This window comes from Rubrivivax sp. JA1055 (assembly GCF_020966565.1).
Lineage (GTDB): Bacteria > Pseudomonadota > Gammaproteobacteria > Burkholderiales > Burkholderiaceae_C > Rubrivivax > Rubrivivax benzoatilyticus.
The window spans coordinates 106,460-218,459 of sequence record NZ_JAJKFP010000007.1 but is presented as its reverse complement, the minus strand read 5'-3'; the positions used below and the strand labels follow the sequence as shown (position 1 = coordinate 218,459).

At 72.9% G+C, this 112,000-nt stretch carries 100 protein-coding genes and 1 CRISPR repeat array (2 of these 101 cut by a window edge); of the genes, 63 read left to right on the top strand and 37 right to left on the bottom strand.

Annotated features, from left to right (window positions below; all coding sequences use genetic code 11):
• The 11 genes in view from gspG to gspF are tightly spaced (at most 20 nt apart) and all read left to right on the top strand, a layout consistent with a single transcriptional unit that may run on beyond the window.
• Positions 1 to 218: the 3' portion of a type II secretion system major pseudopilin GspG gene (gspG, locus tag LOC65_RS17530; RefSeq protein WP_009858493.1), read on the top strand. 211 nt of this gene lie to the left of the window's left edge; the window shows 218 of its 429 coding nt (coding positions 212-429); its start codon lies beyond the left edge, outside the window; the stop codon is at positions 216 to 218.
• Complete coding sequence (locus tag LOC65_RS17525) at positions 193 to 672, top strand: prepilin-type N-terminal cleavage/methylation domain-containing protein (protein WP_230248473.1); 480 nt, start codon at positions 193 to 195, stop codon at positions 670 to 672. The genes gspG and LOC65_RS17525 overlap by 26 nt, the downstream gene beginning before the upstream one ends.
• Positions 669 to 1,028 (top strand): type II secretion system minor pseudopilin GspI, encoded by a 360-nt coding sequence (gspI, locus tag LOC65_RS17520; protein ID WP_230248471.1) that lies wholly within the window; start codon positions 669 to 671, stop codon positions 1,026 to 1,028. The genes LOC65_RS17525 and gspI overlap by 4 nt, the downstream gene beginning before the upstream one ends.
• Position 1,029: 1 nt before the next feature.
• A complete protein-coding gene (locus LOC65_RS17515; RefSeq protein WP_230248470.1) occupies positions 1,030 to 1,638 on the top strand; it encodes a prepilin-type N-terminal cleavage/methylation domain-containing protein in 609 nt (202 codons plus the stop codon).
• The gene (gene gspK / locus LOC65_RS17510; protein WP_230248468.1) at positions 1,635 to 2,600 is read left to right on the top strand and encodes a type II secretion system minor pseudopilin GspK; all 966 of its coding nucleotides are present in this window, start codon (positions 1,635 to 1,637) and stop codon (positions 2,598 to 2,600) included. Before LOC65_RS17515 ends, gspK begins: the two co-directional genes overlap by 4 nt.
• Before the next feature lie 20 nt (positions 2,601 to 2,620).
• The gene (gene gspL / locus LOC65_RS17505; protein WP_230248467.1) at positions 2,621 to 3,859 is read left to right on the top strand and encodes a type II secretion system protein GspL; all 1,239 of its coding nucleotides are present in this window, start codon (positions 2,621 to 2,623) and stop codon (positions 3,857 to 3,859) included.
• A complete protein-coding gene (gene gspM, locus LOC65_RS17500) occupies positions 3,856 to 4,353 on the top strand; it encodes a type II secretion system protein GspM (protein WP_230248465.1) in 498 nt (165 codons plus the stop codon). The genes gspL and gspM overlap by 4 nt, the downstream gene beginning before the upstream one ends.
• On the top strand, positions 4,350 to 5,150 hold the full coding sequence (gene gspN / locus LOC65_RS17495) for a type II secretion system protein N (RefSeq protein ID WP_029718730.1): 801 nt from the start codon (positions 4,350 to 4,352) through the stop codon (positions 5,148 to 5,150). Before gspM ends, gspN begins: the two co-directional genes overlap by 4 nt.
• Entirely contained in the window at positions 5,147 to 7,336 is a 2,190-nt protein-coding gene (gene gspD / locus LOC65_RS17490) for a type II secretion system secretin GspD (RefSeq protein WP_230248463.1), read from the top strand. Before gspN ends, gspD begins: the two co-directional genes overlap by 4 nt.
• A gap of 4 nt (positions 7,337 to 7,340) precedes the next feature.
• Positions 7,341 to 8,759, top strand: a complete 1,419-nt coding sequence (gene gspE, locus LOC65_RS17485) for a type II secretion system ATPase GspE (protein ID WP_009858622.1) — start codon at positions 7,341 to 7,343, stop codon at positions 8,757 to 8,759.
• Positions 8,759 to 9,976, top strand: a complete 1,218-nt coding sequence (gspF, locus tag LOC65_RS17480; protein WP_009858623.1) for a type II secretion system inner membrane protein GspF — start codon at positions 8,759 to 8,761, stop codon at positions 9,974 to 9,976. Before gspE ends, gspF begins: the two co-directional genes overlap by 1 nt.
• Here gspF and LOC65_RS17475 read toward each other — a convergent pair.
• Positions 9,957 to 10,148, bottom strand: coding sequence for a hypothetical protein (locus tag LOC65_RS17475; protein ID WP_164962896.1), 192 nt, complete (start codon positions 10,146 to 10,148; stop codon positions 9,957 to 9,959). The genes gspF and LOC65_RS17475 overlap by 20 nt on opposite strands.
• 220 nt (positions 10,149 to 10,368) lie before the next feature.
• Here LOC65_RS17475 and LOC65_RS17470 point away from each other — a divergent pair, with 220 nt between their 5' ends.
• Positions 10,369 to 11,370 (top strand): AAA family ATPase, encoded by a 1,002-nt coding sequence (locus LOC65_RS17470; RefSeq protein WP_230248460.1) that lies wholly within the window; start codon positions 10,369 to 10,371, stop codon positions 11,368 to 11,370.
• Between the two features lie 22 nt (positions 11,371 to 11,392).
• On the opposite strand, the gene LOC65_RS17465 is transcribed toward LOC65_RS17470, so the two are convergent.
• The gene (locus tag LOC65_RS17465) at positions 11,393 to 13,174 is read right to left on the bottom strand and encodes a diguanylate cyclase (protein ID WP_230248457.1); all 1,782 of its coding nucleotides are present in this window, start codon (positions 13,172 to 13,174) and stop codon (positions 11,393 to 11,395) included.
• A 114-nt stretch (positions 13,175 to 13,288) separates the two neighbouring features.
• Here LOC65_RS17465 and LOC65_RS17460 point away from each other — a divergent pair, with 114 nt between their 5' ends.
• Positions 13,289 to 15,481, top strand: a complete 2,193-nt coding sequence (locus LOC65_RS17460; protein ID WP_230248456.1) for a patatin-like phospholipase family protein — start codon at positions 13,289 to 13,291, stop codon at positions 15,479 to 15,481.
• On the opposite strand, the gene ydiK is transcribed toward LOC65_RS17460, so the two are convergent.
• Genes ydiK through LOC65_RS17435 form a run of 5 tightly spaced genes read right to left on the bottom strand, consistent with a single transcriptional unit; the run spans position 15,478 to position 19,648 of the window.
• Entirely contained in the window at positions 15,478 to 16,557 is a 1,080-nt protein-coding gene (ydiK, locus tag LOC65_RS17455; RefSeq protein ID WP_009858629.1) for an AI-2E family transporter YdiK, read from the bottom strand. The genes LOC65_RS17460 and ydiK overlap by 4 nt on opposite strands.
• Positions 16,554 to 17,141: a DUF3299 domain-containing protein gene (locus LOC65_RS17450; RefSeq protein ID WP_230248454.1), complete on the bottom strand. Its 588-nt coding sequence runs from the start codon at positions 17,139 to 17,141 to the stop codon at positions 16,554 to 16,556. Before LOC65_RS17450 ends, ydiK begins: the two co-directional genes overlap by 4 nt.
• Before the next feature lie 16 nt (positions 17,142 to 17,157).
• On the bottom strand, positions 17,158 to 18,429 hold the full coding sequence (locus tag LOC65_RS17445; protein WP_230248452.1) for an ABC transporter permease: 1,272 nt from the start codon (positions 18,427 to 18,429) through the stop codon (positions 17,158 to 17,160).
• A complete protein-coding gene (locus tag LOC65_RS17440) occupies positions 18,426 to 19,103 on the bottom strand; it encodes an ABC transporter ATP-binding protein (protein WP_230248451.1) in 678 nt (225 codons plus the stop codon). The genes LOC65_RS17445 and LOC65_RS17440 overlap by 4 nt, the downstream gene beginning before the upstream one ends.
• The gene (locus LOC65_RS17435; RefSeq protein WP_009858633.1) at positions 19,100 to 19,648 is read right to left on the bottom strand and encodes a DUF2796 domain-containing protein; all 549 of its coding nucleotides are present in this window, start codon (positions 19,646 to 19,648) and stop codon (positions 19,100 to 19,102) included. The genes LOC65_RS17440 and LOC65_RS17435 overlap by 4 nt, the downstream gene beginning before the upstream one ends.
• 85 nt (positions 19,649 to 19,733) lie before the next feature.
• On the opposite strand from LOC65_RS17435, the gene LOC65_RS17430 reads away from it, so the two are divergent.
• Together LOC65_RS17430 and LOC65_RS17425 are read left to right on the top strand one after the other, a co-directional pair.
• On the top strand, positions 19,734 to 20,660 hold the full coding sequence (locus tag LOC65_RS17430) for a 5'-nucleotidase (RefSeq protein WP_009858634.1): 927 nt from the start codon (positions 19,734 to 19,736) through the stop codon (positions 20,658 to 20,660).
• A 29-nt stretch (positions 20,661 to 20,689) separates the two neighbouring features.
• Complete coding sequence (locus LOC65_RS17425; RefSeq protein WP_230248449.1) at positions 20,690 to 21,538, top strand: alpha/beta fold hydrolase; 849 nt, start codon at positions 20,690 to 20,692, stop codon at positions 21,536 to 21,538.
• Between the two features lie 148 nt (positions 21,539 to 21,686).
• On the opposite strand, the gene LOC65_RS17420 is transcribed toward LOC65_RS17425, so the two are convergent.
• Complete coding sequence (locus LOC65_RS17420; protein WP_230248447.1) at positions 21,687 to 24,407, bottom strand: pitrilysin family protein; 2,721 nt, start codon at positions 24,405 to 24,407, stop codon at positions 21,687 to 21,689.
• Between the two features lie 96 nt (positions 24,408 to 24,503).
• A complete protein-coding gene (locus tag LOC65_RS17415; RefSeq protein WP_009858637.1) occupies positions 24,504 to 25,235 on the bottom strand; it encodes a Crp/Fnr family transcriptional regulator in 732 nt (243 codons plus the stop codon).
• Positions 25,236 to 25,376: 141 nt separating this feature from the next.
• Here LOC65_RS17415 and LOC65_RS17410 point away from each other — a divergent pair, with 141 nt between their 5' ends.
• The 8 genes from LOC65_RS17410 (at position 25,377) to LOC65_RS17375 (ending at position 34,560) form a co-directional block, all read left to right on the top strand.
• Positions 25,377 to 27,323 carry a long-chain fatty acid--CoA ligase gene (locus LOC65_RS17410; RefSeq protein WP_230248446.1) on the top strand — a complete coding sequence of 649 codons (1,947 nt, stop codon included), beginning with the start codon at positions 25,377 to 25,379 and terminating at the stop codon, positions 27,321 to 27,323.
• Positions 27,324 to 27,333: 10 nt separating this feature from the next.
• Positions 27,334 to 28,161, top strand: a complete 828-nt coding sequence (locus LOC65_RS17405) for an ABC transporter ATP-binding protein (protein ID WP_230248445.1) — start codon at positions 27,334 to 27,336, stop codon at positions 28,159 to 28,161.
• Positions 28,162 to 28,320: 159 nt separating this feature from the next.
• Positions 28,321 to 29,250 (top strand): branched-chain amino acid ABC transporter permease, encoded by a 930-nt coding sequence (locus tag LOC65_RS17400; protein WP_009858082.1) that lies wholly within the window; start codon positions 28,321 to 28,323, stop codon positions 29,248 to 29,250.
• 13 nt (positions 29,251 to 29,263) lie between these two features.
• Entirely contained in the window at positions 29,264 to 30,328 is a 1,065-nt protein-coding gene (locus tag LOC65_RS17395) for a branched-chain amino acid ABC transporter permease (RefSeq protein ID WP_230248442.1), read from the top strand.
• Positions 30,329 to 30,464: 136 nt separating this feature from the next.
• The gene (locus LOC65_RS17390) at positions 30,465 to 31,775 is read left to right on the top strand and encodes an ABC transporter substrate-binding protein (RefSeq protein ID WP_230248440.1); all 1,311 of its coding nucleotides are present in this window, start codon (positions 30,465 to 30,467) and stop codon (positions 31,773 to 31,775) included.
• A gap of 223 nt (positions 31,776 to 31,998) precedes the next feature.
• Positions 31,999 to 32,805 carry an ABC transporter ATP-binding protein gene (locus LOC65_RS17385; protein WP_009858085.1) on the top strand — a complete coding sequence of 269 codons (807 nt, stop codon included), beginning with the start codon at positions 31,999 to 32,001 and terminating at the stop codon, positions 32,803 to 32,805.
• 168 nt (positions 32,806 to 32,973) lie between these two features.
• Positions 32,974 to 33,279 (top strand): hypothetical protein, encoded by a 306-nt coding sequence (locus tag LOC65_RS17380; protein WP_009858086.1) that lies wholly within the window; start codon positions 32,974 to 32,976, stop codon positions 33,277 to 33,279.
• A gap of 12 nt (positions 33,280 to 33,291) precedes the next feature.
• Positions 33,292 to 34,560 (top strand): phenylacetate--CoA ligase family protein, encoded by a 1,269-nt coding sequence (locus LOC65_RS17375; protein WP_230248438.1) that lies wholly within the window; start codon positions 33,292 to 33,294, stop codon positions 34,558 to 34,560.
• A gap of 9 nt (positions 34,561 to 34,569) precedes the next feature.
• Here the strand turns inward: LOC65_RS17375 and LOC65_RS17370 are convergent, their stop codons facing one another.
• Complete coding sequence (locus tag LOC65_RS17370) at positions 34,570 to 35,532, bottom strand: tripartite tricarboxylate transporter substrate binding protein (protein WP_230248436.1); 963 nt, start codon at positions 35,530 to 35,532, stop codon at positions 34,570 to 34,572.
• Between the two features lie 255 nt (positions 35,533 to 35,787).
• On the opposite strand from LOC65_RS17370, the gene LOC65_RS17365 reads away from it, so the two are divergent.
• Positions 35,788 to 36,759, top strand: a complete 972-nt coding sequence (locus LOC65_RS17365; RefSeq protein WP_009858089.1) for a tripartite tricarboxylate transporter substrate-binding protein — start codon at positions 35,788 to 35,790, stop codon at positions 36,757 to 36,759.
• 259 nt (positions 36,760 to 37,018) lie between these two features.
• Here LOC65_RS17365 and dtd read toward each other — a convergent pair whose 3' ends face one another.
• From dtd to tyrS, 3 genes are read right to left on the bottom strand one after another with little or no spacing between them, the layout of a single operon-like run.
• On the bottom strand, positions 37,019 to 37,459 hold the full coding sequence (gene dtd / locus LOC65_RS17360; protein WP_164962951.1) for a D-aminoacyl-tRNA deacylase: 441 nt from the start codon (positions 37,457 to 37,459) through the stop codon (positions 37,019 to 37,021).
• Positions 37,456 to 38,352 carry a cation diffusion facilitator family transporter gene (locus LOC65_RS17355; RefSeq protein WP_009858091.1) on the bottom strand — a complete coding sequence of 299 codons (897 nt, stop codon included), beginning with the start codon at positions 38,350 to 38,352 and terminating at the stop codon, positions 37,456 to 37,458. Before LOC65_RS17355 ends, dtd begins: the two co-directional genes overlap by 4 nt.
• Before the next feature lie 36 nt (positions 38,353 to 38,388).
• Positions 38,389 to 39,627 (bottom strand): tyrosine--tRNA ligase, encoded by a 1,239-nt coding sequence (gene tyrS, locus LOC65_RS17350; RefSeq protein WP_029718725.1) that lies wholly within the window; start codon positions 39,625 to 39,627, stop codon positions 38,389 to 38,391.
• 148 nt (positions 39,628 to 39,775) lie between these two features.
• Here tyrS and LOC65_RS17345 point away from each other — a divergent pair, with 148 nt between their 5' ends.
• Together LOC65_RS17345 and LOC65_RS17340 are read left to right on the top strand one after the other, a co-directional pair.
• Positions 39,776 to 41,146, top strand: coding sequence for a M23 family metallopeptidase (locus tag LOC65_RS17345; protein ID WP_009858093.1), 1,371 nt, complete (start codon positions 39,776 to 39,778; stop codon positions 41,144 to 41,146).
• A gap of 40 nt (positions 41,147 to 41,186) precedes the next feature.
• On the top strand, positions 41,187 to 42,266 hold the full coding sequence (locus LOC65_RS17340; RefSeq protein WP_255718770.1) for an anhydro-N-acetylmuramic acid kinase: 1,080 nt from the start codon (positions 41,187 to 41,189) through the stop codon (positions 42,264 to 42,266).
• 72 nt (positions 42,267 to 42,338) lie between these two features.
• Here LOC65_RS17340 and erpA read toward each other — a convergent pair whose 3' ends face one another.
• From erpA to rplM, 3 genes are all read right to left on the bottom strand, one after another.
• Positions 42,339 to 42,713: an iron-sulfur cluster insertion protein ErpA gene (gene erpA, locus LOC65_RS17335; protein WP_009858095.1), complete on the bottom strand. Its 375-nt coding sequence runs from the start codon at positions 42,711 to 42,713 to the stop codon at positions 42,339 to 42,341.
• 217 nt (positions 42,714 to 42,930) lie between these two features.
• Positions 42,931 to 43,323 carry a 30S ribosomal protein S9 gene (gene rpsI, locus LOC65_RS17330; RefSeq protein WP_009858096.1) on the bottom strand — a complete coding sequence of 131 codons (393 nt, stop codon included), beginning with the start codon at positions 43,321 to 43,323 and terminating at the stop codon, positions 42,931 to 42,933.
• Positions 43,324 to 43,331: 8 nt separating this feature from the next.
• A complete protein-coding gene (gene rplM, locus LOC65_RS17325) occupies positions 43,332 to 43,760 on the bottom strand; it encodes a 50S ribosomal protein L13 (RefSeq protein WP_009858097.1) in 429 nt (142 codons plus the stop codon).
• Positions 43,761 to 44,136: 376 nt separating this feature from the next.
• Between rplM and LOC65_RS17320 the strand changes: the two genes are divergently transcribed.
• Genes LOC65_RS17320 through LOC65_RS17310 form a run of 3 tightly spaced genes read left to right on the top strand, consistent with a single transcriptional unit; the run spans position 44,137 to position 46,628 of the window.
• A complete protein-coding gene (locus LOC65_RS17320; RefSeq protein WP_230248432.1) occupies positions 44,137 to 44,862 on the top strand; it encodes a GNAT family N-acetyltransferase in 726 nt (241 codons plus the stop codon).
• 42 nt (positions 44,863 to 44,904) lie between these two features.
• Entirely contained in the window at positions 44,905 to 45,630 is a 726-nt protein-coding gene (locus LOC65_RS17315; RefSeq protein ID WP_164962953.1) for a DUF2726 domain-containing protein, read from the top strand.
• A gap of 5 nt (positions 45,631 to 45,635) precedes the next feature.
• Positions 45,636 to 46,628 (top strand): serine/threonine protein kinase, encoded by a 993-nt coding sequence (locus LOC65_RS17310; RefSeq protein ID WP_009858099.1) that lies wholly within the window; start codon positions 45,636 to 45,638, stop codon positions 46,626 to 46,628.
• Positions 46,629 to 46,668: 40 nt separating this feature from the next.
• On the opposite strand, the gene LOC65_RS17305 is transcribed toward LOC65_RS17310, so the two are convergent.
• The 6 genes from LOC65_RS17305 to LOC65_RS17280 form a co-directional block, all read right to left on the bottom strand.
• Positions 46,669 to 47,646, bottom strand: coding sequence for a hypothetical protein (locus tag LOC65_RS17305; protein WP_230248430.1), 978 nt, complete (start codon positions 47,644 to 47,646; stop codon positions 46,669 to 46,671).
• 224 nt (positions 47,647 to 47,870) lie between these two features.
• On the bottom strand, positions 47,871 to 49,739 hold the full coding sequence (gene htpG, locus LOC65_RS17300; RefSeq protein WP_230248428.1) for a molecular chaperone HtpG: 1,869 nt from the start codon (positions 49,737 to 49,739) through the stop codon (positions 47,871 to 47,873).
• Between the two features lie 129 nt (positions 49,740 to 49,868).
• On the bottom strand, positions 49,869 to 50,573 hold the full coding sequence (locus LOC65_RS17295; RefSeq protein WP_164962956.1) for an alpha/beta fold hydrolase: 705 nt from the start codon (positions 50,571 to 50,573) through the stop codon (positions 49,869 to 49,871).
• An 82-nt stretch (positions 50,574 to 50,655) separates the two neighbouring features.
• On the bottom strand, positions 50,656 to 50,862 hold the full coding sequence (locus LOC65_RS17290) for a bacterioferritin-associated ferredoxin (RefSeq protein ID WP_009858103.1): 207 nt from the start codon (positions 50,860 to 50,862) through the stop codon (positions 50,656 to 50,658).
• 89 nt (positions 50,863 to 50,951) lie between these two features.
• Positions 50,952 to 51,428, bottom strand: a complete 477-nt coding sequence (bfr, locus tag LOC65_RS17285; protein ID WP_009858104.1) for a bacterioferritin — start codon at positions 51,426 to 51,428, stop codon at positions 50,952 to 50,954.
• Between the two features lie 60 nt (positions 51,429 to 51,488).
• The gene (locus LOC65_RS17280) at positions 51,489 to 52,088 is read right to left on the bottom strand and encodes a LysE/ArgO family amino acid transporter (protein WP_009858105.1); all 600 of its coding nucleotides are present in this window, start codon (positions 52,086 to 52,088) and stop codon (positions 51,489 to 51,491) included.
• Positions 52,089 to 52,161: 73 nt separating this feature from the next.
• Between LOC65_RS17280 and LOC65_RS17275 the strand changes: the two genes are divergently transcribed.
• Entirely contained in the window at positions 52,162 to 53,055 is an 894-nt protein-coding gene (locus tag LOC65_RS17275; RefSeq protein WP_230248426.1) for a LysR family transcriptional regulator ArgP, read from the top strand.
• Positions 53,056 to 53,178: 123 nt separating this feature from the next.
• On the top strand, positions 53,179 to 55,803 hold the full coding sequence (locus tag LOC65_RS17270) for a bifunctional acetate--CoA ligase family protein/GNAT family N-acetyltransferase (RefSeq protein WP_230248425.1): 2,625 nt from the start codon (positions 53,179 to 53,181) through the stop codon (positions 55,801 to 55,803).
• 34 nt (positions 55,804 to 55,837) lie between these two features.
• On the opposite strand, the gene LOC65_RS17265 is transcribed toward LOC65_RS17270, so the two are convergent.
• The 7 genes from LOC65_RS17265 to fahA form a co-directional block, all read right to left on the bottom strand.
• Positions 55,838 to 56,743 carry an alpha/beta fold hydrolase gene (locus LOC65_RS17265; protein ID WP_164962959.1) on the bottom strand — a complete coding sequence of 302 codons (906 nt, stop codon included), beginning with the start codon at positions 56,741 to 56,743 and terminating at the stop codon, positions 55,838 to 55,840.
• Complete coding sequence (locus LOC65_RS17260; protein ID WP_009858109.1) at positions 56,740 to 57,957, bottom strand: 6-phosphofructokinase; 1,218 nt, start codon at positions 57,955 to 57,957, stop codon at positions 56,740 to 56,742. Before LOC65_RS17260 ends, LOC65_RS17265 begins: the two co-directional genes overlap by 4 nt.
• Before the next feature lie 95 nt (positions 57,958 to 58,052).
• Positions 58,053 to 58,577 carry a hemerythrin domain-containing protein gene (locus LOC65_RS17255; RefSeq protein ID WP_164962960.1) on the bottom strand — a complete coding sequence of 175 codons (525 nt, stop codon included), beginning with the start codon at positions 58,575 to 58,577 and terminating at the stop codon, positions 58,053 to 58,055.
• Positions 58,578 to 58,592: 15 nt separating this feature from the next.
• Positions 58,593 to 59,000 (bottom strand): SirB2 family protein, encoded by a 408-nt coding sequence (locus LOC65_RS17250; RefSeq protein ID WP_230248423.1) that lies wholly within the window; start codon positions 58,998 to 59,000, stop codon positions 58,593 to 58,595.
• A 47-nt stretch (positions 59,001 to 59,047) separates the two neighbouring features.
• On the bottom strand, positions 59,048 to 60,277 hold the full coding sequence (locus LOC65_RS17245) for an NAD(P)H-dependent flavin oxidoreductase (RefSeq protein WP_405048260.1): 1,230 nt from the start codon (positions 60,275 to 60,277) through the stop codon (positions 59,048 to 59,050).
• A gap of 159 nt (positions 60,278 to 60,436) precedes the next feature.
• Positions 60,437 to 61,606, bottom strand: coding sequence for a hypothetical protein (locus LOC65_RS17240; RefSeq protein WP_230248420.1), 1,170 nt, complete (start codon positions 61,604 to 61,606; stop codon positions 60,437 to 60,439).
• Between the two features lie 80 nt (positions 61,607 to 61,686).
• Positions 61,687 to 62,982: a fumarylacetoacetase gene (fahA, locus tag LOC65_RS17235; protein WP_164962962.1), complete on the bottom strand. Its 1,296-nt coding sequence runs from the start codon at positions 62,980 to 62,982 to the stop codon at positions 61,687 to 61,689.
• Positions 62,983 to 63,194: 212 nt separating this feature from the next.
• Between fahA and LOC65_RS19410 the strand changes: the two genes are divergently transcribed.
• The 5 genes from LOC65_RS19410 to LOC65_RS17215 all read left to right on the top strand — a co-directional run bounded on the left by LOC65_RS19410 (position 63,195) and on the right by LOC65_RS17215 (position 68,888).
• Positions 63,195 to 63,329 (top strand): hypothetical protein, encoded by a 135-nt coding sequence (locus tag LOC65_RS19410; protein WP_009857608.1) that lies wholly within the window; start codon positions 63,195 to 63,197, stop codon positions 63,327 to 63,329.
• 46 nt (positions 63,330 to 63,375) lie between these two features.
• The gene (locus LOC65_RS17230; RefSeq protein WP_230248419.1) at positions 63,376 to 64,050 is read left to right on the top strand and encodes a response regulator transcription factor; all 675 of its coding nucleotides are present in this window, start codon (positions 63,376 to 63,378) and stop codon (positions 64,048 to 64,050) included.
• On the top strand, positions 64,047 to 65,348 hold the full coding sequence (locus tag LOC65_RS17225) for an ATP-binding protein (RefSeq protein WP_230248418.1): 1,302 nt from the start codon (positions 64,047 to 64,049) through the stop codon (positions 65,346 to 65,348). Before LOC65_RS17230 ends, LOC65_RS17225 begins: the two co-directional genes overlap by 4 nt.
• A gap of 96 nt (positions 65,349 to 65,444) precedes the next feature.
• Complete coding sequence (locus LOC65_RS17220) at positions 65,445 to 66,959, top strand: Do family serine endopeptidase (protein WP_230248417.1); 1,515 nt, start codon at positions 65,445 to 65,447, stop codon at positions 66,957 to 66,959.
• Positions 66,960 to 67,094: 135 nt separating this feature from the next.
• Positions 67,095 to 68,888: an ATP-binding protein gene (locus LOC65_RS17215; protein ID WP_164962966.1), complete on the top strand. Its 1,794-nt coding sequence runs from the start codon at positions 67,095 to 67,097 to the stop codon at positions 68,886 to 68,888.
• On the opposite strand, the gene LOC65_RS17210 is transcribed toward LOC65_RS17215, so the two are convergent.
• Positions 68,878 to 69,108, bottom strand: coding sequence for a hypothetical protein (locus LOC65_RS17210; RefSeq protein WP_009857613.1), 231 nt, complete (start codon positions 69,106 to 69,108; stop codon positions 68,878 to 68,880). The genes LOC65_RS17215 and LOC65_RS17210 overlap by 11 nt on opposite strands.
• A 236-nt stretch (positions 69,109 to 69,344) precedes the next feature.
• On the opposite strand from LOC65_RS17210, the gene LOC65_RS17205 reads away from it, so the two are divergent.
• The 5 genes from LOC65_RS17205 (at position 69,345) to LOC65_RS17185 (ending at position 75,067) form a co-directional block, all read left to right on the top strand.
• Positions 69,345 to 70,811, top strand: a complete 1,467-nt coding sequence (locus LOC65_RS17205; RefSeq protein WP_230248415.1) for a wax ester/triacylglycerol synthase family O-acyltransferase — start codon at positions 69,345 to 69,347, stop codon at positions 70,809 to 70,811.
• Between the two features lie 16 nt (positions 70,812 to 70,827).
• A complete protein-coding gene (locus LOC65_RS17200) occupies positions 70,828 to 72,351 on the top strand; it encodes a wax ester/triacylglycerol synthase family O-acyltransferase (protein WP_230248414.1) in 1,524 nt (507 codons plus the stop codon).
• An 811-nt stretch (positions 72,352 to 73,162) separates the two neighbouring features.
• Positions 73,163 to 73,582, top strand: a complete 420-nt coding sequence (locus tag LOC65_RS17195) for a GNAT family N-acetyltransferase (protein WP_009857617.1) — start codon at positions 73,163 to 73,165, stop codon at positions 73,580 to 73,582.
• A gap of 9 nt (positions 73,583 to 73,591) precedes the next feature.
• Positions 73,592 to 74,257 (top strand): nucleoside/nucleotide kinase family protein, encoded by a 666-nt coding sequence (locus LOC65_RS17190; protein WP_230248413.1) that lies wholly within the window; start codon positions 73,592 to 73,594, stop codon positions 74,255 to 74,257.
• 138 nt (positions 74,258 to 74,395) lie between these two features.
• Complete coding sequence (locus LOC65_RS17185; protein WP_081467628.1) at positions 74,396 to 75,067, top strand: molecular chaperone; 672 nt, start codon at positions 74,396 to 74,398, stop codon at positions 75,065 to 75,067.
• A gap of 52 nt (positions 75,068 to 75,119) precedes the next feature.
• On the opposite strand, the gene LOC65_RS17180 is transcribed toward LOC65_RS17185, so the two are convergent.
• Positions 75,120 to 76,565, bottom strand: coding sequence for a coniferyl aldehyde dehydrogenase (locus tag LOC65_RS17180; RefSeq protein ID WP_230248412.1), 1,446 nt, complete (start codon positions 76,563 to 76,565; stop codon positions 75,120 to 75,122).
• Positions 76,566 to 76,694: 129 nt separating this feature from the next.
• On the opposite strand from LOC65_RS17180, the gene LOC65_RS17175 reads away from it, so the two are divergent.
• Positions 76,695 to 77,339, top strand: coding sequence for a TetR/AcrR family transcriptional regulator (locus LOC65_RS17175; protein WP_230248411.1), 645 nt, complete (start codon positions 76,695 to 76,697; stop codon positions 77,337 to 77,339).
• A 221-nt stretch (positions 77,340 to 77,560) separates the two neighbouring features.
• Positions 77,561 to 78,178 (top strand): Crp/Fnr family transcriptional regulator, encoded by a 618-nt coding sequence (locus LOC65_RS17170; protein WP_230248410.1) that lies wholly within the window; start codon positions 77,561 to 77,563, stop codon positions 78,176 to 78,178.
• Between the two features lie 61 nt (positions 78,179 to 78,239).
• Here the strand turns inward: LOC65_RS17170 and LOC65_RS17165 are convergent, their stop codons facing one another.
• Positions 78,240 to 78,722 (bottom strand): hemerythrin domain-containing protein, encoded by a 483-nt coding sequence (locus LOC65_RS17165; protein ID WP_230248409.1) that lies wholly within the window; start codon positions 78,720 to 78,722, stop codon positions 78,240 to 78,242.
• 158 nt (positions 78,723 to 78,880) lie between these two features.
• Between LOC65_RS17165 and LOC65_RS17160 the strand changes: the two genes are divergently transcribed.
• From LOC65_RS17160 to cas2e, 15 genes are all read left to right on the top strand, one after another.
• Entirely contained in the window at positions 78,881 to 79,315 is a 435-nt protein-coding gene (locus LOC65_RS17160; RefSeq protein WP_009857624.1) for a cytochrome c, read from the top strand.
• 17 nt (positions 79,316 to 79,332) lie between these two features.
• Complete coding sequence (locus LOC65_RS17155; RefSeq protein ID WP_230248407.1) at positions 79,333 to 80,760, top strand: cbb3-type cytochrome c oxidase subunit I; 1,428 nt, start codon at positions 79,333 to 79,335, stop codon at positions 80,758 to 80,760.
• Positions 80,761 to 80,779: 19 nt separating this feature from the next.
• Positions 80,780 to 81,628 (top strand): CbbQ/NirQ/NorQ/GpvN family protein, encoded by an 849-nt coding sequence (locus LOC65_RS17150; protein ID WP_230248405.1) that lies wholly within the window; start codon positions 80,780 to 80,782, stop codon positions 81,626 to 81,628.
• A gap of 45 nt (positions 81,629 to 81,673) precedes the next feature.
• On the top strand, positions 81,674 to 82,834 hold the full coding sequence (locus LOC65_RS17145; RefSeq protein WP_230248404.1) for a 4Fe-4S binding protein: 1,161 nt from the start codon (positions 81,674 to 81,676) through the stop codon (positions 82,832 to 82,834).
• Between the two features lies 1 nt (position 82,835).
• Positions 82,836 to 84,665 carry a nitric oxide reductase activation protein NorD gene (locus tag LOC65_RS17140; RefSeq protein WP_230248402.1) on the top strand — a complete coding sequence of 610 codons (1,830 nt, stop codon included), beginning with the start codon at positions 82,836 to 82,838 and terminating at the stop codon, positions 84,663 to 84,665.
• 111 nt (positions 84,666 to 84,776) lie between these two features.
• Positions 84,777 to 85,526 (top strand): Crp/Fnr family transcriptional regulator, encoded by a 750-nt coding sequence (locus LOC65_RS17135; protein WP_009857629.1) that lies wholly within the window; start codon positions 84,777 to 84,779, stop codon positions 85,524 to 85,526.
• Between the two features lie 233 nt (positions 85,527 to 85,759).
• Positions 85,760 to 88,477 carry a CRISPR-associated helicase Cas3' gene (cas3, locus tag LOC65_RS17130; protein ID WP_230248401.1) on the top strand — a complete coding sequence of 906 codons (2,718 nt, stop codon included), beginning with the start codon at positions 85,760 to 85,762 and terminating at the stop codon, positions 88,475 to 88,477.
• Positions 88,478 to 88,674: 197 nt separating this feature from the next.
• A complete protein-coding gene (locus tag LOC65_RS17125) occupies positions 88,675 to 88,932 on the top strand; it encodes a hypothetical protein (protein WP_230248400.1) in 258 nt (85 codons plus the stop codon).
• A gap of 63 nt (positions 88,933 to 88,995) precedes the next feature.
• Positions 88,996 to 90,243, top strand: coding sequence for a hypothetical protein (locus LOC65_RS17120; protein WP_230248399.1), 1,248 nt, complete (start codon positions 88,996 to 88,998; stop codon positions 90,241 to 90,243).
• Positions 90,240 to 90,755 carry a type I-E CRISPR-associated protein Cse2/CasB gene (locus LOC65_RS17115; protein WP_230248398.1) on the top strand — a complete coding sequence of 172 codons (516 nt, stop codon included), beginning with the start codon at positions 90,240 to 90,242 and terminating at the stop codon, positions 90,753 to 90,755. The genes LOC65_RS17120 and LOC65_RS17115 overlap by 4 nt, the downstream gene beginning before the upstream one ends.
• A 34-nt stretch (positions 90,756 to 90,789) precedes the next feature.
• Positions 90,790 to 92,007, top strand: a complete 1,218-nt coding sequence (gene cas7e, locus LOC65_RS17110) for a type I-E CRISPR-associated protein Cas7/Cse4/CasC (protein WP_230248397.1) — start codon at positions 90,790 to 90,792, stop codon at positions 92,005 to 92,007.
• A 2-nt stretch (positions 92,008 to 92,009) separates the two neighbouring features.
• Positions 92,010 to 92,705, top strand: coding sequence for a type I-E CRISPR-associated protein Cas5/CasD (gene cas5e / locus LOC65_RS17105; protein ID WP_230248396.1), 696 nt, complete (start codon positions 92,010 to 92,012; stop codon positions 92,703 to 92,705).
• The gene (locus tag LOC65_RS17100) at positions 92,693 to 93,481 is read left to right on the top strand and encodes a type I-E CRISPR-associated protein Cas6/Cse3/CasE (RefSeq protein WP_230248395.1); all 789 of its coding nucleotides are present in this window, start codon (positions 92,693 to 92,695) and stop codon (positions 93,479 to 93,481) included. The genes cas5e and LOC65_RS17100 overlap by 13 nt, the downstream gene beginning before the upstream one ends.
• A 10-nt stretch (positions 93,482 to 93,491) precedes the next feature.
• The gene (cas1e, locus tag LOC65_RS17095; RefSeq protein WP_230248394.1) at positions 93,492 to 94,382 is read left to right on the top strand and encodes a type I-E CRISPR-associated endonuclease Cas1e; all 891 of its coding nucleotides are present in this window, start codon (positions 93,492 to 93,494) and stop codon (positions 94,380 to 94,382) included.
• A complete protein-coding gene (cas2e, locus tag LOC65_RS17090) occupies positions 94,354 to 94,647 on the top strand; it encodes a type I-E CRISPR-associated endoribonuclease Cas2e (protein ID WP_230248393.1) in 294 nt (97 codons plus the stop codon). The genes cas1e and cas2e overlap by 29 nt, the downstream gene beginning before the upstream one ends.
• Before the next feature lie 62 nt (positions 94,648 to 94,709).
• A CRISPR array of direct repeats spans positions 94,710 to 100,716; the repeat unit is 29 nt; unit sequence GGCTGCCCCGCGCGAGCGGGGATGGACCC.
• A 23-nt stretch (positions 100,717 to 100,739) separates the two neighbouring features.
• Here cas2e and otnI read toward each other — a convergent pair.
• The 5 genes from otnI to LOC65_RS17065 all read right to left on the bottom strand — a co-directional run bounded on the left by otnI (position 100,740) and on the right by LOC65_RS17065 (position 106,191).
• A complete protein-coding gene (gene otnI / locus LOC65_RS17085) occupies positions 100,740 to 101,570 on the bottom strand; it encodes a 2-oxo-tetronate isomerase (RefSeq protein ID WP_164962980.1) in 831 nt (276 codons plus the stop codon).
• Positions 101,571 to 101,703: 133 nt separating this feature from the next.
• The gene (locus tag LOC65_RS17080) at positions 101,704 to 102,735 is read right to left on the bottom strand and encodes a TRAP transporter substrate-binding protein (RefSeq protein ID WP_230248392.1); all 1,032 of its coding nucleotides are present in this window, start codon (positions 102,733 to 102,735) and stop codon (positions 101,704 to 101,706) included.
• Between the two features lie 86 nt (positions 102,736 to 102,821).
• Positions 102,822 to 104,174, bottom strand: a complete 1,353-nt coding sequence (locus LOC65_RS17075) for an NAD(P)H-dependent oxidoreductase (protein WP_009856774.1) — start codon at positions 104,172 to 104,174, stop codon at positions 102,822 to 102,824.
• Between the two features lie 171 nt (positions 104,175 to 104,345).
• Complete coding sequence (locus LOC65_RS17070; RefSeq protein WP_009856775.1) at positions 104,346 to 105,626, bottom strand: TRAP transporter large permease; 1,281 nt, start codon at positions 105,624 to 105,626, stop codon at positions 104,346 to 104,348.
• 10 nt (positions 105,627 to 105,636) lie between these two features.
• Positions 105,637 to 106,191 (bottom strand): TRAP transporter small permease, encoded by a 555-nt coding sequence (locus LOC65_RS17065; protein ID WP_029719051.1) that lies wholly within the window; start codon positions 106,189 to 106,191, stop codon positions 105,637 to 105,639.
• Between the two features lie 138 nt (positions 106,192 to 106,329).
• On the opposite strand from LOC65_RS17065, the gene LOC65_RS17060 reads away from it, so the two are divergent.
• From LOC65_RS17060 to LOC65_RS19530, 5 genes are all read left to right on the top strand, one after another.
• Entirely contained in the window at positions 106,330 to 107,229 is a 900-nt protein-coding gene (locus LOC65_RS17060; protein ID WP_009856777.1) for a LysR family transcriptional regulator, read from the top strand.
• A gap of 218 nt (positions 107,230 to 107,447) precedes the next feature.
• Complete coding sequence (locus LOC65_RS17055; RefSeq protein WP_164962984.1) at positions 107,448 to 108,731, top strand: isochorismate synthase MenF; 1,284 nt, start codon at positions 107,448 to 107,450, stop codon at positions 108,729 to 108,731.
• 67 nt (positions 108,732 to 108,798) lie between these two features.
• Positions 108,799 to 110,601 carry a 2-succinyl-5-enolpyruvyl-6-hydroxy-3-cyclohexene-1-carboxylic-acid synthase gene (menD, locus tag LOC65_RS17050; protein WP_230248391.1) on the top strand — a complete coding sequence of 601 codons (1,803 nt, stop codon included), beginning with the start codon at positions 108,799 to 108,801 and terminating at the stop codon, positions 110,599 to 110,601.
• Positions 110,598 to 111,365, top strand: coding sequence for an alpha/beta fold hydrolase (locus LOC65_RS17045; protein WP_051141734.1), 768 nt, complete (start codon positions 110,598 to 110,600; stop codon positions 111,363 to 111,365). Before menD ends, LOC65_RS17045 begins: the two co-directional genes overlap by 4 nt.
• Before the next feature lie 55 nt (positions 111,366 to 111,420).
• Positions 111,421 to 112,000: the 5' portion of an enolase C-terminal domain-like protein gene (locus LOC65_RS19530; RefSeq protein ID WP_230248390.1), read on the top strand. The gene runs 476 nt beyond the window's last position; 580 of the gene's 1,056 nt are visible here — the first part of the coding sequence; it begins with the start codon at positions 111,421 to 111,423; the stop codon falls past the right edge of the window.

Here is a 112,000-nt window from a genome sequence, read left to right as displayed (position 1 = left end):
CCGAGCAGGGCCTGGACGCGCTGGTGCGCAAGCCGGCCACGAACCCGGTGCCGCCGAACTGGAAGCCCTACCTCGACAAGCTGCCCAACGACCCCTGGGGCCACCCGTACCAGTACCTGAACCCGGGCGTGAAGGGCGAGATCGACGTCTTCAGCTACGGCGCCGACGGGCAGGCCGGCGGCGAAGGCAACGATGCCGACGTCGGCTCCTGGCAGTAGCAGGCGCCTGCACCGTCGCCGGCGCGGCTTCACGCTGATCGAGGTGATGGTCGTGATGGCCATCGTCGCCATCGGCATCGGCCTGGCCACGCTGGCGATGCGCGACCCGGCCGGCACCCGGCTCGAGGTCGACGCCGCGCGCCTGGCCACGCTGCTGGAGACGGCGCGCACCGAGGCGCGCACCGGCCGCCTGGCGGTGGCCTGGATCCCGACGAACGACCCGCAGCGCGATCCCTTCGTCTTCGCCGGGCTGCCGTCGGGCCAGGCGCTGCCGACACGCTGGCTCGACGCCGAGGTCAGCGCCCAGGTCGTCGGCGGCAACCAGGTGGTGCTCGGCCCCGAGGCCATCCTGCCGCCGCAGCGCATCGTGCTGCGGCTGGACGACCGCCGGCTGGAGGTCGCCAGCGACGGCCTGTCGGCCTTCGCCGTCGTGCCGCAGGCCGAGGCGCCATGAGACGCACGCGCGGCTTCACGCTGATCGAGGTGCTGGTCGCGGTGGCCATCGTCGCCGTCGCGCTGGCCGCGGGGCTGCGTGCCGGCGGCGCGCTGACCGACAACGCGCAGCGCCTGGCCGACGTCAGCGCCGCGCAGTGGTGCGCCGAGAACCGCCTCGCCGCGCTGCGCCTGGCGCGTCAGCTGCCCGGCGTCGGCGACGCCGACTTCGAGTGCGAGCAGCTCGGCCGCCGCTACCGCGGCGTGGTGCAGACGCGGCCGACGCCGAACCCGAACTTCCGCCGCGTCGATGCCCGCGTCAGCGACGACGAGGGCCGCCCGCTGCTGACGCTGTCGACCGTCGTCTCGCGCTACTGACGTGAGCTCCCCCGCCCGCCGCACGCACGGCTTCACGCTCGTCGAGGTGCTGGTCGCGCTGGCGATCATGGCCGTGCTCGCCGGCCTGGCCTGGCGCGGCATCGACGGCATGGTGCGCACGCGCGACGCCACCACCCAGGCGGTGGACCGCACGGCGCGGCTGAACACCATCCTGTCGCAGTGGCAGCAGGACCTGCAGTCGCTGCAGGACACCGGCGCCGCGCCGGTGCTGCAGTTCGACGGCCGCCACCTGCGCCTGACGCGGCGCGTCGACGGCGGCGTGGCGGTCGTCGTCTGGACGCTGGCCGACGGCGTCTGGCAGCGCTGGGCGAGCCCGGCGACGACACGGCTGCAGCCGCTGCAGCAAGCCTGGCTGCGCAGCCAGCAGCTGCTGGGCACCGAGCCGCAGCAGGTGCGGCTGCTCGACGGCGTCGCCGACTGGCAGCTCTACTACTACCGCGGCAACGCCTGGTCCAACGCCCAGTCCAGCGCCGGCACCGGCGACGGCAACGGCGGCGAGGACCTGCCCGACGCCGTGCGCCTGGTGCTCGACACCGCCGCCGGCCGCCTCACGCGCGACCTGGTGCTGCTGCCCGGAGGCGGCTCGTGAGGCGCGCGCCCCGGCGCCAGCGTGGCGCGGCGCTGCTGCTGGCGATGCTGATCCTGACGCTGGTGGCGACGCTGGCCGCCGGCATGGCCTGGCAGCAGACGCGCGCGGTGCACATCGAGGCCGCCGAACGCGGCGCGGTGCAGGCCGGCTGGATCCTCGACGCCTTGCTCGACTGGGCGCGCCTGATCCTGCGCGAGGACGCCCGCACCGGCAGCATCGACCACCTCGGCGAGCCCTGGGCGACACCGCTGGCCGAGGCCCGGCTGTCGAGCTTCCTCGCCGCCGACCGCGACAACACCGACGCCGCCGCCCCGGAGGCCTTCATCTCGGGGGCGATCTCGGACGCCCAGGCGAAGTACAACCTGCGCAACGTCGTCGACTCGGAGGGCAAGATTTCGCCGCAGGAGCTGAAGGCGCTGCAGCGCCTGTGCGAGGCCGCCGGCACGCCCACCGACACCGCGTCGCGGCTGGCGCAGGGGCTGGCCGCGGCCTGGGCGGCGCGCAGCGGCACCGAGGCCACCGACGCGCCGCTGGCGCCGTCGCGCCCGGCCGACCTCGCCTGGCTGGGCCTGGACGCGGCCACCGTCGCCCGGCTGCAGCCCTACGTGACGCTACTGCCGACGCCGACGCCGGTCAACGCCAACACCGCGCCGCGCGAGGTGCTGGTGGCGGCCATCGACGGCCTGGACCTGGGCAGCGCCGAGCGCCTGGTGCAGACGCGCCAGCGCAGCCCCTTCGACTCGCTGGCCGCGGTGCAGGCGCTGCTGCCGCAGGGCGCACGCGCCGACGACGAGAGCCGGATCTCGGTGCGCAGCTCGTTCTTCGAGGTGCGCGGCCGGCTGCGCCTGGACGAGCGCATCGTCGAGGAGGAGTCGCTGGTCGAGCGCCGCGGCGCCGACCGCGGCCGCGACGTCGTGACGCTGCGCCGCGAGCGCCGTCCGCTTCACATCGGGACACAGTGAGCCCGCCACAATAGACCCTCATGGCCGTCCTCGTGCTCCAGATCCCCGCCCGGCAGCGCCTGGCATCGCGCTCGGCGGACGAGCCGGCGCCCGCACGCGCGCCCGCCGAGATCGACTACGTCTTCAGCCCCGACGGCCTGGCCGTCGGCTCCTCGGGCCGCGCCGCCCCGGCGCTGCTGCCGCGCGCGGACAGCGTCGTCGTGCTGCTCGCCGACGGCGACGTCGCCTGGCAGCGCATCACGCTGCCCAAGGCGCCGCCGGCGCGGCTGCGCGCCGCGCTCGCCGGCCTGCTCGAGGAAGCGCTGCTCGACGACGAGGACGCGCTGCACTTCGCGCTGCCGCCGCAGGCCACCGCCGGCGCCGAGGCCTGGGTCGCCGTGGTGCACCGCGGCTGGCTGGCCGGCGTCGTGGCCGATCTCGAGGCCGCCGGCGTCGCCGTCGACCGCGTCGTGCCGGCCGTCGTGCCCGGCACGCCGGGCGGCCACTTCGCGCTGCCCGAGGGCGCCGCCGACGACGCCGCCCCCTGGCTGACGCTGGTGCGCGAGGACGGCATCACCCGGCTGCGCACCGACGGCACGCTGGCGCGCGCGCTGCTGCCGGCCGACGTGCAGGCCCTGCGCTGGACCGCGACCCCGGCGGCGGCGGCCGCCGCCGAACGTTTTCTCGGCCAGCCGGTGGCCGTGATCGCCGAGGCCGCCCGTGCGCTGGACGCGGCGCGCTCGGCGTGGAACCTGCGCCAGTTCGAGCTGGCGCCGCGGCGCCGCGGCCTGCGCGTGCTGCGCGACACCGCCCAGCGCCTGCTGGCGCCCGAGTGGCGCCCGGTGCGCTGGGGCCTGGGCGCGCTGGTCGCGGTGCAGCTCGTCGGCCTGAACGCGATGGCCTGGCAGCAGCGCCGCGCCATCGACGAACGGCAGGCCGCGATGACCGCGCTGCTGCAGCAGAGCTTCCCCGGCGTGCGCGCCGTGATCGACGCGCCGCTGCAGATGCGCCGCGAGACCGAGCGCCTGCGCGCGGCCGCCGGCCGGGCCGGCGACGGCGACCTCGAGGCCCTGATCGGCGCCGCCGCCGCCGCCTGGCCCGAAGGCCAGGGCCCGGCGCAGACGCTGCGCTACGAACCCGGCCGGCTGACGCTGGGCGCCACCGGCTGGAGCCCGCCGGAGATCGCCGCCTTCCGCGACCGGCTGCGCCCCGCGGGTTATGCCGCCGAACTCGCCGACGGCCGCATCACCGTCAGCCGCGGCAACGGAGCGGCCGCATGAAACACCCTCAGGACGCGGCCCGCCGGGCCCCGCTGAACGCCTGGTGGACGCGGCTGGCGCCGCGCGAACGCCTGCTCGTCGCCACGGCCGCCGCCGTCGTCGTGCTCTACCTCGTCTTCGCCGTGGCGGTGCAACCGGCCTGGCGCACCTTGTCGGCCGCGCCGGCCAAGCTGGAGGCGCTTGACGTCGAGCTGCAGGCCATGGGCCGGCTGGCCGCCGAGGCCCGCGAGCTGCGCAACGCGCCGCCGGTCAACGCCGAGCAGGCCGCCGCCGCGCTGCGCGCCGCCAGCCAGCGCCTGGGGCCGCGCGGCCGCCTGGCGCTGCAGGGCGAGCGTGCGGTGCTGACGCTGGACAACGCCGACGCCGCCGAGCTGCAGGCCTGGCTGGCCGAGGTGCGCTCCGGCGCCCGCGCCCGCCCGGTCGAGGCGACGCTGACACGCGGCGCGGGCGGCTACAGCGGCAGCATCGTCGTCGCGCTCGGGGACGCCGGATGAGCCCGCCGGCCCCTGCCTCGCGGCCGCGGGCCGGCGCGCGGCGCTGGGCCGCGGCCGGCGCGCTGCTCGGCGGCGCGGCGGCGCTGGTCGCGTTCGCGCCGGCGAGCTGGCTGGCCGGCGCGCTGGCCACGGCCAGCGGCCAGCGCCTGCTGCTCGCCGACGCCCGCGGCAGCATCTGGAACGGCAGCGCCGTCGCGGTGCTGAGCGGCGGCCCCGGCAGCCGCGACGCTGCCGCCCTGCCCGGCCGGCTGCACTGGACGCTGCGCCCGGCCGGCGCCGGCATCGCGCTGCGCGCGCGCCAGGCCTGCTGCATCGACGGCGAGCTCGCGCTGCTCGTCGAGCCGGGGCTGGGCCGCCTGAAGATCAGCCTGCCCGCGGGCCCGGTGGGCCGCTGGCCGGCGGCCTGGCTGGCCGGCCTGGGCACGCCGTTCAACACGCTGGGGCTGGGCGGCACGGTCGCGCTGGCCAGCCAGGGCCTGGTGGCCGAGTCGGCCGCCGGCCGCTGGCGCCTGGCCGGCGGCGCGACGCTGGTGCTGGAGGACATGTCCTCGCGCGTGTCGACGCTGGAGCGGCTGGGCAGCTACCGGCTGGCGCTGGCCGGCGGCGACGTGCCGCAGCTGACGCTGGCGACGCAGCAGGGCCCGCTGCTGCTGTCCGGCGACGGCCAGTGGTCCGGCCGCGGGCTGCGCTTTCGCGGCGAGGCCGCCGCGGCGCCCGGGGCCGAACCGGTGCTGAACAATCTGCTGAACATCATCGGCCGCCGCCAAGGCACGAAGGCCGTCATTTCGATCGGATGAGCATGAAATCCTCGCGCTTCCTCGCCGTCGCGCTGTGCCTGGCCGCCACCGCCCAGATGACGGCGCTGCCCGCCGCGGCGCAGCGCCCGCGTGCGCCGGTCACGGTGAACTTCGTCAACGCCGACATCGACGCCGTGGCACGCGCCTTCGCCGCGATGATCGACCGGCAGATCGCCGTCGACCCGCGCGTCAAGGGCCAGATCACCGTCTACAGCGAGCAGCCGCAGAGCGTGCAGGAGGCCTACCAGAGCTTCCAGTCGGCGCTGCGCGGGCTGGGTTTCGCCGTCGTCGAGAGCGGCGGGCTGCTGAAGGTGGTGCCCGAGGCCGACGCCAAGCTGCAGACCGGCACCGTCTCGGTGGGCTCGGTCGGCGTGCGCGGCGACCAAGTCATCACGCAGATCTTCCAGCTGCGCTACGAGAACCCGAACAACCTCGTCGCGGTGCTGCGGCCGCTGATCAGCGCTAACAACACGATCAACTCCAACCCCGGCTCGAGCTCGCTGGTCATCACCGACTACGCCGACAACCTGCAGCGCATCGGCCGCATCATCGCCGCGCTCGACCAGCCCACCGCCACCGACCTGGAGGTCGTGCCGCTGGAGCACGCGGTGGCCAGCGACCTGGCGCCGCTGGTGCAGCGCCTGGCCGAGACCGGCAGCACCGTCACCGCGCCCGGCGCGGCCGCCGGCGCCGGCGGCACGACGGTCGTCGCCGACGCTCGCAGCAACTCGCTGATCATCCGCGCGCCCAATGCCGCGCGGCTGGCCGCGGTGCGCGCCGCGATCGCCAAGCTCGACCGCCCGGCCAGCGGCCTGGGCCCGGGCGGCGGGCTGTGGGTCGTGCACCTGAAGAACGCCGACGCGGTGAAGCTGGCGACCGTGCTGCGTGCGGCCTTCGGCACCGGCAGCGGCAGCTCGGGCAGCGGCACGGGCACGCCCACCGGCCTGGGCACGGCGGCCACGCCGACGACGCCGGCCGCGCCGGCCGCAACCGCCGGCGGCAGCAGCGCCGGCGGCGCGTCGGCGCAGGCCACCGCGCCGGTGACGCCGTCGGGCCAGCCGACGACCGGCGGCTTCATCCAGGCCGACCCGGCGACCAACTCGCTGATCATCACCGCGCCCGAGCCGCTGTACCGCCAGGTGCGCACGATGATCGAGCAGCTCGACTCGCGCCGCGCCCAGGTCTACATCGAGAGCCTGATCGTCGAGGTGGCGGGCGACAACGCCGCCGAGTTCGGTTTCCAGTGGCAGGGCCTGATCGGCAAGGACGGCGACAAGACCGGCCTGTTCGGCGGCACCAACTTCAGCAACAACAACGGCAGCGGCAACATCCTCAACATCACGACCGCGGCGGCCAGCGGCAGCGCCAGCGGCGTGTCGCTCGGCGAGGGGCTGAACGTCGGCATCCTGCGCCGCTACGGCGGCACCTACGCGCTGGGCGCGCTGGCCAACCTGCTGCAGAGCCAGACCAAGACGAACATCGTCTCGACGCCGAACCTGATCACGCTGGACAACGAGGAAGCGAAGATCGTCGTCGGCGAGAACGTGCCGTTCATCACCGGCCAGTACACCAACACCGGCACCGCGACGACGAGCCCGTTCCAGACCATCGAGCGCAAGGACGTCGGCATCACGCTGCGCATCCGGCCGCAGATCGGCGAGAGCGGCACGGTGCGCATGACGATCTACCAGGAGCAGTCCAGCGTGCTGTCGACGGCCACAGTCGGCACGACCAACGCCGGGCCGTCGACGACCAAACGTTCGATCGAGTCGCAGGTCGTCGTCGAGGACGGCCAGATCATCGTGCTCGGCGGCCTGGTGCAGGACAGCTACGTCGAGGAGAAGTCCAAGGTGCCGCTGCTGGGCGACATCCCGGGCCTGGGCGCGCTGTTCCGCAGCGAGAGCCGCACCAAGAAGCGCACCAACCTGATGGTCTTCCTGCGCCCGGTGGTGATGCGCGACGCCGACAGCACCGTCCGGCTGTCGCTGGACCGCTACGACCAGATCCGCGCCCGCCAGGAAGGCGCGCAGCCGACGCCCAGCGCCATCCTGCGCATCGACGAGGCGCCGGTGCTGCCGCCGCTGCCCAACGCCGCGCCGCCAGCCGCCCAGCCGGCGAAGGCGCCGACGGCCGAGCCGGTGACGCCGGCGCCGAACGACGCCAGCCCGGCCGCCAGGCCGCAGTAAGACGATGGCCACCCGACACCCGCTGCCCTACGCGTTCGCCAAGGCGAACACGCTGCTGCTGGAGGACGACGGCCAGCTCGTGCTGTGGGCCGGCGAGACCACGCCGCCGGCGGCGCTGGCCGAGGTGACGCGGCTGTTCGACGTCGCCGCCTTCGAGCACGAGCCGAGCGCGACGCTCGGCCAGCGCATCGCCGCGGCCTACGCCGGCGGCGAGAGCAGCGCCGCGGCCGTCATCGGCGAGGTCGAGAGCGGCGTGGATCTCTCGCGGATGATGCAGGAGCTGCCGGCGGTCGAGGACCTGCTCGAGGCCGCCGACGACGCGCCGATCATCCGCATGCTCAACGCGCTGCTGACGCAGGCCGCCAAGGACGGCGCCAGCGACATCCACATCGAGCCCTACGAACGCAGCTCCAGCGTGCGTTTCCGCGTCGACGGCACGCTGCGTGAAGTCGTGCAGCCGAACAAGGCGCTGCACGCGGCGCTGATCAGCCGGCTGAAGATCATGGCCGAGCTCGACATCGCCGAGAAACGCCTGCCGCAGGACGGCCGCATCAGCTTGCGCATCGGCGGCCGGGCGATCGACGTGCGCGTGTCGACGCTGCCGTCGGCGCACGGCGAGCGCGCGGTGCTGCGCCTGCTGGACAAGGCCGAATCGAAGTTCACGCTCGAAGGCCTGGGCATGGACGGCGAGCTGCTGCGGCGCTTCGAGCGCCTGATCCAGCAGCCGCACGGCATCGTGCTCGTCACCGGCCCCACCGGCAGCGGCAAGACGACGACGCTGTACGCCTCGCTGGGCCGCGTCGACACCGCGACGACCAACGTGCTGACCGTGGAAGACCCGGTCGAGTACGAGCTGCCCGGGATCGGCCAGACCCAGGTCAACCCGAAGATCGACCTGACCTTCGCGAAGGCGCTGCGCGCGATCCTGCGCCAGGACCCGGACGTCATCATGATCGGCGAGATCCGCGACTACGAGACCGCGCAGATCGCGATCCAGGCCTCGCTGACCGGCCACCTGGTGCTGGCGACGATCCACACCAACGACGCGCCGTCGTCGGTCACGCGGCTGATCGACATGGGCGTCGAGCCCTATCTGCTGTCGTCCAGCCTGCTCGGCGCGCTGGCCCAGCGCCTGGTGCGCAAGCTCTGCCCGGCGTGCAAGCGCCAGGACGGCGAGGGCCGCTGGCACCCGGTCGGCTGCCCGGCCTGCAGCCACACCGGCTACAAGGGCCGCACCGGCGTCTACGAGCTGATGGTCGTCGACGAGGCGGTGCAGACGCTGATCCACGAGCGCGGCTCGGAGCAGGACCTGGCCGCCGCCGCGCGCGCCAACGGCCTGCGCTCGATGCGCGAGGACGGCGAACGCCTGATCGCAGAGGGCGTCACGTCCGCCGAGGAAGTCATCCGCGTCACGAGGGACTGATGCCGGCCTACCGCTTCGAGGCGCTGGACGCCGCCGGCAAGGCCCAGAGCGGCCTGCTCGACGCCGACAACGCCCGCGCTGCACGCGCCCAGATCCGCGCCCGCAACCTGGTGCCGCTGTCGGTGGCGCCGGTCGGCGCGCCGGCGGCCGAGGGCACGACCGCGGCGCGGTTCTCGCGTCGCGTGTTCAACGCCACCGGGCTGGCCGTGTGGACGCGACAGCTGGCCGGGCTGGTGGGCTCGGGGCTGCCGCTGGAGCGGGCGCTGACCGCGCTGGCCGACGAAGCCGAGGACCAGCGCCAGCGTGAACTGCTGGTGCACCTGAGGAGCGAGGTCAACGCCGGCAGCCCGTTCGCACGCGCGCTGGCCACGGCGCCGCGCGAGTTCGACGAGGTCTACCGCGCGGTCGTCGCCGCCGGCGAGCAGAGCGGCGCGCTCGGCGCGGTGCTCGAACGCCTGGCGCAGGACCTGGAGGACCGCCAGGCGCTGCGCGCCAAGCTGCTCGGCGCGATGCTCTACCCGGCCATCGTCTCGCTGATCGCGCTGGTCATCGTGACCTTCCTCGTCACCTACGTCGTGCCGCAGGTGGCCACCGTCTTCAGCAACACCAAGCAGTCGCTGCCGCTGCTGACCGTCGTGATGATGGCGATCAGCGACTTCGTGCGCCACTGGGGCTGGGCGGTGGCGCTGGGCGTCGTGGCCGGCGTGTCGGCTTTCGTCTTCGCGCGGCGCAGCGCAGGGTTTCGCGAGCGCAGCGACGCCGCCTTCCTGCGCCTGCCGCTGGTCGGCCGGCTGGCGCGCGGCTACAACGCGGCGCGGTTCGCCGGCACGCTGGCGATGCTGGCCGGCGCCGGCGTGCCGATCCTGAAGGCGCTGCAGGCGGCGGCCGAGACGCTGGGCAACCGCGCGATGCGCGCCGACGCGCTCGACGCGCTGGTGCAGGTGCGCGAAGGTGCGCCGCTGGCCTCGGCGCTGGCGGCGAAGAAACGTTTCCCGGGGCTTCTGGCGATGTTCGCCCGCCTCGGCGAGCAGACCGGCCAGCTGCCGGTGATGCTGCAGCGCGCCGCGACCCAGCTCGGCGCCGAGGTCCAGCGCCGCGCGATGGCCGTGGCCACCGTGCTCGAGCCGCTGCTGATCGTCGCGATGGGCGGCGTCGTGATGATGATCGTGCTGGCGGTGATGCTGCCGATCATCCAGCTCAACAGCTGGGTGCGATAGCGAAAAGCCTGGGGTCAGGTCTCGAGACCTGACCCCATTCGCGCTGACCCCACTCGCGGAGGTCCTCGGCGAAGGCCTCGCTGCGGTAGCAGGCCTCCAGCGCCGGCGTGTCGGGGCGGGCGCGGTCTTCGGTCGGCATCCAGCCTTGGGCGGCGGCGGTGGCAGCGTGCATCGTCGTCTCCGCGGCCCGGGGCAGGCCGCGACGGCATCCTGGCCGGCACCGGTTTCAGCATCTTGACCGGACGATGTCGGTGCGGTGACGGCGACAACAGGCGCGGGTCTTGCTTCAGCGCGCACAACAAGCGGGGTTTTGCCGCACGGTTCCGGGCTTGCCGGGCGGCCGCCGATGCTTGAATGATGTGACGCCTGTTCTCCCGCTCCAGGAGGTGTGCATGTCGGAATCGCACGATCTCGTCCCGGTCGCCGCCGGCCACGGCCGGATCCCGATCGCGCAGCTGCGCAGCGTCTACCGGCCCGACGAGGTCGAGAAGCGCCTGACCCAGCTGCCACCGCGCGAGCACGAGACGCTGCGCAGCACCTACGAACGCATGATCGAGAAAGGCGGCGAGCGCTTCCAGGTCAGGCCCTCGGGCGTGCCGGCGATGGAGCATCTGTACGAGGAGCTGCCCAACTTCGGCGAGGTGCTCGACGACGTGCGCCGCCAGCTCGCGCTGTGCCAGGACAGCCGCGACGCGCTGGAGATCACGCCGATGCTGCTGCTCGGCCCGCCCGGGATCGGCAAGACGCACTTCGCGCGCGAGGTCGCGCAGCTGCTGGGCACCGGGCTGGGTTTCGTGTCGATGAGCTCGCTGACCGCCGGCTGGGTGCTGTCGGGCGCGTCCAGCCAGTGGAAGGGCGCGCGGCCGGGCAAGGTCTTCGAGACCCTGGTCGAGGGCCAGTACGCCAACCCGGTGATGGTCGTCGACGAGATCGACAAGGCGCGCGGCGAACACGCCTACGACCCGCTGGGTGCGCTGTACAGCCTGCTCGAGCACGACACGGCCCGCCACTTCACCGACGAGTTCGCCGAGGTCGCGATCGACGCCAGCCAGGTCATCTGGGTGGCCACCGCCAACGACGAGCGCGCCATCCCCGACCCGATCCTCAACCGGATGAACGTCTTCGAGGTCCAGCCGCCCGACCTCGACGCCGCGCGCTCGATCGCGCTGCGCCTGTACCGCAGCCTGCGCGAACGCCACGACTGGGGCCGGCGCTTCGACGAGCAGCCCGGCGAGGCGGTGCTCGAACGCATGGCGCAGATGGCGCCGCGCGAGATGCGGCGCGCCTGGATGACCGGCTTCGGCAACGCCCGGCTGGCCGGGCGCGACACGATCGAGCTCGCCGACCTGCCCGGCGCGGCGGCGCGCCGCGGGGCCATCGGCTTCCTGCAGTGAACGCCCGGCCGGCGCCGCCGCTTCAGGCGTAGGCGCCCGGCGGCACGGCGCGGCGCACCGTGCCCTTGCCGGCCTGCTTGCCGGCGTACATCGCGGCGTCGGCGCGGCGCAGCAGCAGCACCGGGTCGCGCCCGTCCTGCGGCGCGAGCGCGAAGCCGACGGTCAGGCCGACGACGCAGCGCCGGCCGTCGCCCTCGAAGGGCGCGGCGAAGGCCTGCACCAGCCGCTCGCCGAACGCCCAGGCCGCATCGGCGTCACCCAGGCCGGCGGCCAGCACGACGAACTCGTCGCCGCCGAAGCGCGCGACGACGTCGCCCTGGCGCAACACGCCGCGCAGCCGCTGCGCGGCCTGCGCCAGCAGCAGGTCGCCGACCTCGTGGCCGTGTTCGTCGTTGACGGCCTTGAAGCCGTCGAGGTCGACGAGGAACAGCGCCAGCGGCCGCTGCTCGTCGACACGCGCCAGCGCCGTGTCCAGCGCCTGCTCCAGGCCGCGCCGGTTGGGCAGGCCGGTGAGCGCGTCGCTGTGCGCCAGGGCCTGCAGGCGCTGGCGCTCGCGGTCGGCGAGCTCGGCGCGTTCGCGCTGCTCGACGTCGCGCAGGTCGAGCACGCGCAGCCAGGCCAACGCCTGCAGCAGCGCGCCGACCTGGTAGGCGTGCCGGGTCCAGCCGTCCAGGTCCAGCCAGCCGTGCAGCAGCAGCGCCAGCACCGTGGCACCGACGGCGCTGGCCCCCCAGCCGAGGATCACGTACGGCGCCGCGTGGTCGCCGGCATGCCAGCGCCGCCAGGCCATCGGCAGCGCGATCAGCATCGGCAGCGGGCCCACCAGGCTGGCGACGAACTGCGCCTGGTGATAGTCCAGCGCGCCGGCCAGCAGCAGCAGCGCGGCCAGCGCCGCCACGACGCCGGCCAGGCGCGTGGTGCGCGCCAGCGGCGGCGACAGCACGCGGGCCTCGAACAGCCCGTCGACCAGCCACAGCGCGCCAGCCAGGCCGACCAGCGCCGACAGCAGCGGCGCCAGGTCGGCGAACCGCGCGCTGGCCGACCACAGGTGCTGCGCGCCCAGCCCGGCAAACGAGAACAGGAACAGCCCCGAACCGACGGTCGACAGCGCGTAGTGCACGTAGACCGGCTCGCGCCGCCCCACCGCGCGCACCAGCGCGAAGGCCACCAGGCAGACGCTGATGCCGGCGGCCAGCCCCTGCAGCATCTGCAGCCGCGCCTCTTCGGCGTAGAAGACGCCGGGCTTGAGCAGGCGCACCGGCAGCAGCATCGTGCTGGTGGTGCGCACGCGCAGCAGCAGCTCGTGCTCGAGCCCGCGTTCGAGCATCAGCAGCATCGCGTGCGGGCGCGTCGGCAGCGGCCGCTGCACGAACGGCAGCGAGTCGCCCAGCGTGACCTGGCGCACCACCAGGCCGTCGGAGACGACGTAGACGTCGACGCGGTCCAGCGGCGGGTAGTCCAGGTCCAGCAGCCAGCGGCCGTCGTCGGTCTCGGGAACCGCCAGCTTCAGCCGCAGCCAGACGGCGCCGTCGCGCAGGCCCAGGTTGGCGCGCCGCCCCTGCATCGGCACGAACTCGCCGCGCCGGCGCAGCGCGTCCTCGACGCCGAGCTGCGCCGACGGGTCCGCCAGCATCGTCATGCTCGACCAGGCGTCGATGGCGCCGCGTTCGGGCCCGAGCACGATCCAGCGGCCGTCGGCGGCCACCGCCACGCCGCCGCCCAGGCCCGCGAACAGCAGCAGCGCCGCGACCATCGTGCGCCACCACGCCGCGACCGGCGGCACACGCCGCGCGGGCGGGGTCATGGCGGCAGGCGGGGTGGGTCGGGCCGGCATCTCCGCGGGGCTATCGGGCGTCCGGGCGACGGTTTGAGACCCGTGGCGTGCAGGACCCCACGCGCCGCCGGGACAATGTCGCGCATGACACCCTCTTGCCGCCGCTCGACCGTGCTCGCCAGCCTGCTGCTCGCGCTGCTGCCGCCGCTGCACGCCGCCGACGGTGGCGAACGCCCGCGTGTCGGCCTGGTGCTCAGCGGCGGCGGCGCGCGCGGCGCGGCGCACGTCGGCGTGCTCGAGGTGCTGGACCGGCTGCACGTGCCGGTGGACTGCGTCGCCGGCACCAGCATGGGTGCACTGGTGGCCGGCGCCTGGGTGGCCGGCGTGCCGCCGCAGACCATGCGCGAGGAGCTCGGCCGCGCCGACTGGAACGACATGTTCCAGGACAACCCCGAGTACGCCGAGCTGAACTTCCGCAACAAGCAGATCGAGCGCCGCTTCCTGTCGGGCACCGAGAGCGGCGTCGGCGCGGCCGGGCTGATCGGCGCCCAGGGCGTGGTCACCGGCCAGAAGATCAAGCTGTTCTTCAACCGCCTGGTGCGCGCCGAGGCCGGCGAGCGCGACCTGGGCCGCCTGCCGCTGCCGCTGTCGATGATCGCCACCGACATCGGCACCGGCGAACGTGTCGTGCTGCGCTCGGGCAGCCTGACGCAGGCGATGCGCGCGTCGATGGCGGTGCCCGGGCTGCTGCTGCCGCTGGAACTGGACGGCCGCCGCCTCGTCGACGGCGGCATCGTCGACAACCTGCCGGTCGGCGAGGTGCGCGAGCGCTGCGGCGCCGAGGTCGTCATCGCCGTCAACGTCGGCTCGCCGCTGCTCAAGGCCGAGGAGGTGACCGGCATGCTGTCGCTGACGGCGCAGATGGTCGCCATCCTGACCGAGCAGAACGTCGCCCAGTCGCTGGCGACGCTGAAGGACGGCGACGTCTACATCAAGCCCGACCTCTCCGGCCTGAGCGCGGCCGACTTCGAGCGCAGCGCCGAGGCCGCCGACCGCGGCCGCGCCGCCGCCGAGGCGCTGGCGCCGGCGCTGCAGCGCCTGGCGGTGCCGGCCGAGCAGTACGCCGCCTGGCGCCGCCGGCTGGAGGACCACCGCCCCGACGTCGACCGCGTCGACGCCATCGAGATCGCCGGGCTGCAGCGGGTGGATGCGGAGGTGCTGCGCCGCCACCTGTCGCAGCGCGAAGGCCAGCCGCTGGACGCCGAGGCGCTGAACCGCGACCTGGTGCGCGCCTACGGCGACGGCTACTACCAGGGCGTGGACTACACGCTGCTGACGCAGCGCGGCCGCCGCGTGCTGCGCATCACGCCGATCGAGAAGCCCTGGGGGCCGGACTACCTGCGCCTGGGCCTGAACTTCGACTCCAACGTCAGCCAGGGCTCGACCTACTCGTTGCGCGCCGGCTACCAGAAGACCTGGCTGAACACGCTCGGCGCCGAGGCGCTGCTCGAGGCGGAGATCGGCAACGTCAGCGCCGCCGCGCTGACGCTGTACCAGCCGCTGGAGCCGACGCAGTTCTGGTTCGCCCAGCTCGACGCCGGCTACCGCCGCGAACGCGCCGACATCTTCGAGGACGACCGCCGCATCGCCGAATACCAGGTCTCGCGCGACATCGTCGAACTCCAGCTCGGCGCCAATCTCGGCCTCTTCGGCCAGGCCCGCCTCGGCTGGCGCGACGGCGAGCTGCGCCCGCGCGTGGACACCGGCGACGCCTCGCTGCCCAGCTTCAGCCAGCCGCTGGACGGCTGGACCGCGGCACTGGACCTGGACCAGCTCGACCGGCTGCACTTCCCGAGCGCCGGCTGGGCGGCACGCGTGGCCTGGTTCTCGTCGCGCCAGCGCCATTACCGGCGCCTGGACGCCGAGGCCCGCGCCGCCTGGGGTTACGGCGACTGGGTGCTGGGCTCGCGCATCGCCTGGACCGGCTCGACCGGTGGCGAGCTGCCGGTCTGGGACGCGGCCACGCTGGGCGGCTTCCTGAACCTGTCGGCCTACGCCTCGGGCCAGCTGCGCGGCGACGACATGCGCTACGGCCAGCTGCGCGCCGAACGCATCGTCGGCCGGCTGCCGCTGGGGCTGCGTGGCGACATGCGCTTCGGCCTCGCCTGGGAGCGTGCTCGTTTCGGCCGGCTCTACACCGAGACCGGGCGCCGCGGCTGGCTGGACTCGGCCAGCGCCTACCTCGGCGGCGAGACGCCGATCGGCGCGGTGTACGTCGGCATCGGCCGCGGCCGCGACGGCGCGTCCAACGCCTACCTGTTCATCGGCACGCCCTAAGGCGCGGCCGGCGGCGCACCGTCGGCCGGCGCGCCGCCCTCGCCGATCCAGCTCTCCAGCAGCGTGAAGCCGACGGCCAGCACGACCGGGCCGACGAAGATGCCGACCAGCCCGAAGGCCAGCAGCCCGCCGATGACGCCGGCGAAGATCAGCAGCAGCGGCAGGTCGGCGCCCAGGCGGATCAGCACCGGGCGCAGGAAGTTGTCCAGCGTGCCGACGATCGCCGACCAGACGAGCAGGAACACGCCCCAGCCGACGTCGCCGCCGTAGAGCACCCAGCCGGCGGCCGGCAGCAGCACCGGCAAGGCGCCGATCTGGGCGATGCAGAGCATGAACATCAGCGCCGTCAGCAGCCCGGCCAGCGGCACGCCGGCCAGCGCCAGGCCGACACCGCCGAGCACCGCCTGCACCACCGCCGTGACACCGACACCGAGCGCGACACCGCGGATCGCGTCGGCGGCCAGCGTCACCGCGCCGACGCCGCGCTCGCCGGCCAGCCGGCCGGCGAAGGCCCGCACCTGGGCGCCGAAGACCTCGCCTTGCGCGTACATCACCGCGGCGATGACGACCGTCAGCACGAACTGCAGCGCGACGCTGCCGAAGTCGCCGATCTCGCCGACGAACCAGCGCGTGAAGCCGCCGGCGTAGGGCTGGATGCGCACGACCAGGCCTTCGAGCCCGGCGGCCACCGCCTGCTCCCAGGCGACGGCGAGCTTGGGGCCGACCATCGGCAGCGCCAGCAGCCAGGCCGGCGCCTCGCGCGACGGCCGCCAGGTGGCGAGATCGCGGGCGGTCTGGGCGATGCGGTCGGCGTTCTCGACCAGCGTCGCGATCGACAGCGCCAGCGGCACCGCGAACAGCAGCACCAGCAGCAGCGTCATCACCGTCACCGCCGCGGCGCGGCTGCCGCCGAGCGCGGCCTGCACCCGCAGCATCAGCGGCCAGGTGGCGACGACGACCATCGTCGCCCAGATCGTCGGCCCGACGAAGGGCTTGAGGATCCACAGCGAGCAGCCGACCAGCGCGGCCAGGAACAGCACCGCGAAGCTGGTGCGGGTGACGTCGGCGGTCTTCAACGTGCCTTCTCCGTGTAGCGCTCGACGGCGGCGCCGTCGATGCGGTAGCTGCTGGCGCCCATGTAGGTGTCGCCGCGCACGGTGGCCAGCGTGCCGCTGACCCAGACCGTGTCCATCGACTTGAAGGCCACCGGGCGCGCCGCGAACACGTGCACGATCTGGTTGGCCGGCGGCGGCGGGCTGTGGATGCAGGCGCCGAAGTACGGCACCAGCAGGAACTCCTTCAGGCCCTGCTTCGTCTCCTCCAGCGGCACGACGAAGCCCGGCAGGCGCACCGCCTGGCCGACGATCGCCGGGTTGGCCGGCGCCGCGTCCCAGATCTCGCGCATGCGCTGCAGCAGCTTGTTGGCGCGCGGGTCGCCGTCGGCGAGACCGGCGAGGTCCAGGTCCTTGAACTCCTTCATCGGGTCCCAGTCCCTGGGCCCCAGCTGGTCCCAGCCGATCGTGCGCGGCGCGCCGGGCGCGGCCTTGGCCGGCGCGGGGGCGGCCAAGGCCGGCTGCGGCGGCGCCACGCCGGCCGCCGGCTGGGCAACGGCCGGGCCGATCAGGGCCGCGGCCGCCGCGGCGGCGAGGAGTCTGTGCATATCGTGTCCTTCGACATCAGCGCGGGCTCAGCCCGTCGGCCAGCGACAGCCGGTAGGCGCGCCAGCCCGGCACCAGCCCGGCGAGCATACCGGCGGCGAGCACCGCACCCAGCCAGGCCCATTGCGTCGGCGTCGGCGCGCCGTGCGACAGCGCCACGCCCAGATGCTGCTGCACCCAGGGCCCGGCCAGCACGACGGCGGCCACGGCGAACAGCACACCGAGCGCGGCGCCGGCCAGCGTCACCAGCGCGGCTTCGGCGGCCAGCAGCGCCAGCACGTGGCGCGGCCCGGCGCCGACGGCGCGCAGCACCGCCAGCTCGCGCCGGCGCTCGGCCAGCCCGGCCAGCACCACCGCCACCAGCCCGGCCAGGCTGACGACGGCGACCAGCGCCGACACCGCCAGCAGCGACCGTTCGCCGACGCCGACGACCTCCCAGAGCTCGTCGAGCGCGACCCCGGGCAGCACCGCCAGCAGCGGCTCGGCCTCGTAGTCGGCCACCCAGCGCTGCACGCGGAACACCGCGACGCGGTTCTTCAGCCCGACGAAGGCCGCCGTCGCGCGCTTGGGCGCGAGGTCGAACTTGCGCGCCTGGTCGGCGGCGATCGTCACGCCCGGCATCGGCGCGCCGCCGGCCCAGTCGAGGTGGATGGCTTCGATGGCGGGCAGGCCGACATGCACGCTGCGGTCCACCGGCGTGCCGGTCGGCGCCAGGATGCCGACGACGGTGAAGGGCTTGTCGGCGTGTTCGGCACCGAGTTCGCCGCCGGCGCCGTGCGCCAGGACGATGCGCTGGCCGACGCGGTAGCCCAGGCGGGCGGCGACCTCGGCGCCGAGCACCGCCTCGTACAGCCCGTCCAGCGTGCCGCTGAAGGCGCGGCCCTGGTCCAGCGCCAGCGCCTGGCCCTCGCCGTAGCGGAAGTGCTCGAAGTAGCCGGTGCTGGTGCCGACGACCGGGAAGCCGCGGTGCGAGTCGCCGAGCGCGATCGGCACGACCCAGGCCACTGCTGGATGGCGCGCGATCGCGTCGACGCTGGCCATCGAGATGTCGTTGGTCGCGCCGCCCAAGCGGAACACGGCGTAGAGCATCAGCTGCACCGGCCCGGTGCGTGCGCCGACGACGAGGTCGGTGCCGCTGACGGCCTGCGAGAAGCTGGCGCGCACGTCCTCGCGCAGCCGCTCCAGCGTCAGCAGCAGCGCCGTCGACAGCGCGATCGACAGCGCGACGAGCACGAGCGTGCCGCGCCGCGCCCAGGCGCTGCGTGCGGCCAGGCCGACGAGCGGCGTCATCGTGCGCCTCCGTTGAGTTCGGCCAGCGCGACACGGCGGTCGAAGCGCCCGGCCAGGCGCTCGTCGTGGCTGACGAAGACCAGCGTCGCGCCGGCCTCGTGCACCGCGGCCAGCAGCAGGTCGAGGAAGGCGTCGCGCAGCGGCGTGTCCAGCGCCGAGGTCGGCTCGTCGCAGATGACGAGTTCGGGCCGGCCGATCAGCGCACGCGCCGCGGCCACACGCTGCTGCTGGCCGACCGAGAGCTCGGCCGCCGGCCGCGCCCAGGCCTCGTGCGGCAGGCCGACCCGTTCGAGCAGCGCCTCGGCGTCGCCGGCAGCGGTGCGCGCGCGGCGCCGCACCGAGAAGCGGCATGGCAGGCGCACGTTGTCCAGCACGCTGAGATACGGCAACAGGTTGAACTGCTGGAAGACGTAGCCGACGTGGTCGGCGCGGAAGGCGTCGCGGCGGCCGGCGGCCAGCGCCGCCCAGTCCTGGCCCAGCACCTCGACACGGCCGTCGCCGGGCAGCAGCACGCCGGCCAGCAGGCCGAGCAAGGTGCTCTTGCCGCCGCCGCTGGGGCCGTGCAGGAAGACCGCCTCGCCGGCTTCGACGTCCCAGGCGTCGATGGCCAGCGTCGGCGCGGCGGCCCGCGGCCAGCGGTAGCGCAGGCCGCGGATCGAGATCGCCGGGTTCACCGCACCAGCGGCAGGCGCGTCATCGGCCGGCTCAGCATCGCCTTCCACTGGCCCTTGGGCGTGGCGACCTGCACGTGCACGATGCGCAGCCGCGGGAAGCTCTCCAGCAGCCCGGTGTCGACGAAGGCCGCCCGTTCGGCAGCCGCGCACTCCAGCGTGTAGCTGGCGTCGGCGTCGGCGTGGCCGTCGTCGCCATGCGCGTGGTCATGGTCGGCGCCGTGGGCGTGGCCGGGCGCCAGCGGGCCGCCGTCGATCTCGGCCTGGGCCGGGCCGCAGCCGGCGGCCGGGTCGGGGCGCCACAGCTTCGCGGCGTCGGCCAGCCTGGCCAGCGCGGTGCGCGCGGCGGCGCGTTCGGCGTCGTTGCGCGGCGCACGCTCGAAACCGACCAGCGTGTCCAGCGGCATCTCCAGCATCAGCGTGATGCGGCCGGGCTCGACGGCGACGTCGAGCCGGGCGACGCCGTGTTCGTGCGGCGGCGCCGCCATCGCGGCCGAGGCGGCCAGGGTCGACACGAGGATCGCGCCACGTCGCAGCAGGTGCTTCATCTCGGGAACGGCAGGCGCCGAAGTCAGGCAGACGCTGCCGATTGTGCCGGCGCGGCGTGACGGCCTGCCCATATCATCACCCGCGATGGACGAAACCGCCGCCCTCGCGCCGGCCGCAGCCGACGCCCGCCTCGTCGTCGCGATCTCCTCGCGCGCGCTGTTCGACTTCGAGGAGGAGAACCGCGTCTTCGAGGCCGGCGGCGACGACCGCGACTACATGCGGCTGCAGCTGGAACGCCTGGACGTGCCGGCGCGCCCCGGCGTCGCGTTCTCGCTGGTGCACAAGCTGCTCGCCTTCAACGCCGGCGCACCGCGTGTCGACGTCGTCGTGCTGTCGCGCAACGACCCGGTGTCGGGGATGCGCGTCTTCCGCTCGGCGCAGCACTACGGCCTGCCGATCGAACGCGGCATGTTCTCGCGCGGGCGCCCGCCCTGGCGCTACCTCGGGCCGCTGAAGGCCAACCTCTTCCTGTCGACCAACGAGGACGACGTGCGCGCGGCGCTGGACGCCGGCGTCGCCGCGGCGCGTGTGGCCACGCACAGCCGCCACGCCGCCGAGACCCATCCCGACGAGCTGCGCATCGCCTTCGACGGCGACGCCGTGCTGTTCTCCGACGAGGCCGAACGTGTCTACCAGCAGGAAGGCGGCCTGGCCGCCTTCCATGCCCACGAGGTGGCGCGCAGCACGACGCCGCTGCCGCCGGGGCCGTTCAAGCCGCTGCTCGAGGCGCTGCACCGGCTGCAGCGCGCCGCGGCCAGCGGCATGCGCGTGCGCACCGCGCTCGTCACCGCGCGCAGCGCACCGGCGCACGAGCGTGCGATCCGCACGCTGATGGCCTGGCAGCTGGAGGTCGACGAGGCGATGTTCCTCGGCGGCCTGCCCAAGGGCGAGTTCCTGCGCCAGTTCGAACCCGACTTCTTCTTCGACGACCAGACCCGGCACGTCGAACACGCGGCCGGCCACGTGCCCGCGGGCCACGTCGCCGCCGGCATCACGAACGCGGCGCGCTGACGCCGCCCTGCCCCTTCTTCCCCACCGAGATGCGAATCGAGATCCAGCCCGGCGTGCGCCTGTTCGTCGACGTCGAAGGCCCGGGCTTCGTGCCCGACGGCCCCACGCTGCGCGAGAAGCCGACGCTGCTGCTGCTGCACGGCGGCCCCGGCTTCGACCATGCGAGCTTCAAGCCGCTGTTCTCGCGCCTGGCGGACCTGGTGCAGATCGTCTACGTCGACCACCGCGGCCACGGCCGCAGCGACCCGCGCCCGGCCGAGGAATGGACCCTGGACACCTTCGCCGACGACGTCGTGCGGCTGTGCGACGCGCTCGGCGTCGAGCGCCCGATCGTGCTCGGCCAGTCCTTCGGCGGCTTCGTCGCCCAGCGCTACATCGCGCGCCACCCGGGCCATGCGGCCAAGGTCATCCTGTCGAGCACCGCGCCGCGGTTCGAGCTGGCGCGCAAGCTGGCGATGTTCGAGCGCCTGGGCGGCGCCGCGGCGCGCGACGCCGCCGAAGCCTTCTGGACGCGCCCCGACGCCGCCACCTGGGCGGCCTACGAGGTGCACTGCCGCCACCTCTACAACACGACGCGCCCGGCCGACCCGGACGCCGGCAAGCGCGGCCTCTTCCGCCCGGAGATCCTGTTCGGCTGGAACGAGGCCGAACACGCGGCGATGGACCTGCGCGCCGGCCTCGCCGCCGCGCGCTGCCCGGTGCTGGTGCTGGCCGGCTCGCACGACCCGGTGTGCCCGGTCGCCGACGCCGAGGACATCGCCGCCGCGCTGCCGCCGGCGCTGGTCGAATACACGGTCATCGACGGCGCCGGCCACGGCACCTGGCGCGACCGGCCCGACGAGGCGCTGGCGCGGCTGCGCGCGTTCATCGCGGGCTGAAGGCCGCGGGCGGCAAACTGCCGGCGGTCAGCGAGCTGACTTCAGAGGCACGGCCGCGGCGATCAAGCTTCCCGCCGCGGCCCGGCTTTGCCGGGCCGCTGGCGGACGGCCCCCTCGGGGGGTAGCGAGCGTCAGCGAGCTTGGGGGCTCAAAAGTCCCCGCCCCAGGCGATGCTCCAGCGCGAGGGGTCCAGGTACTTGCGCAGCGCGGCGTTCACCTGCTCCAGCGTCAGCGCCGAGATCCTGTCGTCGACCTGCTGCGAGAACGCGAACGTGCGGCCCAGGTAGAGGTTGGACGCCAGCTGGCCGGCGACCACCGGGTCCTGCGCACGCTGCAGGCGCAGCGTGTTCAGCAGGCCCTTGCGGCCGGCCTCGAACTCGGCCTGGCTGAAGCCCTCGCGGCGCGCCTTGTCGAGCTCGGCCATCACCGCGGCCTCGACCTTGGCGCGGTTCTGAGGCGCGAAGATCGCGCTCACCGACCAGGTCGAGTTCTGCTCGATGCGACTCCAGTCGATCGTGGAACGCACGTCGTAGCTCAGGCCCTCGGTCTCGCGCACCCGCGTCCACAGCCGCGACGAGGTGCTGCCGCCGAACAGGTAGTTGGCCATCAGCAGCGCCGGGTAGTCGGCGTCGCGGTCGGACACCGGCAGCGCCAGCGCGGTGCGCAGGTTGGCGTTCTGCTTGTCCGGCGTCTGCAGCTTGAAGGCCGCCGGCGCGACCTCGACCCGCGGCTGCGGCAGGCGCTCGTAGGCCTGCGCGCCGGCGGCCGGTGCCCGCCAGTCGGCGAAGGCGACGACCAGCGCACGCTGCACGGCCTCGGCGTCGAAGTCGCCGACGGCGCTGAACTCGCCCGCCGCCGCGCTGTAGAAGCGGCGGTGGAAGGCCGCCAGCTGCGCGGCATCGACCTTGGCGACGTCGTCGGCCATCTCCTCGAAGCTCGGTGCGTAGCGCAGGTCACCGCGCGGGTACGGGTTGCCGTGGCGCGCCAGCGCGTTGGCGATCAGCGCCGCGGGCTCCTGCTTCTGGTTCTCGATCGCCGTCGCCCACTGGCGCTTGACCTCGTCGAGCGCGTCGGCCGGGAAGGCCGGCTCGCGCAGCAGCCGGCCGACCAGCGCGACGGCCGCCGGCAGGTGCTCGCGCACGGTGACGATCGCGACGTCCAGGTCCTGGCCGTTGGCGTTGAAGCCGACCTGGGCGCGCAGCGCGTCGAAGCGGTCGGCGATCTGCTGGCGCGTCATCCCGGCGCCGCCCTTGTCGAGCATCTCGGCGACGACGCTGGCGACGGTCTCCTGGCCTTCGAGCGCCTTGCCGGTGCCGAAGTGCAGCCGCAGCCGCGCCTGCACCGCGCCGCCGCGCGTGCTCTTGGGCAGCAGCGCGACCTTCAGCCCGCTCTGCAGCGCCGAGACCTGGGTGCGCCGGTCGAGGTTGGCCGGCGTGGCCTCGAAGCTCTCGGCCTGCGCGAGCTGGGCGCGGCCGCGGTAGTCCTTGACCAGCGCCGCGACGTCGACGCGCGCCGGCGTCGGCGCGCGCTGCGGGTTCTCGGTCGGCAGATAGGTGCCGACGGTGCGGTTGTCGCGCAGCAGCACCTGGCGCGCGACGCGATTCAGGTCCTCGACCGTCAGCTTCTCGACCTGGTCGCGCTCGACGAAGAACAGCCGCCAGTCGCCGCGCGAGATCGCCTCCGACAGCTCGATGCCGACGGCCTGCGGATCGCTGAAGCCCTTCTCCCAGCCGTTGAGCCACTTCACGCGGGCGCGCTCCAGCTCCTCGGCCGTGATCGGCTCGGCGGCCACGCCGTCCAGCGTCGCCAGCATCGCCGTCCGCGCGGCCTCGACGTCCTGGCCCGGGGCCAGCTCGATGCCGGTGAACAGCACGCCGGGCTCGGCCAGCCCGAAGGCGACGCCGAAGCTCGACGCCGCCAGCTTGCCCTCGACGAGGCGCTTGTGCAGCCGGCCGGCCGGCGCGTCGCCGAGGATGCCGGCCAGCAGCGACGCGGCGGCGAAGTCGGCGCTGGCGCCCGGGGCGACGTGAAAGCCGGTGAAGACCATCGGCGCGCCGCCGGTGCGGCGCAGCGTCACGGTGCGTTCGCCGTCCTGCGCCGGGTCCAGCGTGTAGGTCGGCTCGAGCACACGCTTGGGCCGCGGGATCTTGCCGAAGCTCTGCGTGATCCAGCCCAGCGTCTTCGCGACGTCGAAGCGGCCGGTGACGATCAGCGTCGCGTTGTCGGGCTGGTAGTAGCGGCGGTAGAAGGCCTGCAGGCGCGGGATGTCGACGTTCTCGACGTCGGCGCGGGCGCCGATCGTGTCCTTGCCGTAGGCGTGCCAGTCGTACATGACGGCCATCGTCTTCTGGAACAGCGCGCCGCTGGGGCTGTTCTCGCCCATCTCCATCTCGTTGCGCACGACGGTCATCTCGCTGTCCAGGTCGCGGCGCGCGATCAGGCTGTTGACCATCGCGTCGGCCTGCCAGGACAGGTACCAGCGCAGGTTGTCGTCGCTGGCGGCGAAGCTGGCGAAGTAGTTGGTGCGGTCGAACCAGGTCGTGCCGTTGGCGCGCAGGCCGCGGCGGCTGAACTCGGCCATCACGTTGCGCGTCGTCGGCGTGCCCTTGAACAGCAGGTGTTCCAGCAGGTGCGCCATGCCGGTCTCGCCGTAGCTCTCGTGGCGCGAGCCGACGCGGTAGGTGACGTTGACCGTCGTCGTCGGCTTGGACTCGTCGGGCACCAGCAGGATCTGCAGGCCGTTGGGCAGCCGGTACTCGGCGATGCCCTCGACGGTGGTGACGGCGACGACGCCGGCGGGAAGCGCGGCCTTGGGCGGCGGCGCGGCGTGCACGAAGGATGCCGACAGCACGAGGGCTGCGGCGCTCAACCAGGCTCTGATCATCTTCTGCAGGGACAGGCTAGGACGAAGCCGGCGAGTGTAGGCCCGCGGCGCGACGCCACCACGGCCAGCGGGGGTTGGCGCTCAGCCGCCGGCGCGAAAGCCGCGCAGCCCGTCGAGCGCCAGCACGCGCACGCCGCCGTACTCGACGCGGATCAGCCCGCGCGCCTGCAGCGCGTGCAGCGCCTCGTTCACCCGCTGGCGCGACAGGCCGACGAGATAGCCCAGCTCCTGCTGCGTGATGTGCAGCACCTCGCCGACGCCGGGGTACAGCGTCGGGTGGAACAGCGAGGCCAGGCTGCGTGCGACCCGTTCGTCGGGGTCGGTCAGGCGGTCGATCTCGCGTGCGCCGATGAACTGTCCCAGGCGTTCGTTCAACTGCAGCATCACGAAGCGGTTGAAGCCGATGCTGCGGTCCAGCAGCCAGTGGAAGGTGTCGGCGCCGATGCCGGCGACGTGGCTGCGCCGCAGCGCCTCGATGTTGTAGCGGTAGGGCTCGCGCTTGAGCACCGTGCCCTCGCCGAACCAGCCGCCGGGCGGCACGCCGGTGAAGGTGATCGGCATGCCCAGCGCCGAGTCGTTGCTCATCTTCAGCAGCCCGTCGATGAGCCCGAACCAGTAGCTCACCGGCCGGCCGATGCGGCAGACGTGCTCGCCGGCCTCGACCTGCACGACGCGCAGGTCGGCGAGCACACGCTCGCGCTCGACGGCGTCGAGACGGCCCAGCCAGGGGATGCCGGCGAGTTCTTCGGCGGTGGCGGCACGCGAGCGTGACGCGAGCGCGGCGGAACCCGGCGAGGGCGTGGTCGACGTCATGGCGCGGCTGCGGGAAAGACCCGGTGGGACGTTCCCGAAGATTGTCGTCAGAACGACAACTCGACGTCAAAGCCGTTCGTACGATCGTCTCGAACGGAGCCGGCCACCCTCGGCCCCGGCCCGCCGCCCTCTGGAGCCGCCATGCCGACGACTTTCCCGCGTCTGTTGCAGGAGCATGCGAAGCGCCGCCCGCAGGCCCCTGCGCTGCGCGAGAAGGTCTACGGCATCTGGCAGACGCTGTCGTGGAGCGAGCTGCTGACGCTGGTGCGTGCGCTGGCCGGCGGCTTCGCGGCGGCCGGCATCGCGCGCGACGAGCACGTCGTCGTCGTCGGCGAGAACCGGCCCCGGCTGTATGCGTCGATGCTGGCGCTGCAGTCCATCGGCGCGGTGCCGGTGCCGCTGTACCAGGACGCGGCCTCGCCGGAGTACGCCTTTCCGATCACCAACGCCGACGTGCGCTGCGCCGTCGTCGAGGACCAGGAGCAGGTCGACAAGCTGCTGGAGCTGCGCGAGACCTGCCCGCGGCTGGAGCGCCTCTGGTACGACGACCCGCGCGGCCTGCGCAAGTACGCCGAGCCGGGCCTGGAGTCGCTGGATGCGCTGATCGAGGCCGGCCGCGCGCACGACGCCGCGCACCCCGGCGCCTTCGACGCCGCGGTCGAGGCCGGCACGCCGGAAGACGTCGCGGCGATGTTCTTCACCTCGGGCACGACCGGCAACCCGAAGGGCGTGGTGCACACCCACCGCTCGCTGCTCGACCGCGCCTCGGCCGGCCGCGACTTCGACCGCCTGACCGAACACGAGGAAGTGCTGGCCTACCTGCCGCCGGCCTGGATCGGCCAGAACATCTTCAGCTACGCCCAGTGGCTGGCCTGCGGTTACGTCGTCAACTGCCCCGAGTCGCAGGCCACGGTGACGATCGACCTGAAGGAGATCGGCCCGACCTACTACTTCGCGCCGCCGCGTGTCTTCGAGGCTTTGCTGACCAGCGTCACGATCCGCATGGAAGACGCCTCGGCGATCAAGCGCTGGATGTACCGCCGCGCGATGGCGGTGGCGCGCCGTGTCGGCCCGCAACTGATGGACGGCAAGGCGATCAGCCTCGGCGACCGCATCGCCTACGCACTGGGCCAGCTCTTCGTCTACGGCCCGCTGCGCAACACGCTGGGCTTGTCGCGCGTGCGCGTGGCCTACACCGCCGGCGAGGCGATCGGGCCCGACCTCTTCACCTTCTACCGCTCGATCGGCATCAACCTGAAGCAGCTCTACGGCTCGACCGAGACCGCGGTCTTCGTCTGCCTGCAGCCCGACCACGAGGTGCGCGCCGACACGGTGGGCGTGCCGATCGCCGGCGTCGAGATCCGTGTCGCCGACAACGGCGAGATCCTGGTGAAGAGCCCCGGGCTGCTGAAGGAGTACTACAAGAACCCGGCGGCCACCGCCGAGGTGCTGACCGCCGACGGCTGGTACCACACCGGCGACGCCGGCTTCCTCGACGCCCACGGCCACCTGAAGATCATCGACCGCGCCAAGGACGTCGGCCGGCTGGCCGGCGGCGCCAACGACGGCGCGATGTTCGCGCCCAAGTACGTCGAGAACAAGCTGAAGTTCTTCCCGTTCATCAAGGAGGCGGTGGCCTTCGGCGACGGCCGCGAGAAGGTCTGCGCCTTCGTCAACATCGACTTCGAGGCGGTGGGCAACTGGGCCGAACGGCGCAACCTGCCCTACGCCGGCTACACCGACCTGGCGGCCAAGCCGCAAGTGCTGGAGCTGGTGCGCGAATGCGTCGAGCAGGTCAACGCCGACCTGGCCGGCGACGAGCGGCTGGCCGGCAGCCAGATCCACCGTTTCCTCGTGCTGCACAAGGAGCTCGACGCCGACGACGGCGAGCTGACGCGCACGCGCAAGGTGAGGCGCGGTTTCATCGCCGAGAAGTACGCGGTGCTGGTCGACGCGCTCTACGGGGGCCGCAGCGAGCAGTTCATCGAGACCGCGGTGAAGTTCGAGGACGGGCGCAGCGGCAGCGTCTCGGCGACGCTGGCGATCCTCGACAGCAAGGTGTTCCCGGCAGCGCGAAAGGCGGCTTGAGGTGGCAGCAGTGCTCGAACGACCCCAGGACGCTTCGCTGTCCGACCCGGCCCCCACCGGCCGCCGCAGCGGCGAGGTGATCCTCGACGTGCGCAACATCTCGCTGCGTTTCGGCGGCGTCAAGGCGCTGACCGACATCAGCTTCGACGTGCGCGAGCACGAGGTGCGCTCGATCATCGGCCCCAACGGTGCCGGCAAGAGCTCGATGCTGAACTGCATCAACGGCGTCTACTCGCCGCAGGAGGGCTCGATCAGCTTCCGCGGCAAGACCTTCGCGCACATGAACAGCCGCCAGGTCGCCGAGATGGGCATCGCGCGCACCTTCCAGAACCTGGCGCTGTTCAAGGGCATGAGCGTGCTCGACAACATCATGTCGGGCCGCAACCTGAAGATGAAGACCAACCTCTTCCAGCAGGCGATCCGCTGGGGCGCGGCCGAGCGCGAGGAGTGCGAGCACCGCGAGTTCGTCGAGAAGATCATCGACTTCCTCGAGATCCAGGCCTGGCGCAAGACGCCGGTCGGACGCCTGCCCTACGGCCTGCAGAAGCGTGTCGACCTCGGCCGCGCGCTGGCGATGGAGCCGCAGGTGCTGCTGCTGGACGAGCCGATGGCCGGCATGAACGTCGAGGAGAAGCAGGACATGAGCCGCTTCATCCTCGACGTCAACGACGAGTACGGCACGACCATCGTGCTGATTGAGCACGACATGGGCGTCGTGATGGACATCAGCGACCGCGTCGTCGTGCTCGACTACGGCAAGAAGATCGGCGACGGCACGCCCGACGAGGTGCGCAGCAATCCCGACGTCATCGCGGCGTATCTGGGCACGTCTCACTGAGCTTCTTCCGAGTGATGACCCGCGACGCGCACCGCCGGCCTGCCCCCCTCTCCCGCCCGCGGGAGAGGGCTGGGGTGAGGGCTCGTGGCACGCGTCTCCCCTCACCCCCCGCCCTCTCCCGCTTCGCGGGAGAGGGAGCCTACGGCGGCGCACCCTGACATGGCCTTCTTCCTCGAAACCCTGATCGGCGGCCTGATGACCGGCATGCTGTACGCGCTGGTCGCGCTCGGCTTCGTGCTGATCTTCAAGGCCAGCGGCGTCTTCAACTTCGCCCAGGGCGCGATGGTGCTGTTCGCGGCGCTGGCGATGGCGCGCTTCTCGGCCTGGTTCCCGGCCTGGTTCGGCTTCGAGAGCCAGCTGCTGGCCAACCTGCTGGCCATCGTCGCGGCGATGGCGGTGATGATCGTCGTCGCCTGGGCCATCGAGCGCCTGGTGCTGGGCAAGCTGGTCAACCAGGAAGGCGTGACGCTGCTGATGGCCACGCTGGGCATCGCCTACTTCCTCGAAGGACTGGGCCAGACGATCTTCGGCAACGACATCTATCCGATCGACGTCGGCCTGCCCAAGGACCCGGTGTTCCTGCTGGAGAGCACCTTCGAGGGCGGCATCCTCGTCAACAAGGAAGACCTGTACGCGGCGCTGATCGCCGCCGCGCTGGTGGCCGCGCTGAGCCTGTTCTTCCAGAAGACGGCCACCGGGCGTGCGCTGCGCGCCGTGGCCGACGACCACCAGGCGGCGCAGTCGATCGGCATCCCGCTGAACCGCATCTGGGTCATCGTCTGGAGCGTCGCCGGCTTCGTCGCGCTGGTCGCCGGGATCATCTGGGGCAGCAAGCTGGGCGTGCAGTTCTCGCTGTCGCTGGTGGCGCTGAAGGCGCTGCCGGTGGTCATCCTCGGCGGCCTGACCTCGGTGCCGGGCGCCATCGTCGGCGGCCTCTTGATCGGTGTCGGCGAGAAGCTGTCCGAGGTCTACGTCGGGCCGATGCTCGGCGGCGGCATCGAGATCTGGTTCGCCTACGTGCTGGCGCTGGTCTTCCTCTTCGTGCGGCCGCAGGGGCTGTTCGGGGAAAAGATCATCGACCGCGTCTGAACGGAGCCGAACGATGCTCTACCGCGAAAACGGCCAGTTCAAGACTTCGTACCGCGCCGACCTGCAGGTCTTCCCGATCCGCCAGGACCGCGTCGCGATCGCGCTGCTGCTGGCGCTGGCGATCGTCGTCGTGCCGCTGGTGGCGCCGGAGTACCTGTTCCGCGCGATCCTGATCCCGTTCCTGATCCTGTCGCTGGCCGCGCTGGGCCTGAACATCCTCGTCGGCTACTGCGGCCAGATCTCGCTGGGCACAGGCGCCTTCATGGCGGTGGGCGCCTACGCGGCCTACAACTTCCAGGTGCGTATCGACGGCATGCCGGTCGTCGCCTCGATCCTGCTCGGCGGCCTGTGCTCGACCGCCGTCGGCGTGCTCTTCGGCCTGCCCTCGCTGCGCATCAAGGGGCTGTACCTGGCGGTGGCGACGCTGGCGGCGCAGTTCTTCGTCGACTGGGCGGCGCTGCGGCTGAAGTTCGTGACCAACGGCTCGACCTCGGGCTCGGTCAGCGTCGCCGGGCTGCAGTTCCTGGGCATCCCGATCGAGTCGCCGGTGCAGAAGTACCTGTTCTGCCTGGCCTTCGTGCTCGTCTTCGCGACGCTGGCCAAGAACCTGGTGCGTGGCCACATCGGCCGCGAGTGGATGGCGATCCGCGACATGGACGTCGCCGCGGCGGTGATCGGCATCCGCCCGGTCTACGCCAAGCTGAGCGCCTTCGCGGTCAGCTCGTTCATCGTCGGCGTCGCCGGCGCGCTGTGGGGCTTCGTGCACCTGGGCTCCTGGGAGCCGGCGGCCTTCGGCGTCAACCGCTCGTTCGACCTGCTGTTCATGATCATCATCGGCGGCCTCGGTTCGATCATGGGCAGCTTCTTCGGCGCCGCGTTCATCGTCGTGCTGCCGATCGTGCTCGACAGCCTGCCGTACTGGTTCGGCATCCCCATCGACACGGCGCTCGCCGCGCACCTGACCTTCATGATCTTCGGCGCGCTGATCGTCTTCTTCCTGATCGTCGAGCCGCACGGCATCGCACGCTTGTGGTCCACGGCCAAAGAGAAGCTGCGTCTCTGGCCATTTCCGCACTGATGGCCCCCAAGCTCGCATTCGCTCGCTACCCCCCGAGGGGGCCGTTCGCCGATGGCCCGGCAAAGCCGGGCCATGGCTCTTGCTTGATCGCGGTGCCACCGCGATATCGGTCGACAACCAACGGAGACAAACCAAGATGAAGCTCGTTCCGTACACCCTGGCCGCCGCGGCGCTGGTCGCCGCCTCGGGCGCCTTCGCCCAGGCCAAGGAGCAGTTCTTCCCGCTGCTCGTCTACCGCACCGGCCCGTACGCGCCCAACGGCACGCCGTGGGCCAACGGCAAGCAGGACTACCTGAAGATGATCAACGCACGCGACGGCGGCGTGAACGGCGTCAAGCTGAGCTTCGAGGAGTGCGAGACCGGCTACGCCACCGACAAGGGCGTCGAGTGCTACGAACGCCTGAAGGGCAAGGGCGCGACGCTGTTCGACCCGCAAGCCACCGGCATCACCTTCGCGCTGACCGACAAGGCGCCGGCCGACAAGGTGCCGCTGCTGACGCTGGGCTACGGCCTGTCGGCCTCGGCCGACGGCGGTGTCTTCAAGTGGAACTTCCCGCTGATGGGCAGCTACTGGACGGCCGCCGACATCCTGATCCAGCACCTGGCGAAGAAGGAAGGCGGCTTCGACAAGCTCAAGGGCAAGAAGATCGCGCTGGTCTACCACGACAGCCCCTTCGGCAAGGAGCCGATCCCGCTGCTCGACGAGCGCCAGCAGATGCACGGCTTCGATCTGGTGAAGATCCCGGTCACGGCGCCGGGCGTCGAGCAGAAGTCGGCCTGGCTGCAGGTGCGCCAGCAGCGCCCCGACTACGTGCTGCTGTGGGGCTGGGGCGTGATGAACTCCACCGCGCTGAAGGAGGCCCAGGCCACCGGCTACCCGCGCGAGAAGATGTACGGCGTCTGGTGGGCCGGCGCCGAACCCGACGTCAAGGACGTCGGCATGGGCGCCAAGGGCTACAACGCGCTGGCGCTGAACACCTCGGGCACGACGCCGCAGGTCATCCAGGACATCCTCAAGCACGTGCACGCCAAGGGCCAGGGCACGGGGCCGAAGGACGAGGTCGGCTCGGTGCTGTACACGCGCGGCGTGATCATCCAGGCGCTGGGCGTCGAGGCCGTGCGCCGCGCGCAGGAGCGTTTCGGCAAGGGCAAGGTGATGACCGGCGAACAGGTGCGCTGGGGCCTGGAGAACCTGGCGCTGGACGACAAGAAGCTCGCCCAGCTCGGCCTGACCGGCGTGATCCGCCCGATCAGCACCTCGTGCATGGACCACCAGGGCTCGACCTGGGCGCGTGTGCAGACCTGGGACGGTGCCAAGTGGGGCTTCAGCTCCGACTGGTACCAGGCCGACGAGCAGATCCTGAAGCCGATGATCAAGAGCGCGGCGGACCGGTATGCGGGCGAGAAGAAGCTGACGCGGCGCTCGCCTGCCGATTGTCAGAGTTGATCCCCCCCGTAGCGGCCGACGCCGGCCTGCCGGCCGCGGCGGGCCAGTGGCCCGCCTCCTCGCCTGGCGCAGCCGGTCCACTGGACCGGCCACGTCCCGGCTCGGCCCCCCAGGGGGGCACCGCGAGCGGCCCGGCAGAGCCGGTTCCGCCGCGGTTGCTTGAGGGGCGGGGCGCGCTGCGCGCGGCCCCTATCGCGCGCGGCAACAACTGTTGGAGGACGGCATGGGTGATGTGCTGCTGAACGTCAACGGCATCGAGGTCATCTACAACCACGTGATCCTGGTGCTGAAGGGGGTGTCGCTGCGTGTGCCGGAAGGCGGCGTGGTGGCGCTGCTGGGCGGCAACGGGGCGGGCAAGACGACCACGCTGCGTGCGGTGAGCAACCTGCTGGCCGGGGAACGCGGCGAGGTGACCAAGGGCGCGATCGAGCTGCGCGGCGAGCGCATCGAGAAGCTGTCGACGGCGCAGATGGTCGAGCGTGGGGTCGTGCAGGTGATGGAGGGCCGGCACTGCTTCGCCCACCTGACGATCGAGGAGAACCTGATGACCGGCGCCTACACGCGCCGCGACGGGCGCGCCGCGGTCGCCGAGACGCTGGACAAGGTCTACACCTACTTTCCCCGCCTGAAGACGCGCCGCACCAGCCAGGCGGCCTACACCTCGGGCGGCGAGCAGCAGATGTGCGCCATCGGCCGCGCGCTGATGGCCAACCCGAAGATGGTGCTGCTCGACGAACCGTCGATGGGCCTGGCGCCGCAGATCGTCGAGGAGGTGTTCGAGATCGTGAAGGACCTGAACACGCGCGAAGGCGTGACCTTCCTGCTCGCCGAACAGAACACCAGCATCGCGCTGAAGTACGCCGACTACGGCTACATCCTCGAGAACGGCCGCGTCGTGATGGACGGCAGCGCCGAGGCGCTGCGCGAGAACGAGGACGTCAAGGAGTTCTACCTCGGCATGGGCGGCGGCGATCGCAAGAGCTTCCGCGATGCGAAGAGCTACAAGCGGCGCAAGCGGTGGTTGAGTTGAGCCCCCAAGCTCGCTATCGCTCGCTACCCCCCGAGGGGGCCGCTCGCCGGCGGACCGGCGGAGCCGGATCCGCGGCGAGGGCTTGATGGCGAGTGCCGTGCTGGCCTCGCAGGCCCGCTGACCGCGAGGATGAAGAATGGCGGTTCTTCGACCGCATCGAGATCCGCCATGAACGACGACGACTTCCTGGGGTTCGCCCCGCCGGCTTTCAACCCGGCCGAGGCGCTGCAGCGGCTGCGGCGCGACTTGCGCGAGCTGGGACTCGCGGAGCGGGCCGGGGTGTTCGAGCGCCGCGGCTGCGCGATCGCGCGGGTGGATCTGGACGACACGGCGCTGAAGGCGCAGACCGTGAAGCGGCCGTCGCGCAGCAGCCCGGAATGGCAGTCGAAGACGCTGCGCTCGGGGGCCGACGTGCGTGACTTCGTTGCCGACCTGAAGAAGCGGCTCGCCGCCTGGAGCGACCGCGATGACTAGGAGCCCACGACGATGAGCGACAACGCCCTGGACCCGCTGGAGACCCGCGACCCCGCCGAACGCGAGGCGGCGCTGATGGCGGCACTGCCGGCCCAGGTGGCTGCGGCGCTGTGCACGCCGGCATTCGCCGAACGCCTGCACGGCGTCGAGCCGGCCGCGGTGAGCAGCCGTGCCGCGCTGGCCGCGCTGCCGGTGACGCGCAAGCACGAGCTGCTCGAACGCCAGGCTGCCGAACGTGCCGCCGGCGGCGACCCCTTCGGTGGTTTCGCGGCGATCGGCTGGCGCGGCATCGGCGCGGTGCGTGTCGCCCGCCGTGTCTTCCAGTCGCCGGGGCCGATCTACGAACCCGAGGGTGCGGCCGCCGACTACTGGCGCTTCGGGCGTGCGCTGCGCGCCGCCGGCTTCACGGCCGGCGACCTGGTGCACAACAGCTTCAGCTACCACCTGACGCCGGCCGGCTCGATGATGGAAGGCGGCGCGCTGGCGCTGGGCTGCGCGGTCTTCCCCGGCGGCGTCGGCAACACCGAGCTGCAGCTGCAGGCGCTGGCCGAGCTGCGCGCCGACGCCTACGCCGGCACGCCGAGCTTTCTGCGCATCCTGCTGGAGAAGGCCGACATCGCCGGCCTGCGCCTGCCGGCGCTGCGCAAGGCCGCAGTCAGCGGCGAGGCCTTCCCGCCGGCGCTGCGCGACGCCTTCCGCGCCCGCGGCATCGAGGCCTACCAGAGTTACGCGACGGCCGACCTGGGCCTCGTCGCCTACGAGACCGAAGCGCGCGAAGGCCTGGTGCTCGACGAGTCGGTGATCGTCGAGATCGTGCGCCCCGGCACCGGCGAGCCGCTGCCCGACGGCGAGGTCGGCGAGGTCGTCGTCACGGTGCTGAACCCGGACTACCCGCTGATCCGTTTCGGCACCGGCGACCTGTCGGCGATCCTGCCGGGCGCCTGCCCGACCGGCCGCAGCAACGCACGCATGCGCGGCTGGCTCGGCCGCGCCGACCAGACGGCCAAGGTGCGCGGCATGTTCGTGCACCCGGCGCAGGTCGCCGAGGTGCTGCGCCGGCATCCGGAGCTGGGCCGCGCGCGCCTGGTCGTCGAAGGCGAGATGGCCGACGACCGCATGACGCTGATGGTCGAGTGCACGCGCCGGCCCGAGGGCCTGGCGGCGTCGATCGCGCAGACGGTGCGCGACGTGACCAAGCTGCGCGCCGAGGTCGAGCTCTGCGACCCGGGCCAGCTGCCCAACGACGGCAAGGTCATCGACGACCTGCGCCGCGTCGGCTGAGGCCGGGCCTCAGGCCACCAGCTTGGCCTGGCGCGCCAGGCGCTCCCAGCGCTTGAGGTCCAGGCGGATCGCGCCGGCCCACTCGATCGGCGTCATCGTCACCGGCGTGGCGCCCATCTGCAGCAGCTGGGCCTTGAACTCGCCGCTGTCGAGCAGGCGGTTGACGGTAGCGTTCAGGCGCTCGACGGTCGCGCGCGGCGTGCCGGCGGGGGCAACCGCGCCGTACCAGACCGGGGCGTCGAAGTTCGACAGCCCGGCCTCGGCCAGCGTCGGCACGTCGGGCAGCGCGAAAGAGCGTTTGGCCGTCGACACCGCCAGCGCCCTCACCTTGCCGGCGCGGATCTGGACCAGCGCCGACGGGATGGTCTCGAACGCGAGCTCGATGTCGCCGTTGGCCAGCCCGGCCATCATCGCGTTGCCGCCGGGGAACGCGACGCCATCGAGCTTGATGCCGGCGCGGATGCGGAACAGCTCGGCCGTGGCCTGCTGGGTCGAGCCGGCGCCGACCGAACCGTAGCGCAGCCGGTCCGGCCCCGCGGCGGCGGCCGAGATCAGCTCGCGCACCGAGCCGACGCGCGAGCGCGCCGCGACCACCAGCACCGAGGGCACCGCGGCCATCGCGGCGACGGGCTCGAAAGCGGTGGCGAAGTCGTAGCCCAGCCCGGTCTGCACGTACTGCGCGACGAGGTGGTGCGAGGAGGCCAGCATCAGCGTCGAGCCGTCGGGCTCGGCCTTGGCGACCGCGGCTGCGGCGGTGGTGCCCCCGGCCCCCGGGCGGTTCTCGACGACCAGCGGCAGGCCCAGCGCCGGGGCCAGGCGCTCGGCCAGCGCACGGCCCATCGCGTCGCTGGAGCCGCCGGACGGGAAGCCGATGACGAAACGCAGCGGCCGCGCCGGCTGCGCGAAGGCCGGAGGCAGGGCCAGCGAGGCGGCGGCAGCGAGCAGGGAACGACGCGTGAGCGGGAGGTTCATCGGCGGCAAGGTGTCGTCATGGGTGAAAACCCGCAGGATTCTGCGGTGCCCGCCCGGTCCGCGCCGCGACGAACGGCGGCAGAGCGGCCATCCGTCACGCTCTCGGCCGGCGCGGCGGCCCGATGCTGCTGACAGGCGTCAAGTGCAGCGCGGGCGCGGGTTTGCCGCTACGTATTTCCCGACGTGGCGGGCCGTTTGCGCGCCCTAGGATTCGCGCATCCCGGACCTTGACCACCACTGAAGGAGACAGACATCTTGAAGAAGACGCTGCTGGCCCTGGCCGCCACCCTGGTTGCCGCCACCGCATCGGCCGCCTATCCCGAGAAGCCGATCACCGTCGTCGTGCCGTTCGCAGCCGGCGGCCCCACCGACAAGGTCGCGCGCGACCTGGCCGAAGCGCTGCGCAAGCAGCTGAACAACACGACCATCGTCATCGAGAACGTCGGGGGTGCCGGCGGCACGCTGGGCGCGGCCAAGGTCGCCAAGGCGACGCCGGACGGCTACACGCTGCTGGTGCACCACATCGGCATGGCCACCTCGCCGGCGCTGTACCGCAACCTGCCGTACAAGACGCTGGACGACTTCGAGTACGTCGGCCTCATCAACGAGGTGCCGATGACGGTGATCGGCCGCCCGGACCTGCCGGCCAACAACTTCGCCGAGCTGCGCAAGTGGCTCGAGGCGAACAAGGGCCGCATCAACCTCGCCAACGCCGGCCTCGGCGCCGCCTCGCACCTGTGCGGCGTGCTGTTCCAGCAGAGCCTGGCCATCGACATGACGACCGTGCCGTACAAGGGCACCGCACCGGCGATGACCGACCTGCTCGGCGGCCAGGTCGACATCATGTGCGACCAGACGACGAACACCACCGGCCAGATCGAGAGCGGCAAGGTCAAGGCCTACGCCGTGACGACGACCAAGCGCCTGACGGCGCCGGCGCTGGCCAAGCTGCCGACGCTGGACGAGTCGGGCGTCAAGGGCTTCAACGTGACGATCTGGCACGGTGTCTACGCGCCGCGCGGCACGCCCAAGCCGGTGCTCGACACGCTGAACGCCGCGCTGCGCAAGGCGCTGAAGGACGCCGACTTCATCAAGCGCGAGGAAGCGCTGGGTGCGGTCGTCGTCACCGACAGCCGCGTCGGCCCGGCCGAACACAAGAAGTTCGTCGAGGCCGAGATCAACAAGTGGGGCCCGATCATCAAGGCCGCCGGACAGTACGCTGACTGAGCCCGGACGTGCGACGCCGGAAGGCGTTGCACGCCAGGCGAAGGCCCGAGCGCGATTTCACGCGCGAGGGCTGAGGACGTGTGAACGTGCCCGCGCACGGTCACACGCTGCAGTCAGGAGCAGCCCGGAGGCAGCCCGGGGTCAGGTCTCGCAAGACCTGACCCCGTCTTTCCCTCGCGCGACGTTCTGGCAGCCCGGGGTCAGGTCTCACGAGACCTGACCCCGTCTTTCCATCTTCCTCAGCAGGACGCCAACGAGGTCAGGCGATCCGCATCGGGATCGTCACCGGCCCGTCGTTGACGAGATGCACCTGCATGTCGGCGCCGAAGACCCCGGCAGCCACCGTCGGATGGCGCTCGCGTGCCAGGCGCAGCACATCCTCGTAGAGCGCACGGCCGAGTTCGGCCGGCGCGGCGCCGGTGAAGCTCGGGCGGTTGCCGCCCGAGGTGTCGGCCGCCAGCGTGAACTGCGAGACGATCAGCAGCCCGCCGCCGACGTCCTGCACGCTGCGGTTCATGCGTCCGGCCTCGTCGCTGAAGATGCGCAGCTTCAACAGCTTGTCGACCAGCCTGGCGGCCTGCGCCGGCGTGTCCGACGGCTCGGCGCAGACCAGCACCAGCAGGCCCTGCGCGATCTGGCCGACGACACGGCCTTCGACCTCGACACGCGCGCCAGCGGCGCGCTGGATCAGCGCCATCATGGGTTCGGGTCCTCCTCGCCCGGCAGCGCGATCGCCTCGGCGTCGACGGGCAGCAACTGGATGCTGGCGCGCAGCCCCGGCACGGCCGCCATCAGCGCGACCTCCACCTCGGTGCGCACCTGGGCGGCATGGGCCAGCGTCCAGGCGCCGGGCACGTGCAGGTGCAGGTCGACGAAACGCCGCTGCCCGGCGCGGCGCGTGACGACGTGATCGAAACGGATCGGCTGCCCGGCGAACGCCGCCAGCGCGGCGTCGACCTTGGCGATGACCTCGGGCTCCAGCGCCTGGTCCATCAGGCCGCTGGCCGAGCGCCAGATCAGCGAGGCGCCCTCGCGCAGGATGTTCAGCGCCACCAGGATCGCGAGCACCGGGTCCAGCCACAGCCAGCCGCTGAAGTGCACCAGCACCAGCCCGCCGACGACGCCGGCCGAGGTCCAGACGTCGGTGAACAGGTGGCGGGCATCGCCTTCGAGCGCCATCGAGCCGACGGCGCGCGCCTTGCGCAGCATCGACCAGGCGAGCGCGCCGTTGAGCACCGAGCTGATCACCGACAGCGCCAGGCCGAAGCCCAGCTGCTCCAGCGGCTGCGGGTTCAGCAGGCGCTCGACCGCGGCCCAGACGATGGCCAGCGCGGCGACGAAGATCAGCACGCCCTCGAAGCCGCTGGAGAAGTACTCGGCCTTGTGGTGGCCGTAGGGATGCTCCTCGTCGGCCGGGCGCGCGGCGATCGTCACCATCGCCAGCGCGAAGGTGGCGCCGGCCAGGTTGACCAGCGACTCCATCGCGTCGGACAGCAGGCTGACGCTGCCGCTGACCCACCAGGCGCCGGTCTTCAGCGCGATCGTCGCGATGGCGACCGCGACCGAGATCTTCAGGTAGCTGCTGACCTGCATCGCGGGGCGGACGCAGCGGACGCGGCGGGCGGGCGCTCAGGCGCCCAGCGTCACGCGCGCGAACTTGCGCTTGCCGACCTGCACGACGTAGGTGCCGGCCGCCAGCTTCAGCGCCTTGTCGGAGACGACACCGCCGTCGACACGCACGCCGCCCTGTTCGACCATGCGCATCGCCTCGCTGGTCGACGGCACCAGGCCGGCCTGCTTCAGCAGCGCGGCGATGCCCAGCGGCGCGCCGGACAGCGAGCACTCGGGGATCTCGTCGGGCACGCCGCCGGCGGCGCGACGCTGGAAGTCCTCGTGCGCGGCCTCGGCCGCGGCGGCGCTGTGGAAGCGCGTCGTGATCTCCTTGGCGAGCATCACCTTCGCGTCCTTCGGGTTGCGCCCGCCCTCGACCTCGCGCTTGAGCGCCGCGATCTCGTCCTCGCTGCGGAAGGACAGCAGCGTGTACCAGCGCCACATCAGCTCGTCGCTGATCGACAGGATCTTGGCGAACATGGCGTTCGCCGGCTCGGTGATGCCGACGTAGTTGCCCTTGCTCTTGGACATCTTCTCGACGCCGTCCAGGCCTTCGAGCAGCGGCATCGTCAGGATGCACTGCGGCTCCTGGCCGTACTCGGCCTGCAGCGCGCGGCCGACGAGCAGGTTGAACTTCTGGTCGGTGCCGCCGAGCTCGAGGTCGCTCTTCAGCGCCACCGAGTCGTAGCCCTGCATCAGCGGGTAGAGGAACTCGTGCACGCTGATCGGCGTGTTCGACTCGAAGCGCTTCTTGAAGTCGTCGCGCTCCATCATGCGTGCCACCGTGTAGCGCGCCGCCAGCTGGATCATGCCGCGAGCGCCGAGCGCGTCACTCCACTCGCTGTTGTAGCGGATCTCGGTGCGCGCCGGGTCCAGCACCAGGCTGGCCTGCTTGTAGTAGGTCTGGGCGTTGGCCTCGATCTGCTCGCGCGTCAGCGGCGGGCGCGTCGAGTTGCGGCCCGAGGGGTCGCCGATCATCGACGTGAAGTCGCCGATCAGGAAGATCACCGTGTGCCCCAGGTCCTGGAGCTGGCGCATCTTGTTGAGCACGACGGTGTGGCCGATGTGGATGTCGGGAGCCGTCGGGTCCAGCCCGAGCTTGATGCGCAGCGGCGTTCCGGTGGCCTCGGCACGGGCCAGCTTCTTCAGCCAGTCGGCTTCGGGGAGCAGTTCGTCACAGCCGCGGCGGGAGATGCGCATCGCCTCCATGACGCGGTCTGTGATCGGCGTCAACGGGGCGGCAGAGGAGTCGGACATGGCAGGTTTTTTGATGCGGGCGGCCCCCTTGCTCGTGGGGGGCTTGGCTATACTCGCGCGGCCCGTTGTAGGACTGGGCGAAAGATTCTAGAGGACGACACGACGCCGACCCCGAAGCAGGGGCCTACAACGAGACCGGATCGACACGTTGGGACCGAGCATCTCCCCGGAGCGCCTCATCAGCCAGGCGCAGGCGTTCGCAGGACGCCACCGCCGCAGCATCATCGCCTCGGTCGTCGTCGCGCTCGGCGGCTTCGGCATCACCGCTTTCGGCATCGCGCCGCTGGCTCCCGACGCTTCGCTGCTGCCGCAGCGGCTGGTCACCGAGGACGTCGTCCCCGAGGACATCGCCAGCCAGGCCGCAGCGCTGGCCGACCTCTCGCTCCAGCTCGACCGCCACGAGATCACGCGCGGCACCGACACGCCGCAGAGCCTGCTGGCGCGCCTGGGCGTCACCGACGAGGCCGCCGCACGCTTCCTGCGCAACGACCCCTCGGCGCGACGCATCGTCGGCGGTCGCGGCGGCAAGATGGTGCGCGCCCGCGTGTCCGAGCTGGGTGAACTCGACGAACTCGTCGTGCGCTACCCGGCCGAGAACGCCGAGCAGGCACGCACCCACTTCACCCGCCTGACCGTCAAGCGCGACGGCAAGGGCTTCGTCAGCAGCACCGAGACGGCGCCGCTGGCGGTGCAGGTGCGTCTGGGCAGTGGCACGATCCAGAGCTCGCTGTTCGCCGCCACCGACGCCGCGATGCTGCCCGACGCGGTCGCGATCCAGATCGCCGACATCTTCTCCGGCGAGATCGACTTCCACCGCGAGCTGCGCAAGGGCGACACCTTCAGCGTCGTCTACGAGGCGGTCACCGCCGACGGCGAGGTCGTGCCCTGGAACGAAGGCGTCGGCCGCGTGCTGGCCGCCGAGTTCATCAACCGCGGCCAGACCTTCCAGGCCGTCTGGTTCAACCCCGGCACCCGCGGCGGCTATTACGACCTCGACGGCCGCAGCCTGCGCCGCAGCTTCCTCGCCAGCCCGATGGAGTTCTCGCGCGTGACCTCCGGCTTCGCGATGCGCCTGCACCCGATCCAGAAGACCTGGCGCGCGCACAAGGGCGTGGACTACGGCGCCCCGACCGGCACGCCGGTGCGCACCGTGGCCGACGGCCTCGTCGACTTCGCCGGGCGCCAGAACGGCTACGGCAACGTCATCCAGATCCAGCACGGCGGCGGCAAGGCCACGCTGTACGCCCACCTGAGCCGCATCGACGTCAAGAAGGGCCAGCGCGTCGAGCAGGGCCAGCGCATCGGTGCCGTCGGCGCCACCGGCTGGGCCACCGGCCCGCACCTGCACTTCGAGTTCAAGATCAACGGCGCCCAGCACGACCCGCTGCGCATCGCCCGCAGCGCCGAGCAGGTGACGCTGGACGCCGCCGCCCGCGCGCGCCTGGCCCAGGTCGCGCAGGGCCTGCGCGTGCAACTGCAGCTCGCCGAAGCGCGCTCGGGCCGCCCGAGCTTCGAATAAACCAGCCAGGGCGCCCACGGTGGCGATCGAGCTGGGGCTGATGTCGGGCACGTCGCTCGACGGCATCGACGCCGTCGCCGTCGACTTCGACGGCCCGGCGCCTCGTGTGCTCGGCCACCTGCACCAGCCTTTCGCACCGGCGCTGCGCGCCGAGCTGCTGGCGCTGAACAGCCCCGGCGCCGACGAACTCCATCGCGCCGCGCTGGCCGCCAACGCGCTGGCACGGGCCTACGCCGGCGCCGTGGCCACGCTGCTCGACACGCAAGCCATCGCGCCGAGCTCGGTTCGAGCCCTCGGCGCCCACGGCCAGACGGTGCGCCACCGGCCACGCGAGTTCGACGGAACCGGCTACACGCTGCAGCTGCTCAACGGCGCGCTGCTCGCCGAGCTGAGCGGCATCGACGTCGTCTGCGACTTCCGCAGCCGCGACGTCGCCGCGGGCGGCGAAGGCGCGCCGCTGGTGCCGGCCTTCCATGCCGAGGTCTTCGCGTCGCCGGGCGAACACGTCGCGGTGCTCAATCTCGGCGGCATCGCCAACCTGACGCTGCTGCCGGCTGACGGTGCGGTGTCGGGCTTCGACTGCGGGCCAGGCAACGCGCTGCTCGACCTCTGGATCCAGTGCCACCTGGGCCGGCCTTACGACGACGGCGGCGCCTGGGCATCCGGCGGCCGCGTCGACACGGCACTGCTGGCGGCGCTGCTGACCGACCCGTTCTTCATGCGCCTGCCGCCCAAGAGCACCGGCCGCGACCTGTTCAACGAGCCCTGGCTGGCGGCGATGCCGCTGGTTGGCGTCGCGCCACAGGACGTGATGGCGACACTGGCCGAGCTGACGGCGCGTGGCGCCGCCGATGCCGTGGCCCGCCACGCGCCGGCGACGGCACGCCTCGTGGTCTGCGGCGGCGGCGCCTTCAACGGCCATCTGATGTCGCGGCTGGTGGCGCTGCTGCCGGGCGCACGGGTGATGTCCAGCGCCGAACTCGGCGTGCCGCCCGATCAGGTCGAGGCCATCGCCTTCGCCTGGCTGGCGCGCGCCCACCTCGAACGGCGCGCCGGCAACCGCGTCGCCGTCACCGGCGCGCGCGGCGAGCGTGTGCTCGGCGCGTTCTACCCCGCCTGAAACGACAACGGCACGCGGGCGGGTGCCGGCGTGCCGTGTCAGAGAGCGCAGGCCGAACGGCCGCGCGGGGATTCAGACCGAGAACGAGGACCCGCAGCCGCAGGTCGTGGTGGCGTTCGGATTGCGGATCACGAACTGGGCACCCTGGAGGTCGTCCTTGTAGTCGATCTCGGCGCCGACGAGGTACTGCAGGCTCATCGCGTCGATCAGCAGCGTGACGCCGTTCTTCGTCATCTGCGTGTCGTCCTCGTTGACTTCCTCGTCGAAGGTGAAGCCGTACTGGAAGCCGGAGCAGCCGCCGCCCTGCACGAAGACGCGCAGCTTCAGGTCCGGGTTGCCTTCCTCGTCGACGAGCTCCTTCACCTTGGCGGCAGCGCTGTCGGTGAAGATCAGCGGCGCGGGCATTTCCTCGGTGGCGGGGGTGGCCAGATCGGCGATCGCGTTCATGAGTTCTCCAGTTCGGGCGTGACGGCACGCCGCCGGCGACCCGCCGGCTTCGACATTGTGGCGCCGCGCCATGGCAGGCCGGAGCGCCAGGAAACGACGACCGCGACGGCGTCGCGGTCTTTCGCCGCCCACCGCGGACGGCAAAACGCCGCGCCGGCCGGTGAGGCCGCGCGGCGTCGTGCAACAACAGGGGAGCCGGACGAGCCGGCCCTCCCGATCAGCGCTTGCTGAACTGCTTGCGACGGCGGGCGCCGTGCAGGCCGACCTTCTTGCGCTCGACTTCGCGCGCGTCACGCGTCACGAAGCCGGCACGGCTCAGGTCGGGCTTGAGGGCCGCGTCGTAGTCGATCAGCGCACGGGTGATGCCGTGGCGCACCGCGCCGGCCTGGCCGGATTCACCGCCGCCGTGCACGTTGACCTGGATGTCGAAGGCCGCGTCATTGGCCGTCAGCAGCAGCGGCTGCTTGACGATCATGATCGACGTCTGACGACCGAAGTAGGCTTCGATCGGCTTGCCGTTGATGACGATCTGGCCGGTGCCCTTCTTGATGAAGACGCGAGCCACCGAGCTCTTGCGGCGGCCGGTGCCGTAGTTCCATTGTCCGATCATCGCAGTCCTCAGATCGCCAGCGGCTTGGGTTGCTGGGCGGTGTGCGGGTGGGTGTCACCGGCGTACACCTTCAGCTTCTTGATCATCGCGTAGCCCAGCGGGCCCTTCGGCAGCATGCCCTTGACGGCCTTCTCCAGCGCGCGGCCGGGGTGCTTGGCCTGCATGTCCTTGAAGGCGGTGGCGTAGATGCCGCCCGGAAAGCCCGAGTGACGGTAGTAGATCTTGTCGGTGGCCTTGGTGCCGGTGACGCGGATCTTGTCGGCGTTGACGACGATGATGAAGTCACCGGTGTCGACGTGAGGCGTGTAGATGGCCTTGTGCTTGCCGCGCAAACGGAGTGCCACTTCGCTGGCGACACGTCCGAGCACCTTATCGGTGGCGTCAATCACGTACCACTCGTGCTTCACCTCGGCCGGCTTGGCGCTGAAGGTCTTCATGAGGGGGTCTTCACAATGAGCGCGCCACCGGACGGCGACACGCGTGGGATCGGCTTGAACTTCCCGCCTCCCCTCGGCACCGCTTGTCAGGGGCGGCCTCTCGGGGCTGGCCGAGGCACCACGGGGGCGCCCGACCTGGACGTGCTTTTCCCAGCCGAAATCGGGAAAGCCCGCGAGTATACACGGTTCAGCGACGCCAACTATCGCCGGTTAGAACGGCAAATTGGGGAGATGGGTCAAGGGTTAACCCTAGGTCTTCCGGTAGGATGCGGGCACCCGAGCCGACCCGGCCTGATGCCGGTCGAGCCCAAGCCCAAGGGGCGGCGGACTCCGCATCGCCCCTGGAAGTGCCCAGAAGCAGTCGTTGGGGGCCCCGATGAAGACCGATTCCGAAATGCCCGGGCCTGCGCCCGACGCCGCTGCGCAGCAGTGGGTGCCGATCCGCAAGCTCGCCGACCGCCACCGGCCGCGCGTGCTGCAGCACCTGCTGGGGCTCGAGGGCCAGGACCGCTACCTGCGTTTCGGCTACGCGGCGGGCGATCACCAGATCGAGCAGTACGTCGCCCGGCTGGACTTCGAGCGTGACGAGCTCTTCGGCGTCTTCAACCGCCGCCTCGAACTGGTCGCGGTCGCCCACCTCGCCCACCTGGGCGACAGCGACCGGCCCGGTGCCGAAGCGGAGTTCGGCGTCTCGGTCTCGGCGCGCGCCCGCGGGCGCGGCTGGGGCTCGCGCCTGTTCGCGCTGTGCACCGTGCACGCCCGCAACCGCGGCGTCTACACGCTGCTGATCCACGCGCTGGCCGAGAACTCCGCAATGCTGCGCATCGCCCGCAACGCCGGCGCCGAGGTCGGCTTCGACGGCCCGGACGCGGTCGCCCGCGTCTACCTGCCGCCGCAGGACATCGCGTCGCACGTCGAAGCGATGGTCGAGCAGCAGGTCGCCGACCTCGACTACGGCCTCAAGCGCCACGCCCGGCGCTTCGACCGCTGGCTGAACCTGTGGGGCAGCGTCGGCACGCTCCCCGACCTCGGGGACGCGAACGTGTCGCATGCCGCGCGCCGGGGGGGGCGGCGCGACCGCGGGCCGACGCCCCCGGTTTAACATCGACCACGCATCGGCCGCGGTCCGGCGGTGCCTCCCGAGATGCCGCCCGCCCTGCCCTGGATCCTCAGCTCGATCGCCTTCGCCCTGCTCGGGGGCGCGGCGGCGCTGTGGTTCATCCGGCGGCGCAGCGGCGCCGAACCCGAGCCTTCACCCGACGGGCTGTTCGCCGCCCGGCCGGTCTTCGACGCCGTCGAGCGCCGCGTGCACCGCGAACTGCGCGCGGCCCTGCCCGACCAGCTGGTGCTGGCACGCGTGCCGCTGCGCCGCTTCTGCCGCCCGCTGGAGCCGCAGCACGCGCGCCCCTTCATGGCGCGCATGGCACCGCTGGACGTGGCTTTCCTGATCTGCAGCGGCAGCGGGCGCGTGCTCGCCGCGATCGACCTCGAGCGCAGCGAGGACCCGGCTGTGCTCGAGCAGCGCCGCTTCAAGGCCGAGCTGCTGGGCGCCTGCCGCGTGCGCTACCTGCGCTGCCTGCCCGAGGCGATGCCGGATGCCGAGGAGCTCAGGCGCCTCGTCGACGCCGGCGCGCCGGCGCGCGACCGCGGCACGCCCGAACGCCCGCCGATCCCGCCGCGCAGGCGCGAGCACCACGTCTGGATCGAGACCGCGCCGGCGCCGCTGGCCGAGACCTCGTGGGTCGGCGAGCCCCCCGCCGCACCGGCGCCACCGGCCACGCCGCCGGCGCCACCCTGGGTCACGCCGAGCCGCCGCTCGACGGATCACCGCGCGCGCGACGTCCGCGGCCTGCCCTCCCGCCGGCACTGAGGCCGATGTCCGGACCCGGTTACGCCGATCTGACACCGCAGCAGGTGCTCGACGCGCTCGACGCGGTGGGGCTGCGCGGCGACGGCCGCATCCTGCAGCTCAACTCCTACGAGAACCGCGTCTTCCAGCTGTTCCTGGAGGACGGCAGCGCGGTCGTCGCCAAGTTCTACCGCCCCGGGCGCTGGAGCGATGCGCAGATCCTCGAGGAGCATGCCTTCGCGCTCGAGCTCGCCGCCGCCGAGGTGCCGGTGGTGCCGCCGCTGGTGCTGGCAGCGGCCGAAGACGGCACGGCGCTGGCCGGCACGCCGCCGACGCTGGCGCTGCGCGGTGCGCACCGCTGGTCGGTGTCGGCACGCTGCGCCGGGCGTGAACCCGAGCTCGACGATCCCGAGACGCTGCGCCGCATCGGCCGGTTCATCGGCCGGCTGCACGCCGTCGGCCGGCGCCGCCCGTTCGAGCACCGCCACCGGCTCGACGCGCGCCGCGACGGCCGCCGGGCGCTGGCCGTGCTGCTCGAAGGCGGTTTCGTGCCCGCCGACCAGCGCCCGGCCTGGTTGTCCAGCTGCGAACAGGCGCTGGCCGCGGTCGAGGCCGCGTTCGACGCCGCGCAGCCGCTGGCCACGCTGCGCCTGCACGGCGATTGCCACCCCGGCAACGTGCTCTGGCGCGACGGCGCGCCGCACGTCGTCGACCTCGACGACGCGATGCAGGGCCCGGCGGTGCAGGATCTGTGGATGCTGGTCTCGGGCGACCGCTCGACGATCGCCCGCCAGCTCGACCTGCTGCTCTCCGGCTACGAGGAGTTCAGCGAGTTCGACGACCGCGAACGCGCGCTGATCGAGCCGCTGCGCACGCTGCGCATGGTGCGCCACGCAGCCTGGCTGGCCGAACGCTGGGGCGACCCCAGCTTCCCGATCAACTTCCCGTATTTCGGCACGTCGGCCTACTGGTCGCAGCAGACGACGCAGCTGCGCGAGCAGCTCGAGGCGATGGCCTGACGCGCCCGCGGCGCGCGGCCGCGGGCGTCGCGGCCACCGCTCAGGGCGGCGGCAGCACGGTGTAGACCGGCATGCCGCCCGAGGGCTGCGGGTAGGTCGCGAGGATGTCGTAGCTGGCGAGCGTGCCGCCGGATTCGGTGATGACGGCGCGGTAGCGGACCGTCGTCGCCGTCGTCGACTGCACGCTGACGGTGATCGTGCGGGTGCCGACGGAGACGGCCGCGCTGCTGCCGGCCACGGGCCGCCCGTCCACACGCTGCCAGCTGGCGAAGCCGACGTCGACGTAGGCTCCGGCCTGCGCCGGGTGCTCCAGCCGCACGGTGCCGGCGGAGATGACGGCCGCGCCGCCAGAGCTGCCGACCTCGAGTGCGGTGTAGCGCACGCCGTCGGCCGTCAGCTGCAGGCCGACGTTCGACTGCTGCAGCCGCGCCGAGAAGTCGATCGGACCGTACGCGACGTCGCCGACGCTGCCTTGCAGGCCGTCGAAGGTGATGCGCAGGGAGTCGCCGACGCGGAAGCCGACCAGGAAATCGAACGAGGTCTCGAAGTCGATGCGCAGGCCGCCGTCGAGGGTGACGGCCTCGGCACCGCTGCCGAAGGCGATGCTGCGGAAGTCGAGCGCCAGGTAACGACCGGCCGCGACCTGGTCAGCCGCCAGGTCGAAGTCGCTGCTGACGGCGATCGTGCCGGCGCAGGGCATGACCTCGAAGACGTCGTAGCAGGTCGCCGTCCCGGAGTCCTGGGCCTGCACCGTGCCCGCGGCCTTGGCGCCGGCCCGGCCGGACACCGTGGCGCCGTCGCCGAGCAGGACGTCGAGGCCGAGCAGCGAAGCCTGGGCGTCGATCGCCCGGTCGGCAGCCGCCACTGCCGCGCGCACGCCGCCGATGGCGCCGTCCGAAGTCACGTCGATCGTGGCTGCCGCGGTGGGCGGCGCTTCGACACCGTCACCGTAGCTCGTGCCGCCACCGCCACCACCGCCGCAGGCCGCCAGCGCAGCCGTCACCAGCGTCGTCCCCACGAAGCGCCAACCACGACCGGCTGGTCGCGACGGGCGTCCGATGATCTCGTTCAACATCAAGGCCTCCTGCCGGGGCACCCCCGGACGATTCCGCCGGATTCGTGCCTCGCACCATTCCGACGGGCAGGATGCTAGGCCCGCGGCGGCGGGCCTTCACCCCCCGGACAGGCAGTGTTGCCGCCGCGCCAACGCCGGGCGCGGCGCGGCGCGGCATGGACGCGAACTCAGCCGACCAGCATGCGGTTGACGCGCTGCACGTAGGCCGCCGGATCCTCCAGCTGCCCGCCTTCGGCCAGCAGCGCCTGGTCGAACAGGATCTGCGCCAGATCGTCGAAGCGCGCATCGCCGTCCAGCCGCTTGACCAGCGGATGCTCGGCGTTGACTTCCAGGATCGGCAGCGACTTCGGCGCGCTCTGGCCGGCCTGCTTCAGCAGCCGCGCCAGGTGCGAGCTCATGTCGCCTTCGTCGGCGACGATGCAGGCCGGCGAGTCGACGAGTCGCGTCGTCGTGCGCACGTCCTTGGCGCGGTCCTTCAGCGACTCCTTCAGGCGCTCGAGTACCGGCTTGAAGGCCTCGGCGGTCTGCTCGGCGGCCTTCTTCTCTTCCTCGTCCTGCAGCTTGCCCAGGTCGACGCCGCCCTTGGCGACGCTCTGCAGCGGCTTGCCGTCGAACTCGTAGAGGTGCGAGAGCATCCACTCGTCGACGCGGTCAGTCAGCAGCAGGACCTCGATGCCCTTCTTGCGGAAGATCTCCAGCTGCGGGCTGCTCTTGGCCGCGGCCAGCGTGTCGGCGGTGATGTAGTAGATCGCCTCCTGGCCTTCCTTCATGCGCGCCACGTAGTCGGCGAAACCGACGCCCGAGTCGGCCTGCGTCGACGCGAAGCGCAGCAGCTTGGCCAGGCGCTCCTGGTTGGCGTGGTCCTCGCCGATGCCTTCCTTCAGCACGGCGCCGAACTGCTGCCAGAACTCGGCGTACTTGTCCTTCTGGTTCTCGGCCACGTCCTCCAGCATCGCCAGCACGCGCTTGGTGCTGCCTTCGCGGATCGCCTTCACGTCGCGGCTTTCCTGCAGCAGCTCGCGGCTGACGTTCAGCGGCAGGTCGGCCGAGTCGATCACGCCCTTGACGAAGCGCAGGTACACCGGCATCAGCGCCTCGGCGTCGTCCATGATGAAGACGCGCTTGACGTAGAGCTTCACGCCGCCGCGCTTGTCGCGGTTCCACAAATCGAACGGTGCCTTGGCCGGCACGTACAGCAGCTGCGTGTACTCGGTGCGACCCTCGACGCGGTTGTGCGTGTAGGCCAGCGGCGCCTCGCTGTCGTAGGAGATCTGCTTGTAGAACTCCTGGTACTCGGCGTCGGTGACGTCGCTCTTGGAGCGCGCCCACAGCGCGGCGGCCTTGTTGACGGCCTCCCACTCGTCGGTGGTGACCTGCTCCTTCTTCTCGTCGTCCCAGCGCTGCTTGGGCATCAGCACCGGCAGCGAGATGTGGTCGCTGTACTTGCTGATGATGCTGCGCAGCTTCCAGGCGGCGAGGAACTCGTCCTCGCCGTCGCGCAGGTGCAGGATGACGTCGGTGCCGCGTTCGGGGCGGTGGATGGTCTCGACCTCGAACTCGCCGGTGCCTTCGCTGGACCAGCGCACGCCTTGCTCGGCCGGCAGGCCGGCGCGGCGGGTCTCGACGGTGATGCGGTCGGCGACGATGAAGCCCGAGTAGAAGCCGACGCCGAACTGGCCGATCAGGTTGGCGTCCTTCTTCTGCTCGCCTTCGAGCGCGGCCATGAACTCGCGCGTGCCGCTCTTGGCGATCGTGCCCAGGTGCTGCACGGCCTCGTCGGCGCTCATGCCGATGCCGTTGTCGTGGATCGTGATCGTCTTCTTCTCGGCATCGAAGCTGACGCGGATCTCCAGGTCGGGGTCGTCCTCGTACAGCTCGGCCTTGTCCAGCGCCTCGAAGCGCAGCTTGTCGCAGGCGTCCGACGCGTTGGACACGAGCTCGCGAAGGAAGATCTCCTTGTTCGAGTACAGCGAATGCGTCACGAGGTGCAGGATCTGCTTGACCTCGGCCTGGAACGACAGGGTTTGCTTGTCCATGGTGTTGGCGGCGAGTAGTGGCTCCGCCCGGCGAAACCGGGCACGGCGATGCACAGTGGGGGCGCCGCGGCGCCCTTCAAGAGGGGCGGGATTGTCGCCTGTGCGCCCGCGGGGGCGCCGTGCGGCGCATCAGGCCGCCAGCCAGGCGCCCAGCGCGGCGTTGACGGCGGCCGGCGACTCCAGCGGCGCCATGTGGCCGCAGCGGCCGATGACGACGTGCGAAGCGCCGGGGATGCGCCGGCGCATCTCGGCGTGGGTCTCGGGCGGCGTCAGGCGGTCGTCGCTGCCGGTCAGCAGCAGCGTCGTGCAGCGCAGCTGCGGCAGCAGCGGCGAATGGTCGGGGCGTGCCAGCAAGGCCTCGATCTGGGCCTCGAAGACGGCCGGCGTGCGCCGCGCGAACATCTCGACGACGGTGTCGACGACCGGGCCGGGGCGGCGGCTCTCGTGCACCGCGCCCTGCACCCAGTCCAGCGCCATCGCACGCATGCCGTCGCGGCGCGCCAGCTCCAGGAAACGCAGGCGCGCGGCGCGTTCGGCGGCACCGGCCTCGCCCTCCGGCAGCGGCAGGCAGCCGGTGTTCAGCAGCGCCAGGCGTTGCACGCGCTCGGGCGCACGATGGCAGATCTCCAGCGCCACGCGCCCGCCCATCGAATGCCCGGCGATGGCCAGCGGCCCGGGCGGCGCGGCGGCGAGCGCGGCTTCGGCCATCGCGGCGATCGAACGGGACTCGCCGTACTCGGCGACAGTGCAGGACGCCGGCAAGTCGCGGCTCTGCGGGCGCCAGAGATCGGCGTCGCACAGCAGGCCGGGCAGCAGCAGCAGGGACGGCTTCATCCGGGGCTCCTCCATCGACGTGCCAGTCATTCTGGCGCGCCGCGCGGCGGTGCGGATTGAGCCAGCGACAGAGGCCCGTCGTTCAGGCCGCCTGCGTGGACCCCGCTTCCGCGACACCCGCATGGCGGGCCAGCGCCGTGTCGAAGACCTCGCGCGCGCAGTCGTGGCAGCAGCCGCAGGAGGAGGCGACACGCAGATCGTCCTGCAGCACGTCGAAGCAGCGCGTGCCGGTCTGCACGGCGGCGGCGATGTCGCGGTCCGAGACGCGGTGGCAGAGGCAGACGATCATGGGCGCGACTCCTGTCGGAATGCGCCGGATCGTAAGCTAAATGCGAATCCGTCTCAATAGACAAGCTCGCAGCAGGGACTCCAGGCGACTCAGGACGCCTCGCCCATCTGCGACTGCAGGTAGTTCGGCTCGCCGACCTTGCCGACCAGCTCGAGCTGGGTCTCGAGGTGGTCGATGTGTTCCTCGGTGGCCTCGAGGATGTCCTCGAGCAGCTCGCGGCTGACGTAGTCGCGCACCGACTCGCAGTGCGCGATGGCCTCCTTCAACTGCGCCTGCGAGGCGAGTTCGAGCTTCAGGTCACACTCGAGAACCTCGACCACGGTCTCGCCGATCAGCAGCTTGCCCAGGTCCTGCAGGTTGGGCAGGCCTTCGAGCACGAGGATGCGGTCGACGATCTTGTCGGCGTGCTTCATCTCCTCGATCGACTCTTCGTACTCGTGTTTCGCCATGCGCGCGAAGCCCCAGTTCTTCAGCATGCGGTAGTGCAGGAAGTACTGGTTGATCGCGGTGAGCTCGTTCTTGAGCTGGCGGTTCAGGTGCTCGAGTACGACGGTATCGCCCTTCATGGCCGTGGCTCCATCCGGTGGGGGGGTCGGCGCATTGTGCGGCGGGCGCCGATTTCGTGCTCAGGCCAGCAGCGCCGCCGCCAGCACCAGCATCGTCGCGCCGATCGCCAGGTCCAGCACCTGCCAGGCCCGCGGCCGCGCGAACAGCGGCGCCAGCCAGCGTGCGCCGTAGCCCAGCCCCGAGAACCACAGCGCGCTGGCCGAGGCCGCGCCGAGCACGAAAGCCGGCCGCGCGGCCGCCGCCTGCTGCGCGCCGATCGAGCCGACCAGCAGCACGGTGTCCAGGTAGACATGGGGGTTGAGCAACGTGAACGCCGCCACCTGCGACAGCGCCTGGCGGCGCGTCAGGCCGCCGGCGCCGGCCGCCGCCAGCGCACCGGGCCTGCGTGCACGCCACAGCGCACGCAGGCCGTAGGCGGCGAGGAAGGCCGCGCCGCCCCAGGTCAGCAGCGTCGTCAGCACCGGCGCGGCGCCGATGACGCCGCCCAGCCCGGCGACGCCGGCGGCGATCAGCAGCGCGTCCATCGCGGCACAGAACAGCACGATCGGCCCGACATGCTCGCGGCGCAGCCCCTGGCGCAGCACGAAGGCGTTCTGCGCGCCGATCGCGACGATCAGCGCCAGGCTGAGGGAAAAGCCGGTGATCCAGGCGGAAGTCATGGCGACAGCATGCCCGCCAACGCCAAAAGCGGTGCTAAAACATCCTGCACCGTCATTAGCGTTGCTTCATCTCATGCTCGACTACGCCCTGCTCGACGCCCTGGCCGCCGTCGTGCGCGAAGGCAGCTTCGAACGCGCCGCGCGAACGCTGCACGTCACCGCGTCGGCGGTGTCGCAGCGCGTGCGCCTGCTCGAGGAGCGCCTGGGCCAGGTGCTGGTCGTGCGCGGCCAGCCCTGCAGCGCCACCCCCGCCGGCCGGCTGCTGTGCCGCCATGCGGAGCAGGTGGCGCTGCTCGAAGGTGCGTTGCGCGCCGAGCTGCCGGCGCTGCAGAGCGACGCCGGCTGGGCGACGCTGCCGGTGGCCGTCAACGCCGACAGCCTGGCGACCTGGTTCGTCGGCGCTGCGGCGGCGTTCGCGCAGGCCGAACCGCGTGTGCTGCTGGACCTGGGCGTCGACGACCAGGACCACACCGCCGAACGCCTGCACGCCGGCGAGGTGCTGGCCGCCGTCAGCGCCGACGAACACGCCGCACCGGGCTGCCGCCGCGTGCCGCTGGGACGGCTGCGCTACGTCGCCACCGCCAGCCCGGCCTACGTCGCACGCCACTTCGCCGCCGGCGTCGACGCCGCCGCACTGGCGCGTGCGCCGGCGCTGGTCTTCGACCGCAAGGACCGGCTGCAGCAGCGCTGGGCGCAGCGCGCCGCCGGCCAGGCGGTGGAGATGCCGCGGCACTGGCTGCCGTCGAGCCAGGGTTTCGTCGACGCGACGCTGGCCGGCCTGGGCTGGGGCCTGAACCCGGAGCCGCTGGTGCGGCCGCTGCTGGCGGCCGGCACGCTGGTCGAACTGGTGCCCGACAGCGCGCTGGACGTGCCGCTGGCCTGGCAGCACACGCGCATCGCGCTGCCGGCGCTGCAGCGGCTGACCGACTGCGTCGTCGAGGCCGCACGCGGCACGCTGGAGCCCTGACGCCGACGCCACGTTACGCTTGCGCAAGATCAACCCGCCCACCGCGACCGTGCAGGGCGCACGAGCGCGGGATCAGGCGCTGGCCTATCCTCGACGGTTGACCCAGACGACGAAAGCTCCATCGTGGACCGCCATATCCTCAGCTCGCTCTTCGCGCCGAAATCGATCGTCGTCTTCGCCGGCGACCCCGACAGCGACGAAGCCCCGACGCCGCTGGCGCGCACGCTGCGCCGGGCGCTGATCGACGGCGGCTACACCGGCCCGGTCACCTGGCTGGACATCTCGATGACCGGCACGCTGGCCGACCTGGCGGCCTCGCTCGCCGACCTGGCGCTGATCGCGCTGCCGCCCGAGCAGATCCCGGCGGCGCTGGAGATCGTCGGCCGCATCCGCTGCCGCGCCGCGCTGATCGTCTCCAGCGGCCTGCCGCTGGAGGCCTGCAGCGAGCTGCACCAGGTGGCCAAACGCTACGGCGTGCACCTGCTGGGCCCCAACAGCATGGGCTTCCAGCGCCCGTCGCTGAAGCTCAACGCCAGCGCGCTGGGCCCGCTGGCCGCGCCCGGGCCGCTGGGCCTGATCTCGCAGTCGGGCGCGCTGACCGCGTCGATCCTCGACTGGGCGCGCCACAACGGCATCGGCTTCTCCAACGTCATCTCGCTGGGCCCCAACACCGCCGTCGACCTGCCGCAGGCGCTGGACTTCCTGGCCAACGACGGCCAGACGCAGAGCATCCTGGTCTACATGGAAGGCATCCGCCACGCGCGCCGCTTCATGAGCGCGCTGCGTGCCGCGGCCTATGCCAAGCCGGTGGTCGTGATGAAGGCCGGGCGCAAGCCGGCCGGCTCGCACGCCGCGCTGACGCACTCGGCCTCGATCGTCGGCGCCGACGACGTCTTCGACGCCGCGCTGCGCCGCGCCGGCGTCGTGCGCGTGCGCACCTTCGTGCAGCTGTTCTCGGCCGCCAAGTGCCTGGCCTCGCGCTTCCGCCCGGTCGGCAAGCGCCTGGCGATCATCACCAACGGCGGCGGCCCCGGCGTGCTGGCCGCCGACTGGGCCGACGAGATCGGCCTCGAAGTCGCCGGTGTCGCCGACCTCGGCGAGGACGCCGACGGCGCCCGCTACCGCGAGGCGCTGCAGCAGGCACTGGCCGACCGCGGCGCCGACGGCATCCTGCTGATCTACTCGCCCAAGGCCGGCGAGGACCCGCTGGCCATCGCCCAGGCGATCGGCGAGGCGTACTCGCCTTCGGGCAAGCCGGTGCTGTCGTGCTGGATGGGCGACACCGTCGTGCGCCCGGCGCGCGAGTACCTGGCCTCGCGGCTGATCCCGACCTTCCGCACGCCGGAAGCCGCGGTCGACGCCTTCCACAGCATCGCCAGCTTCTACCGCAACCAGCAGTTGCTGCAGCAGACGCCGGCCTCGCTGTCGCACCTGGCCGACCCCGACACCGAAGGCGCGCGCCTGCTGATCGAGGGCGTGCTGACCGAGCGCCGCCGCGTGCTCACCGAGATGGAGAGCAAGGCGCTGCTGGCGGCCTTCCACATCCCGGTGACGCGCACGATGCTCGCGCGCACGCCCAACGAGGCGATGCTGATCGCCAGCCAGCTCGGCTACCCGGTGGCGCTGAAGATCGATTCGCCCGACATCTCGCACAAGAGCGACGTCAAGGGCGTGGCGCTGGACGTTCACAGCGCGGCCCAGGTGCGTGACCGCTTCAACGACATGATGGAAGCGGTGCGCCGGGCGATGCCCAGCGCGCGCATCAACGGCATCACGGTGCAGCCGATGGCCGGGCGCAACTCGCGCGGCAAGACGCGCGAGGTCTACGTCGGCCTGACCACCGACGACCCGTTCGGCCCGGTCATCACCTTCGGCGCCGGCGGCACGATGATCGAGCTGATCGCCGACCGCGCGATGGAGCTGCCGCCGCTGAACCAGTTCCTGGCCCACCGGCTGATCGAGAGCGCGCGCGTCGCCGAGTCGCTCGGCGAGTGGCGCGGCGCGCTGCCGGCGGACATCCAGGCGCTCGAGCAGGTGCTGCTGCGCGTCTCGGAGATGGTCTGCGAGCTGCCGCAGCTGCGCGAGATGGACATCAACCCGATCATCGTCGACGAGAACGGCGCGGTCGCGGTCGATGCACGCATCGTCATCGACCACTCCGCGGCCTCGCCGCACAGCTACAACCACCTGGCGATCCTGCCCTACCCGTCGAGCCAGGAGCGCGAGTGGCCGATGAAGGGCGGCGGGCTGTACACGATCCGCCCGATCCGCCCCGACGACGCCGACATGCTGCAGTCCTTCGTGCGCGGGCTGTCCGAGGAGAGCCGCTACTTCCGCTTCGCCAGCACGATGCCCGAGCTGCCGGCGCGCATGCTGGCGCGCTACACGCTGATCGACTACGACCGCGAGATGGCGCTGGTGGCCGTGCTGCGCGAGCGCCACGTCGCCGAGGACGGCAGCTTCCACGAGAGCGAACGCATCATCGGCGTCTCGCGCTACATCACCAACCCCGACCAGACGAGCTGCGAGTTCTCGCTCGCGGTGGCCGACGAGTTCAAGGGCCAGGGGCTGGGCTCGCGGCTGATGCTGTCGATCATCGACTTCGCGCGTGCCAAGGGGCTGGCCGAGATCGAGGGCCTGATCCTGGCGAACAACGCCAACATGCTGCGCCTGATGAAGAGCCTGGGCTTCACGATCTCGCCGTTCCCCGAGGACCCGGACTTCAAGCTCGCGGCCAAGACGCTGTAGCGCCCGGCCGGCGGCACACGGCCGCCGCCGGGGGTCAGCGCGTCAGGAAGCGGTCGCAGACGGCGAAGAACTCCTGCGGCCGCTCGAAGTACGGCAGCGCGCCGGTCTGGAAGACGTTGAAGCGCCAGTTGGGCTTCTTCTCGACCGCCTTCTTCGCGCGGTAGTCGGTGAAGTCGCCGCGCACGCCGTGGCACATCCAGACCGGCTGGCGCAGCTTCTCGTAGACGTCGAGGATGTCGGCGCTGAACAGCCCGCCGGACAGGAACTGCAGCGGCGCGTGGCGTGCGCCCGGCGCACGCGCGGTGGCCACCGCGTAGTTCCAGGCCTGCTCGTCGATCTGGCGCTGACCCCAGGCCTTCTCGAGGAAGTAGCGCACGACCTTGGGCCGCGTCAGGTTGTCGAACAGGAACGGCGCCCACAGCGGCACCGACAGCACGGCGTGCAACCCGGGGATCGCGCGCGTGGCGCCCGGTGCACCGCGCAGCGGCTTGGCGCCGCGGAAGCCCGTCGGGCTGACCAGCGCCAGGCGGCCCCAGTTGCGCGGGCGCTCGGCGGCCGCGCGCGCCAGGAACTCGCAGCCCAGCGACAGCGCCATCGCGTCCAGCGGCTGCGGGCCGCAGCGCTGGCGGATCTGCGCCGCCACCTCGTGCAGCGCGTCGGTCATCAGCCGCGGCGTGTACTCGCGGTCGGCGCGGTCGGACAGGCCGAAGCCCGGCAGGTCGAGCGCGAACACCGTGCGCCAGGTGGCGTAGTGCTCGTAGACCGGCCGCACCTCGGCCGCCGAGGCCGCGGCGTTGACGCTGTGCACGAGCAGCAGCGGCTCGCCCTGCCCCATCGTGTAGCAGACGAGCCCGCCCGGGATCGACAGGCGTTCGCCCGGCAGCGCCGGGCCCAGAGGCTGGCCCTGGCGGGCCATCACCGGATCGAGTGCGGCATTCATGGTTTCCTCAGGACCTTGGGAACGGGGGCGCGCCGCAGGCGGTAGGCGTCGGGCATGCGCGAGCCCAGCAGCGGACGCAGGTACATGCGGAAGGCGTCGGTGACGTCGGTGCCTTCGGCGGTGATGAACTCGTCGTCCATCGTGCGCGTCTTGCCGGCCACCGCCGCCAGCGGCAGCAGCTCGTAGTCGACCGAGTAGAAGCCGGTGCGCTTGATCGCCACCGAGCCGTCGCTCCGGCCCCACATCGCGAACTGCACGGCCTTCTCCCCGACCTCGCGCGCCTCGCGCTGGTCGACGTCGCTGACGCAGCCGATGAAGCTCCTCTGCAGGTAGCCGAAGGTGTCGCCGCGCACGCGCTTGATGCCCAGGCGCGACTTGATGGCCTCGCACAGCAGGTCGGCCAGCGCGCCGTTGCCCGACAGCTGCACGTTGCCGTGCGCGTCGTGCTCGACGGTCTTGGCCAGCTGCACGACGATCGGCGTGCCGGAGGCGTCATGGATGCCTTCGCTGACGGCGATGACGCAGCGGCCGTGGCGCTCGTACATCGTCTTCACGTCGGCGAGGAAACGCTCGATGTCGAAGACACGCTCCGGCACGTAGATCAGGTGCGGGCCGTCGTCGGGGAACTTCTTGCCCAGCGCGCTGGCGGCGGTCAGGAACCCGGCATGGCGGCCCATCACGACGCCGACGTAGACGCCCGGCAGCGCCGCGTTGTCGAGGTTGGCGCCGGCGAAGGCCTGGGCGACGAAACGCGCCGCGCTCGGGAAGCCGGGCGTGTGGTCGCTGCCGACGAGGTCGTTGTCGATCGTCTTCGGGATGTGGATCGCACGCAGCGGGTAGCCGGCCTTGATCGCCTCCTCGCTGACGATGCGCACCGTGTCCGACGAGTCGTTGCCGCCGATGTAGAAGAAGTGCTCGATCTCGTGCGCCTGCAGGACCTTGAAGATCTCCTGGCAGTACTTGAGGTCGGGCTTGTCGCGCGTCGAGCCCAGCGCCGACGACGGCGTGTTGGCGACCTGCTCGAGGTTGTGGCTGGTCTCCTGCGTCAGGTCGACGAAGTCCTCGTCGACGATGCCGCGCACGCCGTGGCGCGCGCCGTAGACCAGGCGCACGTCGCGGAAACGCCGCGCCTCGAGCACGACGCCGACGAGCGACTGGTTGATGACCGCGGTCGGCCCGCCACCCTGGGCCACGAGAATCTTGCCTGACGACATGCGTCGACCTCCTGCGGGCATTGTGCGCCCGCCCCCGGGCGACACACCCGGCACAGGTCAGGAAACGGCTTGTCGCGCGACGCCGCGTTGGGGGGTCAGCGCAGCCCGCGGCGGTGGGCCATCTCCTCGGCCATGCGCACCAGGCAGCGGTCGTCGATCGCCGCGGCGGCGGCCGGATAGGCGCGGTCGTCCTCGTCGGCGACGTGGCGCCGGTACATCGCGACGAAAGCCTGCCACTGCGGCACGACGGCGGCGTCCCAGCGGCCGTCGGCGAGCGCGGCCAGCGTCGGCTTCAGCGCGCTCCAGGCGGCGGCCATCTCCGCGTGTTCGGCCTGCAGCCGGTCGGCCAGCGCGGCCTCGCCCTGCTCGCGCAGCGCCGGGAAGACGTGGCGCTCCTCGTCCTCGTGGTGGTTGGGCGCGGCGAGGTCGAAGTAGCGCATCACGTCGCGCGCGGCCTGGCGGGCCTGGTCGTCGACGGCGCCGCCACGCTGCTCGAGGTGCGAGCGCAGGCGCTCCAGCAGCGACAGCATGCGTTCGACACGGCCGTGGCAGGCCTCGAGCATCTCGAACGGGGCGTCGAAGCCCGCACTCGGGCCGTCGTGCAGCGGAATCGTGGCCATGGCCTGCCCTCCGGATCAGCTCCACCCGGCGGCGAACACGCCCAGCGGATGGTGCGCCCGCGCCACCGACACCATGTAGAGGAACACCGCCAGCGCGGCGACATAGGCGGCAGCGCGTGCCCCCGGTGTGCGGCCGCGCTTGAGCGCGACCGAGCCGAGCACGACGTAGACGACGAGCAGCGCCAGCTTGGTGCCCAGCCAGCCGTCACGCCAGGGCTGCAGCGCGAGCAGCGCCCACAAGCTGGCGCCGGCCGCCAGCAGCAGCGTGTCGATGACGTAACTGGCCACGCGCAGCGGCTTGACCATCGCCCAGCGCTGGCCGGCCAGCACCGCCGCGCCGCGCACGGCGAACAGCGTGCCGCTGGCCGCGACGAGCGCGACATGGGCCAGCTTGATCTCGGCGTAGGCGGCGGCCAGGGACATCACGGACCCTCGTGCCGGCCGGGCCCGCGCCCGCCGGCAACGCGGCGTCAGGCGTGGGCGTAGGCGCCGACGGGCACCGGCGTCAGCAGCTTCTCCAGCAGCTCGCGCACCTGGACGATGCGGTTGCCGAACGGCATCTGGCCGACGCCGCGGAAGAACAGGCCCTTCATGACGTCGCCACGCACCGCGGCGGCGAGCTGGGTGTCGATGCAGAACTGGCCCCAGCCCTTGAAGCCGTCGCGCAGACCGCATTGCGCCAGGCAGTCGAAGGTCACGACGCAGCGCGGCTTCTTGTGCGCGATCTCCTGCAGCTTGGGCTCGGCATTCAGGTAGTTCTTCAGCCAGTGCGTCTTGACCGCACGCGCCGGCAGGCCGGCGACGCTGGTGAACTCGACCAGGTCTTCGTCGCGCGCCTCGGCCAGCACCTTCTTGAACGCCGGGTGGGCGTCGCATTCCTCGGTGGCGACGAAAGGCGTGCCCAGCTGCACCGCGGCGGCGCCCAGGCTCTGCAGGCGGGCAATGTCCTCGTGCGTGCGGATGCCGCCGGCGGCGATCACCGGCACGTCGTCCATGCCGGCGGTGCGCAGGAACTCGCGCGTCGCCGGGATCACGTTCTCGAACTCGAAACGCGGGTCGTTGAGGTCCTCGACCCGCGCCGCGCCGAGGTGGCCGGCGGCCAGCCGCGGGTGCTCGATGACGATGGCGTCGGGGCGACGCTGCTTGCGCTCCCACTTCTTGACGATCAGCTGCACGCCGCGTGCGTCCGACAGGATCGGGATCAGCGCGGTCTTCGGGTGCTCCTTGGCCAGGTCCGGCAGGTCCAGCGGCAGGCCGGCGCCGACGACGACGGCGTCGATGCCCGAGCGCAGCGCGCGCACCACCGACGGTGCGTACTCGCCGACGGCGCGCATGACGTTGATCGCCAGCAGGCCGCGGCCCTGGGAGATCTCGCGCGCGGCGCGGATCTCGCGGTCGATGGCTTCCAGGTTGGCGTCGTTGATCGCCTTCTTGTCGGCTTCGCCGTTCAGGCCCTTGTGGCAGTGCTGGGTGCGCTCCATCAGGTCGGGGTGATGGCGGCGCAGGTCGACCGAGGAGAGCGTGCCGACGGCCCCGAGCGACGCGACGCTGCCGGCCAGGCGGTGCGCCGAGATGCCGACGCCCATGCCGCCCTGCACGATCGGCAGCAGTTCGCGACCGGCCAGCTTCAGCGGGCGCAGCACGCTGCGCTCGAGCTTTTCGCGCAGGATTTCGACGGTCTGGTCGACCGAGGCGGGCATCAACATCGTGGGTTCTCGCGGTCAGGCACGCGGGACAACCGTGTCCGGCGTGCGGCATTGCATCGCGCCCGGCAAGGGGCGGCCTTGACTTCAGTCAGATCGGCACCCCGTAGCGTAACGGATTCCGGGGCGCCTCCGCCTGACGGGGCGCCGCGCCGCTCAGAACTCGATGAGCTCGATGCGCTGGCCGGCCTTCACGAGCCGGTCGCGCAGGCGTTCGGCCTCGTCGCGACGGGTCAGCGGCCAGCAGACGGCGCGCCAGTCATCGCCGGCGGGCATGACGTCCAGGCGCGGGCAGCGCGGCGGGCCCGGCAGCGCCGCCATTGCCGCCTCGAGATCGCGGCCGAGCAGGCGCGACTCCGTCGGCGTGCGAGCCGGCCGCGTGACCAGCGCGTAGGCGGTCTCCTGCCGCTCGGCACGGCGCGCGGCCGACGCGGCTCTCGCCGACTCGCCGGCGGCGCGTGCGGCGCGGCGCTGCGTGTCGTCGAGCAGGAACTCGGGCGGCTCCTGGATGCGGCGCCCGTCGGCGTCGGTGCGGCGCGGCGCGATGACCGGCGGCGGCAGCATCGTCGCCGGGCGCGCCGGGGCCTCGGCCAGCGGCGCGGCGGCCGCCGACGCACGGGCGGGCGGCGGCGCGGCCGAGGCCGCGGGCACGGGCGCGGACGCCGCGGCGGACGCGGCGGACGGGGTCGGCGCCGCAGCGGAGGCCGCGGAAACGGCCGAAGCAGAGGACGAGGCCGCCGCCGAAGGGGCCGACGCCGTCGGCGGCGCCGCGGCGGCGGACGCCGCGGACGCCACCGGCGGGGCCGCGGGCGCGGCCTTGTCGCGGCCGCGATGCACGATCCAGGCGAAAGCCGCGGCCAGGGCCAGCGCGGCGGTCAGGCCGGCGGCGGCGACCGCCACGCGGCGCGGGCTGCGGCGGCGCCGGCCCAGCACCGCACCGCCCGGGCGGGCGTCGAGCAGCACCTCCACCGGCCCGGCCGCCGTCTCCAGCGTCGCGCGCAGCATCCAGAGCACCACCGCGTCGGCGCCGGCGGGCACCCGCGCACGGTCGATCTCGACCTGGTGCAACGGCAGGCCGTCGGCGGCGGGGCGTTCGTCGTGGCCGTGGCGGCGGGCCCAGGCGGCAAGCCGGGCGGGCGGCAGGTCGGCGAGCACACGCTCGCTGAACACCGGCTGCCAGCGCGAACGCGGGCCGCCACCGGCGAACGGCAGGTCCAGCCAGGCGAAGCCGCTGACCTGCTGCGGCGTGACACGCAGCGCCAGCGGGTCGCGCTGGTGCCAGGCCGCCACGCGGGCGGCCCATTCGTCACGGCGGTCGAGCTCCATCGGGCCGCATTCTGGGCGGCCGCGCGGCGGCGAAAGCGCCGATGAACGGCAGCCGGACGGCGCTGTTCCGCCCGCCGGCGTCAGCCGCGCACGGTGGAGGCGAGCGTGCCGAAGCCGATGCGCACGGCGCCGCGGCGCTGGCAGCTGCCGCGCAGGATCACGCTGTCGCCGTCGTGCAGGAAGACCCGCTGCTCGCCGCCGGGCAGCGTCAGCGGCTGGCGGCCGCCCTGCGTCAGCTCCAGCAGCGACGCGCCCTGCCCCGGCTGCGGCCCGGAGATCGCGCCGGTGCCCAGCAGGTCGCCCGGATGCAGCGGGCAGCCGTTGCTGGCGTGGTGCGCGACGAGCTGCGCCGGCGTCCAGTAGGCGTCGAGCAGGCTGGACGTGGCCAGCGGCGCCGGCTGCACCATCGCCGGCGTCGCCAGCCAGGACTCCAGCGCCACGTCCAGCGCGCCGGCGGCGCGGTTGGCGGCCGAGTCGAGGTAGGGCAGCGGCGGCGGGTCGCCGGCCGGGCGCACCTGGGGCCGGCGGAACGGCGCCAGCGCCTCCATCGTCACGATCCACGGCGAGATCGAGGTCGCGAAGTTCTTGCCGAGGAAGGGCCCGAGCGGCGCGCCCTCCCAGGCCAGCAGGTCACGCGCCGACCAGTCGTTGAGCAGCACCAGGCCGAAGATCGTGTCCTCGGCCTGGGCCATCGTCAGCGGCTCGCCCGGCGCGCTGGCGCGGCCGACGACGACACCGATCTCCAGCTCGAAGTCGAGGCGGCGCGTGGGCACGAACTCCGGCGCCTCGGCCGCACCCTTGACCTGGCCGCGCGGGCGCTGCACCTCGGCGCCCAGCCCGACCGACGAGGCCCGCCCGTGGCAGGCCAGCGGCACCCACTTGTAGTTCGGCAGCAGAGGGTGGTCGGGACGCGCCAGCCGCCCGACCGCGGCGGCGTGGTGGATGCCGGCGTGGAACTCGGTGAACTCGGCGATGCGGCAGGGCAGAGCCATCTCGGCCTGGGCCTGCGGCAGCAGGCACAGCTCGAGGAAGGGCCCCTGGTCGCTGCCCTCGGCCAGCGCCTCGGACAGGGCCTCGCGCAGCCGGCGCCAGGCGCCGCGGCCCATCGCCATGAAGGTGTTGACGTCGCCGGCGGCCAGCGGCCCGAGCAGCGGGTAGACGTCGTCGGCCCAGGGGCACTGCTCCAGGGCCAGCCTGAGGTCGAGGATCTGGTCGCCGATGGCGACGCCGGCACGCAGCGGCTCGTCGCTGCGCCGCGGGCGGAAACGCCCGAGCGGCAGGTTCTGGATCGGGAAGTCGGCTCCCGGCCGGTTGGCCGACTCGACCCAGCTCAGCAGCAGCGGGTCGTGGGTCGCATCGAGGCGCGCAGCGCTCATCGGGAATGTCGCCTGACCGGGCGTCCGGGGTGAACTGGCACGGGCACGGGCTTTGCTCTTGGGGGGACTGCTCTGCAGCCCGTGAAGGCCATGCAAGATCGTAGTTCCCGAGGCCCCGACCACAACCCCGAAGGCGCAACGCGCGGTGAAACAGGCGGTGACACGCCCGGCAGCCGCAGCGACGCGCTCCCGACCTTTCACGGAGGTCGACGATGAGCAGGAACGGTTACCGCCCGCCATGGGACCGCTGGCTGACGATCGCCACCCTCGCCGTGGCGGTGTTCAGCGCCTGGATCTGGGCCGAGGCCGCGGCGGCGCCCGCGGTGCCGCCGGTCGCGCTGCGCTGAACGCGGCCCGCACGGGCCGCAGCGCCGGCGCCGCTATGCTCGGCGCATGCGACTGCTGCTCGTCGAGGATGACCGCATGATCGGCGAGAGCCTGCGCGCCGCGCTCAGGCTCGAAGGCCATGCCGTGGACTGGGTGCGCGACGTCGCCGCGGCGCGCGCCACGCTGGCCAGCGAACGTTTCGACTGCGTGCTGCTCGACCTGGGCCTGCCGCCCGGCGGCCCGCCCGGCGCGCCGCCGGCCGACGGCCTGGACGTGCTGCGCGAGCTGCGCGGCCGCGCCGACACCACGCCGGTCATCGTGCTGACCGCGCGCGACGCCAGCGGTGACCGCGTGCGCGGCCTGGACGCCGGCGCCGACGACTACCTCGTCAAGCCCTTCGAGTTCGACGAGCTGACGGCGCGCATCCGTGCCGTCACGCGCCGCCACGGCGGCCGCGCCGCGCCGCTGCTGACGCACGGCGGCGTCACGCTCGACCCGGCGACGCGCCAGGTGACGAAGGACGGCCAGCCGGTGCTGCTGTCGTCGCGCGAGTTCGCGGTGCTGGAAGCCTTGATGCAGCGCCCCGGCGCGGTGCTGTCGCGCGCCCAGCTCGAGGACCGCCTCTACGGCTGGGGCGACGCGGTGGAGAGCAACGCCGTCTCGGTCTACGTCCACCAGCTGCGGCGCAAGCTGGGCGCCGACTTCATCCGCAACATGCGCGGCGTCGGCTACTTCCTGTGAACTCGATCCGCGCGCGTGTGCTCGCGCTGCTGCTGGCGATGCTCGCCTTCGCCGCGGCGGTGATGGGCGCCGTCACCTACCGCAACGTGCTCGCCGAGACCGAGGCGCTGTTCGACTACCAGCTGCGCCAGATGGCGCTGTCGCTGCGCGACCAGGGCGAGATCGCGCCCGACCAGGCCGGCGCGCTGGCCGACCGCGAGCTCGACTTCGTGATCCAGATCTGGAGCGCCGACGGCCAGACGATCTATGCCTCGCGCCCGCACGACGAGCTGCCGGCGCGCGCGCTGCTCGGCTTCGCCGACGTCTCGGCCGGCAAGCAGACCTGGCGCACTTTCACCGTGCTGCGCGGCCAGCGTGTGATCCAGGTCGCGCAGCCGCGCCAGATCCGCCAGCGCCTGGCCGCCGGCGCGGCGCTGCGCAGCGTCGCGCCGCTGCTCGGCATCGCGCCGCTGATCGCGCTGCTGACCTGGGCCGCGGCGACCCGCGTGCTGCGCCCGCTGCGCAGCGTCGCGCGTGCGGTGCGCGAGCGCGAACCGCAGTCGCTCTCGCCGCTGCCGGCTGCCGGGCTGCCCGACGAGCTGTCGCCGCTGGTCACCGCGCTCAACGGGCTGCTGGCCCAGCTCGCGCAGGCGATGGACACCCAGCGCGCCTTCGTCGCCGACGCCGCGCACGAGCTGCGCTCGCCGCTGCAGGCGCTGAAGCTGCAGATCCGCCTGCTCGAACGCGCCGAGGACGAGGCGGCACGTGCCGAGGCCGTGCGCGCGCTGGGCGAAGGCGTGGAGCGCAGCGCCTGGCTGGTCGAGCAGCTGCTCGTGCTGGCGCGCAACGAACCCGGCGCGCCGCCGCTGCCGACGGCGCGTGTCGACCTCGCCGAAGCCGCGCGCAGCGCGCTCGCCGCGACGGTGCCGCTGGCGCGGACGCGCGGCACCGAGCTGTCTCTGCAGGCCGACGCGCCGGTGCCGCTGCAGGGTGACGCCGGCTCGCTGGCGGTGCTGGTGCGCAACCTGGTCGACAACGCGGTGCGCCATTCGCCGCCCGGCGCACGCGTCGAGGTGCGCGCGGCGCTGGACGGCGGTGCGCCGCTGCTCGTCGTCGACGACGCCGGCCCGGGCATCCCGGTGGCCGAACGCGAGCGTGTCTTCGACCGCTTCTACCGCCGCGACCCCGGCGCCGGCGAAGGCAGCGGCCTGGGGCTGGCCATCGTGCGCACGATCGCCGAGCGCCACGGCGCCCGCGTCACGCTGGCCGAGTCGCCGCTGGGCGGGCTGCGCGCCAGCGTGCGTTTCCCGGCGGCTTAATCCTCGCTTCACGCAGCGCTAATGCTGCACTCATCGTCCGGCCCCAATCTCGCGTCCATCGGGCTTCGACCAGGGCCCGCTCTCCGCGAAAAGGACATGGACACGATGAAGATGAAGCCTTTGGCCGCCGCCCTGCTGGCCGGCGGCGTGCTCGGTGCGAGTGCGGCCAGCGCCTTCGACCTGCCGCCGTGGCTGCGGCTGGACCGCCCCGCACCCGCCGCCGCGATGGCCGGTGCCGCGGCGGCCACCACCGCCGCCACGACCGCGCCGGTCGCCCCGATCCCGGCCCAGGGCACGGTGCCCGACTACCGCGCGATCTTCAAGCAGGCCGGCCCGGCCGTCGTCGGCATCACCGTCGAAGGCCTGCACAAGGCCAGCGCCGAGGAGCAGGGCCTGCCCGAAGGGCTGGAGAACGACCCGTTCTTCCAGTTCTTCCGCGGCATGCCCGGCTTCGGCCAGCGCGGCCGCGGCGCCAACCCCTCGGTGCCGTTCCGCGGCCAGGGCTCGGGTTTCATCGTCGCCGCCGACGGCCTGATCCTGACCAACGCCCACGTCGTGCGCGAAGCCAAGGAGGTCACCGTCAAGCTGAGCGACCGGCGCGAGTTCCCGGCCAAGGTGCTGGGCAGCGACCCGGTGACCGACATCGCCGTGCTGCGAATCGACGCCAAGGGGCTGCCGACGGTGCGCCTGGGCGACCCGCGCCGACTGGAGGTCGGCGACCCGGTGATGGCCATCGGCGCGCCCTACGGCTTCGAGCAGACGGCGACGACCGGCATCGTCAGCGCCAAGGGCCGTTCGCTGCCCGGCGACACCGTCGTGCCGTTCATCCAGACCGACGCCGCGGTCAACCCCGGCAACTCGGGTGGCCCGCTGCTCGACGGCGGCGGCGCCGTCGTCGGCATCAACGCCCAGATCTATTCGCAGAGCGGCGGCTTCCAGGGCCTGTCGTTCGCGATCCCGATCGACGTCGCGCTGAAGATCAAGGACCAGATCGTCGCCACCGGCCGCGCCCAGCACGCCCGGCTGGGGGTCTCGATCCAGGACCTGAACCAGGGCCTGGCCGAGTCCTTCGGGCTGGAGCGGCCCGACGGTGCGCTGGTCGCCGCAGTGCAGCCGGGCAGCGCGGCGGCCAAGGGCGGGCTCAAGCCCGGCGACGTGATCACCGAGGTCAACGGCCAGGCCGTCGAGCGCAGCGGCAACCTGTCTTCGCTGATCGGCCTGTCGGCGCCGGGCGAGCGCGTCAAGCTCAAGGTCTGGCGCGACAAGAGCTGGCGCGAGCTCGAGGTCAAGCTCGGCAGCGCCGAGGCCGAGGTGGCGCGCGCCGACGACCCGGCGCGCCCCGAAGGCACGCAGCTCGGCCTGGCGCTGCGCCCGCTGACACGCGACGAGCAGCGCCAGGTTCACGTCGACGGCGGCCTGCTGGTGCAGGACGTCGCAGGCCCGGCGGCACGTGCCGGCGTCGAGCGCGGCGACGTGCTGCTGGCGATCAACGGCCAGCCGGTGCAATCCATCGAGCAGGTGCAGAAGGTGCTCGAAGCCAAGCCGCGGCACGTCGCGCTGCTGGTGCAGCGTGACGGCGAGACGATCTTCGTGCCGATCCGCATCGGCTGATTCGTGTCGCCTGCTCGCCGACGGCCGCCCCGGGCAACGGGGCGGCCGTCGTCGTTTGTGGCGTGGGACGTGACGTATTGGCGCAATTCATAGCGATAGAAATGCTAGATTTGATCACTTCAAGTGATCGCCGCCATGTTGACCCTCAGTTCCACGCTGCAGCGTTTTGCTGCCTCGGCCGCCCCCGGCGCCGAACGCCGCCTGAGCAAGCTCGCGATCGGCGCCGCCGGCGTGCTGATCGTGCTGGCCTGGGCCACCGTCGCGCTGGTGCTGTGGTTGCGCTGGCACGACGCCATCGCCGGCGAACTGCGCCAGAACACCAACCTGGCACGCGCCTTCGAGGAACAGACGGTTCGGGTGCTGGCCGCGGTCGACCAGGCCACGGTGCGCGCGCGCGACGACTTCGCGCGCCACGGCGGCGACGGGCTGGAACTCCCGCGCTATGCCAACGAGACCGGCCTGGTGCCCGGCATCCTGGTGCAGCTGTCGCTGGTGGGCGCCGACGGCCGCTTCATCGGCAGCAACCTCGACCCCGATGGCCGCAAGACCGGCCACGTCGACCTGTCCGAACGCGAGCACGTGCGTGTGCACCTGGCGCCGACGACGCTGCCGCCGGGCACCGGGCTCAAGAGCGCCGACGACCTGTGGATCGGCAAGCCGGTGCTGGGCAAGGTGTCCAAGCGCTGGACGATCCAGATCTCGCGCCGCATCAGCGCCGCCGACGGCCGCGTCATCGGCGTCGTCGTCGCCTCGCTGGACCCGGGCTACTTCGAGGACGTCTACCGGCGCGCGGCGATCGGCTCGCTGGGCGCGGTGACGCTGGTCGGCCAGGACCTGAGCATCCGCGCCCGCGTCGTCGGCGGCGAGAGCGCCAACCAGATCGGCGAGAAGCTCAAGCGCGGCGGCGCGTTCTCGCAGCAGGACCTGCAGCGCGAAGGCACGTTCAGCGGCGTCAGCACGCTCGACGGCCTGGAGCGCTACACGGCCTACCGGCGCATCGCCGACTACCCGCTGTACGTGCTGGTGGCCACCGCCAGCCAGGAAGCCCTGGTGGGCTGGCGCACGACACGCAACATCGCCGTCGTGCTGACGCTGCTGCTCACCGGCGCCGTCGCCGCCGGCGCGCTGGTCTTCGTCGCCGGGCTGCGCCGGCTGGAGGCCCACAACGCCGCGCTGCGCGCCAGCGAGGCCCAGGCCAACGCCGCGAACAACGCCAAGAGCGAGTTCCTGGCCGCCATCTCGCACGAGCTGCGCACGCCGCTGACCAGCATCCGCGGTTTCGCCGAGCTGATGGAGCACCGGCTGGACAACCCGAAGTTCCGCGACCAGGCCGGGCTGATCCGCAAGGGCGCCGAGTACCTGAACCAGCTGCTGGGCGAGATCCTCGACCTGGCCAAGGTCGAGGCCGGTTCGATGACACTGAGCTCCGAACCCGTGAACCTGGGCTCGCTGGTGCAGGGCACGGTCGACTTCTACGCCCTCACCGCGGCCGGCAAGGGGCTGACGCTGGCGGTGGAGATCGACCCCGAGGCGCCGCAGGTCATCGTCGCCGACGGGCTGCGCGTGAAGCAGATCCTGAACAACCTGCTGTCCAACGCGATCAAGTTCACCCCGGCCGGGCGCGTCGACGTGATGGTCGAGCGCCTGGGCGACCGGGTGCTGATGCACGTCGAGGACACCGGCCCGGGCATCGCGCCCGAACTGCACGAGACGATCTTCGAGCGTTTCCGCCAGGGCAGCGCGCGCGTGAGCTACGAACACGGCGGCACCGGCCTGGGGCTGGCGCTGTCGCGCGCGCTGGCGCAGCTGATGGGCGGCACGCTGACGCTGGCCTCCGAGCCCGGCCGCGGCGCGCGCTTCACGCTGGCGCTGACCATCGTGCTGCCGGCGACGGCCACGCCGCCGCAGCCGATGGCCGTCAGCGGCTGAGGTATCTGGCCAGCAGCACCAGGCCGGCGGCCGCGGCGCCGACGACGGCGATCGCGGCCAGCCAGAGGCCGGTCGAGCTGCGCCGCGGCGCGGCGGCGCGCGGGCGGCGCCGCTCCAGCGTCGAATCGGGATGGCGCGAAGGCTCGTCCCAGAGCGTGGGGCGGGTGCTCGAGTCGCCGAACTCGCTCGGGCGGTCGGCACCGTTGTCGAAGACGGTCACGCCCTGGAAACGACGAACTCCGGCTGGACGTACATCTTGTGACATATGACCATTTTCCCGGCGCCGGGCGGGATTGCATTTCCCGCAGTTGCGGGGTCCGCTGCAGCCCGCCCGCGATCCCCGTGACCGACTTGACGAAAGATTGATCTGAATGCGCGTCGTGGTCGCGGCGCGCCGCTTACGTTGGCACGACGCCGGGCCGGCAGGCCGCATCGGCGCGAAAGCGAGAAAAGGGCATGCAAGCCTTGAGCGGGGTGGACGGGGCCTTCCTCCACCTGGAGACGACGCAGACGCCGATGCACGTCGGCTCGCTGCACCTGTTCGTGCGGCCGCCGGGCGCACGCGGCGACTTCGCCACCGCGGTGCGGCGGCTGATGAAGCAGCGGCTGCACCTGGCGCCGGTGCTGACACGGCGGCTGGCGACGATGCCGCTGCAGTTCGCCAACCCGGTGTGGGTGGAGGACGACAGCGCCGACATGGACTGGCACGTGCAGCGTGTCGCGGTGCCGGCGCCCGGCACGCAGGCCGAACTGGAGGCCACGGTCGCGCGGCTGCACGCCGAGCGCCTGGACCGCACGCGGCCGCTGTGGCGCATCTGGGTGCTCGACGGCCTGGCCTCCGGCGAAATCGGCTACTACGTGCAGGTGCACCACGCGCTGCTCGACGGCAAGGCCGGCGTGCTGCTGGCGCAGACGCTGTTCGACCCGTCGCCCGAGCCGCCGCCGCGGCCGCGCGGCCGCACGCGACGCGCCGAGGCCCCCGGCACGCTGGAACTCGCCGCCGCCGCGCTGGCGCGCGACGCGGGCCTGTACGTCAAGCTCGCGCGCCAGCTGCCGCAGGCGCTGCAGCTGATCGGCACGCTGTTCGCCAGCCCGCGCAAGCCGCGCGGCAGCGCCGCCAAGTCCGACGGGCATCTGCGCGAGAACTTCGGCTTCGGCCCGAAGACGGCGCTGAACGTGCCGATCGGTGCCGAACGCAGCTTCGCCGCCGTCTCGGTGCCGATGGACACGCTGAAGGCGCTGGCCGCGGCCCACGAGGCCAAGCTCAACGACATCGTGCTCGCGCTGTGCAGCGGCATGCTGCGGCGCTGGCTGGCGGCACACGGCGGCGTGCCGAAGAAGCCGCTGCTGGCGTCGATGCCGATCTCGCTGCGCGCCAGCGGCGACCAGGAGTTCACGACCAAGGCCACGCTGTCGCTGGTCAACCTGCACACCGACATCGCCAACCCGCTGAAGCGCCTGCACGCGATCCGCGACGCCGCCGGGGCGGTGAAGTCGGCGGCCAAACGCGCGCGCGGCGTCATCCCGACCGACTTCCCGTCGCTGGGCGCGCCCTGGCTGCTGCAGGGGCTGGCCGCCGTGTACGGCGCCTCGGGCATCGCCGGCGCGGTGCCGCCGCTGGCCAACGTCGTCATCTCCAACGTGCCCGGCCCGCACGAGCCGCTGTACCTGGCCGGCGCACGCATGACGAGCTACTGGCCGCTGTCCATCGTCGAGCACGGCATCGGCCTGAACATCACGGTGATGAGCTACGCCGGCGAGCTGGGTTTCGGCTTCACCGCGGCGCAGGCGGCGGTGGCCGACGCCGGCGAACTGAGGGCGGCGCTGCATGAGGCGCTGGACGAGCTGGTCGCCGCCAGCCGCCCGAAGCCGCCACGCAAGCGGACCGGCAGCCCGACGGCACGCGCCCTGCCGACGCCCTGACCCTGCAGGAGACCCCATGCGCCAGCTGAGCGGCCACGAAGCCGGTTTCCTCTACGCCGACACGACGCACGCCAACGCGAACGTCACCTTCGTCCAGATCTACGACCAGAGCACCGCGCCGGGCGGCACGGTGCGCTTCAAGAGCATCCTGGCGCACGTCGCCGGTCGGCTGCAGCGCTCGCCGGTGTTCCGCCAGCGCCTGCTGCGCGTGCCGCTGGAGCTGGACTATCCGTACTGGGTCGAGGACCAGCATTTCGACCTCGAGTACCACGTGCGCCACATCGCGCTGCCCAAGCCGGGCGACTGGCGCCAGTTCTGCATCCAGGCCTCGCGCATCCACGCCCGCGCGCTGGACCTGAACCGGCCGCTGTGGGAGCTCTACGTCATCGAGGGCCTGGACAGCTTCGTCGACCTGCCGCCGGGCAGCTTTGCGGTGCTGACCAAGATCCACCACGCCGCCGTCGACGTCGCCGGGCGCCACGAGATCGTCGAGGCGCTGCACGACCTCGTCGCCGAGCCGCCGCGCGCCGAACCGCCCGAGCCCTGGTTCCCCGAACGCGCACCCGGCGCGCTGCAGTTGCTGGCGCGCGGCGCGCTGCACACCGCGCTGTCGCCGCTGTCGCTGGCCGCACCGCTGCTGCGTCTGGCGCCGGTGGCCTGGACCTTCGCCGCCGACGTCGTCGCGCCCGAGCAGCACCACGCGACCCGCTTCAACTCGGTGGTCTCGCCGCACCGCGTGTTCGACACGCGCCGCTTCACGGTGGCCGAGTTCGAGCGCATCCGCGCGCTGGTGCCGCGCGCCACCGTCACCGACGCGGTGCTCGCGGTCTGCGCCGGCGGCCTGCGGCGCTATCTGCAGGCCCAGGGCGAACTGCCCGAAGCCGACCTCGAGGCCATCGCGCCGGTCGCCGGCGCGGTGCCCGAGCCCGGCGTCGAGCCGCCGTGGCAGCTGGTGTCGCTGGGCACCTCGATCGACGATCCGGTCGCCCGGTTGCGCCACATCCAGCGCCAGGCCGCCAGCGCCCGTGCCGGGCTGCGCGCCCAGGCCGCACGCGGGCTCACCGAGCTGGCCGAGCACGCGCCCGCGGCGACGATGAAGCTCGCCTCGCGCTGGCTGGGCCTGCGCGCGAACGAGCTGCGCCGGCCGGCGGCCTGCTGCACCGTCACCGCCGTCGGCAGCCCGCGCCAGCCGCTGTACCTGTGCGGCGCGCGCATGACCTACTTCTCGGCCATCCTGCCGATCGCCGACGGCATGGGGCTGGTGTTCGCCGTCACCGAGTACGACGGCCGCATCGTCGTCTCGCCGACGTCCTGCCGTGAGCTGGTGCCCGACCCCGAGGCCTTCACCCAGGCGGTGCGCGACAGCTTCCAGGAGTATCTGGCGCTGGCCGCGGCGGCACCGGCGCCGCTCAGACCGGCAGCGCGCGGTGCGTCAGCAGCCGGTAGGCCCGGCCCCAGGCCCCGTGCGGCTCGAAAGGCCGCCAGCGGCCGTCCGGCAGCGCCAGGCGGTCGGCGACGATCCACAGCACCACCGGGTTGAAACCCAGCCCGAGGTGGCTGCCCGGCACGCGGATGTTCTCGTGCCGCGCCGGGTCGCCCTCGATCGTCGCCTCCTGCGGCGGCACGACGCCGTCGCTGAGCGAGTACAGGCAGGACACCGGCACCGCCAGCGGCACGCGCTCGCGCAGCTTCTTCGCCCGCGGCTGCATCGTGTGCGCCGACGGCCCGTGCGGATGGGCGATCAGCCGGTACATCGCCTTGACCAGCGGCGGCGACGCGCTGCCCTCGGGATCGACGCTGACCGGGCTGCCCAGCGTGACGACCTGGCGCACGCACTCCGGCGCCTGGTGCGCGCCGTAGACCGAGAACACGCCGCCCAGGCTCCAGCCGACCAGGCTGACCGGCCGCCCGGCGCGGTGCGCCATGTGGCGGATCTTCTGCTCCAGCGCGGTCGCGTGGCGCGGGTTGAAGCCGACGTTGCGGCCCAGGCCCCAGGTCTCGACGGCATAACCGCGGCGGCGCAGGAAACGCTCCAGGCCGATCAGCGACAGCTCGCTGCCCATGAAGCCCGGCAGCAGCAGCACCGGATGGCCGTCGCCGCGCGGCGCGGCCAGCGACAGCGCCGGCAGCGTCCACGGCAGCACCGCCAGTTCGGCGAAGACACGCGCCTCCAGCGCCGAATGCAGCAGCCGCGGGCGGCCGCGATGCGTGTGACGGGTGGCCATGCGGCCACTGTAAGCCCGCCGCCGCAAGGCCGGGCAGCGAGGATGTCACGCAGCGGACAGCCGGCGGCAGCCTACGCGGTCTCCACAACTGGACGGATGAGACCGGCACTCCAGAATCACCCGGCCATGCCAGACCGCCTGCCGATCCTCGCCACCCGCGCCGCCACCGAGCGGGACCTGCCGTGGATCGCGGTGCTGCACCATGGGCCGGGCGCCGCCCAGCTCGAAGGCGAGGCGCTGGCCTCGCTGCGCACCCAGCTCGCCGGCGCGGCCGTCGTGCTGCTCGACGGCCAGCCCGTCGGCCTGCTGCGTGTGCACCGCGGCAGCCGCGACTGGGCGATCCAGCAGGTGCAGCTGCTGCCCGCGTATCGCCGCGCCGGCATCGGCAGCCGGTTGATCGCCGAGGTGCTGGCCGAGGCCCGGGACCAGGGCGCACGCGTCAGCCTCTCGGTGCTCAAGAGCAACCCGGCGCGCAGCCTCTACGAGCGCCTGGGCTTCACCGTCACCGCCGAGTGCGAGAACGGCTACAGCATGCGCGCCGGCTAAGCTCGCGCCGTGGTGCACCCCGCCGTCCCCGACACCTGGACCGAGCGCGCCGCGGCGCTGGCCCGTGCCGGCGGCCGCCGGCTGCTGGGCATCGCCGGGCCGCCGGGCGCCGGCAAGTCGACGCTGGCCGCGGCGCTGGCGGCCGCACTCGCGCCGGCCGCCGTGGTCGTGCCGATGGACGGCTTCCACCTCGCCAACGCCGAGCTCGACCGCCTGGGACGGCGCGGCCGCAAGGGCGCACCCGACACCTTCGACGCCGCTGGCTACGTCGCGCTGCTGGCACGGCTGCGCGCCGCCGAAGACACCGTCTGGGCGCCCGAGTACCGGCGCGGCCTGGGCGAGCCGGTGGCCGGCGCGATCGCCGTGCCGCCGCAGCTGCCGCTGGTCATCACCGAGGGCAACTACCTGCTGCTCGACGGGCCCTGGGCTGGCGTGCGGCCGCTGCTCGACGAGGTCTGGTACGTCGAGGTCGACGACACGCTGCGCCGCGAGCGCCTGGCCGCGCGCCACCGCCGGCACGGCCGCAGCGCCGCGGACGCGGCGGCCTGGGTCGAGCAGACCGACGAGCCGAACGCCCGCCGCGTGGCCGCCACCGCGTCGTGCGCCGACCTGAGGTTGCGCTGGGACGCCGGCCCCGGCCATCCGCCGGCCTTGTCGACCCCCCCTGTTTGCTAGGGATCGGATATCCCACGGATACCGCACGGGGCACCCATCATTCGGGGTGGTGCGGCCGCTGCAGTTCTGGGGTCAGGCCGGCATCCACGCGGACCCAACCGCGACGTGCACCCCACATCACGCCACGGCGAGAGCGACATGAGCGAGACCACGAGACGAGACGGAGACGAGGCCCGCAAGCGGGCGGCCCTGTGGGGCCTGCTGGCCAGGGTGGTGATCGAGCGGCCGACGCCGCAATGGCTGGACGAGCTGGAGGCCGCGCTCGGCGCCGCCGACGGCTCGCGCCCGCTGGCGCCGCAGCTCGGTGCGCTGCTGGCCGCGTTGCGCAAGTCGCGCCGCCACCCCGGAGGCGCCACGGTGCTGGCCGTCGACCGCACGCGGCTGCTGTCGATGGTGATGCACGGCGAGACGCTGACCGCCCCGTGCGAGTCGGCGGCGCTGGGCGTGGCACCCGGCGGTGACCGCGTGCTCGACGTGCTGCGCTCTTACCGCGAGGCCGGTTTCGAGCCGATGGCGCTGCTCGGCGCGCCCGACCACCTCGGCAACGAGCTGCAATTCGTCGCCCACCTCTGCCGCCAGGAAGGCGAGGCCCTGGCCGCGGGCGACGACGCCGCGGCCCAGCGCTGCCGCGCCCAGCAACTGCGCTTCCTGTCGCGCCACCTGATGGCCTGGGTGCCGGCGCACTGCGAGCAGCTCGCGGCCAAGGCCGCCACCGGCTACTACGCCGCCGCCGCGACGCTGATCGGCCGCGCCTGCAAGCTGTCGATGGACGAGGTCGACCCGTTCACGCCGATGGCCGTCGCCGCCTGACGCGCGGCGCGCTCCGCGACACGAGCCCGGCCGCGCGCCGGGCTCGGCGTTTTCAGGCGATGCGGCCGATCCAGTCGAGCAGCCGGCCGATCGACGGCTTGTACGGCGGCGCGATCAGCCCGGTGGCCGCCAGCGCCGACTGCTCGAACACCGGCTTGTCCTTGCTGAACTGGCGGAAACCCGCCTCGCCGTGATACGCGCCCATGCCCGAGGCGCCGACACCGCCGAACGGGAGCCCCTCCTGGGCGACGTGCAGCAGCGTCTCGTTGAGCGACACGCCGCCGGAGATCGTCTGCGCCAGCACCTTGCGCCGCGCCGCGGCGTCGCTGCCGAACCAGTACAGCGCCAGCGGCCGGTCGCGGTCGTTGACGTAGGCGATGGCATCGTCCAGCGCGTCGTAGCCGACGATCGGCAGCACCGGGCCGAAGATCTCCTCCTGCATCACGCGCATCGCCGGCTCGACGTCGAGCAGCAGCGTCGGCGGCAGCTGGCGGCTGGCACGGCCGATGCCTTCGCCCGGCGCCTCCAGCTCGATCACCGTCGCGCCGCGCTCGCGGGCGTCGTCCACCAGCTCGCGCAGGCGGCGGAAATGGCGTTCGCTGACGATGCTGGTGTAGTCGGGGTTGGCGCGGAAGCTGGGATAGAGCCGGGCCATCGCGGTGCGCAGCGCGGCCACGAAACGCTCGCGCTGCGCGCGCGGCACCAGCACGTAGTCGGGCGCGATGCAGGTCTGCCCGGCGTTGACCAGCTTGCCGAAGGCGATGCGCTCGGCCGCCTTCGCGAGCCGGGCCGAGGCGTCGACGATGGCCGGCGACTTGCCGCCCAGCTCCAGCGTCACCGGCGTCAGGTTCTTCGCCGCGGCCTGCGCGACCTCGCGGCCGACGGCCGTCGAGCCGGTGAAGACGAGGTGGTCGAACGGCAGCGCGACGAAGGCGCGTCCGGTCGCCGCGTCGCCGGTGACCACCGTCACCTCGTCGGGCGCGAAGTGCTCGGCCACCGCCGCCTGCAGTGCGGCCGAGAAACGCGGCGTCAGCTCCGACGGCTTGATCATCGCCCGGTTGCCCGCCGCCAGCGCACCGACCAGCGGCCCCAGCGCCAGCTGCAGCGGGTAGTTCCAGGGGCTGACGATGCCGACCACGCCCAGCGGCTGCGGCAGCAGCCACGAGCGCCCGGGCCAGAAGGCCGGCGAGGTCGGCACGCGCCGCGGCTTCATCCAGCGGCCGAGGTGGCCGCGGGCCTGGCGGATCGCGGCCTTCAGCAGCATCGTTTCGGTGATGCGGATCTCCACCGGCGAGCGGTTGCCGAAGTCGTCGCCGATGGCCGCGGCAAAGGCCTCGGCGTGGCGGTCGAGCAGCTGCTCCAGCCGCCGCAGGCGCTCCAGCCGCTGCGCGCGCGTGGGCAGCATGTCGGCGCGGTGGGCGCGGCGCAGGCGCTCCAGCAGCGGCGGCAGCGCCTCGGCGGGCGTGGACGGCGGCAGGACGGGCGAGGTGACGCTCATGCGCGACTCCTGGGTTCGGCGGCGGGACATTCGGGCGGGCTCGGCATGGCGGCGCCGGCGCGGCACCACCCCAGCCGCCGACCTTATCGACCGATGTTTACGCTGTCAACATGGGCATATACTGAGCCGATGGACCGCCGCGCCGCCCCTGTCGACGAGCCGCCCCGCCGGGCGTACCACCATGGCGACCTGCGCGCCGCGCTGCGCGAGGCGGCCGAGCGTGTGCTCGTCGAGCGCGGTGCCGCCGAGGTCAGCCTGCGCGGGGTGGCGCGTGCCGTCGGCGTGTCGCACGCCGCGCCCTACCGCCACTACGCCAGCCGCGAGGCGCTGCTGGCCGACATCGCCGCCGGCGGCTTCGACCGGCTGCGCGCGGTCTTCGCCGCGCTGCCGGAGCCGGCCGACCCGGCGGCGCGTTTCGTCGCGATGGCACGCGCCTACGTCGACTTCGCCGTCGCCCAGCCGGCGATCTACCGCCTGATGCTCGGGCCCGAGGTGCGCAAGGCCGACCACCCGGTGCTCGCCGAGGCCGGCCACCGCGTGCTCGGCACGCTGCGCCAGGCGCTCGTCGCGCTGGGCGTGCCGGCACCGGCCACCGACGAGGCGATGGCCGCCTGGGGCTTCGCGCACGGGCTGGCGCAGCTGCTCGTCGACGGCCGGCTCGAGGTCGATCCGGAGGTCGACACCGCGCCCGATCCGCAGCGCCTGGTCGAGCGCTCGGCCCGGCTGTTCATCGCCGGGCTGCAGGCCGGCGGGGCCGCCGGCAACACCGCCTGAAGCCGCGCGACGAGGCGGCCGGACCACAGCACACGGCTTCCCGCCCACCCCGCCGCCGGTGGGGGTAAACTGGTCCAAATCGCAAAAAACACCATTCAGGGGATAGCCCGGGTGCTTGGTTGGCTGCGGGTTGTGCTGGAACAAATCCATGCGGGCCCGGCATCGCCAGAGTCAGCAGACGCCACCACCCGGTGCGGCTTTTCACGATGCAGGAGACCAACATGATGACGTGTTCGACCGAGACGACAGGTCCGGACGCTGATTCGGCGTCGCAGCCCGCGCACGCGAGTTTCGTCACGGGCACTTTCGAGGACGACGTTGCCCTGCTGCGCATCGCCTTCGCGCCGCTGACCGTGCCCGACTCGACGCTCGTCAGGCTCAGCGACGCCTCGCGCATGATCTGTTGCCCGGCCGGGCGGTTCACGCTGGGTTCGCCGCGCCGGCCCGAGCCGTCGTGGTGGCTGGTGCGCCACGGCTGCGCCAGCCTGGGCCGCCTGGGTGCCGACGGCGGCTTCATCGAGCGCCGGCTGATCGGCCCCGGCGAATGGTTCGACGTCACCGGCGCGCTCGACCTGCCGGGCGGCTGGGCCGAGGCCGCGGTGATCCGCGAGCCGATCGAGCTGCTGGCGTTGCCGCTGGAGTCGCTGTTCGAGGCCTGCGACGGCGACGAGGTCTTCGCCCGCGCCTTCGCGCTGACGCTGGCCACGCGCCTGCGTGAACTCGCGCTGCACCGCCCCGAGGTCCCGCAAGGCGCCGAGCGCCTGTCGGCCGCCGAACTGGCCGACCTGCGCAGCCACGCGCGCCTGCCCGGCGACCCGATGGCGATGCTGGGCCGCTGAGGCGGCCACCGCAGACGAAGGCGCCCCGCGGGGCGCCTTTTTCATGTCTGCGCCGGGACGATCAGGGCTGCACGACGCGCCCCACCGCCGTCGTGCGCCGCGGGCCGAAGCGCAGGAACAGGTCCTCGTCCTCGGCGGCCACGTGCTGCTGCAGGTCGTCGATCAGCTTGCGGCAGCCGGCGGCCAGCAGCGCGGCCTCGGGCGTGGCCGGCAGGCGCGCCAGCAGCGCCTGCAGCCGTTCGATCGAGACCTCGTGCGCGCGGTGCTCGCGCTCCAGGTCGTCGAGCAGCAGGTCCAGCAGCGTGCCGCCGCCCTGCTCCATCATCGGGAACAGCCGCATCTCCTCCTTGAACATGTGCTCCTCGAGCGCTGCGCCCATGTGCTCCAGGTGGTCGGCGAGTTCGGGCAGCACACCGGCGGCGGCCAGCGCACGCGCCTGCGCCACCAGCACCGGGACCTCGGCGCGGTGCGTCTCGTGGAAGCGCAGCAGGATGTGGGCGATCAGGTCGGTCACCGCGTGCGGGACCTTGTCGGCAGGGCTCATCGTCGGGTTCTCTGGACGTGGGAACGGGGCGGCCCGCCGCTCGCGGGCCAGGCCCGGATGCTCTCCCGGGGCCTCCGGTCGAATCCTTGAACGGGTTCAAGGAAAGTACCCGAGCGAATCAGGAGGATAAGCGCACCGAAGTCAAGGAGGCGCTTTCCATGAGCCAAGTCCGGGGCGGGTTCACCAAGCAGATGGCCCGCAACATGTTCTACGGCGGCACAGTGTTCTTCGCACTGCTGTTCGCCGCACTCGTCTTCCACACCGAGCGGCGCATCCCGCAACGCTCCAACGCCAGCGCGATCACGCCTCAGGTCATTGCCGGCAAGAAGATCTGGGAGACCCGCAACTGCATCGGCTGCCACACGCTGCTGGGCGAAGGCGCGTATTTCGCGCCCGAGCTGGGCAACGTCTACCAGCGCCGCGGCGGCGAGTTCATCAAGGCCTGGATCCAGGCCCAGCCGACGCACATCCCGGGCCGCCGGCAGATGCCGCAGTTCGACCTCACCGAGCAGCAACTCGACGATCTCGTGCAGTTCCTGAAGTGGACCGGCGAGATCAACACCGAGAAGTGGCCTCCCAACATCGAAGGCTGAGCGCCGGAGCACCTTCCATGAACACCAACCAAGTCCTCAAGTACCGCTCGCAGGCGGTGGCCAAGCCGTACTTCATCGCGGCGATGCTGCTGTTCGCCGGCCAGATCGTCTTCGGCATCAGCCTCGGGCTGCAGTACGTCATCGGCGACTTCCTGTTCCCGTACATCCCGTTCAACGTCGCGCGCATGGTGCACACGAACCTGCTGATCGTGTGGCTGCTGTTCGGCTTCATGGGCGCGGCCTACTACATCGTGCCCGAGGAGTCGGAGACCGAGCTCTGGAGCCCGAAGCTGGCGAAGGCGCTGTTCTGGATCTTCCTCGCCGCCGGCGTGCTGACCATCGTCGGCTACCTGACGCTGCCCTACGCCAAGCTCGCCGAGCTGACCGGCAACGACCTGCTGCAGACCATGGGCCGCGAGTTCCTGGAGCAGCCGCTGCCGACCAAGATCGGCATCGTCGTCGTCGCGCTCGGCTTCCTGCTCAACGTCAGCATGACGGTGCTCAAGGGCCGCAAGACCAGCGTCTCGGTGGTGCTGCTGATGGGGCTGTGGGGCCTGGCGATCTTCTTCCTGTTCAGCTTCGTGAACCCGCACAACCTGGTGCGCGACAAGATGTACTGGTGGTTCGTCGTGCACCTGTGGGTCGAAGGCGTGTGGGAGCTGATCCTCGGCGCGCTGCTGGCCTACGTGCTGGTCAAGACCACCGGCGTCGACCGCGAGGTCATCGACAAGTGGCTGTACGTGATCATCGCCTTCGCGCTGATGACCGGCATCCTGGGCACCGGCCACCACTTCTACTTCATCGGCCTGCCGGGTTACTGGCAGTGGATCGGCAGCATCTTCAGCGCGATGGAACCGATCCCGTTCTTCATGATGACGGTGTTCGCGTTCAACATGGTGCAGCGCCGCCGCCGCGAACACCCGAACCAGGCCGCCGTGCTGTGGGCGCTGGGCACCGCGGTGATGGGCTTCCTGGGCGCCGGCCTCTGGGGCTTCATCCACACGCTGAGCCCGGTGAACTACTACACCCACGGCTCGCAGGTCACCGCCGCACACGGCCACCTGGCCTTCTACGGCGCCTACGTGCTGGTGGTCATCACGCTGATCAGCTACGCGATGCCGACGCTGCGCGGGCGCATCGCCAACAGCCAGCGCGCCCAGGCGGTCGAGATGTGGAGCTTCTGGATCATGTCGATCGGCATGGGCGTGATGGTGTTGGCGCTGACCGGCGCCGGCATCCTGCAGGTCTGGCTGCAGCGTTTGCCCACCGAAGGCGCGATGAGCTTCATGTCCACCCAGGACCAGCTGCGCTTCTTCTACTGGGTGCGCATCGCCGGCGGCGTGACCTTCCTGCTCGGCCAGTTCACCTACTTCGCCAGCTTCTTCGTCGGCGGCGAGCCGGTGAAGACGGACACGGTGACGTCGGCCAAGCTGGCGCAAGCCTGAGCTGAAGGGAGCCGCTGCCATGGACATGAGCGAACGCGGCGCCCTCGGGCTGGAGCTCTTCCAGCCCGACGCCGGCCGCGCTGGCGGGGCCGCGCTGCCTTTCTACGCCGAACAGGCGGGCGAGGCGGCGCTGTTCGAGCAGGCCTGGCGGCAGCGGCTGCCGCTGCTGCTGAAGGGCCCCACCGGCTGCGGCAAGACCCGTTTCGTCGAGCACATGGCGGCCCGCCTGGGCCGCCCGCTCGTCACCGTCAGCTGCCATGACGACCTGTCGGCCGCCGACCTGGTGGGCCGCCACCTGATCGGCGCGCAGGGCACGGTCTGGGCCGACGGCCCGCTGACGCGCGCCGTGCGCCAGGGCGCGATCTGCTACCTCGACGAGGTCGTCGAAGCGCGCAAGGACACCACCGTCGTGCTGCACCCGCTGGCCGACGACCGCCGCGTGCTGCCGATCGAACGCACCGGCGAGCTGCTCGCCGCGCCGGCGGGTTTCATGCTCGTCGTCTCGTACAACCCGGGCTACCAGAACCTGCTGAAGAGCCTGAAGCCCAGCACGCGCCAGCGTTTCGTCGCGCTGACGCTGGGCTACCCCGAGCCGGGGCTGGAGACACGCATCGTCGAGATGGAGTCCGGCGTCGCGCCGGAGCTCGCCGCGCGCCTGGTGCGCCTGGCGCAGGCGCTGCGCCGCCTGACCGAACACGACCTCGAGGAAACGGCCAGCACCCGGCTGCTGGTGATGGCCGCCCGCCTGGCCGCCGGCGGCGTGCCGCTGCGCGCCGCCTGCCGCGCGGCGATCGTCGACGCGCTGACCGACGACGCCGACACCGCCGCCGCGCTCGACGAGGTCGTCGGCGCGGTGATCGGCAGCTGAACTGCGCGGCCGCCTTCGGGTGGCCGCCACCATTGCACCCGCCCCGTGTCCGCCGCCCTGCAACGCCGCCGCCGGCTTTTCCAGGCCGCCTTCCTGGCGCTGTTCGTCAGCGCACCGGCGCTGGACCTGCTGCGTTTCGACCTGCACGAGGCTCAGCTCTGGCTGCTGGGCCGGCCGTGGACGCTGGGCATCGCCGACTTCACGGCCGGGCACATCGGCGCCACCGAAGTCGCGCTGGCCATCCTGCTGCGCGCCTTCGTGCCGGCGATCGTGCTGGCCGTCGGTTTTCTCTACATCGCCTGGCGCTGGGGCCGGCTGTACTGCGGCTGGCTGTGCCCGCACTTCAGCGTCGTCGAGACGCTGGACCGGCTGATGCGCCGTGCACTCGGCCGCGCCAGCCTCTGGGACGCGGCCGCCCCCACGGCGCGGGGCGAGGGGCGCTGGTGGCCGCCGTTCGTGCTGCTGGCCGCCGGCCTCGGGTTCCTCTGGGCGGTGACGCTGCTGAGCTATTTGCTGCCGCCGGCCGAGGTCTGGGGCCGGCTGCTGGCTGGCGAGTCCACGCCCAACCAGGCTCGTTTCCTGGCCGTCGCGACGCTGCTGTTCACCGCCGAGTTCGTCTTCGCGCGCCACCTGTTCTGCCGCTTCGGCTGCGCCGTCGGGCTGTTCCAGAGCCTGGCCTGGATGGCCAACCCGCGCGCGATGGTCGTCGCCTACGACCGCGCCCGTGCCCGCGACTGCCGCCGCTGCAGCACCGCCGCCGCCCCCGGCGGCAGCGCCTGCGACACGGTCTGCCCGATGCGGCTGAAGCCGCGCGACATCAAGCGCCGCATGTTCTCCTGCGTGCAGTGCGGGCGCTGCCTGGACCAGTGCGAGCAGTCGCAAGGCGCCCAGGCGCGCGCGCCGCTGCTCGAATGGCGCACCGGCGCCGACGCGCTGCGCGAGACGCTGCACCAGCGAAAGGGCGAACTGCGGGCCCGAGGCGAAGGCCGCGGTCTCTCCACCACCCTCACCCTGCCCCTCTCCCGCGAGCGGGAGAGGGAACTCGAGCCAGAACCCGCGCTGGCACTGTCCCGCGTGCGGCTGAGCGAGCTCGAGCCCGGCCCCGCACTGCCCCCTCTCCCGCTCGCGGGAGAGGGCTGGGGTGAGGGCCGCAGCCACACAGCCGCCCTCGCGCAGGCGCGGGAACACCGCGCCGAGGAGTTCTGAGATGGAAGAGTGGGTCGGCCAGCACTGGCACCGTTTCATCAGCCGCGTGGCCGACCGCCGCCACGCCGACGCCGCCGTCACGCTGCCCGAGGTGCAGCGCACGATCACGCTGATGTTCCGCGCCGGCGGCGGCGCGCCGGGGCTGCGTTTCGCATCCGCCACCGCCACACGCGCCGGCGGCCCGCGCGGCTGGCTGCAGCGGGTGGCCGGCAGCGGCACGCACGCCGCCACCGCGCGGCTGGACGCCGAGGCGCTGTCGCTGCCGCCCGAGGTGGCGGTCTTCGCCGACGCCGCGCTCAACCGCCGCCTGTACCTGTGGCTGGCGGCGCTGGCCGCGCACCACACGCCGACCGGCGACTGGCTGGCCGACAACCTGCACGCGACGGCCGCCGCGCTGGCGCAGTTCCCCGGCCTGCACGAGACCCACGCCGCGCTGGTGGCCGCGCAGCTGGGGCTGCGGCCGGCGCCCGCCACGCTGCGCGGCGCCGCCGCGGCCGCCGAGGCCACCGTGCAGCAGGAGCTGCGCGGCGAGCCGGTCACCCTGCCCGCCGGGCTGAAACCCGCCGACGCCGCGCCGGTCTGGCTGTGGCTGGACGCCGCCGAAGCCGCCGCGGCCACCGCGCGCCAGGACCCGGCCGACACCGGCACCGACGAGGCCAGCCGCGCCAAACCGGCCACCAGCGACCGCCGCCGCCACGCCGAACGTGTGCAGGACGAACGCGGCCAGGCGCCGCTGATGATGTTCTTCCGCGCCGAGTCGATCCTGTCCTGGGGCGAGTTCGTGCGTGTCGACCGCGCCAGCGACGATGACGACGACGGCAACGCGCTGGCCGCCGCCGACGACCTGGACACGCTGGCCATCGCGCCCGACGGCAGCCGCGCCGCGTCGCGCGTGCGTTTCGACCTCGACCTGCCCAGCGCCGCCGCCGACGACCGCCCGCTGGGCCCCGGCGTGCGCCTGCCCGAATGGGACTGGCGCCAGCAGACGCTGATCCCGGAACACTGCGCCGCCCAGGTGCTGGTGGCCGCCGCGCCGCCGCCCTGGCAGCCGCCGCCGGCGCTGCGTGCCGTGGCGCGGCGCGTGCGCCGCCGCATGGAGGTGCTGCGCGCGGCGCCGCTGCGCGCACGCGCCCAGGCCGACGGCGACGAGCTCGACCTCGACGCCTGGCTGCGCCACCGCGTGTTGGCCGACGCCGGCCGCGTCGACGAGCAGCCCGCCGTCTGGCAGCGCCGCGTGCGTGGCGACCGCAGCCTGGCGACGCTGCTGCTGGCCGACCTGTCGCTGTCCACCGACGCCTGGGCCGGCGGCGACGCACGCATCGTCGACGTCATCCGCGACGCGATGTGGGTCTTTGGCGAGGCCCTGGCCGCCGGCGGCGACGCCTTCGAGATGCTGGGCTTCTCGTCGGTGCGGCGGCAGAACGTGCGCATCCAGCACCTGAAGGGCTTCGGCGAACCCTGGGACGGCGCGGCGCGTGCGCGCATCGGCGCCATCAAGCCCGGCTACTACACACGCATGGGCGCCGCGCTGCGCCTGGCCACCACGCGCCTGGCCGCGCGCCCCGAGCGCCAGCGGCTGCTGCTGATCCTGACCGATGGCAAACCCAACGACCTCGACGTCTACGAAGGCCGCTACGGCCTGGAGGACACGCGCCACGCGGTGCAGGCGGCACGCGACGCCGGGCTGCAGCCGTTCTGCGTCACCATCGACGAGAGCGCGCACGACTACCTGCCGATGCTCTTCGGCCAGCACGGCTGGGCGCTGGTGCACCGGCCGCAGGATCTGGTGCAGCGCCTGGCCGCCGTCTACGCGCGCATGACCCGCGGTTGAGCACGCAGCACGCGACTGCGAGAATTGACACCCATCAAGACTAGGCCCGCAGGGCAAATCGCGGCATCCTCGGCGCCGAGCCCGGCACGCGGGCCGGCGACAGGAGAACGAATGGAGACGAGGAGCTTCGACATCCCGCGCTACCTGGCGGTGCTGCCGCTCTTCCAGGAGATGAGCCCCGAGGAGCTGCAGCGGCTGGCCGAAGGCTGCCGGCTGCGGCGCTACTCGCGTGGTGACACGGTGTTCCGTGTCGGCGAGCCCTGCGAGGAGCTGCACGTCACGGTGATGGGGCAGGTCAAGCTGTTCGCCATCTCGCCGGCCGGGCAGGAGAAGGTCATCGAGCTGGTCGGCCCGGGCAACACCTTCGCCGAGGCGCTGATGTTCACCGGCAAGCCCTACATCATCAACGCGCAGGCGCTGGGCGACACGCTGGTGCTGAGCGTCGGCAAGGCCGCGGTGCTGGCCGAGATCGAGCGCGACTCGCGCTTCGCGCTGCGCATGCTGGCCGGCATCTCGCGCCGGCTGCACGGGCTGGTGCACGACGTGCAGGCGTATTCGCTGCACAGCGGCATGCAGCGCGTCATCGGCTACCTGCTGCGCGCCCTGCCCGAGGAGGCCGAGGACGCCGCCGCGTTCTCGCTGGCCGACGCCGGCGTGACGCCGGCCGCCCAGGCCCAGCGCCGCGACCTGCGCGTGAGCCTGCCGGTCAGCAAGGCGACGATCGCGTCGCGGCTGTCGCTGACGCCCGAGTACTTCTCGCGCGTGCTGCACGAGCTGGAAGCCGCCGGGCTGATCGTCATCGACAAGCGCGAGATCCGCATCCCCGACCCGAAGCGGCTGGCGGGGCACAAGCTGCAGTAGGCAAGGCCACCAGCGCCAGCGCGAGGCACCTCGCGCCCCTTGGCCTACAACGTCCGAAACGCAACCGGTCTGATCGCCCGGGGGCTCGTGCTGCGCGAGGTGGGGGGATTCTAGGAGCGGCGCCCCTGCGGCGAACCGAAGTCTGTTGCAGATCAAAGGCGCCACCGTCACCCGCAACTGCAGGCTCGGCCTGTGAGCCCGTAGCGCCCAAGAATCCCCGGCAACAACAAGCCATGCCGGGGAGCAAGATGGCCTGCACACCCACCGCCTGGGGCAAGTACGAGGCAACGAGCGGGCGACGACTCAGCCTCGTCGCGCATTGCCTGGACGTCGCCGCCGTCGTCGAGGCACTGCTCGCGCTGCCGACCTGGTCGCGGCGCTTCACGACGCTGGCCGGGCAGTCGTTGGCCCCGGTGACGGTAGAGCGACTGACGTTGCTGGCCTTCCTGCACGACCCGGGCAAGGCCGGGGCCGGCTTCTACTCGAAGGCCTTGCCCGACGAAGCGCGGCTCCTGTGGATGCGACGCACAAAAGCCGGCCGGGATCAGCTCGGCCACACCCGCGTCGTCGCCGCGCTGTGCGGCGAGGACAGACGATACGCTGCCCATCGCGATGCGCTCGGCATCGAGCAGATCATCGGCTGGGGCGGCGACGACATCGACGCCCAGGAGGCCGTCACCGACCTCTGGCTGGCCTCGGTCTCGCACCACGGCGAGCCGATCTCGACCGAGTCCTTGCGCGCGGAGTTCTCGAAGCCGTTTCCAACCTGGACCGTGCCGATCGACGGCTACGTCCCGCTGGACGGCCTGCGCGAACTGGGCGAGACGGCGCGCCGGCTTTGGCCCGGTGCGTTCAGCGCCGACCCGGCGCCCTGGAAGCCCGCCCAGGCCTTGATCCACGCCTTTGCCGGCCTCGTGTCGCTGGCAGACTGGATCGCGTCGAACGTCGAGTTCTTCCCGTACGACCTGGGGCCGCAGGACGCGGCACGCTGGCCGCACTCCCGCCGAGCCGCGGCCACGACGCTGCGCGCGATGCGGCTGGACGTCGAGGCGGCGCGCGCCTCGCTCGCTCGGCGCAAGCCGGGTTTCCGGGATGTCTTCGGCTTCGCCCCCAACCGCATGCAGCTGGAGACTGCGGCCGCCCCGCTGCGCAGCCCGCTGGTGCTCGAAGCCGAGACGGGCGGCGGCAAGACCGAGGCCGCGCTGTGGCGCTTCAAGGCGCTGTTCGAGGCCGGCGAGGTGGACTCGCTGTGTTTCCTGCTGCCCACACGCGTCGCCGCCACCGGCATCAGCAATCGCATCGAAGACTGCGTCCGCAAGCTGTTCCCTGACGCCGGCGAGCGCCCGAACACCGTGCTCGCAGTGCCGGGCTACCTGCGCGCCAATGGTGCCAGCGGCGAACGGCTGGCGCCGTTCCAGACGCTGTGGCCCGACGATGGCCAGGACAAGGCGATCTACTGGGCCGCCGAGAACAGCAAGCGCTACTTCGCCGCCGCGGCGGCGTCCGCGACGATCGACCAATTCCTGCTGTCGACGATGCAGACCCGCCACGCGCACCTGCGCGGCAGCGTGCTGCTGCGTGCCTTCGTCGTCGTCGACGAGGTGCATGCGTCCGACCCGTACATGCGCACGCTGCTGAAGGCGGCGCTGCAGCGCCACCTCGCGGCCGGCGGCCATGCGCTGCTGCTGTCGGCCACGCTGGCGCTGGACCTGCGCGACGAGCTGCTGGGCATCGCGGCGCCGCGGCGCGCCTTGGGCTTCGGCCGCGGCGCGCCCGCCGAGCCGCAGGCAGGTGACTCCGAACCGCGCGACTACCCGCGTCTGAGCGCGCCCGGCTTCGCCCGCCAGCTGCCACCGCCGGAGCGGCACAAGACCGTCGAGCACACGGTGCTGCCGCAGATGCACGAGCCGCAGGCCGTGGCGGCGCTGGCCGCCGAGGCGCTGCAGGCCGGCGCCCGGGTGCTGGTGCTGCGCAACACGGTTCGCCAGGCGGTGGCCACGCAGCGTGCGCTGGAAGAGCGGCTGGGGCCGGATCACCCGGCGCTGTTCCGCTGCCGCGGCATCGTCGCGCTGCACCACGGGCGCTACGCGCTGCCCGACCGCCAGGCCCTGGACGTCGCCGTCGGCGACGCCTTCGGCAAAGGCGCAGCCAAGGCCCGCACGCCGGTCGTGCTGTGCGCGACGCAGACCGTCGAGATCTCGGTCGACTGCGACGCCGACCTGCTGATCACCGACCTGGCGCCGATGGACGTGCTGCTGCAGCGCATCGGGCGCCTGCACCGGCATGCCGATCGCGATGCGTTCCGGCCGGAGGGCTACCGCGTGCCGCGCTGCATCGTGCTGGCCCCTCCGGGCCTGGACATCGCGGCGCTGTTCGACGCCAGGCACCGCCGCGGGCTGGGCCTGGGGCCGCGCAGCGCCTATCCCGACCTGGTGTGCCTGCAGGCGACGCTGCAGGCGCTGCTCGACCATGAGCGCTTCCCCGCGCTGTGCATTCCCGCCGACAACCGCGACCTGGTCGAGCGCAGCGTCGGACGGTCCACGCTGCGCCGGCTGGCTGAGACGCTGGGCGAGCCGTGGTGGTCGCACTGGCGTGTTCTGGCCGGGGAACGCAGCGCAGAGGTCGCGGACGCCGACTACAAGACGGTCGACTGGCTGGCCCCGTGGCGCGACGCCGTGCCGGGCGAGCTGTCGACCGAGGCCCGGACACGCCTGGGCCTCGACGGCGTCGACATCGAACTGCCGGCCGGGGCGACCTCGCCGTTCGGCCACGCCATCACGCAACTGAGCTTGCCGGCGTGGATGCTGCCGGCGCTGCCCGAAGACGCCGGCTTGCCCCAGGCCACGGACTTCGTGAGCGGCGCAGACGGGTTCAGCTTCGCCATCGGTCCGCGCCGTTACCAGTACGACCGCTACGGCCTGGCTCAAGCGACCGGTCATCCGGAGGGATGAACGACGCCGCCACAAGCGCTGGCAAAACCTGGCTGTTGAGCCTAGATTGATTCAGTCTTTAAGACAACCTGTCAAATGTTCTCCTCTCAGGCGGAGATGGCCCGATTTGACAGGTCTTCGGCAAAACGCCCCGTGCAAGCGGGGACCTGACAGGGAGGAGGAAAGTGGTGCTCAGACACTGCGTCCTGCAAGAGCCGATGTTCCGCGTCACCGCGCCTTCGGGCGTGGTGACGCGGCTTTCCCTGCCCGAGGTGCTCGCGCGCCTCACGGCGTCGGAAGACCTCGTGTTCACGGCCTTGCGCCCGCACCAGCGGGCGGCCTGGCACGCCTTCAACGTTCAGCTGGCGGTCCTCGCGCTGGAGCACGCCGGCCGGGAAGAACTGCCCACCACCGCCGACGGCTGGCGCGAGCTGCTGCGCACGCTGACGGCGGGGTACCGCGACGATGCCCCCTGACACCTCGTCGTCGAGGACTGGGGCCGGCCGGCCTTCCTGCAGTCGCCCTGCAGCCCGGCTCGGGTGGCCGACTTCAAGCATGGCAGCGACGCGGCGCAGGACATCGACGTGCTGGTCACCGCGCGCCATCACGACGAGAAGGCGGGCAAGCTGCCGCTGCGCGCCGACGAACTCGACACGCTGATCTACGCGCTGATCACGCTGCAGGGCTGGACGCCGTTCCTCGGCGCCGGCAACTACAACTCGATGCGCATGAACGGCGGCTTCAGCTCGAGGCCGCAGTTCAGGCTGGCCATCGAACGCGGCAGCGGCGCCGAGTTCCGGCGTGATGTCGAGGTGCTGACGGCAGGCCTCGGGCGCATCGCGGACGAGTTCCGCCTCCGGCACGACGGCGCCGACAAGCCCGAACACCGGCTGCTCTGGCTGCCGCTGTGGGACGACGCGCCATTGCCCCTGTCGTGCGTCCACCCGCTGGCGCTCGAGGTCTCGCGCCGGGTACGCCTGATCGAACGCGACGGCACGCTGCAACTGCTGCGCGCCGGCAGCAAGTCGATGCGTGTAGATGCCTCGATTTGGAACGGCGACGTGCTTGACCCCTGGACACCAATCTTGGTGATCGACGGCCGCAAAGCGCTCTCCGCTCAGCCGGACACGCTTGGATATCGCGAACTACCTGGGCTGCTGTTTAGCCGGAATAAGTGCGAGCTGCCCCTGCTCGCACTGCCCGCCGAGCACGAACGCAGTAGATCGGCCAAGCTGATCGTCCAAGCACTGGCTGGCGGCAAAGGAAAGACAAACGGGCTGCTGCAGCGCGAGATCTCGATGCCGGCCAGCGTCACGCGCCGGCTAGGCCACGAGGTCGTCGACTTGGCGCGCCGTTCGCAGCTCTTCGTCGACCGTGCCAGCGAGATGTCGGGCAAGGTCTTCCGCAGCGCGCTGATCCAGTTCGTCGACGGCAGCGACGACGTCGACTGGAAGAACAAGGACTTCGACCGCGCCACCCGCAGCGCGGTCGACGACTACGAGCGCGACGTCGACGAGGCTTTCTTCCCCGAGCTGTTCCGCAGCATCGACGCCGGCCACGACGACCAGCTTGCGCAGGTGCACTGGGTGCAATGGCTTTACACCCTGGCGCAACGCCGGCTGCCCGTGGCGACCGAGGCGCTGCCGACACGCAGCCCGTCGCGGCCGTTCGCCCTGGCGCGTGCCGAGCGGGTGCTGCACGGCGGCGCACGCAAGCACTTCGGCACCTGGCTGGCCCAGGCCCGCGCCGAGGCGCAGAACGAGGACACCACGGAGAGCACGCGATGAGCGAAACCCTCATGACCGAAGCACCGGCGCGGCCCAAGGACCCGATCCTGTCGCTGGCCGGACAGCTGCGACGCGCGGACACCGGCACGCTGGCCCGGCTGCGCCGGCACCACCCCCATCTGAGCAGAGGTGCCGGCTTCGACTGCGAACGCCTGCTCCAGGCCGCCGGCACTCCCGACGACGAGGGCGCGCGCGCGCGCTGGGCGCTGGTGCTGCATTGCCTGGCACTGGCCAACGGCGGGCACGACACGCGGCCCGACCACGCGGCCGGCGCCGTGCTCGCCCGGCTGCGCTTCAGCGAAGCGCGTGTGCGCCAGCTCGTCGAAGCCGACGAGGCCGTGCTTGCCGACCTGCTGCCGCGTGTCGCCCGCCGCCTGGCGGCCACCGGCAGCAGCGCCAACTGGTGGCCGCTGGCCGAACTGGTGCTCGCGCCGCCCGACAGCGAGCGTGGGCGCAAGGCCCGGTCCGACATCGTCCGCGCCTTCGTCGCCCATGCCGACCGCCAGGACTGAACACGCCTCCGAACGAATCCACAGGGAGAACACGATGGCCCGCCCCCGCTTCATCCAGATCCACAGCCTCGCCAGCTACCCCGGCACGCTGCTAAACCGCGACGACAACGGCCAGGCCAAGCGCCTGCCGTTTGGCGGCACGACGCGCATTCGCATCTCGTCGCAGGCGCTCAAGCGCCGCTGGCGCTTCGCCGGCGAAGCCGACCACGACGGCGCGGCGCGCGTGCCCTACTCGCTGCAGACGCTGGGCGTGCCGATGGGCGACCGCACCAAAGACCTGGTCAAGCACTCGATCCTGCCGGCGGCACTGGAGGGCCTGCCGGCGCTGCACCCCGTCGCGCTGGCGCGGCTCACCGAGGCGCTGAACATCGCGCTGTACGGGAAGAACGGCGCCGACCCCAAGTCGCGCCAGGCACTGTTCTTCGGCCGCCCCGAAACGGCCTACGTGCAGCAGATCGCGCGCCGCCTCGCCGAAGCCATGGCCGCCGACGCCACGCTGCTCGCAAACGCGGCCAAGGACCCGGACAAGGCGGCCATGAAGGCGCTGGACGTCCAGGTCGCGAATGAGCTCACACCGCTGCAGAAGAACCTGCGCGCGCTGGCCGAGCAGACGCGCGGCGCGGCCGGGCTGGAGTCGGCGCTGTTCGGCCGCATGGTCACGTCGGACCCGACCGCCAACCTCGACGCGCCGGTGCACGTCGCGCACGCCTTCACGGTGCACCCGATCGAGCAGGAGCTGGACTACGTCACCGCGGTGGACGACCTGCGCCAGCAGAGCGAGGACGGCGAAGCCGGCTCGGCCGGCATCTTCGACATCGAGATCACCAGCGGGCTGTTCTACGGTTACGTCGTCGTCGACGTCGACCTGCTGGTCGCCAACCTCGGTGGCGACGCCGCGCTGGCCGGCGCGGTCGTCGACCGGCTGGTCAAGCTGATCGCCTGCACCTCGCCCGGCGCCAAGAAGGGCAGCACCGCGCCGTACTCGCGCGCCGAGTTCCTGCTGGTGGAAACCGGCGACGAGCAGCCCCGCACGCTGGCCAACGCGTTCCGGCGCGCTGTCGACCGGCGCGGCGACGTCTTCGCCAACACCGTCGGTGCGCTGCAGGCGCACCTGCAGGCGCTGGACACCGCCTACGGCGCGCACACGCAGCGCCATCAGCTGAGCGTCACCCCGCCGGCGCTCGACGGCGTGCCGGTTGCCGGCATCGACGCCATCGGCCAGGCGCTGCAACGCGCCGTCGCCGGCGAATGACGATGGCCCGCCATCTGCTGTTGCGGCTGGAAGGCCCGTTGATGGCCTTCGGCACCACCGCCGTCGACCACCGCCGGCCGGTCCAGCCCTGGCCGGCGACGTCGATGCTGACCGGCCTGCTGGCCAACGCGCTGGGCTGGGACCGCGCCGAAGGCGCACGGCTCGAACGCCTTCAGGCCCGGCTGCGCTGGGCCGCGCGCATCGACCGCCCGGGCGAGCACCTCGGCGACTTCCAGACCGCCCAGTTGTCGAAGAAGAGCGTGGGCTGGACGACCCGGGGCGTCGTCGAATCGCCCGCCGGCGGTGACGCCGCGTTCGAGTCGCCCCATCTGCGCGAGCGCGACTACCGCGCTGACGCCTCGGTGCTGGTGGCGCTGCGGCTAGACCCCGCCGACGAGGCCCCGACGCTCGACGAGCTGTGCGCCGCGCTCGACCGTCCGGCACGGCCGCTGTTCCTCGGCCGCAAAGGTTGCCCGCCGGCCGCGCGGCTGGCCGCCGGCTGGGCCGACGGCGCCACGGCGGTGGATGCCATCGACGGCGCGGCTGGCCTCGATTCACACGCCCGCCCGGCCGTCTACACCAACGAGGCCGGCGCGATCGGCCAACCGGACCGTGTGCACCCGGCCAGCGACGAGCGGCGCTTCAGCGTCGACGTCCATGCCGGCACCCGCCCGATCTACGAACGATGCGCGAGATGACCATGGACGCGCCTGTCGCCCCCACCCTGTTGCTGCGCACCCATCCGGACCTGGCCGCGCTGGCACGCTGGGCCGCTGCCACCGGCCAGCGCGCCCTGCGCGAGGACCCCGGTTACGCCCTGCACGCCGCGCTGAAGGCGACGTTGGGCGCGGCAGCACCCAAACCCTTCGCGCTCGTGCAGCGCGCCGACGGCTGCCAGTTCGTCGGCTATGCGCACGCCGAACGCAACGCCGTCGAGCGCGCGCTCCAACTGGCAGCGGACACCGACCCCGGCGCCGCGGCGGCGCTGGGTCTGGACCGCGACGACGTCGTCGTCAAGACGATGCCCGCCGACTGGCGCGCCGGCGAGCGGCTGGACTTCGAGGCCCGCGTCGCGCCGATCGTGCGCAGCCGCGCCGCCGGCGCCGACGGCGGCTGGGCCGAGGTCGACGCCGCGTTCCACCCCAGCTTCGCCGGTGACGCCCCGGGCGACCGCGCCGCCGCGCATCAGCGCTGGCTGGCAAGGGAACTCGCACGTGACGGTGCGGCCACGCTGCTGCACGGCCACGCCACCGGCTTCCGCCTGGCGCCCATCGCGCGCCGCGGCGCAGAGGCCTCGGGCCAACGCACCGGACGGCACACACGCAACGGTCTGCTGCCGGACCTCACGGTGCGTGGGCAGCTGCGCGTCGAGAACCCGCGGGCCTTCTCAGCGTTGCTGGCGCGCGGGCTGGGCCGGCACCGCAGCTTCGGCTTCGGCTGCCTGCTGCTGGCGCCGCCGGGCAGCTGGACCTGAGCGGCACACGATGCTCAAGGGCCGGCTCGGGCTGGAGAAGGCCCAGATCGCGCATGCCGACCGCCACGGCCTGCTGTACCTGGACCGCGGCGCGCTGACCGTCGTCGACGGCTGTCTGCACTTCGACAGCGGCGGCGGCGCGCTGCCGGCTGGCGAGTACCAGCTGCCGCACCAGACGCTGTCGGCGATCCTGATCGGGCCGGGCACCACCGTCAGCCACGACGTGCTGCGCATCCTGGCGCGCCACGGCACGACGCTGATCGCGGTGGGCACCGATGCCACCCGGCTGTACACCGCACCGGCACTCGGCCCCGACCGCTCGGACGTCGCGCGTGCCCAGGCGCGGGCCTGGGCCGACGACAAGCAGCGCGTCGCCATCGCCCGAAAGATGTACGCACGCCGCCTGGGCGAGGTGCTGCCGCACACCGACATCGAGGTGCTGCGCGGCATCGAGGGCGCGCGCGTCAAGGAGAGCTACAAGCTGCTGTCGCAGGCCTTCGGGCTGAAGTGGCGGCGGCGCGACTACAACCGCGCCAACCCCGACGCCACCGACCTGGCCAACCAGGCCATCAACCATGCGGCGACGGCGGTTCGTTCGGCTGCCGGCGTGGCAGTGGCCTGCGTGTCCGCGTTGCCGCAACTGGGCTTCATCCACGAGGACTCCGACCAGTCCTTCGTGCTCGACATCGCCGACCTGTACCGCGAGGCCGTGACGCTGCGGCTGGCGTTTGCCGCGGCCAAGCGCATCGAGCAGGGTGCCGACGAGACCGTGGACCGGCTCGTCCGGCAGAGTGCGGCGCGGGAGTTCCGCCGCATCGGCCTGGTGCCGAAGATGATCGACGACATACAGAGTCTTTTCGGGATCGCTCGCGATGGCACTGACGGTCGTGATCACGCGTGACGTGGACGACCGCTACCGCGGTTTCCTGGCGTCGGCGATGCTCGAACTGGCTCCTGGCGTCTATGCCAGCCCATCCCTGACCAAGGGCGCACGAGAGCGCGTCTGGGGGGTGGTGTCGGACTGGCACGCGCAGCTGGGGAGGGGCTCGATCACGCTCGTCTACCCGGACAAGCAAGCCGATGGCGGACTTGCCGTGATGCACCTCGGCGAACCCAACCGGAAAGTCGTGCGCATCGACGGCGTACTGCTGACGACCAAGGGTTAACCCTTGATCGCTTGACTGCTCCTTAACAAATTGACTTTGCGGATAGGAACTTAGGATTTAGGGGCTGCCCCGCGCGAGCGGGGATGGACCGCGCATCAGGTGCTGACCTCGCAGGCGAGCGCGGGCTGCCCCGCGCGAGCGGGGATGGACCCGGCGCGTTCGACGTCAACTTCCCGGTCGCCGCGGCTGCCCCGCGCGAGCGGGGATGGACCCGGCCCGGGGGCTGACGCGCCCAGGCTGAAGCCGGCTGCCCCGCGCGAGCGGGGATGGACCCTTCTGGAACGCCGGCGCCAGGTTGGCCTCGGCGGCTGCCCCGCGCGAGCGGGGATGGACCCTGCACCCAGGCCTTCGCGCGCGACGTGCTTGCGGCTGCCCCGCGCGAGCGGGGATGGACCGGCTGAGGCCGCGCGGCTGGGGGATCTGGCAGGGGCTGCCCCGCGCGAGCGGGGATGGACCCCCCGGGCCACAGCCGCCAGGCGCTGCGTCAGCGGCTGCCCCGCGCGAGCGGGGATGGACCCACGAGACGCGCGCAGCTCAGGCCGTCGAGAACGGCTGCCCCGCGCGAGCGGGGATGGACCCCAGCACAAGCCGGGCAGCCGACCGGGCCAGGAGGCTGCCCCGCGCGAGCGGGGATGGACCCCCAGTGTCGAGAGCCGGCGGCGCGGCGCGACTGGCTGCCCCGCGCGAGCGGGGATGGACCCATGGCCTTCACTTCGGCCCGATTAAGCGGCCAGGCTGCCCCGCGCGAGCGGGGATGGACCCCCCAAGGGCGGCCCCTTGTGTAAAGCGACAATGGCTGCCCCGCGCGAGCGGGGATGGACCCCACCCCACCACCATCGGCGTCGATCTCGCGGCGGCTGCCCCGCGCGAGCGGGGATGGACCCAGAGGCCTCCGCGCACGCGGGGACGCCGTCGCGGCTGCCCCGCGCGAGCGGGGATGGACCCTGCGCCTTGCGGCTGGGGAACCGCCCCTTCAGGGCTGCCCCGCGCGAGCGGGGATGGACCCTGCCCGGCGAGCCCGCGGTGTGTCTTCTCGCGGGCTGCCCCGCGCGAGCGGGGATGGACCCATCGTCGACGCCGGCGGCACGGGCACCGACAAGGCTGCCCCGCGCGAGCGGGGATGGACCCTGAGTCAGCACCGTTCCGAACGGCGTAGCGCGGGCTGCCCCGCGCGAGCGGGGATGGACCCGCGGCAGCCTGGTCGGCGGTCTTCGGCATCGGGGCTGCCCCGCGCGAGCGGGGATGGACCCAGGTGGTCTGTCTCGGCGCGTGGTCGTGACGCGGCTGCCCCGCGCGAGCGGGGATGGACCCCGGACACCTCCACCGGGTCGCCGCCGCAGCCTGGCTGCCCCGCGCGAGCGGGGATGGACCCGGCCGCGAGATGAATCTCGCGCAGGCTGATGCGGCTGCCCCGCGCGAGCGGGGATGGACCCCGACGTTGGAGATGCTGCGCGAAGCCTCGGCTGGCTGCCCCGCGCGAGCGGGGATGGACCCGGCACGCTGCCGCTGGTCGTGCTGCTGCGTCGGGCTGCCCCGCGCGAGCGGGGATGGACCCACAGCGTGATAGTGGATCGCGCCGCGCTTCTGGGCTGCCCCGCGCGAGCGGGGATGGACCCACACGCGCTTGACGCGCCGGAGTGCCCTCGACGGCTGCCCCGCGCGAGCGGGGATGGACCCTTCACGGTTGAACGGTCGATCCCGATCAAGATGGCTGCCCCGCGCGAGCGGGGATGGACCCAAGGCTTCGTCGACGACGACGAACGCCATGACGGCTGCCCCGCGCGAGCGGGGATGGACCCGGTATGCGGGCGCCCCATGATGGCTTCGACTTGGCTGCCCCGCGCGAGCGGGGATGGACCCTCCCGAGGAAGGCGAAGAAGGTTCAGGCGACCGGCTGCCCCGCGCGAGCGGGGATGGACCCAGCGCGAGGCGGGGTCGTGGACCTCAGGGCACGGCTGCCCCGCGCGAGCGGGGATGGACCCTTCGGGAGCTGACCCATGATCCCGCTGCCCGTGGCTGCCCCGCGCGAGCGGGGATGGACCCTTCAGCGCGCTGTTGGTCGGGTTGAAGTCGCAGGCTGCCCCGCGCGAGCGGGGATGGACCCTGGCCGACTGCCTGCGCATCGCGACGGCCCGTGGCTGCCCCGCGCGAGCGGGGATGGACCCGAGGGGACGCTGGTCAGCGCCCAGCGGTCCGGGGCTGCCCCGCGCGAGCGGGGATGGACCCCCAGCGCGCAAGCACCTGGCGCGCTTTGCCGCGGCTGCCCCGCGCGAGCGGGGATGGACCGTCGGCTGAGCTGCTGGAGGCCATCGAGGAGATGGCTGCCCCGCGCGAGCGGGGATGGACCCGTAGAACGGCACGTTTTCCTGCTCGTCCGACGGGCTGCCCCGCGCGAGCGGGGATGGACCCCCCGCGACGCAAGCCGCGCCAGCAAGCCCCCCGGCTGCCCCGCGCGAGCGGGGATGGACCCTCGGCGGCGGAGACGGCGGAAGCGGCCGCCAAGGCTGCCCCGCGCGAGCGGGGATGGACCCCAGAGAGCGTCATGTTGGCCATGGCTGCCTCAGGCTGCCCCGCGCGAGCGGGGATGGACCCGACGAAGCCCCGCGCGTGGCGATGCTCGCACTGGCTGCCCCGCGCGAGCGGGGATGGACCCCCGGCGCTCCACGCCTACGACTACGCACGCCGGGCTGCCCCGCGCGAGCGGGGATGGACCCCGGCTTCGATGCACCTTTGAAGGCCCTTCGAAGGCTGCCCCGCGCGAGCGGGGATGGACCCTACCCGGCCGGCAGCGGCACCGGCACCATCCGGGCTGCCCCGCGCGAGCGGGGATGGACCCAAGCAGCTCACCGACGCCAAGCCGGGCGGCAGGGCTGCCCCGCGCGAGCGGGGATGGACCCTGCAGCAGCTCGACCCGGCCGAGGCGCTACTGGGCTGCCCCGCGCGAGCGGGGATGGACCCTTCATCCCGGCGCGAAGGCTTCCGTCCAATGGGGCTGCCCCGCGCGAGCGGGGATGGACCCGCCGGCGGCGACGTCAGCTATGACAAGAACGGGGCTGCCCCGCGCGAGCGGGGATGGACCCACCGCCGAGGCCGGCACAGACGCATTCCGCGGGGCTGCCCCGCGCGAGCGGGGATGGACCCCCTCGCACGAGGTTTCGATTGACCCGGATGTTGGCTGCCCCGCGCGAGCGGGGATGGACCCGCGCCAGAGCGCCTGCGCCGTCCGCATACTGCGGCTGCCCCGCGCGAGCGGGGATGGACCCGGCATCGCGCTGCTCCAGCCGACCCACGAATGGGCTGCCCCGCGCGAGCGGGGATGGACCCAGAAGCGCCTGAAGCGCGAGGTCCACGAGGCGGGCTGCCCCGCGCGAGCGGGGATGGACCCCCTTGTTGACGAAGGCGGGCTGCCCACTCGTGGGCTGCCCCGCGCGAGCGGGGATGGACCCGACGAAAGGACTGCCTGAAAACGGGTGTTGGGGGCTGCCCCGCGCGAGCGGGGATGGACCGTCGTCAGACCCCGGCACGCTGGCGAAGGGCCGGGCTGCCCCGCGCGAGCGGGGATGGACCCCGGTCTCGGCGCCGGCCACCTTCATGCACCAGGGCTGCCCCGCGCGAGCGGGGATGGACCCTCCTGACAAATCAAGTCGGCGTAGCCATCGGCGGCTGCCCCGCGCGAGCGGGGATGGACCCAGCCCGGTCGCCGGCGGCGCGATCAACACCACGGCTGCCCCGCGCGAGCGGGGATGGACCCTCGGCGGCGGCATCTTCTCTGCATCCGTACTGGGCTGCCCCGCGCGAGCGGGGATGGACCCGCGGCCATCTTCGCCCAGGGGCTGGAGCGGCGGGCTGCCCCGCGCGAGCGGGGATGGACCCAGCGCCGGATTGTTGCCGGCCGCCTGGGCGCTGGCTGCCCCGCGCGAGCGGGGATGGACCCTTCATCCAGTGACGACGCCCCCCCGTTCCGCCGGCTGCCCCGCGCGAGCGGGGATGGACCCCCGTTTTTCTTTGCTGCGTGACTCCGTGCGTGGGCTGCCCCGCGCGAGCGGGGATGGACCCTGGTCTTCGCACGGGAAGGGCGGAGCGATCAAGGCTGCCCCGCGCGAGCGGGGATGGACCCCAACACGTTTGCGACTGCCATCAGCAATAGTCGGCTGCCCCGCGCGAGCGGGGATGGACCCGGCGTGAGGCAAGCGTTCATAGGCTACTCCAGGGCTGCCCCGCGCGAGCGGGGATGGACCCCACAAGGATTCACGCCATGCGCACTCTGGCAGGGCTGCCCCGCGCGAGCGGGGATGGACCCGTCGCCGTGGGCTACATGGGCGACGTCTACGAGGCTGCCCCGCGCGAGCGGGGATGGACCCACCCGAAGGACTCGCAGGACACTCCCGAGCACGGCTGCCCCGCGCGAGCGGGGATGGACCCCTTGGTAGGCCAGGGTGGGGATGCCGATCTCCGGCTGCCCCGCGCGAGCGGGGATGGACCCCTGGCGATCCTCCCGCTGGGCCTGTCGCGCACGGCTGCCCCGCGCGAGCGGGGATGGACCCCTCGCCGGCGTGGTGAACGACCTCGTCGGCTGGGCTGCCCCGCGCGAGCGGGGATGGACCCTCCTGGTCGGTGCTCGGCTTCTTCGGGATGCGGGCTGCCCCGCGCGAGCGGGGATGGACCCCGACTTGGCTCAGCGCTTGCGACACTGCGGCGGGCTGCCCCGCGCGAGCGGGGATGGACCCGGCGCCTTCGCCGTCGCCGACCCGCGTTCTGGGGCTGCCCCGCGCGAGCGGGGATGGACCCGTCGAGACGCCGGAGCTCGCGTGCCCTCTCGGGGCTGCCCCGCGCGAGCGGGGATGGACCCAGCCCGGCAGGCTCGCTGGCGCGATCCCAGGAGGCTGCCCCGCGCGAGCGGGGATGGACCCCGGAAAGGGGATCTCCATGAAGGGCCAGATCAGGCTGCCCCGCGCGAGCGGGGATGGACCCCGCCGCGGCTCGCTGTACTCCGACGCGCTGAAGGCTGCCCCGCGCGAGCGGGGATGGACCCGTCACCGGAAGTCCTTCACCAGCGTCGCGTACGGCTGCCCCGCGCGAGCGGGGATGGACCCATGCCCCGCGTGCGGTGCGCACAGGTGGCGTGGGCTGCCCCGCGCGAGCGGGGATGGACCCACGAGGTCCCGGTCGGTCGGCGGCGCGACCGCGGCTGCCCCGCGCGAGCGGGGATGGACCCCTGTCCGGCGCCTTGGTGCAGCCTGCGCCTAGGGCTGCCCCGCGCGAGCGGGGATGGACCCGCCGAGGCGGCCAGCATCCGCGAGCACGTCCGGGCTGCCCCGCGCGAGCGGGGATGGACCCATGGCTGACATTCCGAACCGCCGAGCCGGTGTGGCTGCCCCGCGCGAGCGGGGATGGACCCGGCTTCGCGCGTGGCTGATCGGCGCCGAGGCCGGCTGCCCCGCGCGAGCGGGGATGGACCCCGTCAAGTCGTCGACGGCACCGGGAACCTCGCGGCTGCCCCGCGCGAGCGGGGATGGACCCTCACGAAGCGCGCGCCGCACATCGGCGGGGTGGGCTGCCCCGCGCGAGCGGGGATGGACCGCCGGCGTCAACGCCGCCGGCGGCCGTGCCGAAGGCTGCCCCGCGCGAGCGGGGATGGACCCAAGGGCGACTTCATCGTGGCGCTGGGCCTGCCGGCTGCCCCGCGCGAGCGGGGATGGACCCTGCGCAGCGGCCGATAGCGGCACGCTGCTCGCGGCTGCCCCGCGCGAGCGGGGATGGACCCGGCTCGCTGGGGGCCGTGGCATCGGCCGCAGGGGCTGCCCCGCGCGAGCGGGGATGGACCTGCAGCGCCAGACCGCGGCTTCGGATGCCCTCGGGCTGCCCCGCGCGAGCGGGGATGGACCCTGCCGGCGGCGCAGAAGCTCATGGCACTGCCGGGCTGCCCCGCGCGAGCGGGGATGGACCCACCCGAAGGACTCGCAGGACACTCCCGAGCACGGCTGCCCCGCGCGAGCGGGGATGGACCCCAGCACGCGAGGGTGGATCACGGTGAGCTACCGGCTGCCCCGCGCGAGCGGGGATGGACCCGCGACAACCGCCGGCCCCGCGCCTCACCCGCGCCGCCGCCCTCCCGCCCGCTCCCGGTGCAGCCAGGTCAGGCCCGAGGACGTGCCCAGCGGTTTGCCGCCGCGCGCGGGCCGGTACTCGCAGCCGATCCAGCCGTCCCAGTGCCCCTGTGCGGCCAGCTCGTCGATGAGCTCGAAGAGGTACGGGTAGTGCACCTCGCCGCGGTCGGGCTCGTGGCGTTCGGGCACGCCGGCGATCTGCAGGTGGCCGACCTGTCCGCTGGGCAGCCAGCGGCGCAGCTGCATCGCCAGGTCGCCCTCGGTGATCTGGCAGTGGTACAGGTCCATCTGCACCTTCAGCGCGGGCGAGCCCAGGGCCTGCACCGCGTCGTGCGCGTCCTGCTGGCGGCTGAGGAAGTAGCCCGGCATGTCGCGCTGGTTGATGGGCTCGATCAGCAGCGTGCAGCCGGCAGCCGACGCGCGTGCCGCGGCCCATGCGAGGTTGTCGTGCCAGAGCGCCAGGCGTTCCTCGCGGCGCACGCCGGCGGGCAGCAGGCCCGACATCACGTGCACGCGGCGGCAGCCCAGCACCCGCGCACAGGCCAGCGCACGCTCGATGCCGTCGCGGAACTCGGCCTCGCGCCCGGGCAGGCTGGCCAGGCCGCGCTCGCCGCCGGCCCAGTCGCCGGGCGGCGCGTTGAACAGCACCTGCGTCAGGCCGTGCTCGTCGAGCAGGGCGCGCAGCGTCGCGGCGTCGTGCTCGTAGGGGAAGAGGTACTCCACGCCCTCGAAGCCGTCCTGCGCCGCGGCGCGGAAGCGCTCGAGGAAGGGCTGCTCGGGATACATCAGCGACAGGTTGGCGGCGAAGCGGGGCATGGTGGCGGCAGGTCGCGTAACGAGTGGGATGCGGTGGCGGGGCCGGCCGGCGGCCACCGCGGGCCGGCCCGGCCGGCGCAGGCCCGGGTCGTCCTGCGCGTCGGCCGGCCCCGGCGGTGTGCCGGGCGCGGGCTTACTTCGCTTCGCGCAGGCGTTCGACCTCGGCGGTCACCTCGCCCACCAGCGCCTCGCCGATGTCCTTGGCCAGCTTGGCCGAGACCGGCGCCAGGTGGCGGCGCATGCGCTCGATCTCGGCGGCGCTGACCTCGTTGACGAGGGTGCCGCGGGCCTTCAGCGAGGCGGTGGACTTGGCCTCCATCTCGCGCGAGACCTGGCGCTGGTAGGCCCGCGTCTCGACCGCGGCCTCGGTGAGCACGCGGCGTTCGGCGTCGTTGAGCCGGGCCCAGGCCTTGCCGCTGGCCAGCACGATGAGCGGGTTGTACTGGTGGCGCGTCAGCGAGAGGTACTTCTGCACCTCGTTGAACTTGTTGGCGTCGAACACCGCGGTGGGGTTCTCCTGGCCGTCGACGGCCCGGGTCTCCAGCGCGGAATAGACCTCGGTGAAGGCCATCGGCGTGGCGTTGGCGCCCAGGCCGTTGATGGTCTCGATGATCATCGGCGACTGCGACACGCGGATCTTCAGCCCCGCGAAGTCCTCCAGCCGGGCCACCGGACGGCGGCTGTTGCTGACGTTGCGGAAGCCGTGGTCCCAGTACGCCAGGCCCACCAGGCCGGCCGGCGCCTGCGCCATCAGCTTCTGGCCCACGGGGCCGTCGAGCAGCGCGTCGGCCTCGGCGAAGCTGTTGAACAGGAAGGGCATGTCGAAGACCGCGAACGGCTTGGACAGGCCCACCATCAGGCCCGGCGGCATGGTCGTCATCTCGACGGTGCCGCCCTGCAGCGCCGAGATGGTCTGGATGTCGCCGCCCAGCGTGCCGCCGGGGAAGAGCCGGATCTGCATGAGCCCCTTGGACTTGGCCGCCACCAGCTCGGCGAAACGCACGGCGCCGGCGCCCATGTGGCTGTCCTTGGGCTGGACGAAGGCGAACTTGAACGACTGGTCGCGGATCTCCTGCGCGGCCGCTGGCAGCGCGGCGGCAGCGAGCAGAGGGGCGGCGATCAGGGCGCGGGCGAGCAGGCGTCGCAGGGTGTCGGGGGTCTGCATGGTGATGTCTCCGTTGTGTCGAGGGCCTTCTGGGGGCGGTGGGCCCGGCGCCGTGGCGGCGCCGGGGCGGCGTCGTGGCCGCGGGGTCAGAGCCGCAGTTCGCGGCGGAACATGTCCTCCTGGGCGCGGCGCACCTGCACGGCCTGCTTGCTGGCGTCGTAGTCGACGTCGTCCCAGCTCACGACCTCGCCGGCCGCGATGTCGCGCTTGAGCACCATGTTGTGCGCCAGGCCGATGGGCAGCGCGCGCCGGCGCAGCGAGGTGGCGGTGGGCATCAGCTTGCCGTAGACGGTGAAGCCGCCTTCGCCGTCGAGCTTCTCGCCGGCCCTGAGCGCACGCTTGGCGGTGGCGCCGACGTCGCCGCGCCACTCGCCGGTGGCGCCGGTGGCCTCCTGGCGCACGGCGATGCTGGCCACCGAGATGCCCAGCTCCAGGCCGATCAGGTGGTAGGGCTTGTACATGGCGGCGTAGCGGCCGCTGGCGTCGGTCTTCAAGCCGTACTGCTGGAAGCAGTCCTTCACGTAGGGGCTGGGCGCCTCGAAGACGGCGTACACGCCCCAGCGCAGGTCGCGAAACACCGGGCGGCCGTCGCGCTCGAGCGAGCTGACCACCTCGACCATGCCCTTCTTCGGCAGGATGCCGCCGTCGGCGGCCGGGCGCAGGACGTGCGGCAGGTCGTCCACGCCCACCGGCGGGAACACCAGGCCGTCCTCCGGCGGCGACAGCTCGCAGCCGTTGGCCACCGCGGCCATCTCCAGCGCCGACTTGGTGCCGTCGAGGAAGCTGTTGAACATCTGCGCGTTGAAGTCGCCGCCGGCGACCTGCGCCTCGCTGAAGCCGTAGTGGCCCCAGACCGTCTCGGGCGTGCTGGCGTGGTAGACCGGCAGGTACTTGGTGCCCTTGCCGGCGCACACGACCTCCATGCCGATGGTGCGCGCCCAGTCCACCAGCTCGGCGATCAGCGCCGGCTGGTCGCCCGAGGCCATGCTGTAGATGATGCCGGCCTCGGCCGCCCGGCGCGCCAGGTAGGGGCCGGCCAGCACGTCGGCCTCGACGTTGACCATGATGATGTGCTTGCGGTGCTCGCAGCACAGCAGCGCGTGGGCGATGCCGGCGGCGGGGCTGCCGGTGGCGTCGATGACGATGTCCACCGCGTCGCTGGCGATGACGGCGTGGGCGTCGTCGGTGATGAAGGTGCTGCCGTCCTTCTTCGCCTGGGCCAGCGAGGTGGCGGCGAAACGCGGCGCGTCCCAGCCGACGCGCGCCAGCGAGGCGCGGGCGCGGTCGGGCGAGAGGTCGACCACCGCGGTCAGGTGGATGCCCGGCGTGCGCGGCGCCTGCGACAGGTACATGGAGCCGAACTTGCCGGCGCCGATCACGGCGACGCGCACCGGCTGGCCGTTCTGCGCGCGGGTCTTGAGCTTGCGGATGAGGGACATGGACTCGGGGTCTCCGTCTGGGGGTTGGCAAGGAGCGCGGTGCGCTCCGGATCGGGCGAGCCGGCCTGCCGGCTCTCTGTCGGAAGCAGTCGAAACGGTGAACGAGCCGCGCGTGTGCGGGCCACTCGCCCGGCGGCGCCGGGCGGGTGTGGCGGGCTCGTTCACGGCCTGTCAGCCGTGGAGCCAGCGCAGCGGCACCAGGACCAGTTGCGGGAAGAAGACGAGCAGGAACATCACGGCCGTCTGCGCGGCCATGAACGGCAGGACGCCGCGCGTGACCTCGGTGATGTTCATGCGGCCGACGCCGGCCACCACGTTGAGCACGGTGCCCACCGGCGGCGTGATCAGGCCGATGGCGTTGTTCATGATGAACAGCACGCCGAAGTAGACCGGGTCGATGCCCGCGGCCTTCACCAGCGGCATCAGCACCGGGGTCATGATCAGGATGGTGGGCGTCATGTCCATCGCCATGCCCACCAGCATCACCAGCGCCATGATGGCCAGCAGCAGCAGCGTCGGGCTGTCCAGCAGCGGCTCGAGCAGGCTCACCACCTGGCTGGGCACGTCGGCCACCGTGATCAGCCAGGCGCTGACCATCGCCGCCGCGACCAGGAACATGATCACCGCCGTGGTGCGCGAGGCGCTGACGAAGACCTCGGTCAGCTGCTGCCAGCGCAGCTCGCGGTAGACCAGCGTGGACACCGCCAGCGCGTAGACCGCCGCCACCACGGCCGCCTCGGTGGGCGTGAACACGCCCATGCGCAGGCCCACCACGACGATCACCGGCAGCGCCAGGGCCCAGGTCGACTCGCGCAGCGCCTTCCAGCGTTCGGCCGCGGAGGCCGGCGGCGGCGGCTGCACCGCCTCGCGGCGCGAGATCCAGCCCCAGGTCAGCGCCAGCGCCAGGCCCATCATCAGGCCGGGCACGATGCCGGCGAGGAAGAGCTTGCCCACCGACACGTTGGCCGCGACGCCGAAGACGATGAAGCCGATGGACGGCGGGATGACCGGCGCGATGATGCCCGCCGAGGCGATGAGGCCGCCGGCGCGCGCCCGGTCGTGGCCGGCGCGCACCATCATCGGCAGCAGCAGCGTGGCCAGCGCCGCGGTGTCGGCCACCGCCGAGCCCGACAGCGCGGCCATCAGGCAGGCGGCGACGATGGTCACGAAACCCAGGCCGCCGCGGCGGTGGCCCACCAGCGCCAGCGCGAGGTTGACGATGCGGCGCGACAGCCCGCCGACGTTCATGATCTCGCCGGCCAGCATGAAGAAGGGCACGGCCAGCAGCGGGAAGCTGTCGGCGCCGTTGATGACGTTCTGCGCCAGGATCTGGGCGTCGAACAGGTCGAGCTGCCACATCAGCGCCACGCCGCTGGCCAGCAGCGCGTAGGCGATGGGCGTGCCCAGGGCCATCACGGCCAGCAGCGAGCCGACGAAGAGAAACACGGTCATGGCCTGCTCCTCAGTGGCGCCAGGCGGCGCTGCGGTCCAGGTGCAGATCCTGGATCTGGGCCACGTCCTCGGACTCCTGCAGCGGCGCCAGCTCTTCGTCGCCGACGCCGGTGAGGGTGCGCAGAGCCTGGCGCAGCAGCAGCCCCAGCACGAGCACGCCGAAGACCACGCCGGCGCCGTAGAACCAGGCCATCGACAGGCCGCTGACCGGCGCGCGCACCGGCCAGTTGATCGCCGCCTGCTGCCAGCTGCCCACCAGGAGCATCGCGGTGATGCCGATCATCAGGGCCTGGCTGAGCAGCAGGCAGGCCCGGCGCGCGCCGGGGCCCAGGCGCTCGACCAGCAGGTTGCTGCCCAGGTGGCCCCGGTTCTCGACGGCCACCACCGCACCGAGCATCGTCATCCAGACGAAGGCCCAGCGGGCCAGCTCCTCCGACACGGTGATGCTGGCGTCGAAGCCGTAGCGCATCACCACGTTGCCGAAGACCAGCACCACCATCAGTGCCAGCAGCGTGGCGCAGGCGAGGTCGAGCACCCGCATGCCCCTGCGTATCCAGAAAGCCATGTCTGTCTCCGATCTTGTCTCGTCGGTCACCTCTGCGGGTGCCGGCCCCGGCCGGTGTGGACGGGGCGAGGCCACGATAGCATCGGCATTCCTGCAAAAAAACCTGCAAATCAGCACACCGGTTGTGCAGAAACTCGCATGCCCGACTTCGACTGGAACGACCTGCGCGCCTTTCTGGCGATGGCCCGCACCGGGCGCCTGACGGTCGCCGCACGGCAGCTGGGCGTGGACCACAGCACGCTGAGCCGGCGCATCAGCGGCCTGGAGGCGGCGCTGGGCACGCCGCTGTTCGACCGCCGCCCGGCCGGCTTCGTGCCCACGCCCGAGGGCGAGCGGCTGCTGCCCGATGCCGAGGCCATGGAGGCGATGGCGCTGCGCCTGACGGGGCGCCTGGCGGACGCCGGCCAGCAGCTCTCGGGCAGCGTGCGCGTGGGCTCGCCGGAGGGTTTCGGCACCTACTTCCTCGGGCCGCGCCTGGCCACGCTGGCCACGCGCCACCCGCAGCTCGAACTGGAGCTGGTGGCCATGCCGCGCAGCTTCAGCCTGTCCAAGCGCGAGGCCGACCTCGCGATCACGATGACGCGCCCGGCCCAGGGCCGGGTCTACGCGCACAAGCTGGTGGACTACGCGCTGGGCCTGTACGCCAGCCCGCAGTACCTGCAGGGCCGGCGGGCCATCCGCCAGCGCGAGGACCTCACCAGCCACCGCTGGATCGGCTACGTCGAGGAGCTGATGTGGACCGAGGAGCTGGACTATCTGCCCCAGGTGCAGCGCGGCCTGGTGCCGCAGCTGCGCATCTCCAACGTCATCAGCCAGATGATGGCGCTGGCCGGCGGCGCGGGCCTGGGCGTGCTGCCGCACTTCATGGCGCGCCAGCAGCCGGGCCTGGTGCAGGTGCTGGCGGACAAGGTGCGCCTGGTGCGCAGCTACTGGTGCGTGACGCACGAGGACACGCACGAGCTGGCCCGCGTGCGGCGTGTGGTCGAGTTCCTGGACGAGCAGGTCGCGGCGGCGGGCGAGGACTTCTGGCTCGACTGAAGCGGGTGTGGACGCCGCGCGTGGGAGCCGAGGCCCGGCAGCGCCGGCTCGCGCCGAGACACCGGCCGCCCGCCTCGAGGCGACTGCGTCACGCAGGAGGCAGGCTCGGCGTGATCTCGTCACGCCTCTTGACATAGGTCTAGTCACAAGCCTGGGCCGGCCCCGGGTCACCGTGTATCGTCCCGTCGAGTCCGATCCGCCCGTCCGTCTCGAACCCGATGAACCTCGCCCTGCCCCCCGGCCACCCGCTGCGTCTGTGCAGCGCCGCGCTGGAGATCGCACCGCTGCCGCCCGAGCGCCTGCTCGCCGCGGGCGGCGAGCCGACGGCGGCGTTCCTGGCGCCCAACGGCGAGTCCTGGGTCGGCATGGGCGCGGTGCGCTGGCTCACCGGCAAGCCGGGTGACGCGCACGCGCTGTGGGCCGGGCTGGCCGACGTCAGCCCCGACGCCCCGCCGCCCACCGCGCTGGGCGTGCTGCCGTTCTCGGCACGCGAGCATCCCGACGCGCTGTGGGCCGGCCTGCTGCCCGGCGGCGTGGTGCTGCCCGAGCGCCTGGTGGTGCAGCGCGGCGGCCGCGCCTGGCTGCGCCTGACGCTGCCGGCCGCCGAGGCCGACACGCTGCGCGCCCGGCTGACCTCGGTCGCGCGCGAGCTGGCGGCGCTGCCGGCGGCCGAGGCCGTGCCGCTGCCGGGCTTCGAGACCTTCGAGGACCGCGCCGCGGCGCGGCAGTACACCGCCGCCGTCGGCGACGCGGTGGCGCGCATCCGCGCCGGCGAGCTGGTCAAGGTGGTGCTGGCGCGCCGCGCCAGCATCGCGTTCGACGGCACGCCCACCGCCGCGGCGGTGCTGCGCCGGCTGTCGGCACACCAGAGCGGCGCCGTGCGCTACGCCTGGTGCCGCGGCGGCAAGGCCTGGCTGGGCGCGACACCCGAGACGCTGCTGCGCCTGGACGGCCGCACGCTGCGCACCGAGGCGCTGGCCGGCACCCGCCCCGAGGCGCAGGCCGACGAGCTGCACGCCGACGCCAAGGAGCGCCACGAACACGCCGTCGTCGTCGACGCGGTGCGCGCCGCCATCGCGCCCTGGGTGCAGGCGCTGCCGCCGACGCGCCCGCCCGGCCTGCGCCGCACACGCGGCCTGGCCCACCTGCACACCCCGATCGAGGCCACGCTCAGCGCCGACACCGACGCGCTGGCGCTGGTGCACGCGCTGCACCCGACGCCGGCGGTCTGCGGCCTGCCCACCGCACGTGCGGCACAGCTGCTGGCATCGCTGGAAGGCCAGCCGCGCGGCCTGTACGCCGGGCCGGTGCTGCGCCTGTCGGCCGACGGCACGGCGCACGCCGTCGTCGGCCTGCGCGGCGCGGTGCTCAGCGGCCGGCTGGCCGTGCTGCCGGCCGGCGCCGGCATCGTCGAGGGCTCCGACGGCGACCGCGAACTCGCCGAGACATGCGCCAAACAAGGCAGCGTGCTCGACGCCTGGCGCGCCTTCGTCGCGGCATGAGTCCGCAAGGCTTGTCCGGGGCGCGTTCCCGCGGGGCGGGGCCGGCCGCAGGACCGGGGGTGCCCCGATGAGCGACCTGCACACCGCCTGGGCCCGGCTGTTCGCCGGCGCGCTGCGCGCCGCGGGCGTGGGCCACGCCGTCATCAGCCCCGGTTCGCGCTCGACGCCGCTGGCGCTGGCGCTGGCGCGCACGCTGCCGCACACGCTGCTGCACGACGAACGCGCGGCGGCCTTCTTCGCGCTCGGCCAGGCCCGCGCCAGCGGCCGCCCGGCGGTGGTGCTGGCCACCAGCGGCACCGCGCCCGGCCACTGGCTGCCGGCGGCGATGGAAGCGCGTGAAGCCGGCATCCCGCTGCTGCTGCTCAGCGCCGACCGGCCCTGGGAGGTGCAGGACGCGCAGGCCTCGCAGACGGTGGACCAGCAGCATCTCTTCGGCCGCCACGTGCGCGCCTTCTACGACCTGGGCGTGCCCGACGAGCACCCGGCCGCGCTGCGCGCCGTGCCGCGCATCGCCGCGCAGGCGGTGCTGGCCACGCAGTACCCGCTGGCCGGCGCGGTGCACGTCAACGCGCGGTTCCGCAAGCCGCTGGAGCCGCAGCCCGGCCCGGGCGACGAACCCTGGCGGCCGCTGGTCGAGCGCCTGTCACGCGACGGCGCGCCGCGCCTGCTGCCGCCGGCGGCGCAGCCCTCGCCCGAGGCGGTGGCGCTGCTCGTCGAGCGGGTGCGCGCCACGCCGCAGGGTGTCATCGTCGCCGGCCCGCTGCCCGCGCCCGACGCGCCGGCGCTGCGCCGCGCGGTGGCGCGTTTCGTCGCCGCCAGCGGCTACGTGCTGCTGGCCGAGGCGACGAGCCAGCTGCGGTTCGGCCTGCCCGACACGGTGCTGCCGCGCTGCCTGGGGGCCTTCGACGCGCTGCTGCGCTCGCGCCCGGTGCGCGCGGCGCTGGCGCCGGCGCTGGCGCTGGAGATCGGCGCGCCGGCGGTGTCGGCGCAGTGGCTGGCGCTGGTGTCGGGGGCCGACGCGCCCGAGCGCATCGTGCTGCCCGGCGAACGCCCGGCCGACCCGGCCGGCGGTGCCGCGGCGATGCTGCTCGGCCCGGTGGCCGCGCTGCTGGATGCCGCCGCCGAGCGGCTGGAGGCCGAGCCCCGCACGGCGGCCGGGCAGCAGGCCGCGAGCTTCTACACCCAGCGCTGGCAGTTCGCCGAGGCCGGGGCCTGGGCGGCCCGCGAGGACGCGGCCGACGGCGGCGACGACGGCCCGCTGCACGAGCACCAGATCCCGGCGCTGCTGCGCGCCGCGCTGCCGGCCGGCGCGACGCTGATGGTCGGCAACAGCAACCCGGTGCGCGACCTCGACCACGACCTGCGCCCCGATGGGCAGCCGCTGGCCGTGCTGCACCAGCGCGGCGCCGCCGGCATCGACGGGCTGGTGGCCGGCGCCGCCGGCGCCCGGCGCGTGCTCGACGGCCCGCTGGCGCTGCTGCTGGGCGACGTCTCGCTGCTGCACGACGCCGGCGGCCTGGCCGCGGCGGCCGCGGTGCGCGGGCCGCTGGCCATCGTCGCGGTGCACAACGACGGCGGGCGGATCTTCGAGCGCCTGCCGATCGGACGCGACCCGGCGCTGGCCGACGACTGCGACACGCTGTTCGTCGCCGGCCACGGCCGCGGGTTCGAGGGCCTGGCCGCCACCTGGGACCTGGGCTACGCACGCGTGGCCACGCCGGCCGCGCTGCGCGACGCGCTGGCCGCGGCGCTGGCCGCCGACCGGCCGGTGCTGATCGAGGCCCGTGTCGCCGACGGCGGCAGCGCCACGCGCGCCGCGCTGCTGGCGGCGATGGCCGACGCCGGCGCCGCCGCGGTGGCGATGTCGTGAACGCCGGCCCCGGCACCCGCCACGCCGCACGCGGCGACGGGCCGCCGCTGGTGCTGCTGCACGGCTTTCTCGGCCACCCCGGCGCCTGGGACGGCGTGCTCGCCGCGCTGCCGTCCCACGGCGAGGCCTGGTGCCCCTGGCTGCCCGGCCACGGGCCGGCGGCGGCCACGCCGGCCACCTGGGCCGAGGCGGTGGACACGATCGCCGCCACGCTGCCGGCCGGCGCGCTGCTGGCCGGTTATTCGATGGGCGCGCGGCTGGCGCTGGGCGCGGCGCTGGCGCGGCCCGGCCGGGTGCGCGCGGTGCTGCTCGTCGGCGGCCATGTCGGCCTGGCCGGCGAGGCCGAACGCGCCGAACGTGCGGCGCAGGACGCGGCGCGTGCCGCCGCGCTGCGGCGCGACGGCCTCGCGGCCTTCGTCGACGCCTGGGAGGCGATGCCGCTGTTCGCCAGCCAGCAGGCGCTGCCGGCCGAGGCGCAGGCGGCCCAGCGTGCCGCCCGGCTGGCGCACGACGCCGAAGGGCTGACCTGGGCCTTCGAGGTCGCGGGGCTGGCGTGCATGCCCGACTACCGTGCCGCGGTCGCCACGACCGGGCAGCGGCTGCACTGGCTGACCGGCGCCGAAGACCCACGCTTCGACACGCTGGCCGCCGGGCTGGCACGGCCACCGCAGGTCACGCACGAGCGTGTGGCCGGCGCCGGCCACAACCTGCTGCTGGAGGCGCCGCAGGCCGTGGCCGCGGCGCTGGCGAGGCTGGCGGCATGAGCGCCGGGGCTCTGGCCCGTCTGGCAGAACCGGCCGCAAGCCGGAGGGTGCCAAGGTGAGCGCCGCCCCGCTGCGGCTGACGCTGGGCGCCCCGCAGCGCGTCGGCTGCGGCACGGTCGTCGTGCGCGGCACGGCGCGGCCGCGTGTCGCGCTGCGCGTCGCGCTGACGGCCGGCGCGCTGGCCGGCCACGGCGAGGCGCTGCCGCTGGCGGGGTTCAGCCCCGACGACGCCGACAGCGTCGAGGACACGCTGGCCGCACTCGCCGGCAGCGAGCTCGCGCTGCCGGCCGCTGGCACGCCGGCGGCTCGGCTGGACGCCGCGCTGGCGCCGCACGCGGCCAGGCTGGCGCGCACGCCGTCGGCCCGCTTCGCGCTGGAATGCGCGCTGCTGGACGCCGCGTCGCAGGCCGAAGGCCGCAGCGCCGCCGAATGGCTGGCCGGCGGCCGTGCGCTGCAGCCGGTGCCGGTCAGCGTACTGCTGCCCGACGACGAACGCGCGCCAGCCGTCGCCGCGGCCGCCGCGGCGCGAGGCCACCGCGTGCTGAAGCTGAAGATCACGATCCCCGGCCGCGGCAACGCCGACGAAGACCGGCGGCTGGCCGCAGTGCGCGCCGCAGCCGACGCCGCCGCCGGCC

What these genes read in the sequence shown, in the direction of transcription:
- LOC65_RS17175 (WP_230248411.1), top strand. Translation starts at nt 76,695, where the DNA reads ATGGACCGCCGCGCCGCCCCTGTCGACGAGCCGCCCCGCCGGGCGTAC.
- LOC65_RS17320 (WP_230248432.1), top strand. Translation starts at nt 44,137, where the DNA reads ATGAAGACCGATTCCGAAATGCCCGGGCCTGCGCCCGACGCCGCTGCG.
- LOC65_RS17390 (WP_230248440.1), top strand. Translation starts at nt 30,465, where the DNA reads ATGAAGCTCGTTCCGTACACCCTGGCCGCCGCGGCGCTGGTCGCCGCC.
- gspN (WP_029718730.1), top strand. Translation starts at nt 4,350, where the DNA reads ATGAGCCCGCCGGCCCCTGCCTCGCGGCCGCGGGCCGGCGCGCGGCGC.
- gspL (WP_230248467.1), top strand. Translation starts at nt 2,621, where the DNA reads ATGGCCGTCCTCGTGCTCCAGATCCCCGCCCGGCAGCGCCTGGCATCG.
- LOC65_RS17525 (WP_230248473.1), top strand. Translation starts at nt 193, where the DNA reads ATGCCGACGTCGGCTCCTGGCAGTAGCAGGCGCCTGCACCGTCGCCGG.
- gspF (WP_009858623.1), top strand. Translation starts at nt 8,759, where the DNA reads ATGCCGGCCTACCGCTTCGAGGCGCTGGACGCCGCCGGCAAGGCCCAG.
- LOC65_RS17435 (WP_009858633.1), bottom strand. Translation starts at nt 19,648, where the DNA reads ATGAAGCACCTGCTGCGACGTGGCGCGATCCTCGTGTCGACCCTGGCC.
- gspD (WP_230248463.1), top strand. Translation starts at nt 5,147, where the DNA reads ATGAGCATGAAATCCTCGCGCTTCCTCGCCGTCGCGCTGTGCCTGGCC.
- LOC65_RS17200 (WP_230248414.1), top strand. Translation starts at nt 70,828, where the DNA reads ATGCGCCAGCTGAGCGGCCACGAAGCCGGTTTCCTCTACGCCGACACG.
- LOC65_RS17375 (WP_230248438.1), top strand. Translation starts at nt 33,292, where the DNA reads ATGAGCGACAACGCCCTGGACCCGCTGGAGACCCGCGACCCCGCCGAA.
- LOC65_RS17125 (WP_230248400.1), top strand. Translation starts at nt 88,675, where the DNA reads ATGTTCCGCGTCACCGCGCCTTCGGGCGTGGTGACGCGGCTTTCCCTG.
- cas2e (WP_230248393.1), top strand. Translation starts at nt 94,354, where the DNA reads ATGGCACTGACGGTCGTGATCACGCGTGACGTGGACGACCGCTACCGC.
- LOC65_RS17255 (WP_164962960.1), bottom strand. Translation starts at nt 58,577, where the DNA reads ATGGCCACGATTCCGCTGCACGACGGCCCGAGTGCGGGCTTCGACGCC.
- fahA (WP_164962962.1), bottom strand. Translation starts at nt 62,982, where the DNA reads ATGAGCGCTGCGCGCCTCGATGCGACCCACGACCCGCTGCTGCTGAGC.
- LOC65_RS17065 (WP_029719051.1), bottom strand. Translation starts at nt 106,191, where the DNA reads ATGGCTTTCTGGATACGCAGGGGCATGCGGGTGCTCGACCTCGCCTGC.
- LOC65_RS17465 (WP_230248457.1), bottom strand. Translation starts at nt 13,174, where the DNA reads ATGACCCCGCCCGCGCGGCGTGTGCCGCCGGTCGCGGCGTGGTGGCGC.
- LOC65_RS17185 (WP_081467628.1), top strand. Translation starts at nt 74,396, where the DNA reads ATGAGCGAGACCACGAGACGAGACGGAGACGAGGCCCGCAAGCGGGCG.
- LOC65_RS17450 (WP_230248454.1), bottom strand. Translation starts at nt 17,141, where the DNA reads ATGCACAGACTCCTCGCCGCCGCGGCGGCCGCGGCCCTGATCGGCCCG.
- LOC65_RS17230 (WP_230248419.1), top strand. Translation starts at nt 63,376, where the DNA reads ATGCGACTGCTGCTCGTCGAGGATGACCGCATGATCGGCGAGAGCCTG.
- dtd (WP_164962951.1), bottom strand. Translation starts at nt 37,459, where the DNA reads ATGATGGCGCTGATCCAGCGCGCCGCTGGCGCGCGTGTCGAGGTCGAA.
- LOC65_RS17380 (WP_009858086.1), top strand. Translation starts at nt 32,974, where the DNA reads ATGAACGACGACGACTTCCTGGGGTTCGCCCCGCCGGCTTTCAACCCG.
- LOC65_RS17150 (WP_230248405.1), top strand. Translation starts at nt 80,780, where the DNA reads ATGGACATGAGCGAACGCGGCGCCCTCGGGCTGGAGCTCTTCCAGCCC.
- tyrS (WP_029718725.1), bottom strand. Translation starts at nt 39,627, where the DNA reads ATGTCCGACTCCTCTGCCGCCCCGTTGACGCCGATCACAGACCGCGTC.
- otnI (WP_164962980.1), bottom strand. Translation starts at nt 101,570, where the DNA reads ATGCCCCGCTTCGCCGCCAACCTGTCGCTGATGTATCCCGAGCAGCCC.
- LOC65_RS17280 (WP_009858105.1), bottom strand. Translation starts at nt 52,088, where the DNA reads ATGACTTCCGCCTGGATCACCGGCTTTTCCCTCAGCCTGGCGCTGATC.
- LOC65_RS17075 (WP_009856774.1), bottom strand. Translation starts at nt 104,174, where the DNA reads ATGTCCCTCATCCGCAAGCTCAAGACCCGCGCGCAGAACGGCCAGCCG.
- rplM (WP_009858097.1), bottom strand. Translation starts at nt 43,760, where the DNA reads ATGAAGACCTTCAGCGCCAAGCCGGCCGAGGTGAAGCACGAGTGGTAC.
- LOC65_RS17135 (WP_009857629.1), top strand. Translation starts at nt 84,777, where the DNA reads ATGGAGACGAGGAGCTTCGACATCCCGCGCTACCTGGCGGTGCTGCCG.
- gspI (WP_230248471.1), top strand. Translation starts at nt 669, where the DNA reads ATGAGACGCACGCGCGGCTTCACGCTGATCGAGGTGCTGGTCGCGGTG.
- LOC65_RS17400 (WP_009858082.1), top strand. Translation starts at nt 28,321, where the DNA reads ATGGCCTTCTTCCTCGAAACCCTGATCGGCGGCCTGATGACCGGCATG.
- LOC65_RS17470 (WP_230248460.1), top strand. Translation starts at nt 10,369, where the DNA reads ATGTCGGAATCGCACGATCTCGTCCCGGTCGCCGCCGGCCACGGCCGG.
- LOC65_RS17340 (WP_255718770.1), top strand. Translation starts at nt 41,187, where the DNA reads ATGTCGGGCACGTCGCTCGACGGCATCGACGCCGTCGCCGTCGACTTC.
- LOC65_RS17170 (WP_230248410.1), top strand. Translation starts at nt 77,561, where the DNA reads ATGATGACGTGTTCGACCGAGACGACAGGTCCGGACGCTGATTCGGCG.
- LOC65_RS17445 (WP_230248452.1), bottom strand. Translation starts at nt 18,429, where the DNA reads ATGACGCCGCTCGTCGGCCTGGCCGCACGCAGCGCCTGGGCGCGGCGC.
- LOC65_RS17355 (WP_009858091.1), bottom strand. Translation starts at nt 38,352, where the DNA reads ATGCAGGTCAGCAGCTACCTGAAGATCTCGGTCGCGGTCGCCATCGCG.
- LOC65_RS17425 (WP_230248449.1), top strand. Translation starts at nt 20,690, where the DNA reads ATGCGAATCGAGATCCAGCCCGGCGTGCGCCTGTTCGTCGACGTCGAA.
- htpG (WP_230248428.1), bottom strand. Translation starts at nt 49,739, where the DNA reads ATGGACAAGCAAACCCTGTCGTTCCAGGCCGAGGTCAAGCAGATCCTG.
- LOC65_RS17260 (WP_009858109.1), bottom strand. Translation starts at nt 57,957, where the DNA reads ATGTCGTCAGGCAAGATTCTCGTGGCCCAGGGTGGCGGGCCGACCGCG.
- LOC65_RS17100 (WP_230248395.1), top strand. Translation starts at nt 92,693, where the DNA reads ATGCGCGAGATGACCATGGACGCGCCTGTCGCCCCCACCCTGTTGCTG.
- LOC65_RS17165 (WP_230248409.1), bottom strand. Translation starts at nt 78,722, where the DNA reads ATGAGCCCTGCCGACAAGGTCCCGCACGCGGTGACCGACCTGATCGCC.
- LOC65_RS17430 (WP_009858634.1), top strand. Translation starts at nt 19,734, where the DNA reads ATGGACGAAACCGCCGCCCTCGCGCCGGCCGCAGCCGACGCCCGCCTC.
- LOC65_RS17115 (WP_230248398.1), top strand. Translation starts at nt 90,240, where the DNA reads ATGAGCGAAACCCTCATGACCGAAGCACCGGCGCGGCCCAAGGACCCG.
- LOC65_RS17415 (WP_009858637.1), bottom strand. Translation starts at nt 25,235, where the DNA reads ATGACGTCGACCACGCCCTCGCCGGGTTCCGCCGCGCTCGCGTCACGC.
- LOC65_RS17395 (WP_230248442.1), top strand. Translation starts at nt 29,264, where the DNA reads ATGCTCTACCGCGAAAACGGCCAGTTCAAGACTTCGTACCGCGCCGAC.
- LOC65_RS17180 (WP_230248412.1), bottom strand. Translation starts at nt 76,565, where the DNA reads ATGAGCGTCACCTCGCCCGTCCTGCCGCCGTCCACGCCCGCCGAGGCG.
- LOC65_RS17215 (WP_164962966.1), top strand. Translation starts at nt 67,095, where the DNA reads ATGTTGACCCTCAGTTCCACGCTGCAGCGTTTTGCTGCCTCGGCCGCC.
- cas1e (WP_230248394.1), top strand. Translation starts at nt 93,492, where the DNA reads ATGCTCAAGGGCCGGCTCGGGCTGGAGAAGGCCCAGATCGCGCATGCC.
- LOC65_RS17310 (WP_009858099.1), top strand. Translation starts at nt 45,636, where the DNA reads ATGTCCGGACCCGGTTACGCCGATCTGACACCGCAGCAGGTGCTCGAC.
- LOC65_RS17205 (WP_230248415.1), top strand. Translation starts at nt 69,345, where the DNA reads ATGCAAGCCTTGAGCGGGGTGGACGGGGCCTTCCTCCACCTGGAGACG.
- LOC65_RS17475 (WP_164962896.1), bottom strand. Translation starts at nt 10,148, where the DNA reads ATGCACGCTGCCACCGCCGCCGCCCAAGGCTGGATGCCGACCGAAGAC.
- LOC65_RS17250 (WP_230248423.1), bottom strand. Translation starts at nt 59,000, where the DNA reads ATGTCCCTGGCCGCCGCCTACGCCGAGATCAAGCTGGCCCATGTCGCG.
- LOC65_RS17060 (WP_009856777.1), top strand. Translation starts at nt 106,330, where the DNA reads ATGCCCGACTTCGACTGGAACGACCTGCGCGCCTTTCTGGCGATGGCC.
- LOC65_RS17160 (WP_009857624.1), top strand. Translation starts at nt 78,881, where the DNA reads ATGAGCCAAGTCCGGGGCGGGTTCACCAAGCAGATGGCCCGCAACATG.
- LOC65_RS17220 (WP_230248417.1), top strand. Translation starts at nt 65,445, where the DNA reads ATGGACACGATGAAGATGAAGCCTTTGGCCGCCGCCCTGCTGGCCGGC.
- LOC65_RS17055 (WP_164962984.1), top strand. Translation starts at nt 107,448, where the DNA reads ATGAACCTCGCCCTGCCCCCCGGCCACCCGCTGCGTCTGTGCAGCGCC.
- LOC65_RS17370 (WP_230248436.1), bottom strand. Translation starts at nt 35,532, where the DNA reads ATGAACCTCCCGCTCACGCGTCGTTCCCTGCTCGCTGCCGCCGCCTCG.
- LOC65_RS17080 (WP_230248392.1), bottom strand. Translation starts at nt 102,735, where the DNA reads ATGCAGACCCCCGACACCCTGCGACGCCTGCTCGCCCGCGCCCTGATC.
- LOC65_RS17140 (WP_230248402.1), top strand. Translation starts at nt 82,836, where the DNA reads ATGGAAGAGTGGGTCGGCCAGCACTGGCACCGTTTCATCAGCCGCGTG.
- cas3 (WP_230248401.1), top strand. Translation starts at nt 85,760, where the DNA reads ATGCCGGGGAGCAAGATGGCCTGCACACCCACCGCCTGGGGCAAGTAC.
- LOC65_RS17240 (WP_230248420.1), bottom strand. Translation starts at nt 61,606, where the DNA reads ATGGAGCTCGACCGCCGTGACGAATGGGCCGCCCGCGTGGCGGCCTGG.
- LOC65_RS17195 (WP_009857617.1), top strand. Translation starts at nt 73,163, where the DNA reads ATGCCAGACCGCCTGCCGATCCTCGCCACCCGCGCCGCCACCGAGCGG.
- LOC65_RS17385 (WP_009858085.1), top strand. Translation starts at nt 31,999, where the DNA reads ATGGGTGATGTGCTGCTGAACGTCAACGGCATCGAGGTCATCTACAAC.
- gspM (WP_230248465.1), top strand. Translation starts at nt 3,856, where the DNA reads ATGAAACACCCTCAGGACGCGGCCCGCCGGGCCCCGCTGAACGCCTGG.
- rpsI (WP_009858096.1), bottom strand. Translation starts at nt 43,323, where the DNA reads ATGATCGGACAATGGAACTACGGCACCGGCCGCCGCAAGAGCTCGGTG.
- LOC65_RS17460 (WP_230248456.1), top strand. Translation starts at nt 13,289, where the DNA reads ATGACACCCTCTTGCCGCCGCTCGACCGTGCTCGCCAGCCTGCTGCTC.
- cas5e (WP_230248396.1), top strand. Translation starts at nt 92,010, where the DNA reads ATGGCCCGCCATCTGCTGTTGCGGCTGGAAGGCCCGTTGATGGCCTTC.
- LOC65_RS17410 (WP_230248446.1), top strand. Translation starts at nt 25,377, where the DNA reads ATGCCGACGACTTTCCCGCGTCTGTTGCAGGAGCATGCGAAGCGCCGC.
- LOC65_RS17070 (WP_009856775.1), bottom strand. Translation starts at nt 105,626, where the DNA reads ATGACCGTGTTTCTCTTCGTCGGCTCGCTGCTGGCCGTGATGGCCCTG.
- LOC65_RS17315 (WP_164962953.1), top strand. Translation starts at nt 44,905, where the DNA reads ATGCCGCCCGCCCTGCCCTGGATCCTCAGCTCGATCGCCTTCGCCCTG.
- LOC65_RS19410 (WP_009857608.1), top strand. Translation starts at nt 63,195, where the DNA reads ATGAGCAGGAACGGTTACCGCCCGCCATGGGACCGCTGGCTGACGATC.
- LOC65_RS17275 (WP_230248426.1), top strand. Translation starts at nt 52,162, where the DNA reads ATGCTCGACTACGCCCTGCTCGACGCCCTGGCCGCCGTCGTGCGCGAA.
- menD (WP_230248391.1), top strand. Translation starts at nt 108,799, where the DNA reads ATGAGCGACCTGCACACCGCCTGGGCCCGGCTGTTCGCCGGCGCGCTG.
- cas7e (WP_230248397.1), top strand. Translation starts at nt 90,790, where the DNA reads ATGGCCCGCCCCCGCTTCATCCAGATCCACAGCCTCGCCAGCTACCCC.
- LOC65_RS17290 (WP_009858103.1), bottom strand. Translation starts at nt 50,862, where the DNA reads ATGATCGTCTGCCTCTGCCACCGCGTCTCGGACCGCGACATCGCCGCC.
- gspE (WP_009858622.1), top strand. Translation starts at nt 7,341, where the DNA reads ATGGCCACCCGACACCCGCTGCCCTACGCGTTCGCCAAGGCGAACACG.
- LOC65_RS17155 (WP_230248407.1), top strand. Translation starts at nt 79,333, where the DNA reads ATGAACACCAACCAAGTCCTCAAGTACCGCTCGCAGGCGGTGGCCAAG.
- LOC65_RS17245 (WP_405048260.1), bottom strand. Translation starts at nt 60,277, where the DNA reads ATGCCCGCCTCGGTCGACCAGACCGTCGAAATCCTGCGCGAAAAGCTC.
- LOC65_RS17265 (WP_164962959.1), bottom strand. Translation starts at nt 56,743, where the DNA reads ATGAATGCCGCACTCGATCCGGTGATGGCCCGCCAGGGCCAGCCTCTG.
- erpA (WP_009858095.1), bottom strand. Translation starts at nt 42,713, where the DNA reads ATGAACGCGATCGCCGATCTGGCCACCCCCGCCACCGAGGAAATGCCC.
- bfr (WP_009858104.1), bottom strand. Translation starts at nt 51,428, where the DNA reads ATGAAGGGCGATACCGTCGTACTCGAGCACCTGAACCGCCAGCTCAAG.
- LOC65_RS17295 (WP_164962956.1), bottom strand. Translation starts at nt 50,573, where the DNA reads ATGAAGCCGTCCCTGCTGCTGCTGCCCGGCCTGCTGTGCGACGCCGAT.